The sequence below is a fragment of the Microbacterium sp. MM2322 genome, from assembly GCF_964186585.1.
Taxonomy (GTDB): Bacteria; Actinomycetota; Actinomycetes; order Actinomycetales; family Microbacteriaceae; genus Microbacterium.
In genome coordinates, this window is sequence record NZ_OZ075067.1 from 1,470,718 (window position 1) to 1,585,740 (window position 115,023).

General features: G+C 68.6%; 107 protein-coding genes and 3 tRNA genes (2 of these 110 cut by a window edge). 65 read left to right on the forward strand and 45 right to left on the reverse strand.

Going from position 1 to position 115,023, the window contains the following annotated elements; translation table 11 throughout:
• The 24 genes from ABQ271_RS07190 to pyk form a co-directional block, all read left to right on the forward strand.
• Positions 1-91, forward strand: partial view of an aliphatic sulfonate ABC transporter substrate-binding protein gene (locus ABQ271_RS07190; protein ID WP_349310783.1) — the 3' portion only. It extends 932 nt beyond the left edge of the window; only the last 91 of its 1,023 coding nucleotides appear in the window; the start codon falls outside the window, past its left edge; its stop codon occupies positions 89-91.
• Between the two features lie 2 nt (positions 92-93).
• The gene (locus ABQ271_RS07195) at positions 94-918 is read left to right on the forward strand and encodes an ABC transporter permease (protein ID WP_349310784.1); all 825 of its coding nucleotides are present in this window, start codon (positions 94-96) and stop codon (positions 916-918) included.
• Entirely contained in the window at positions 915-2,930 is a 2,016-nt protein-coding gene (gene acs / locus ABQ271_RS07200) for an acetate--CoA ligase (RefSeq protein WP_349310785.1), read from the forward strand. The genes ABQ271_RS07195 and acs overlap by 4 nt, the downstream gene beginning before the upstream one ends.
• Positions 2,931-2,960: 30 nt before the next feature.
• Entirely contained in the window at positions 2,961-4,298 is a 1,338-nt protein-coding gene (locus ABQ271_RS07205) for an O-acetylhomoserine aminocarboxypropyltransferase/cysteine synthase family protein (protein WP_349310786.1), read from the forward strand.
• Positions 4,295-4,873 (forward strand): CoA-binding protein, encoded by a 579-nt coding sequence (locus ABQ271_RS07210; protein ID WP_349310787.1) that lies wholly within the window; start codon positions 4,295-4,297, stop codon positions 4,871-4,873. Before ABQ271_RS07205 ends, ABQ271_RS07210 begins: the two co-directional genes overlap by 4 nt.
• A 112-nt stretch (positions 4,874-4,985) precedes the next feature.
• Positions 4,986-5,240, forward strand: coding sequence for a DNA-directed RNA polymerase subunit omega (gene rpoZ, locus ABQ271_RS07215; protein WP_018186758.1), 255 nt, complete (start codon positions 4,986-4,988; stop codon positions 5,238-5,240).
• Positions 5,241-5,356: 116 nt separating this feature from the next.
• Positions 5,357-6,550, forward strand: coding sequence for a methionine adenosyltransferase (gene metK, locus ABQ271_RS07220; RefSeq protein ID WP_349310788.1), 1,194 nt, complete (start codon positions 5,357-5,359; stop codon positions 6,548-6,550).
• A gap of 6 nt (positions 6,551-6,556) precedes the next feature.
• On the forward strand, positions 6,557-8,506 hold the full coding sequence (locus tag ABQ271_RS07225) for a primosomal protein N' (RefSeq protein WP_349310789.1): 1,950 nt from the start codon (positions 6,557-6,559) through the stop codon (positions 8,504-8,506).
• Positions 8,507-8,514: 8 nt separating this feature from the next.
• A complete protein-coding gene (gene fmt, locus ABQ271_RS07230) occupies positions 8,515-9,447 on the forward strand; it encodes a methionyl-tRNA formyltransferase (RefSeq protein WP_349310790.1) in 933 nt (310 codons plus the stop codon).
• Entirely contained in the window at positions 9,444-10,799 is a 1,356-nt protein-coding gene (locus tag ABQ271_RS07235; RefSeq protein WP_349310791.1) for a transcription antitermination factor NusB, read from the forward strand. Before fmt ends, ABQ271_RS07235 begins: the two co-directional genes overlap by 4 nt.
• Positions 10,800-10,825: 26 nt before the next feature.
• Entirely contained in the window at positions 10,826-11,509 is a 684-nt protein-coding gene (gene rpe, locus ABQ271_RS07240) for a ribulose-phosphate 3-epimerase (RefSeq protein ID WP_349310792.1), read from the forward strand.
• A gap of 47 nt (positions 11,510-11,556) precedes the next feature.
• The gene (locus ABQ271_RS07245) at positions 11,557-11,820 is read left to right on the forward strand and encodes a phosphoribosyl-ATP diphosphatase (protein ID WP_036308987.1); all 264 of its coding nucleotides are present in this window, start codon (positions 11,557-11,559) and stop codon (positions 11,818-11,820) included.
• Between the two features lie 46 nt (positions 11,821-11,866).
• Positions 11,867-12,709: an ATP phosphoribosyltransferase gene (gene hisG / locus ABQ271_RS07250; RefSeq protein ID WP_349310793.1), complete on the forward strand. Its 843-nt coding sequence runs from the start codon at positions 11,867-11,869 to the stop codon at positions 12,707-12,709.
• Between the two features lies 1 nt (position 12,710).
• Positions 12,711-13,475: an imidazole glycerol phosphate synthase subunit HisF gene (gene hisF / locus ABQ271_RS07255; RefSeq protein WP_349310794.1), complete on the forward strand. Its 765-nt coding sequence runs from the start codon at positions 12,711-12,713 to the stop codon at positions 13,473-13,475.
• A complete protein-coding gene (hisI, locus tag ABQ271_RS07260) occupies positions 13,472-13,831 on the forward strand; it encodes a phosphoribosyl-AMP cyclohydrolase (RefSeq protein ID WP_349310795.1) in 360 nt (119 codons plus the stop codon). Before hisF ends, hisI begins: the two co-directional genes overlap by 4 nt.
• Entirely contained in the window at positions 13,828-14,412 is a 585-nt protein-coding gene (locus ABQ271_RS07265; protein WP_349310796.1) for a Trp biosynthesis-associated membrane protein, read from the forward strand. The genes hisI and ABQ271_RS07265 overlap by 4 nt, the downstream gene beginning before the upstream one ends.
• A 93-nt stretch (positions 14,413-14,505) precedes the next feature.
• Positions 14,506-14,733, forward strand: coding sequence for a DUF6704 family protein (locus ABQ271_RS07270; RefSeq protein ID WP_349310797.1), 228 nt, complete (start codon positions 14,506-14,508; stop codon positions 14,731-14,733).
• Between the two features lies 1 nt (position 14,734).
• Complete coding sequence (gene trpC, locus ABQ271_RS07275) at positions 14,735-15,511, forward strand: indole-3-glycerol phosphate synthase TrpC (protein ID WP_349310798.1); 777 nt, start codon at positions 14,735-14,737, stop codon at positions 15,509-15,511.
• Positions 15,508-16,767: a tryptophan synthase subunit beta gene (gene trpB / locus ABQ271_RS07280; RefSeq protein ID WP_349310799.1), complete on the forward strand. Its 1,260-nt coding sequence runs from the start codon at positions 15,508-15,510 to the stop codon at positions 16,765-16,767. Before trpC ends, trpB begins: the two co-directional genes overlap by 4 nt.
• The gene (trpA, locus tag ABQ271_RS07285; protein WP_349310800.1) at positions 16,764-17,564 is read left to right on the forward strand and encodes a tryptophan synthase subunit alpha; all 801 of its coding nucleotides are present in this window, start codon (positions 16,764-16,766) and stop codon (positions 17,562-17,564) included. The genes trpB and trpA overlap by 4 nt, the downstream gene beginning before the upstream one ends.
• Before the next feature lie 10 nt (positions 17,565-17,574).
• A complete protein-coding gene (gene lgt / locus ABQ271_RS07290; RefSeq protein ID WP_349310801.1) occupies positions 17,575-18,546 on the forward strand; it encodes a prolipoprotein diacylglyceryl transferase in 972 nt (323 codons plus the stop codon).
• Positions 18,547-18,686: 140 nt separating this feature from the next.
• Positions 18,687-23,207 (forward strand): glutamate synthase large subunit, encoded by a 4,521-nt coding sequence (gene gltB / locus ABQ271_RS07295; protein ID WP_349310870.1) that lies wholly within the window; start codon positions 18,687-18,689, stop codon positions 23,205-23,207.
• A complete protein-coding gene (locus ABQ271_RS07300) occupies positions 23,200-24,666 on the forward strand; it encodes a glutamate synthase subunit beta (protein WP_349310802.1) in 1,467 nt (488 codons plus the stop codon). Before gltB ends, ABQ271_RS07300 begins: the two co-directional genes overlap by 8 nt.
• A gap of 43 nt (positions 24,667-24,709) precedes the next feature.
• Positions 24,710-26,158, forward strand: a complete 1,449-nt coding sequence (pyk, locus tag ABQ271_RS07305) for a pyruvate kinase (RefSeq protein ID WP_349310803.1) — start codon at positions 24,710-24,712, stop codon at positions 26,156-26,158.
• A 53-nt stretch (positions 26,159-26,211) separates the two neighbouring features.
• Here pyk and ABQ271_RS07310 read toward each other — a convergent pair.
• Positions 26,212-26,297, reverse strand: a tRNA-Leu gene (locus ABQ271_RS07310).
• A 57-nt stretch (positions 26,298-26,354) separates the two neighbouring features.
• Here ABQ271_RS07310 and ABQ271_RS07315 point away from each other — a divergent pair.
• Positions 26,355-26,978: an ANTAR domain-containing response regulator gene (locus tag ABQ271_RS07315; protein WP_052009368.1), complete on the forward strand. Its 624-nt coding sequence runs from the start codon at positions 26,355-26,357 to the stop codon at positions 26,976-26,978.
• A gap of 5 nt (positions 26,979-26,983) precedes the next feature.
• Positions 26,984-27,496, forward strand: a complete 513-nt coding sequence (locus tag ABQ271_RS07320) for a GNAT family N-acetyltransferase (RefSeq protein ID WP_349310804.1) — start codon at positions 26,984-26,986, stop codon at positions 27,494-27,496.
• Between the two features lie 7 nt (positions 27,497-27,503).
• On the opposite strand, the gene ABQ271_RS07325 is transcribed toward ABQ271_RS07320, so the two are convergent.
• Positions 27,504-27,935, reverse strand: coding sequence for a hotdog fold thioesterase (locus tag ABQ271_RS07325; RefSeq protein ID WP_349310805.1), 432 nt, complete (start codon positions 27,933-27,935; stop codon positions 27,504-27,506).
• A gap of 82 nt (positions 27,936-28,017) precedes the next feature.
• Here ABQ271_RS07325 and polA point away from each other — a divergent pair, with 82 nt between their 5' ends.
• From polA to ABQ271_RS07355, 6 genes are all read left to right on the forward strand, one after another.
• On the forward strand, positions 28,018-30,645 hold the full coding sequence (gene polA, locus ABQ271_RS07330) for a DNA polymerase I (RefSeq protein WP_349310806.1): 2,628 nt from the start codon (positions 28,018-28,020) through the stop codon (positions 30,643-30,645).
• Between the two features lie 31 nt (positions 30,646-30,676).
• Entirely contained in the window at positions 30,677-32,353 is a 1,677-nt protein-coding gene (locus ABQ271_RS07335) for a DUF885 domain-containing protein (RefSeq protein WP_349310807.1), read from the forward strand.
• Positions 32,354-32,436: 83 nt separating this feature from the next.
• Complete coding sequence (locus ABQ271_RS07340; RefSeq protein WP_349310808.1) at positions 32,437-33,468, forward strand: LLM class flavin-dependent oxidoreductase; 1,032 nt, start codon at positions 32,437-32,439, stop codon at positions 33,466-33,468.
• 34 nt (positions 33,469-33,502) lie between these two features.
• Complete coding sequence (locus tag ABQ271_RS07345; RefSeq protein WP_349310809.1) at positions 33,503-34,852, forward strand: MFS transporter; 1,350 nt, start codon at positions 33,503-33,505, stop codon at positions 34,850-34,852.
• Positions 34,853-34,879: 27 nt separating this feature from the next.
• The gene (locus ABQ271_RS07350) at positions 34,880-35,647 is read left to right on the forward strand and encodes an SGNH/GDSL hydrolase family protein (RefSeq protein WP_349310810.1); all 768 of its coding nucleotides are present in this window, start codon (positions 34,880-34,882) and stop codon (positions 35,645-35,647) included.
• Positions 35,648-35,727: 80 nt separating this feature from the next.
• Entirely contained in the window at positions 35,728-35,985 is a 258-nt protein-coding gene (locus ABQ271_RS07355) for a DUF6458 family protein (protein WP_349310811.1), read from the forward strand.
• A 54-nt stretch (positions 35,986-36,039) separates the two neighbouring features.
• On the opposite strand, the gene ABQ271_RS07360 is transcribed toward ABQ271_RS07355, so the two are convergent.
• Entirely contained in the window at positions 36,040-37,347 is a 1,308-nt protein-coding gene (locus ABQ271_RS07360) for an MFS transporter (protein ID WP_349310812.1), read from the reverse strand.
• A gap of 105 nt (positions 37,348-37,452) precedes the next feature.
• Here ABQ271_RS07360 and ABQ271_RS07365 point away from each other — a divergent pair, with 105 nt between their 5' ends.
• Complete coding sequence (locus tag ABQ271_RS07365; protein ID WP_349310813.1) at positions 37,453-37,755, forward strand: DUF427 domain-containing protein; 303 nt, start codon at positions 37,453-37,455, stop codon at positions 37,753-37,755.
• Between the two features lie 18 nt (positions 37,756-37,773).
• Here the strand turns inward: ABQ271_RS07365 and ABQ271_RS07370 are convergent, their stop codons facing one another.
• Positions 37,774-39,474: a beta-galactosidase family protein gene (locus ABQ271_RS07370; RefSeq protein ID WP_349310814.1), complete on the reverse strand. Its 1,701-nt coding sequence runs from the start codon at positions 39,472-39,474 to the stop codon at positions 37,774-37,776.
• A 94-nt stretch (positions 39,475-39,568) separates the two neighbouring features.
• On the opposite strand from ABQ271_RS07370, the gene ABQ271_RS07375 reads away from it, so the two are divergent.
• Genes ABQ271_RS07375 through ABQ271_RS07390 form a run of 4 tightly spaced genes read left to right on the forward strand, consistent with a single transcriptional unit; the run spans position 39,569 to position 46,473 of the window.
• On the forward strand, positions 39,569-40,669 hold the full coding sequence (locus ABQ271_RS07375) for a substrate-binding domain-containing protein (RefSeq protein ID WP_349310815.1): 1,101 nt from the start codon (positions 39,569-39,571) through the stop codon (positions 40,667-40,669).
• A complete protein-coding gene (locus tag ABQ271_RS07380) occupies positions 40,666-42,708 on the forward strand; it encodes a TIM-barrel domain-containing protein (RefSeq protein WP_349310816.1) in 2,043 nt (680 codons plus the stop codon). Before ABQ271_RS07375 ends, ABQ271_RS07380 begins: the two co-directional genes overlap by 4 nt.
• Positions 42,709-42,739: 31 nt before the next feature.
• On the forward strand, positions 42,740-44,209 hold the full coding sequence (locus tag ABQ271_RS07385; protein ID WP_349310817.1) for an alpha-L-arabinofuranosidase C-terminal domain-containing protein: 1,470 nt from the start codon (positions 42,740-42,742) through the stop codon (positions 44,207-44,209).
• On the forward strand, positions 44,206-46,473 hold the full coding sequence (locus tag ABQ271_RS07390) for a beta-L-arabinofuranosidase domain-containing protein (RefSeq protein ID WP_349310818.1): 2,268 nt from the start codon (positions 44,206-44,208) through the stop codon (positions 46,471-46,473). Before ABQ271_RS07385 ends, ABQ271_RS07390 begins: the two co-directional genes overlap by 4 nt.
• 16 nt (positions 46,474-46,489) lie before the next feature.
• Here ABQ271_RS07390 and ABQ271_RS07395 read toward each other — a convergent pair whose 3' ends face one another.
• The 5 genes from ABQ271_RS07395 to ABQ271_RS07415 form a co-directional block, all read right to left on the reverse strand.
• On the reverse strand, positions 46,490-47,800 hold the full coding sequence (locus ABQ271_RS07395) for a glycoside hydrolase family 27 protein (protein WP_349310819.1): 1,311 nt from the start codon (positions 47,798-47,800) through the stop codon (positions 46,490-46,492).
• A 19-nt stretch (positions 47,801-47,819) separates the two neighbouring features.
• On the reverse strand, positions 47,820-49,103 hold the full coding sequence (locus ABQ271_RS07400) for an ROK family transcriptional regulator (RefSeq protein ID WP_349310820.1): 1,284 nt from the start codon (positions 49,101-49,103) through the stop codon (positions 47,820-47,822).
• Between the two features lie 31 nt (positions 49,104-49,134).
• Positions 49,135-49,983, reverse strand: coding sequence for a carbohydrate ABC transporter permease (locus ABQ271_RS07405; protein WP_349310821.1), 849 nt, complete (start codon positions 49,981-49,983; stop codon positions 49,135-49,137).
• The gene (locus ABQ271_RS07410; RefSeq protein WP_349310822.1) at positions 49,980-50,918 is read right to left on the reverse strand and encodes a sugar ABC transporter permease; all 939 of its coding nucleotides are present in this window, start codon (positions 50,916-50,918) and stop codon (positions 49,980-49,982) included. Before ABQ271_RS07410 ends, ABQ271_RS07405 begins: the two co-directional genes overlap by 4 nt.
• Before the next feature lie 65 nt (positions 50,919-50,983).
• On the reverse strand, positions 50,984-52,228 hold the full coding sequence (locus tag ABQ271_RS07415) for an extracellular solute-binding protein (RefSeq protein ID WP_349310823.1): 1,245 nt from the start codon (positions 52,226-52,228) through the stop codon (positions 50,984-50,986).
• A 189-nt stretch (positions 52,229-52,417) separates the two neighbouring features.
• Between ABQ271_RS07415 and ABQ271_RS07420 the strand changes: the two genes are divergently transcribed.
• The gene (locus ABQ271_RS07420) at positions 52,418-53,647 is read left to right on the forward strand and encodes an ROK family protein (RefSeq protein ID WP_349310824.1); all 1,230 of its coding nucleotides are present in this window, start codon (positions 52,418-52,420) and stop codon (positions 53,645-53,647) included.
• Positions 53,648-53,712: 65 nt separating this feature from the next.
• Here ABQ271_RS07420 and ABQ271_RS07425 read toward each other — a convergent pair whose 3' ends face one another.
• Together ABQ271_RS07425 and ABQ271_RS07430 are read right to left on the reverse strand one after the other, a co-directional pair.
• On the reverse strand, positions 53,713-54,840 hold the full coding sequence (locus ABQ271_RS07425) for a thiolase family protein (RefSeq protein ID WP_349310825.1): 1,128 nt from the start codon (positions 54,838-54,840) through the stop codon (positions 53,713-53,715).
• Positions 54,821-55,933: a fatty acid--CoA ligase family protein gene (locus tag ABQ271_RS07430; RefSeq protein ID WP_349310826.1), complete on the reverse strand. Its 1,113-nt coding sequence runs from the start codon at positions 55,931-55,933 to the stop codon at positions 54,821-54,823. The genes ABQ271_RS07425 and ABQ271_RS07430 overlap by 20 nt, the downstream gene beginning before the upstream one ends.
• Positions 55,934-56,118: 185 nt before the next feature.
• Here ABQ271_RS07430 and ABQ271_RS07435 point away from each other — a divergent pair, with 185 nt between their 5' ends.
• Positions 56,119-56,736, forward strand: a complete 618-nt coding sequence (locus tag ABQ271_RS07435) for an HAD family phosphatase (protein WP_349310827.1) — start codon at positions 56,119-56,121, stop codon at positions 56,734-56,736.
• 205 nt (positions 56,737-56,941) lie between these two features.
• Positions 56,942-57,802 carry a LacI family DNA-binding transcriptional regulator gene (locus ABQ271_RS07440; RefSeq protein ID WP_349310871.1) on the forward strand — a complete coding sequence of 287 codons (861 nt, stop codon included), beginning with the start codon at positions 56,942-56,944 and terminating at the stop codon, positions 57,800-57,802.
• Positions 57,803-57,866: 64 nt separating this feature from the next.
• On the opposite strand, the gene ABQ271_RS07445 is transcribed toward ABQ271_RS07440, so the two are convergent.
• From ABQ271_RS07445 to ABQ271_RS07480, 8 genes are all read right to left on the reverse strand, one after another.
• Positions 57,867-58,433 (reverse strand): 2'-5' RNA ligase family protein, encoded by a 567-nt coding sequence (locus tag ABQ271_RS07445; protein WP_349310828.1) that lies wholly within the window; start codon positions 58,431-58,433, stop codon positions 57,867-57,869.
• Between the two features lie 104 nt (positions 58,434-58,537).
• The gene (locus ABQ271_RS07450) at positions 58,538-59,917 is read right to left on the reverse strand and encodes an extracellular solute-binding protein (protein ID WP_349310829.1); all 1,380 of its coding nucleotides are present in this window, start codon (positions 59,915-59,917) and stop codon (positions 58,538-58,540) included.
• 117 nt (positions 59,918-60,034) lie between these two features.
• Positions 60,035-60,931, reverse strand: a complete 897-nt coding sequence (locus tag ABQ271_RS07455) for a carbohydrate ABC transporter permease (protein ID WP_349310830.1) — start codon at positions 60,929-60,931, stop codon at positions 60,035-60,037.
• A 1-nt stretch (position 60,932) separates the two neighbouring features.
• Positions 60,933-61,835: a sugar ABC transporter permease gene (locus ABQ271_RS07460; protein WP_349310831.1), complete on the reverse strand. Its 903-nt coding sequence runs from the start codon at positions 61,833-61,835 to the stop codon at positions 60,933-60,935.
• A gap of 278 nt (positions 61,836-62,113) precedes the next feature.
• Entirely contained in the window at positions 62,114-63,001 is an 888-nt protein-coding gene (locus ABQ271_RS07465; protein ID WP_349310832.1) for an aminoglycoside phosphotransferase family protein, read from the reverse strand.
• A 105-nt stretch (positions 63,002-63,106) separates the two neighbouring features.
• Positions 63,107-64,129 (reverse strand): hypothetical protein, encoded by a 1,023-nt coding sequence (locus ABQ271_RS07470; protein WP_349310833.1) that lies wholly within the window; start codon positions 64,127-64,129, stop codon positions 63,107-63,109.
• On the reverse strand, positions 64,122-64,343 hold the full coding sequence (locus ABQ271_RS07475; RefSeq protein WP_020097260.1) for a helix-turn-helix transcriptional regulator: 222 nt from the start codon (positions 64,341-64,343) through the stop codon (positions 64,122-64,124). Before ABQ271_RS07475 ends, ABQ271_RS07470 begins: the two co-directional genes overlap by 8 nt.
• Positions 64,343-64,873: a DUF2975 domain-containing protein gene (locus ABQ271_RS07480; RefSeq protein WP_349310834.1), complete on the reverse strand. Its 531-nt coding sequence runs from the start codon at positions 64,871-64,873 to the stop codon at positions 64,343-64,345. Before ABQ271_RS07480 ends, ABQ271_RS07475 begins: the two co-directional genes overlap by 1 nt.
• A gap of 19 nt (positions 64,874-64,892) precedes the next feature.
• Here ABQ271_RS07480 and ABQ271_RS07485 point away from each other — a divergent pair, with 19 nt between their 5' ends.
• Entirely contained in the window at positions 64,893-65,825 is a 933-nt protein-coding gene (locus tag ABQ271_RS07485; RefSeq protein ID WP_349310835.1) for an AEC family transporter, read from the forward strand.
• A 15-nt stretch (positions 65,826-65,840) separates the two neighbouring features.
• Here the strand turns inward: ABQ271_RS07485 and ABQ271_RS07490 are convergent, their stop codons facing one another.
• Entirely contained in the window at positions 65,841-66,602 is a 762-nt protein-coding gene (locus ABQ271_RS07490; RefSeq protein WP_349310836.1) for an SDR family oxidoreductase, read from the reverse strand.
• Between the two features lie 165 nt (positions 66,603-66,767).
• Between ABQ271_RS07490 and ABQ271_RS07495 the strand changes: the two genes are divergently transcribed.
• Together ABQ271_RS07495 and ABQ271_RS07500 are read left to right on the forward strand one after the other, a co-directional pair.
• Positions 66,768-67,544 (forward strand): glycerophosphodiester phosphodiesterase family protein, encoded by a 777-nt coding sequence (locus ABQ271_RS07495; RefSeq protein WP_349310837.1) that lies wholly within the window; start codon positions 66,768-66,770, stop codon positions 67,542-67,544.
• Between the two features lie 106 nt (positions 67,545-67,650).
• On the forward strand, positions 67,651-68,022 hold the full coding sequence (locus ABQ271_RS07500; RefSeq protein WP_349310838.1) for an RNA polymerase-binding protein RbpA: 372 nt from the start codon (positions 67,651-67,653) through the stop codon (positions 68,020-68,022).
• 3 nt (positions 68,023-68,025) lie between these two features.
• On the opposite strand, the gene lnt is transcribed toward ABQ271_RS07500, so the two are convergent.
• From lnt to ABQ271_RS07530, 6 genes are read right to left on the reverse strand one after another with little or no spacing between them, the layout of a single operon-like run.
• A complete protein-coding gene (gene lnt / locus ABQ271_RS07505; protein WP_349310839.1) occupies positions 68,026-69,579 on the reverse strand; it encodes an apolipoprotein N-acyltransferase in 1,554 nt (517 codons plus the stop codon).
• 47 nt (positions 69,580-69,626) lie between these two features.
• A complete protein-coding gene (locus tag ABQ271_RS07510) occupies positions 69,627-70,157 on the reverse strand; it encodes a gamma carbonic anhydrase family protein (protein WP_349310840.1) in 531 nt (176 codons plus the stop codon).
• A 13-nt stretch (positions 70,158-70,170) separates the two neighbouring features.
• On the reverse strand, positions 70,171-71,673 hold the full coding sequence (locus tag ABQ271_RS07515; protein WP_349310841.1) for an amidohydrolase family protein: 1,503 nt from the start codon (positions 71,671-71,673) through the stop codon (positions 70,171-70,173).
• Positions 71,670-72,323, reverse strand: coding sequence for an FMN-binding negative transcriptional regulator (locus tag ABQ271_RS07520; protein WP_349310842.1), 654 nt, complete (start codon positions 72,321-72,323; stop codon positions 71,670-71,672). The genes ABQ271_RS07515 and ABQ271_RS07520 overlap by 4 nt, the downstream gene beginning before the upstream one ends.
• Positions 72,324-72,345: 22 nt before the next feature.
• Positions 72,346-73,338 (reverse strand): zinc finger domain-containing protein, encoded by a 993-nt coding sequence (locus tag ABQ271_RS07525; RefSeq protein WP_349308170.1) that lies wholly within the window; start codon positions 73,336-73,338, stop codon positions 72,346-72,348.
• The gene (locus tag ABQ271_RS07530) at positions 73,338-73,874 is read right to left on the reverse strand and encodes a ribose-5-phosphate isomerase (protein WP_349308171.1); all 537 of its coding nucleotides are present in this window, start codon (positions 73,872-73,874) and stop codon (positions 73,338-73,340) included. The genes ABQ271_RS07525 and ABQ271_RS07530 overlap by 1 nt, the downstream gene beginning before the upstream one ends.
• 124 nt (positions 73,875-73,998) lie before the next feature.
• Between ABQ271_RS07530 and pepN the strand changes: the two genes are divergently transcribed.
• From pepN to ABQ271_RS07565, 7 genes are all read left to right on the forward strand, one after another.
• Complete coding sequence (gene pepN, locus ABQ271_RS07535) at positions 73,999-76,548, forward strand: aminopeptidase N (protein WP_349308172.1); 2,550 nt, start codon at positions 73,999-74,001, stop codon at positions 76,546-76,548.
• 110 nt (positions 76,549-76,658) lie between these two features.
• Positions 76,659-77,573 carry an ATP-binding cassette domain-containing protein gene (locus tag ABQ271_RS07540; RefSeq protein ID WP_349308173.1) on the forward strand — a complete coding sequence of 305 codons (915 nt, stop codon included), beginning with the start codon at positions 76,659-76,661 and terminating at the stop codon, positions 77,571-77,573.
• Complete coding sequence (locus tag ABQ271_RS07545) at positions 77,570-78,403, forward strand: ABC transporter permease subunit (protein WP_349308174.1); 834 nt, start codon at positions 77,570-77,572, stop codon at positions 78,401-78,403. Before ABQ271_RS07540 ends, ABQ271_RS07545 begins: the two co-directional genes overlap by 4 nt.
• 9 nt (positions 78,404-78,412) lie before the next feature.
• Positions 78,413-79,666: a sensor histidine kinase gene (locus tag ABQ271_RS07550; RefSeq protein WP_349308175.1), complete on the forward strand. Its 1,254-nt coding sequence runs from the start codon at positions 78,413-78,415 to the stop codon at positions 79,664-79,666.
• Complete coding sequence (locus ABQ271_RS07555) at positions 79,663-80,397, forward strand: response regulator transcription factor (protein WP_349308176.1); 735 nt, start codon at positions 79,663-79,665, stop codon at positions 80,395-80,397. Before ABQ271_RS07550 ends, ABQ271_RS07555 begins: the two co-directional genes overlap by 4 nt.
• 10 nt (positions 80,398-80,407) lie before the next feature.
• Positions 80,408-81,496: a mechanosensitive ion channel domain-containing protein gene (locus ABQ271_RS07560; RefSeq protein ID WP_349308177.1), complete on the forward strand. Its 1,089-nt coding sequence runs from the start codon at positions 80,408-80,410 to the stop codon at positions 81,494-81,496.
• Positions 81,493-81,942 carry a globin gene (locus ABQ271_RS07565; protein WP_349308178.1) on the forward strand — a complete coding sequence of 150 codons (450 nt, stop codon included), beginning with the start codon at positions 81,493-81,495 and terminating at the stop codon, positions 81,940-81,942. Before ABQ271_RS07560 ends, ABQ271_RS07565 begins: the two co-directional genes overlap by 4 nt.
• 15 nt (positions 81,943-81,957) lie before the next feature.
• Here ABQ271_RS07565 and ABQ271_RS07570 read toward each other — a convergent pair whose 3' ends face one another.
• Positions 81,958-82,632 carry a hypothetical protein gene (locus ABQ271_RS07570; RefSeq protein ID WP_349308179.1) on the reverse strand — a complete coding sequence of 225 codons (675 nt, stop codon included), beginning with the start codon at positions 82,630-82,632 and terminating at the stop codon, positions 81,958-81,960.
• Between the two features lie 63 nt (positions 82,633-82,695).
• Here ABQ271_RS07570 and ABQ271_RS07575 point away from each other — a divergent pair, with 63 nt between their 5' ends.
• Positions 82,696-83,568, forward strand: a complete 873-nt coding sequence (locus ABQ271_RS07575) for an acyl-CoA thioesterase II (protein ID WP_349308180.1) — start codon at positions 82,696-82,698, stop codon at positions 83,566-83,568.
• Between the two features lie 4 nt (positions 83,569-83,572).
• Here ABQ271_RS07575 and ABQ271_RS07580 read toward each other — a convergent pair whose 3' ends face one another.
• The 5 genes from ABQ271_RS07580 to msrA form a co-directional block, all read right to left on the reverse strand.
• Positions 83,573-84,052: a thioesterase family protein gene (locus ABQ271_RS07580; protein ID WP_349308181.1), complete on the reverse strand. Its 480-nt coding sequence runs from the start codon at positions 84,050-84,052 to the stop codon at positions 83,573-83,575.
• Positions 84,045-85,724: an energy-dependent translational throttle protein EttA gene (gene ettA / locus ABQ271_RS07585; RefSeq protein WP_036309106.1), complete on the reverse strand. Its 1,680-nt coding sequence runs from the start codon at positions 85,722-85,724 to the stop codon at positions 84,045-84,047. Before ettA ends, ABQ271_RS07580 begins: the two co-directional genes overlap by 8 nt.
• 50 nt (positions 85,725-85,774) lie before the next feature.
• Positions 85,775-86,263 (reverse strand): DUF6993 domain-containing protein, encoded by a 489-nt coding sequence (locus ABQ271_RS07590; protein ID WP_349308182.1) that lies wholly within the window; start codon positions 86,261-86,263, stop codon positions 85,775-85,777.
• 44 nt (positions 86,264-86,307) lie between these two features.
• Complete coding sequence (gene ssb, locus ABQ271_RS07595) at positions 86,308-86,781, reverse strand: single-stranded DNA-binding protein (protein WP_349308183.1); 474 nt, start codon at positions 86,779-86,781, stop codon at positions 86,308-86,310.
• A 170-nt stretch (positions 86,782-86,951) separates the two neighbouring features.
• On the reverse strand, positions 86,952-87,476 hold the full coding sequence (msrA, locus tag ABQ271_RS07600; RefSeq protein ID WP_349308184.1) for a peptide-methionine (S)-S-oxide reductase MsrA: 525 nt from the start codon (positions 87,474-87,476) through the stop codon (positions 86,952-86,954).
• A 126-nt stretch (positions 87,477-87,602) separates the two neighbouring features.
• On the opposite strand from msrA, the gene ABQ271_RS07605 reads away from it, so the two are divergent.
• Positions 87,603-87,848 carry a hypothetical protein gene (locus ABQ271_RS07605; protein WP_349308185.1) on the forward strand — a complete coding sequence of 82 codons (246 nt, stop codon included), beginning with the start codon at positions 87,603-87,605 and terminating at the stop codon, positions 87,846-87,848.
• A 7-nt stretch (positions 87,849-87,855) separates the two neighbouring features.
• Here ABQ271_RS07605 and ABQ271_RS07610 read toward each other — a convergent pair whose 3' ends face one another.
• Positions 87,856-89,280 (reverse strand): PLP-dependent aminotransferase family protein, encoded by a 1,425-nt coding sequence (locus ABQ271_RS07610; RefSeq protein ID WP_349308186.1) that lies wholly within the window; start codon positions 89,278-89,280, stop codon positions 87,856-87,858.
• A 60-nt stretch (positions 89,281-89,340) separates the two neighbouring features.
• On the opposite strand from ABQ271_RS07610, the gene ABQ271_RS07615 reads away from it, so the two are divergent.
• The 7 genes from ABQ271_RS07615 (at position 89,341) to ABQ271_RS07645 (ending at position 91,975) form a co-directional block, all read left to right on the forward strand.
• A complete protein-coding gene (locus ABQ271_RS07615) occupies positions 89,341-89,949 on the forward strand; it encodes a hypothetical protein (RefSeq protein ID WP_349308187.1) in 609 nt (202 codons plus the stop codon).
• Between the two features lie 26 nt (positions 89,950-89,975).
• Positions 89,976-90,048: transfer RNA gene (locus ABQ271_RS07620), tRNA-Arg, on the forward strand.
• Positions 90,049-90,093: 45 nt separating this feature from the next.
• A complete protein-coding gene (orn, locus tag ABQ271_RS07625; RefSeq protein ID WP_349308188.1) occupies positions 90,094-90,714 on the forward strand; it encodes an oligoribonuclease in 621 nt (206 codons plus the stop codon).
• 34 nt (positions 90,715-90,748) lie between these two features.
• Positions 90,749-90,824 (forward strand) — tRNA-His (locus ABQ271_RS07630).
• Positions 90,825-90,849: 25 nt separating this feature from the next.
• A complete protein-coding gene (locus tag ABQ271_RS07635) occupies positions 90,850-91,200 on the forward strand; it encodes a metallopeptidase family protein (RefSeq protein ID WP_349308189.1) in 351 nt (116 codons plus the stop codon).
• Positions 91,200-91,490 (forward strand): ATP-dependent Clp protease adapter ClpS, encoded by a 291-nt coding sequence (gene clpS / locus ABQ271_RS07640; protein WP_349308190.1) that lies wholly within the window; start codon positions 91,200-91,202, stop codon positions 91,488-91,490. Before ABQ271_RS07635 ends, clpS begins: the two co-directional genes overlap by 1 nt.
• On the forward strand, positions 91,487-91,975 hold the full coding sequence (locus tag ABQ271_RS07645) for a DUF2017 family protein (protein WP_349308191.1): 489 nt from the start codon (positions 91,487-91,489) through the stop codon (positions 91,973-91,975). The genes clpS and ABQ271_RS07645 overlap by 4 nt, the downstream gene beginning before the upstream one ends.
• A 12-nt stretch (positions 91,976-91,987) precedes the next feature.
• Here ABQ271_RS07645 and ABQ271_RS07650 read toward each other — a convergent pair whose 3' ends face one another.
• The 6 genes from ABQ271_RS07650 to gatC all read right to left on the reverse strand — a co-directional run bounded on the left by ABQ271_RS07650 (position 91,988) and on the right by gatC (position 97,577).
• Positions 91,988-92,563 carry a hypothetical protein gene (locus ABQ271_RS07650; RefSeq protein ID WP_349308192.1) on the reverse strand — a complete coding sequence of 192 codons (576 nt, stop codon included), beginning with the start codon at positions 92,561-92,563 and terminating at the stop codon, positions 91,988-91,990.
• Positions 92,547-92,867, reverse strand: coding sequence for a hypothetical protein (locus tag ABQ271_RS07655; protein WP_349308193.1), 321 nt, complete (start codon positions 92,865-92,867; stop codon positions 92,547-92,549). Before ABQ271_RS07655 ends, ABQ271_RS07650 begins: the two co-directional genes overlap by 17 nt.
• 53 nt (positions 92,868-92,920) lie before the next feature.
• Positions 92,921-94,177 (reverse strand): DNA polymerase IV, encoded by a 1,257-nt coding sequence (dinB, locus tag ABQ271_RS07660; RefSeq protein ID WP_349308194.1) that lies wholly within the window; start codon positions 94,175-94,177, stop codon positions 92,921-92,923.
• 75 nt (positions 94,178-94,252) lie between these two features.
• Complete coding sequence (gene gatB, locus ABQ271_RS07665) at positions 94,253-95,770, reverse strand: Asp-tRNA(Asn)/Glu-tRNA(Gln) amidotransferase subunit GatB (RefSeq protein WP_349308195.1); 1,518 nt, start codon at positions 95,768-95,770, stop codon at positions 94,253-94,255.
• The gene (gene gatA, locus ABQ271_RS07670; RefSeq protein ID WP_349308196.1) at positions 95,770-97,281 is read right to left on the reverse strand and encodes an Asp-tRNA(Asn)/Glu-tRNA(Gln) amidotransferase subunit GatA; all 1,512 of its coding nucleotides are present in this window, start codon (positions 97,279-97,281) and stop codon (positions 95,770-95,772) included. The genes gatB and gatA overlap by 1 nt, the downstream gene beginning before the upstream one ends.
• Positions 97,278-97,577 (reverse strand): Asp-tRNA(Asn)/Glu-tRNA(Gln) amidotransferase subunit GatC, encoded by a 300-nt coding sequence (gene gatC, locus ABQ271_RS07675; RefSeq protein ID WP_311856801.1) that lies wholly within the window; start codon positions 97,575-97,577, stop codon positions 97,278-97,280. Before gatC ends, gatA begins: the two co-directional genes overlap by 4 nt.
• A 56-nt stretch (positions 97,578-97,633) precedes the next feature.
• Here gatC and ABQ271_RS07680 point away from each other — a divergent pair, with 56 nt between their 5' ends.
• Complete coding sequence (locus ABQ271_RS07680; RefSeq protein WP_349308197.1) at positions 97,634-99,334, forward strand: long-chain-fatty-acid--CoA ligase; 1,701 nt, start codon at positions 97,634-97,636, stop codon at positions 99,332-99,334.
• Between the two features lie 3 nt (positions 99,335-99,337).
• Here ABQ271_RS07680 and ligA read toward each other — a convergent pair whose 3' ends face one another.
• Together ligA and ABQ271_RS07690 are read right to left on the reverse strand one after the other, a co-directional pair.
• Entirely contained in the window at positions 99,338-101,662 is a 2,325-nt protein-coding gene (gene ligA / locus ABQ271_RS07685) for an NAD-dependent DNA ligase LigA (protein ID WP_349308198.1), read from the reverse strand.
• Complete coding sequence (locus ABQ271_RS07690) at positions 101,635-102,330, reverse strand: DUF4166 domain-containing protein (RefSeq protein WP_349308199.1); 696 nt, start codon at positions 102,328-102,330, stop codon at positions 101,635-101,637. Before ABQ271_RS07690 ends, ligA begins: the two co-directional genes overlap by 28 nt.
• A 54-nt stretch (positions 102,331-102,384) precedes the next feature.
• Between ABQ271_RS07690 and ABQ271_RS07695 the strand changes: the two genes are divergently transcribed.
• Positions 102,385-103,407, forward strand: coding sequence for a DUF1731 domain-containing protein (locus ABQ271_RS07695; RefSeq protein WP_349308200.1), 1,023 nt, complete (start codon positions 102,385-102,387; stop codon positions 103,405-103,407).
• On the opposite strand, the gene mnmA is transcribed toward ABQ271_RS07695, so the two are convergent.
• Together mnmA and ABQ271_RS07705 are read right to left on the reverse strand one after the other, a co-directional pair.
• Positions 103,364-104,461, reverse strand: a complete 1,098-nt coding sequence (mnmA, locus tag ABQ271_RS07700; protein WP_349308201.1) for a tRNA 2-thiouridine(34) synthase MnmA — start codon at positions 104,459-104,461, stop codon at positions 103,364-103,366. The two genes, ABQ271_RS07695 and mnmA, sit on opposite strands and share 44 nt — an antisense overlap.
• A gap of 9 nt (positions 104,462-104,470) precedes the next feature.
• Positions 104,471-105,655 (reverse strand): cysteine desulfurase family protein, encoded by a 1,185-nt coding sequence (locus ABQ271_RS07705; protein WP_349308202.1) that lies wholly within the window; start codon positions 105,653-105,655, stop codon positions 104,471-104,473.
• A 51-nt stretch (positions 105,656-105,706) separates the two neighbouring features.
• Between ABQ271_RS07705 and glgX the strand changes: the two genes are divergently transcribed.
• The 3 genes from glgX to glgB are packed head-to-tail and all read left to right on the forward strand — an operon-like array spanning position 105,707 to position 112,059.
• Positions 105,707-107,806: a glycogen debranching protein GlgX gene (glgX, locus tag ABQ271_RS07710; RefSeq protein ID WP_349308203.1), complete on the forward strand. Its 2,100-nt coding sequence runs from the start codon at positions 105,707-105,709 to the stop codon at positions 107,804-107,806.
• 45 nt (positions 107,807-107,851) lie between these two features.
• Complete coding sequence (locus ABQ271_RS07715; protein WP_349308204.1) at positions 107,852-109,927, forward strand: maltotransferase domain-containing protein; 2,076 nt, start codon at positions 107,852-107,854, stop codon at positions 109,925-109,927.
• Complete coding sequence (gene glgB / locus ABQ271_RS07720) at positions 109,924-112,059, forward strand: 1,4-alpha-glucan branching protein GlgB (protein WP_349308205.1); 2,136 nt, start codon at positions 109,924-109,926, stop codon at positions 112,057-112,059. Before ABQ271_RS07715 ends, glgB begins: the two co-directional genes overlap by 4 nt.
• A gap of 40 nt (positions 112,060-112,099) precedes the next feature.
• On the opposite strand, the gene ABQ271_RS07725 is transcribed toward glgB, so the two are convergent.
• Both ABQ271_RS07725 and ABQ271_RS07730 read right to left on the reverse strand, forming a co-directional pair.
• Positions 112,100-113,044: a tetratricopeptide repeat protein gene (locus tag ABQ271_RS07725; protein ID WP_349308206.1), complete on the reverse strand. Its 945-nt coding sequence runs from the start codon at positions 113,042-113,044 to the stop codon at positions 112,100-112,102.
• Positions 113,041-114,819: a glycosyl transferase gene (locus tag ABQ271_RS07730; RefSeq protein WP_349308207.1), complete on the reverse strand. Its 1,779-nt coding sequence runs from the start codon at positions 114,817-114,819 to the stop codon at positions 113,041-113,043. Before ABQ271_RS07730 ends, ABQ271_RS07725 begins: the two co-directional genes overlap by 4 nt.
• 157 nt (positions 114,820-114,976) lie before the next feature.
• Here ABQ271_RS07730 and ABQ271_RS07735 point away from each other — a divergent pair, with 157 nt between their 5' ends.
• On the forward strand, positions 114,977-115,023 hold the start of the coding sequence (locus ABQ271_RS07735; RefSeq protein ID WP_349308208.1) for an AI-2E family transporter. 1,027 nt of this gene lie beyond the right edge of the window; only the first 47 of its 1,074 coding nucleotides appear in the window; the start codon lies at positions 114,977-114,979; its stop codon lies beyond the right edge, outside the window.

A 115,023-nucleotide genomic window follows, 5' to 3' on the forward strand; every position in this document is an offset into this window, starting at 1 on the left:
TTCCGACGCGGTCACCGGTGGGCAGGATGCCGTCGACAAGGCGCTCGACACGATCATCGAGCCGACGTTCGCCGAGAAGGCGGCGGGCTGAGTATGACGGCCTCCGCAGAGGCGACCACCACCGCCGCGGCGCCTTCGGGCGCGTCGGCGGTGCCGCCGTTCTGGTCGCGGACGAGCGTTCGTATCGTCGGCGGTCTCGTCGTTCCCCTCGCAGTCCTCGCGCTGTGGCAGGCCGTCACGGGGTTCGGGCTCATCCCGACCTACCGGCTGCCGGCACCCATCGACGTCGTCAACGCGGCGGTACAGCTGGCGGCAGACGGCTCCCTATGGCGTCACGTCGCCATCTCGGTTCAGCGAGTGTTCCTCGGGTTCGTGTTCGGTTCGCTGGTGGGACTCGCTGTCGCTGCGGTCGTGGGTCTCACCCGCTCCGGGGACGTGCTTCTGAGCCCCATTCTCGCGGCGTTCCGCGCCATTCCGTCCCTGGCTCTCGTCCCGCTGCTGATGCTGTGGATGGGAATCGGAGAGGACTCGAAAGTGACCCTCGTCGCGATCGGCGCGTTCTTCCCTCTCTTCACGACCGTCGCCGGCGCGCTCCGGAAGGTTGATCCGCATCTCGTGGAGATGGGACGCTCCTTCGGTCTGCGCGGCTGGGAACTCTTCCGCTCGGTCCAGTTGCCCGCCACCGTTCCTTCGCTCATCTCCGGTCTCCGACTCGCGCTTGCCCAGGCGTGGCTCTTCTTGGTGGCGGCCGAACTCCTCGCCGCCTCGATGGGCCTCGGTTTCCTCCTCACCGACGCGCAGAGCACCGGCCGTGTGGATCGGATCTTCCTCGCGATCGTCGTGCTGGCGACTCTCGGCACCCTCTCCAATGCGCTGGTCACCCTCCTCGAGCGGCGCCTGTTGAGGAAATGGGCATGACTGCTCACTCCACCGACGAGCTGCGCCTCGTCGAGACTCGCACCTACCCGGCGCCCGCCGCGTTCGCGGCGCAGGCGAACGTGACGGAAGTCGCGTACGCCGAGGGGTCTGCTGACCCGATCGCGTTCTGGGAGGCGGCTGCGCGGCGTCTGGAGTGGATCACCCCCTGGCACACGGCGCTCGACTGGCGTCCGCCCGTCCGGGCCGTCGAGGGCGAGCTCTCCGTCCCCGCCGCACGATGGTTCGACGGGGGGACTCTGAACGTCGCCGTCAACTGCGTGGACCGCCACGTCGCCGCCGGTCGCGGCGAGAAGATCGCGCTCCACTTCGAAGGCGAGCCCGGCGATCGCGACTCGGTCACCTACGCCGACCTGCAGCGGCGCGTGTCTCAAGCGGCGAACGCCCTCATCGGCCTCGGCATCCAACCCGGTGACCGCGTCGTCGTCTACCTGCCTGTCCTCGTCGAGACGGTCGTCATCGCGCTCGCGTGCGCGCGCGTCGGCGCCGTCCACTCGCTCGTCTTCGGCGGATTCTCGGCGGAGGCCGTGCGGTTCCGACTCGAGGACACGGGCGCGAAGCTGCTCGTCACGAGCGACGGCCAGTTCCGCCGCGGGGGAGCGGTCGAGGTGAAGTCCGCCGCGGATGCCGCTGCCTCGGGCCTGCCCGATCTCGAACACGTGCTCGTGGTCCGCCGCACCGGTGCAGATGTCGCCTGGACCCACGGCCGCGACGTCTGGTGGCACGACGTCGTCGACACGGCGTCGCCCGTGCACGACGCGCCGGCGTTCGACGCCGAGCATCCGCTGTTCATCATCTACACGTCCGGGACGACCGGGAAGCCGAAGGGACTCGTCCACACCTCGGGCGGCTACCTCACGCACGCGAGCTGGGCGCACTGGGCGCACTTCGACGCGAAGCCCGACGACGTCCACTGGTGCACGGCCGACCTCGCGTGGGTCACAGCGCACACCTACGAGATCTACGGACCGCTCTCGAACGGGCTCACCCAGGTGATCTACGAGGGCACACCGGATGCCCCGCACCGCGAGCGCCATCTCGAGATCATCGAGCGTTACGGGGTGACGGTCTACTACACGGCGCCCACCCTCATCCGGACCTTCATGACGTGGTTCGGAGACGCGCTTCCTGCCGGCCACGATCTGTCGAGCATCCGGCTGCTCGGAACCGTGGGCGAGGCCATCAATCCCGCCGCGTGGGTGTGGTTCCGTCGCAACTTCGGTCGGGACGAGGTGCCGGTCGTCGACACGTGGTGGCAGTCCGAGACCGGTGCCGCGATGATCGCGCCGCTGCCGGGTGTCACGACCCTCAAGCCCGGGTCCGCGACGGTGCCGCTTCCCGGTATCGATGCCGCGGTGGTCGATTCCGACGGACGCGAGGTCGAGCCCGGTCGCTCGGGGACACTCGTCGTCCGTCGGCCGTGGCCCGGGATGGCGCGGACGGTGTGGGGACACCCCGAGCGGTACCGCGATTCGTACTGGGCTGCCTACGCGGGGCACGGTGAGCACGGCGGGTACTACGTCGCCGGCGACGGGGCGACCCGCGACGCCGACGGCCACATCTGGATCCTCGGGCGGCTCGACGACGTCGTGAACGTGTCGGGACACCGCCTGTCGACGATCGAGATCGAATCGGCGCTCGTCGCCCACGATTCCGTCGGCGAGGCGGGGACGACCGCGGTCGTCGACGCGATCACCGGCCACGCCGTCGCCGCGTTCGTCGTCCCCTCGGGGGCGGGGGACCCCGACCCGGCTGACCTCCGATCGCACGTTGCGCGCGAGATCGGCCCCGTGGCGAAGCCCCGTCACGTCATCGTCGTTCCCGACCTCCCCAAGACCCGGTCCGGCAAGATCCTCCGCCGCCTGCTCGCAGAGCTGTGGGAGGCCGAACAGGACCGCCGCGCGGGTCGCGAACCCGCCCCCCTCGGCGACACGACCTCGCTGCAGAATCCCGACGCCGTCGCTCGCATCGCCGCCGCCCTGGCCGCGGCGTGAGCCGCAGCATCCACTTGCCAGAAAGAGAACATGACTGACGAACACCGCTTCGGCTTCCGCACGCGCGCACTGCACGCGGGAGGAACACCGGATGCCGCGACCGGCGCCCGCGCCGTGCCGATCTACCAGACCTCCTCCTTCGTCTTCGACGACGCGACGGATGCCGCGAACCTGTTCGCGCTGCAGAAGTACGGCAACATCTACTCGCGCATCGGCAACCCGACGGTCGCTGCACTCGAGGAGCGCCTCGCGTCCCTCGAGGGCGGCATCGGCGCAGTGGCGACCGCCTCCGGGATGAGCGCCGAGTTCATCACCTTCGCCGCGCTCGTCGGTGTCGGCGACCACGTCGTCGCCTCGGCGCAGCTCTACGGCGGCACCGTCACCCAGCTCGACGTGACGCTCCGCCGTTTCGGGGTCGACACGACGTTCGTCGCCTCGAGCGACCCGGCGGACTACGCTGCGGCGATCCGCCCCGAGACGAAGGTGCTCTACGTCGAGACGATCGGCAACCCGTCGGGGGAGATCGCCGACATCGAGGGCCTCGCCGAGGTCGCACACGCGGCCGGCATCCCCCTCGTCGTCGACTCGACGCTCGCGACGCCGTATCTGGCCCGGCCCCTCGAGCACGGCGCCGACATCGTCATCCACTCGGTCACCAAGTTCCTCGGCGGGCACGGCACCACCCTCGGCGGCGTGGTCGTAGAGAGGGGCACGTTCGACTGGGGCAACGGCAAGTTCCCGCAGATGACCGAGCCCGTCGCCTCCTACGGCGGCATCAAGTGGTGGGACAACTTCGGCGAGTACGGCTTCCTCACCAAGCTCCGGAGCGAACAGCTCCGTGACATCGGCGCCGCGCTCAGCCCGCACTCGGCCTTCCTCCTTCTCCAGGGTGTCGAGACGCTTCCGCAGCGCATCGACGCGCACCTGTCGAACGCCCGGATCGTGGCGGAGTGGCTGGACTCGGACCCCCGCGTCTCGTTCGTGACGTGGGCGGGGCTCCCGAGCCACCCGCACCATGCCCGCGCCGAGAAGTACCTTCCGCTCGGGCCGGGCTCGGTCTTCGCCTTCGGCGTGAAGGCCGCCGAGGAGTCCGCGACCGAGGAGGAGCGGGTGGCCGCCGGGCGCCGCGCGGGGGAGGCTGTCATCGACGCGCTGCAGCTCGCCTCGCACCTCGCCAACATCGGCGATGCCCGGACCCTCGTCATCCATCCCGCCTCGACGACGCACCAGCAGCTGAGTGCCGACCAGCTCACCGCGGCCGGCGTGCCCGCCGACCTCATCCGCATCTCGGTCGGTCTCGAAGACCCCGAGGACATCGTGTGGGACCTCGACCAGGCCCTCACCCGAGCCACAGGAGTCAGCCGATGACCGATCCGAACACGTGCGCCGTCCCGCAGCCCGCCTCCACCGACGGTGCGACGTGCGCGCTTCCGAGTGCGCCCGAGGCCGGGCATCCGGCGCGCACGTGGCCCGCCGCCGGGCCGCAGGAGCGGTTCGAGATCCTCCGCGCGGCGAAGTCGATCGCAATCGTCGGCGCCTCCGACAACCCGGCACGAGCGAGCTACTTCGTCGCGACCTACCTCAGCGGCAGCTCGCCCTACGACGTCTACTACGTCAATCCGCGCGCGACGGAGATCCTCGGACAACCGGCGTACGCGTCGCTCGCCGACCTCCCCGTCGTCCCGGATATCGTCGACGTCTTCCGCAAGCACGACGACCTCCCGGGCGTCGCACAGGAGGCGGTGGATGCCGGTTCCTCGACCCTTTGGCTGCAGCTCGGGTCGTGGCACGAAGGGGCTGCGAAGATCGCCGCCGATGCCGGACTCTCGGTCGTCATGGACCGGTGCGTCAAGATCGAGCACGCCCGGTTCCACGGCGGACTCCACCTCGCCGGCTTCGACACCGGCGTGCTCAGCTCGAAGCGGCAACTCCTGAGCCGCTGAGCGCGCGCCTGCGCCGCAGGGGAGCGGTGCGACCTGTAGACTGGGGGGATGCCGTGCCGCGATCTCGCGCAGTCTGGCAGACATCTCGCCTCACCGATCCTGGAGGACCACCATGGCCAACCGTGACCAGGGCATCATCGACCCGCCCATTGACGCACTGCTCAACAAGGTCGACTCGAAGTACCAGCTCGTCATCTACGCATCCAAGCGCGCGCGTCAGATCAACGACTACTACTCGGACCTCCACGAGGGGAACCTCTTCGACAACGTGGGCCCGCTCGTCGACTCGAACGTCGAGGACAAGCCGCTGACGATCGCCCTCCACGAGATCCACGAGGACAAGCTGCGCCTGCGCGCGGCCGAGTGACCTCAACGTCATGACCCGGGCGCCACACGGCGTCATTCTCATGCCCGCGTGTCCCCCGTGTCGGGGACCGCGGGCATGATGGTTTTCACACCCCCGATCCGCCCTCTGGAGGACCGATGAGCGCGCTGCGCCTGTTCACGTCGGAGTCTGTGACCGAAGGTCACCCCGACAAGATTTGCGACCAGATCTCCGACAGCATCCTCGATGCGCTCCTCGCGGTCGACCGCGGCAGCCGCGTCGCCGTCGAGACTCTCGTCACCACGGGTCTCGTGCACGTTGCCGGCGAGGTGCGCACGGACGGCTACGTCGACATCCCGGGGATCGTCCGCCGTGTCGTGAACCGCATCGGCTACACCTCGTCCGAGACCGGCTTCGACGGCGACTCGTGCGGCGTCACGGTGTCGATCGGCGAGCAGTCCGGCGACATCGCCGCGGGTGTCGACAATGCGATCGAGCACCGCGAGGGCGGCTCCGTCGACCCCGTCGACGCGCTCGGCGCAGGCGACCAGGGCATCATGTTCGGCTACGCGACGAACGAGACGCCCTCGTACATGCCGACCGCGATCTGGACGGCCCACCGCCTCGCCGAACGGCTGACCGATGCCCGTCGTAACGGCGCGCTCCCGTTCCTCCGGCCCGACGGCAAGACGCAGGTGACCCTCGGCTACGACGGCACAACGCCGCGGACGGTCGACACCGTCGTCCTGTCCACGCAGCACCACCCCGACATCTCGCTTCCGGCGCTCCGCGCCGCGGTTCAGGCGGAGGTCATCGACCCGATCCTGGCGCAGACGGGCCTCGATGTCTCGAACGTCCGCTACGTCATCAACCCGGCAGGACCGTTCGTCGTGGGCGGACCGAAGGGCGACGCGGGTCTCACCGGCCGCAAGATCATCATCGACACGTACGGCGGCGCCGCGCGGCACGGCGGCGGTGCGTTCAGCGGCAAGGATCCCTCCAAGGTCGACCGCTCGGCCGCGTACGCGATGCGCTGGGTCGCCAAGAACGCGGTCGCCGCAGGGCTCGCCGACCGCCTCGAGGTGCAGGTCGCGTACGCCATCGGCCGTGCCGCCCCCGTCGGGCTCTACGTCGAATCGTTCGGTACGGGCCATGTCTCCGACGAGAAGATCACCGCCGCGATCCGCGACGTCTTCGATCTGCGCCCGCAGGCGATCATCGACGACCTGGACCTCCTCCGTCCGATCTACGCGCAGACGGCGGCCTACGGGCATTTCGGGCGCGAGCTGCCCGAGTTCACGTGGGAGCGCACGGACCGCGTCGACGCGTTGCGGACCGCCGCCGGGCTCTGAACGCCCGTGATCGACGTCGCCCGCATCCTCCTCGACTCGTCGCTGCCGCAGCTCGATCGACTCTTCGACTACGCCGTTCCTGACGCCCTGAGCGCTGACGCCCAGCCGGGCGTGCGTGTGAAGGTCCCGCTTCGCAGCGCGGGTCGGATGATCGAGGGCTGGGTCATCGAGCGGGCCGAGGTCGAGCCCGGCGGGCGGCCGTTGTCCGAAGTGGCATCGGTGGTCTCGGCTGTGCCGGTGCTCCCGGCCTCTCTCTACGAGCTGGCTCGGCGGGTCGCCGACCGCGCCGCCGGCTCGGCGAGCGACGTCCTCCGTCTCGCGATCCCGAAGCGGATGGTGCGTGCCGAGAAGGCCTGGGTCGCTGCCGATGCGACCCCGTTACCCGAGGTGGATCCGGATGCCGCGGCTCGCGCACGCGAACTGACGGCGACCTACCCGGGCCTCGCCGACGCGGTCCTCGCCGGGGAGCGCATCGCTCTCGACGCACCGCCGCATCCGATGCCGGGCGCGCTGCGCGGCGCATGGGCCGACCTGCTGGCCGCTCTCGCCACGCTCGTACTCGACGGCGGGAAGAGCGCCCTCATCGTCGTGCCGGATCATCGCGACCAGTCGCAGATCCTCGATGCCCTCGCGACTCTTGTTCCCGACGATGCCGTCGTCCGTGACGATGCGCGGCGCTCCGGCCCAGAGCGTTTCGCCACCTACCTGCGGCTCCTGAGCCCCGCTCCCTGCATCGTGGTGGGCAACCGCTCGACGGTCTACGCGCCCGCGCACGACGTGGGTGGTGTGTTCGTCTGGGACGACGGCGACCCGCTCCTGGCGGAGCAGTTGAGCCCGGGTGTCCACGCGAGGGACGCCGCGCTCGTCCGTCAGGAGGAGGAGCATTCGGCTCTCGTCTTCGCCGGGCACACGCGCACGACCGATGTCGAACGTCTCGTGCAGCTCGGGTGGCTGCGCGAGGTCCCGGCGGTGCGGCGCGCCAGCCCGCGCGTCGTGTTGTCAGCGACGCACGAGGCCGAGCACCGCGGCGCGCGCGTGCCGTCCGCCGCGTTCGGCGCCGCGCGGGAGGCGCTGCAGCACGGACCGGTGCTCGTCCAGGTCGCGCGGCCCGGGTACTCACCAGTTCTCGTCTGCGCGGAGTGTCGAACGCCCGCTCGCTGTCGGCACTGTGCCGGTCCGCTCCGCGCGCGTCGTCCCGGGGCGACCCCGGACTGCGGCTGGTGCGGACGTTCGGCTCCGAACTGGGCGTGTGCGAACTGCGCCGGCACGAGGTTCCGGATGGCCTCGTCCGGCAGTGAGCGGACGGCCGACGAGCTCGGTCGGGCGTTTCCCGGCATCCGCGTCATCGTCGCCGACGGCGATCACCCCGTCGCGGCGGTCGACGCACGGCCTGCTCTCGTGATCGCGACGCGAGGTGCCGAGCCCCCCGCGGAGGGCGGCTATCGAGCGGTCATCCTGCTCGACGGCGACAAGATGCTCATGACCGAGCAGCTGCGGATCGGCGAGTCGTGCCTCCGCTGGTGGTCGAACGCCGCCGCGTTGGCGGCCCCCGGTGCGCCGGTGCACCTCGTGGGTGTCACCGGTCCCGTGGCGCGGGCACTGGCGACGTGGACGCATCCCGCATACGCCCGGATGGAACTCGCCGACCGTGCCCCGCTCCTCATGCCGCCGACGGTCCGGGTCGCCGCTGTCGAGGGGGTCACGGCATCCGTCGATCGCGCCCTCGCAGAACTCCGCGAGGCGGTGCCGGATCTCGGGCCGCTCGCCGTGCTCGGGCCCGTCCCGACCGACGACGGCGCGCGCGCTCTGGTGCGGGTCGACTACGCGCACGGGCGCCCCGTCGCCGAGCAGTTGCGGGCGTCCGTCGTGGCCGATGCCGTCCGCGGACGCCGTCGAGGTCCGGGACCCCGGACTACACTCAGGGTTCGGCTCGATGTGCCCGAGCTCGATCTGTGAGGACCTGCATGCGCGTCGTTTTCGCCGGAACCCCCGACCCGGCCGTCCCCTCCCTCCGTGCTCTCGCGGCTTCCTCGCATGAGGTCGTCGGCGTCGTCACCCGCCGTGATGCGCCGATCGGGCGCAAACGCGTCATGACACCGTCGCCCGTGGCGGTGGCCGCCGCCGAGCTCGGCCTGCCGATCATCAAGGCCGATCGCCTCGACGAGACGGCGACAGCGGAGATCTCCGCCCTCGACGCCGAGCTGGGTGTCATCGTCGCGTACGGCGGGCTGGTGCGGGAGCCCCTTCTGTCGACGCCGTCGCAAGGCTGGATCAACCTGCACTTCTCGCTGCTGCCGCGCTGGCGGGGAGCTGCGCCCGTGCAGCATGCGCTCATCGCGGGGGACCGGGTGACCGGCGCCGCCGTCTTCCAGCTCGTTCCGGCCCTCGACGCCGGCGACGTCTTCGAGGAGCTGCGCTGCGACGTCCCGCGCGGAGCCACCGCGGGCGACGTGCTCGCTGATCTCGCGATGTCGGGGGCCGACCTGGTGACGCGGGTGGTCGACGCGATCGCCGATGGCACCGCCGTCGCGACGCCGCAGTCCGGCGAGGCGACGCTGGCGCCCAAGCTGACGCAGGCCGACGGCGCCCTCGACCTCTCGCAGCCCGCTGACCGCGTCATCGACCGCTTCCGTGGCACGACACCGGAACCCGGCGCGCACGTCTCGCTCGACGGTCAGCGGGTGAAGGTCCTCGCCGCCCTGCGCGGTGCCGACGCACCCTTGGAGCCCGGCCAGATCGCCCTCGTCGAGCGTGACGTGCTCGTCGGCGCGGGGGAGGGCGCGGTTCTTCTGAAGACCGTGCAGCCCGCGGGAAAGGGCCCCATGGCCGCCGCCGACTGGTGGCGGGGGCTCCGGTCCGACGATCCGCGCCTCGACCTGCCGGGGGTGGCCTCGTGAGTGCTGCCCGGGACGTCGCCTACACCGTCATCCGCGCCGTCGGAGAGGACGACGCCTACGCCAACCTCCTGCTGCCGCGCGAGCTCGAGCGGGCTCGGCTGACGACGGCGGATGCCGCTCTCGCCACCGAACTGACCTACGGAACGCTCCGTCGCATCGGCACCTATGACGCGATCATCGAGATGGCCGCCTCGCGATCGACCGCAGAGATCGACGCCGCAGTCCTCGACGCCCTGCGGCTGGGAACCCACCAGCTCCTCGCCACGCGCGTGCCGTCCCACGCAGCGGTCCACGAGACCGTCGACCTCGTCGGCCGCGTTGCCGGACGACGCGCGACGGGCTTCGCCAACGCGGTGCTCCGACGCGTGTCCGAGCGGGACGAGGAGGAGTGGCTGACGCGCATCGAGGATGCCGCCCGCTCCGACGACGAACGCCTCTCCGTCCGTTATGCGCACCCGGTGTGGATCATCCGCGCTTTCCGCCGCGCGCTGGCCGCCGAGGGACGCGAGGACGAACTGCTCGAGCTCCTCGCGGCCGACAACGCGGCGCCGACTGTCACCCTCGCCGCCCTGCCCGGCGTGGGGGAGATCCCGGAAGGCTCCGAACGGACGCCGTACTCGCCCATCGGGTTCCGCCTCGCCGGCGGCGACCCGGATCGGATCGTGAGAGGCTCCGGAGGCGCGGTGCGCGTGCAGGACGAGGGCTCCCAGCTCGCCGCCCTCGCGCTGACCCGCGCGCTGCCGATCCGCGCGGGGGAGCGCTGGCTCGATCTGTGTGCAGCGCCCGGCGGTAAGACGGCGGTCCTGGCGGCGGAAGCCGTCGCCCACGAGGCGCACCTCGAGGCGAACGAGCTCTCCGCGTCGCGAGCCCGGTTGGTGCGGCAGTCCGTCGCGGCAGTTCCGATCGAGGTCCCCGTGTCGGAGGAGGACGGGCGCACCCGCGCGGGGCGCGGCGTGTACGACCGGATCCTCGTGGACGCACCCTGCACGGGACTCGGCGCGCTCCGACGCCGTCCCGAGGCGCGGTGGCGGAAAGCCCCCGCCGACGTGCCCGAACTCACGCAGTTGCAGACCGAGCTGCTCACCGCGGCCGTCGCCGCTCTCGCTCCCGGCGGTATCGTCGCCTACGTCACGTGCTCGCCTCACCTCGCCGAGACGGCCGGAGTGGTCGCCGAGGTGCAGCGCCATTTCGGTGCGGAACTCACACAGCTCGACGCCCGGGAGGTCCTCTCGAGCGTCGCCGGTGACGCCCTCGACCTCTCGGCGCCCGGCGACGGGTCGGGACGCGCGCAGCTGTGGCCCCACCGGCACGGCACCGACGCGATGTCGATCTGGCTGCTGCGCCGCTCCTGACGCTCAGCCGACCGCGCCCGGCGATAATGGCTGACGTGGCCGACTTCGACGTACGCATCAACCCCAGCATCCTCGCCGCCGACTTCGTGAACATGCAGGCCGAGCTCGCGCGCATCGCGACGGCCGACTTCGTCCACGTCGACGTCATGGACAACCACTTCGTGCCGAACCTCACGTTCGGCCCGCAGATGGTGGAACGGATCCAGGCGACGAGCCCCGTGCCCCTCGACGTCCACCTCATGATCAGCGACGCCGACCGGTGGGCGCCGGAGTACGCGGAGATCGGCGCGGCATCCGTCACGTTCCACCTCGAAGCAGCCGCGCAGCCGGTCGACCTCGCGCGTCGGCTCCGCTCGATCGGTGCGCGTGCCGGCGTCGCCGTGAAGCCCGCGACACCCGTCGAGCAGCTGTTCGAGGTGCTGGACGAGTTCGACCAGATTCTCGTCATGACGGTCGAGCCGGGCTTCGGGGGGCAGAGCTTCATGGCCGACCAGATGCCCAAACTCCGCCGCCTCGCCGACGAGGCCCGCCGTCGCGGGTCCCAGGTCTGGCTGCAGGTCGACGGCGGCATCGGCGAATCGACCATCGCGCAGGCAGCGGATGCCGGTGCCGACACGTTCGTGGCAGGCTCAGCGGTCTTCGGTGCAGACGACCCCGGCACCGCGATCACGGCTCTCCGGTCGGCCGCGGCATTCGCTCACCGCCACTGACCGTCACCCGGACCGGCCGGGATCGACGGGCCGGTACCCTGGGAGGTGTGAAGACCTTCGACGGACTGTTCTCCGAGCTGAGCGAGACGGCGGCGACGCGTCCTGAGGGATCCGGCACCGTCGCCCAGCTGGACCGCGGCGTCCACGCCATCGGCAAGAAGATCGTCGAAGAGGCGGCCGAGGTCTGGATGGCGGCCGAGTACCAGTCGGATGCCGAGACGGCCGAGGAGATCTCGCAGCTGCTCTACCACCTGCAGGTGCTGATGCTCGCGAAGGGCCTGACGCTCGAGGATGTGTACCGACATCTCTGATCGGTCCCTCCTCCCGTCCGCCCACCTCCACTCTGAAAGACGCTCCATGCTGCGCATCGCCGTCCCCAACAAGGGGATGCTCGCCGAAACCACCGCGGGGATGCTCGCCGAAGCCGGGTACATCGGCCGACGTGACCCGAAGGACCTGCATGTCATCGACCCGATCAACGACGTCGAGTTCTTCTACCTCCGCCCCAAAGACATCGCCACCTACGTCGGCTCGGGTGCGCTCGACGTCGGCATCACCGGTCGCGACCTCCTGCTCGACGCACGGATGCCGGGCGCGCGCGAGATCGAACAGCTCGGCTTCGGGGGCTCGACGTTCCGCTTTGCCGGCCCTCCCGGACGCTTCACCGAGCTCGCCGACCTCGACGGCCTGCGCGTCGCCACCGCCTACCCCGGTCTCGTCGACGCGTACCTCGATGAGCACGGTGTGGCCGTCGACCTCGTTCCGCTCGACGGCGCAGTGGAGTCCGCGGTGCAGCTCGGGGTGGCCGACGCGGTCGCCGACGTCGTCTCGACCGGCACGACGCTCCGTCAGGCGGGGCTCGAGATCTTCGGTCCCGTCCTCCTCGAGTCCGAGGCCGTTCTCATCGGTTCCCCCACGCCGGCCGAGGGCACCGAGACGCTCCTCCGACGCCTCCGAGGCGTGCTCGTCGCTCGTCGGTACGTGCTCATCGACTACGACCTGCCCGCGCACCTCGTCGACCAGGCGGTCGCCTTGGCGCCGGGCATCGAGTCTCCGACCATCTCTCCGCTGCGTGACCCGGAGTGGGTGGCCGTCCGGGTCATGAGCCCGCGGAAGACGGTCAACCAGGTCATGGATTCGCTGTACGAGATGGGCGCGCGCGCGATCCTCGTGACGGCGATCCACAACGCGAGGCTGTGACGTGTCACTCGTCTCTCGCGTGATCCCGTGTCTCGACGTCGCTGCCGGCAGGGTCGTCAAAGGCGTCAACTTCGAGAACCTGCGCGAGATGGGCGACCCCGTCGAACTCGCGCGCCGGTACTACGAGCAGGGCGCGGACGAGATCACGTTCCTCGACGTGACGGCGACGGTCGACGCGCGGGACACGACCTACGACGTCGTCCAGCGGACCGCCGAACAGGTGTTCATCCCGCTCACGGTCGGCGGCGGAGTCCGCTCCGCCGAAGACGTCGCGAAACTGTTGGGTGTCGGTGCGGACAAGGTGGGTGTCAACTCGGCGGCGATCGCTCGGCCCGAGCTGGTGGGCGAGATCGCCGACCGTTTCGGCGCCCAGGTTCTCGTCCTCTCACTCGATGTGAAGCGCGCTCCGGGGACGGCATCCGGTTTCGCCGTGACGACCCACGGCGGCCGCACGCTCACCGCCCTCGACGCCCTCGCCTGGGCGCGCGAAGCGATCGAGCGGGGTGCGGGCGAGCTCCTGGTGAACTCGATCGACGCCGACGGCACGAAGGACGGCTTCGATCTCGAGCTCGTCTCCGCGATGCGCGAGGTCTCGTCCGTCCCCGTCATCGCCTCGGGCGGCGCGGGGGATGCGGCGCACTTCGCCCCCGCGATCGCCGCCGGAGCCGACGCGGTGCTTGCGGCATCCGTCTTCCACTCCGGTCAGCTGACCATCGCAGACGTGAAGGACGCCCTCGTGTCAGCGGGTGTGGAGGTGCGGCGATGACCCGGTCGATCGAGGAGCGCATGGCGCGCGTCGTATACAACGCCGACGGTCTCGTGCCCGCGATCGTGCAGCAGCACGACACGCGCGAGGTCCTGATGCTCGGATGGATGGATGCCGAGGCGCTCCGCCGCACGCTGACCGAGGGACGCGTGACGTTCTGGTCCCGGTCGCGTCAGGAGTACTGGCGCAAGGGCGACACGTCCGGCCACGCCCAGTTCGTGCACGGAGTCCGTCTGGACTGCGACGGCGACACGCTCCTCGTGAGCGTGCACCAGGTGGGCGCGGCCTGCCACACGGGCGACCGCACGTGCTTCGACGCCGACGATCTCGAGCCCCTCGTCGGCGAGTTCTCGTGAACGAGGCGACGTCGCGCCGCACGCGGCTCGCGGCCGTGCTGGCGATCCTCATCGGCGGCGCCCTCGGCATCATCGGCTCGACGCAGACGTGGCTCGAAGCCTCGATCGACGACGGTTCGCAGGTGCCCGTCGCGGTTCCGGGTGCCGACGCCCTCGCCGTGCTCGCGCCGCTCAGCCTCGCCGCGCTCGCGCTCGCTCTCGCTCTCACCATCGTGGGTCGCGTGCTCCGTTACGTCTTCGCGGTGATCGCGGTCGCGCTCGGCGCCGGTCTGGGGTGGGGCTCCTTCCGCATCGCCTCGCAGCGCCCCGTGGACGCCGTCGCCGGTCCCGTGACGGATGCCACGGGCTTGAGCGGCGAGCAGGGGATCGCCGGCATCGTGTCGAGCGTCACGGCGACGCCGTGGCCGTCCGTCACCGTTGCGGCATCCGTCCTCATCGTCCTCGGCGGGGGGATCGCCCTCGCCACCGCGCATCGGTGGACCGCAGCGGGGCGGAAGTACCGCACGGATCGCGCGGCAGGACCCCGCGACAGCATCGATTCCTGGGATGATCTCTCGCGTGGTGAAGACCCGACGAGCTGAGCTCTGAGGGCGGGGGAGGACGGACGCCCCGCTAGACTGATGAGGCGACCCCGGTCGCGCCACACAATCCATGCTTCGCATCGAAGGAGAACTATGAGCGGCATCGAGGACCCCGGACACGGACACTCCCCGGCGGCATGGACGACGGTTGTGATCATGCTCGTCGCGGTGACGCTCGGCACCGTCTTCTTCTTCTTCGACATGCCGGTGCTGGTCTGGCTGTCCGTCGTCCTCCTGGTCATCGGCCTCGTCGTCGGGTTCATCATGACCAAGGTCGGCTACGGCGTCGGCGGCGCCAAGACGATCTCGAAGCAGCACTGACGTGCTCGCCGACCTGACGGCCGGCGCGGTGGAGGATGCACGAGAGCGCGAGGCCGTCCGCCCGTTGGCGGTGGTCGAGAAACTCGCCCTCGCGCAGCCTGCCGCGATCGATGCCCTGGCCGCTCTCGCACCCGCTGATCGCGTCAAGATCATCGCCGAGGTCAAGCGGGCGAGTCCGTCTCGCGGCGACCTCGCCGACATTCCCGACCCTGCCCTGCAGGCCCGCCGGTACGAGATCGGTGGCGCGTCCGCGATCTCGGTGCTGACCGAGCAGCGCAAGTTCAAGGGGTCGCTGGCCGACCTCGAGGCCGTTCGGGCCGCGGTCACGCTGCCGGTGCTGCGCAAGGACTTCATCGCGACGCCGTACCAGGTGCTCGAGGCGCGCGCCGCCGGTGCTGATCTGGTGCTGTTGATCGTCGCCGGTCTCGAGCAACGAGTCCTCGCCGAGCTGTATGCGCTCGTGCAGGAACTCGGGATGACGCCGCTCGTCGAGACGCATTCGGCAGAAGAGGTGACGCGGGCCAACGACATCGGCGCGCGCCTCATCGGGATCAATGCCCGCAATCTCTCTACCTTCGAGCTCGACCGAGATCTCTTCGGTCGGCTCGCCCCCGAGCTCCCCGACGGCGTGATCAAAATCGCCGAATCGGCGGTGCTCTCACCCGCAGACGTCGCGCACTACCGCTCTGCCGGTGCCGATGTCGTCCTGATCGGTGAAGCCCTCGTCACGAACGATCCCGTGTCGACGCTCGCCGCGTTCCTGGAGGCAGGTTCATGAGTCTTCGCGAAGCCGCTGGCCCCTTCTTCGGCGATTTCGGCGGGCGCTACATGCCCGAGTCGCTCATCGCCGCGATCGACGAGCTGACGGCCGTCTACGAAGAGTCGAAGGCGGATCCGGCCTTCGCCGCCGAGTTCACGCACCTGCTCAACGTGTATGCCGGGCGCCCCTCCGCCCTCACGGAGGTGCCGCGGTTCGCCGAGCACGCCGGCGGTGCGCGGGTCTTCCTCAAACGCGAGGATCTCAATCACACGGGTTCCCACAAGATCAACAACGTCCTCGGTCAGGCGCTCATCACGAAGCGCCTCGGCAAGAAGCGCGTGATCGCCGAGACCGGTGCCGGACAGCACGGCGTCGCCACGGCGACCGCCGCGGCCCTCTTCGGGTTCGAGTGCACCATCTACATGGGCGAGGTCGACACCGAGCGTCAGGCACTCAACGTGGCACGGATGCGGCTCCTCGGCGCCGAGGTCGTACCCGTCACGACCGGCTCGCGCACCCTCAAGGACGCGATCAACGAGGCGTACCGCGACTGGGTCGCCTCGGTCGACACGACGAACTACATCTTCGGTACCGCCGCGGGCCCTCACCCATTCCCCGCGATGGTGCGCGATTTCCAGAAGATCATCGGCGAAGAGGCTCGACAGCAGCTGCTCGACGAGATCGGTCGCCTGCCCGATGCCGTCATCGCCTGCGTCGGCGGCGGATCGAACGCGATCGGCATGTTCAACGCCTTCCTCGATGACGACGATGTCGCGCTCTACGGGGTCGAGGCGGCGGGCGACGGTGTCGACACGCCGAAGCACGCGGCATCCATCGCTCGTGGACGGCCCGGCATCCTGCACGGGGCCAAGACGTTCGTCCTGCAGGACGAGGACGGCCAGACCACCGAGTCCCACTCGATCTCCGCCGGGCTCGACTACCCGGGCGTCGGGCCGGAGCACGCGTGGCTCTCGAGCATCGGGCGCGCCCAGTACATCCCCGCCACCGACACCGAGGCGATGGAGGCTCTCCGCCTCCTCAGCCGCACCGAGGGCATCATCCCCGCCATCGAGTCGGCGCACGCCCTTGCCGGTGCTCTTCGGATTGGCAAGGAGCTCGGTCCCGACGCGGTCCTCGCGATCAACCTCTCGGGCCGCGGCGACAAGGACATGGACACGGCCGCGCGCTGGTTCGAGCTCTACGACGCCGACAAGGAGCCCGTCGAGGTCCCCGCCGACCCGGAGCCCGGTAGCGGCGAGGGAGTCGAGCTGTGACGTCCCGCGTCGCGGCCGCCATAGCCGCAGCGAAAGAGGCGGGACGCGGCGCGTTCGTCGGCTACCTCCCGATCGGTTACCCCGACCTCCAGACGAGCATCGATGCAGCTGTCGCCCTCGCCGAGAACGGCGCCGACATCCTCGAGCTGGGTCCGCCGTACTCCGATCCCGTCATGGATGGCGTCGTGATCCAGGAAGCCACGCAGGCCGCTCTCGCGGCCGGGTTCCGCTTCCGTGACACCTTCACCGCGGTCCGCGCGATCGCGGAGCGCGTCGACGTGCCGATCGTGGTCATGACGTACTGGAACCCGGTCTTCCAGTACGGCGTCGATCGATTCGCCGACGACCTCGTCGCGGCGGGCGGCGCGGGTCTGATCACCCCCGACATCACTCCGGATGCGGCCGCGGACTGGATCGCCGCGTCGGAACGCACGGGCCTCGACCGCATCTTCCTCGCCGCGCCCTCCTCGACCGAGGAGCGCATCGCGATGATCGCCGAACACTCGACGGGCTTCGTCTACACCGTGTCCACGATGGGGATCACGGGGGAGCGGGCCGAACTGGATGCCGCTGCCCGCGCTCTCGTCGAACGCCTCCGTGCGCACGGTGTCGAGAACGCCTGCGTGGGCATCGGCATTTCGACGGCCGATCAGGTCGACGGTGTCCTGGACTACGCCGACGGCGCGATCGTGGGAACCGCGCTCGTCCGGGCTCTCCGTGACGGCGGTGTGGCGGGGCTCGCCGCCACGGCGCGCGAGCTGTCTCGCGGCGCAGGGCCACAGTCCATCACCGCGTAGACTCGCCGTCGTGACTTCTGCAGCCCTCTCCGTCGTCGCGAGCATTCCCAGCCCGCCGATCAGTTCGTTCCAGCTCGGCCCGCTGACGATCCACTTCTATGCCCTCTGCATCCTGGCGGGCATCGTCGTCGCGGCGTTCTGGACCAATCGCCGTCTTACGCAGCGCGGTGCCGAGCCGTGGGTGGTCATCGACATCTGCCTGCTCGCCGTGCCGCTCGCCATCATCGGGGCGCGCATCTTCCACGTCCTCACCCACCCGGGGTTCTACTTCGGTGAGGACAAGGACATCTGGGCGATCTTCCGCATCTGGGAGGGTGGCATCGCCATCTTCGGCGCCCTCATCGGCGGTGCGATCGGCGCCTGGCTCGGCTGCAAGTGGAGCGGCATCCGCTTCTGGACCTTCGCCGACGCGCTCGCGCCGGCGCTGTTGCTCGCCCAGGCGTTCGGCCGCTTCGGCAACTGGTTCAACCAGGAGCTGTACGGCCTGCCCACCGACCTCCCGTGGGGTCTGAAGATCGACTACCCGAACTCCGCCTGGCCGGCAGGACTTCCCGAGGACACCCTCTTCCACCCGACCTTCCTGTACGAGGTCATCTGGAACGTCATGGGCGTCATCATCATCGCCGCCGCCGGGCGTCGCTTCCGTCTGCAGTGGGGCCGCCTGTTCGGTTTGTACCTCGTCTGGTACTCCGCGGGGCGCATCGTCTGGGAGTCGATTCGCATCGATCCGAGCGAAGTCTTCCTCGGCCTCCGCACGAACGTGTGGGCCGCGATCTTCGGCGTCGTCGTGGGCCTGGCGATCATGATCGTGCAGAAGCGCCGTCACCCGGGCTGGGAGCCCTCGCCGTACCAGCCGGGTCGCGAGTGGACGCCTCCGGGCGGGGTACACTCGCAGGAAACCGATGACTTCGTGGACGTGAGCGCACCCCCCACGTCCGAAGAATCCTCCGACGGGGCCACAAGCTCCCTCACCACCCGATAGCAGCACCACAGGGCCGACGTCGTCCCAGGTTGAGCACCCATGTGAGGACGGTAGGCATGCCCTCCAGCTCCCGTCACGAAGACACCACGACCCGCACGACCGGAGTAACTCCCGGCGGTTCGTTCCCTGCAAAGCAGGGGATGTACAACCCGGCGTTCGAGAAGGACGCCTGTGGTCTGGCGATGGTCGCGACTCTCCGCGGAGAAGCAGGCCACGACATCGTGGACCTGGCGCTCACCGCGCTCCGAAACCTCGAGCACCGCGGTGCGATCGGGTCGGATGCCGGTACCGGTGACGGCGCCGGCATCCTGACCCAGATGCCCGACGCCTTCCTGCGTGCGGTGGTCGACTTCGACCTGCCGCCGGTGGGGGAGTACGCGGTGGGTCTCGCGTTCCTGCCGACCGACCACGACGAACGCGCAGCGCAGAAGAGCGCCGTCGAAGAGATCGCCGCGAGCGAGGGCCTGACGGTCCTCGGCTGGCGCGTGGTCCCCACGGCCGACGAGAACCTCGGCAAGCTCGCCTTCAACGCGCGGCCCGCGTTCGAGCAGCTGTTCGTGTCGCGGCCCGCGGTCGGCGACGCGCCGGCGCTGTCGGGCATCGCGCTGGATCGTCGCACGTACCGGCTGCGCAAGCGCGCTCAGCACGAGCTCGACGCGTACTTCGTCTCGCTGTCGAGCCGGACGCTCGGCTACAAGGGCATGGTGACGACGCTCCAGCTCGAGCCGTTCTACCCCGACCTGCAGGACGAGCGCTTCGCGACCGAGTTGGCCGTCGTCCACTCGCGCTACTCGACCAACACCTTCCCGTCGTGGCCGCTCGCGCAGCCGCTACGCATGCTGGCGCACAACGGCGAGATCAACACCGTGAACGGCAACCGCAACTGGATGCGGGCGCGGCAGTCGCAGCTCGAATCGGAACTTCTGGGCGACATGCATCCGTTGCTCCCGATCTGCAGCCCCGGACAGAGCGACTCCGCTTCGTTCGACGAGGTCCTCGAGCTCCTCACCCTCACGGGCCGGAGCCTGCCTCACGCGATCATGATGATGGTCCCCGAGGCGTACGAGAAGCAGACCGACATCCCCGACGATCTGCGTGCGTTCTACGACTACCACTCGATGCAGATGGAGCCGTGGGACGGCCCGGCAGCGCTGATCTTCACCGACGGCTCCCTCGTCGGCGCCACCCTCGACCGCAACGGTCTGCGCCCCGGTCGCTGGACCGAGACGACCGACGGCCTCGTCGTCATCGGCAGTGAGACCGGCGTGCTGGATTTCGAGCCCGAGCGGATCAAGCGCCGCGGCCGACTCCGGCCCGGACGCATGTTCGTCGTCGACACGGCCCAGGGTCGCATCGTCGAGGATGACGAGATCAAGCAGGACCTCGCCTCGATGCATCCGTGGCAGGAGTGGCTCGACGCGGGCCGCGTCCGCCTCAAGGACCTGCCCGAACGCGAGCACATCGTGCACCCGATCGCGTCGATCACCCGTCGCCAGCGCACCTTCGGCTACACCGAGGAGGAGGTGCGCATCCTCCTGACCCCGATGGGGCAGACGGGCGCCGAGCCTCTCGGCGCGATGGGTTCCGACACCCCGATCGCCGTCCTCAGCGAGCGTCCGCGGCTGCTGTTCGACTACTTCGTGCAGCAGTTCGCGCAGGTGACGAACCCGCCGCTCGACTCGATCCGCGAAGAGGTCGTCACTTCGCTCGGACTCGGACTCGGCCCGGAGCGCAACCTGCTGGATGCGGGCCCCGATCACACGCGGGTCATCACACTCGACTTCCCGGTGATCGACAACGACGAGCTCGCCAAGCTGCAGAACATCGACCGCGCGCTTCCCGGGCGACGCTCCATCACGATCCGCGGGCTCTACCGCGCCGATGACGCGGCGGATTCCCTTCGCTCGCGTCTCGACGAGATCTGCGCAGAGGTGGATGCCGCGATCGCCGACGGCGTCGAGTTCATCATCCTGAGTGACCGCGACTCGACGTCCGACCTCGTGCCGATCCCGTCGCTCCTGACGCTGTCGGCCGTGCACCACCACCTGATCCGCAATCAGAACCGCATGAAGGTGGGACTCGTCGTCGAGGCGGGTGACGTGCGCGAAGTGCACCACGTCGCGACCCTGATCGGTTACGGCGCATCAGCCGTCAACCCCTACCTGGCGATGGAGACGGCCGAGTACCTCGTCCGCGCGGGCTACATCACCGGCGTCTCGCCCGAGAAGGCGGTTCGCAACCTCATCTACGCGCTCGGCAAGGGCGTGCTGAAGATCATGTCCAAGATGGGCATCTCTACGGTGTCCTCCTACGCCGGTGCCCAGGTCTTCGAGGCGGTGGGGCTGTCCCAGGACTTCATCGACACGTACTTCACGGGCACCGAGACGAAGCTCGGCGGAATCGGCATCGAGGAGATCTCGCGCGAGAACCTCGCCCGCCACGAGTTCGCCTACCCGGCCGATCAGGCTGCGCGAGCGCACGAGCGGCTCTGGACCGGCGGGGAATACCAGTGGCGGCGGGACGGGGCATCCCACCTCTTCAACCCCGACACCGTGTTCCGCCTGCAGCACGCGACCCGGACCCGGCGCTACGACATCTTCCGCGAGTACACGAAGATGATCGACGATCAGGCTGCCGACCTGAAGACCCTCCGCGGCCTGTTCCGGCTGAAGGCGGGCGTGCGTCCCGCCGTGCCGATCGACGAGGTCGAGCCGATCTCATCGATCGTGAAGCGGTTCTCCACGGGAGCGATGAGCTACGGCTCCATCTCCAAGGAAGCGCACGAGACGCTCGCGATCGCGATGAACCGCCTGGGCGCGAAGTCGAACACGGGCGAGGGCGGCGAGGACGTGGATCGTCTGCTCGACCCCGAGCGCCGCTCCGCCATCAAGCAGGTCGCGTCGGGCCGCTTCGGCGTCACGAGCATGTACCTCACGCACGCCGACGACATCCAGATCAAGCTCGCGCAGGGTGCCAAGCCCGGCGAGGGCGGACAGCTTCCTCCGGGCAAGGTCTACCCCTGGATCGCGCGGACCCGTGGCGGTACTCCCGGCGTGGGACTGATCTCGCCGCCGCCGCACCACGACATCTACTCGATCGAAGACCTCAAGCAGTTGATCTTCGACGTGAAGCGGGCCAACCCTTCGGCGCGCGTGCACGTCAAGCTCGTGAGTCAGTCGGGCATCGGCGCGGTCGCCGCAGGCACGGCCAAAGCCCTGGCGGACGTCATCCTCGTGTCCGGTCACGACGGCGGAACGGGTGCGAGCCCGCTGAACTCGCTCAAGCACGCCGGCACCCCGTGGGAGCTCGGGCTCGCAGAGACGCAGCAGACGCTGATGATCAACGACATGCGCGGCCGTGTGGTCGTGCAGGCCGACGGTCAGTTGAAAACCGGCCGCGACGTCCTCATCGCAGCGCTGCTCGGCGCCGAGGAGTTCGGGTTCGCGACCAGCGCGCTCGTCGTCGAGGGCTGCATCATGATGCGCGTATGTCACCTCGACACCTGCCCCGTGGGCGTCGCGACGCAGAACCCCGAGCTGCGCAAGCGCTTCACGGGCAAGGCGGATCACGTCGTGAACTTTATGGAGTTCATCGCACAGGAGGTACGCGAGTACCTCGCCGAGCTCGGGTTCCGCTCGATCGAAGAGGCCGTCGGGCACACCGAGGTCCTGGACGTCGAGCAGGCCGTCGACCACTGGAAGGCCTACGGTCTCGACCTGTCGCCGATCCTCCGCGGACCGGTCTTCGGTGACGACGCGCCGCGGCACCGCGTGCGCGAACAGGACCACGAACTCGAAGCGCACTTCGATGTCGCCCTGCTCGACCGGGCCCGCGACGTCGTCGCGCACGGCGGTCACCTGACGATCGACCTCCCGGTGCGCAACACCGAGCGAGCGGTCGGCACGATGCTCGGCCACCACGTGACCAAGGCGCACGGCGAGAACGGACTTCCCTCCGGCACGATCGAGATCAACCTGACCGGGTCGGCGGGACAGTCCTTCGGCGCCTTCCTGCCGTCGGGCATCACGCTGCGGCTCGAGGGCGACTCGAACGACTACGTCGGCAAGGGCCTCTCGGGCGGCGAGATCGTCGTCCGCCCGCCCCGCACGGCGTCCTTCGACGCCTCGCAGAACGTCATCGCCGGCAACGTCATCGGTTATGGCGCGACGCGTGGATCGATGTTCCTGCGCGGCGTCGTCGGTGAGCGTTTCCTGGTCCGCAACTCCGGTGCGACCGCGGTCGTCGAAGGCGTGGGCGACCACGCGCTCGAATACATGACCGGCGGTCTCGCCGTCATCCTCGGCGCGACCGGTCGCAACCTCGGCGCCGGGATGTCCGGCGGCTCGGCCTACATCTACCGCCTCGACGAGGCGCTCATCAACCGCGAGGCCATCGCGTCGGGCGAACTGGAACTCCACCAGCTCGGCGCGGGCGACATCGAGATCCTCCGCGATCTGCTCACCCGGCACGTCGAGGAGACCGAGTCCGACCTCGCCGAGCGACTGATCGCCAACCTCGCCACCGAGGCCGCGAACTTCACGCGCGTCCTGCCGCGTGACTACGCGGCTGTTCTGAAAACCCGCCAGGAGGCGGCCGCCGAGGGGCTCGACCCCGACAGCGACGTCGTCTGGACCCGCATCCTGGAGGTGACCGGTGGCTGATCCCAAGGGCTTCCTCAAAGTCACCGAGCGCGAGCTTCCGCCGCGCCGGCCCGTTCCCGTTCGCATCATGGACTGGAAAGAGGTGTACGAGCAGGGCGACCAGGCCGTGCTGCGTCGCCAGGCCGGCCGCTGCATGGACTGCGGCGTGCCGTTCTGCCATCAGGGATGCCCTCTCGGCAACCTGATCCCGGAGTGGAACGACCTCACGTGGCGCGGCGAGGGCCGAGCCGCCATCGAGCGCCTCCACGCGACCAACAACTTCCCGGAGTTCACCGGCCGGCTGTGCCCGGCGCCGTGCGAGAGCTCGTGTGTCCTCGGTATCAACCAGCCCGCGGTCACGATCAAGCAGATCGAGGTCTCCACGATCGACGAAGCGTTCGCCCACGGCTGGGTCGAAGCGGAGCCTCCCGGGCGTCTGACCGGCAAGACGGTCGCCGTCGTCGGATCCGGGCCTGCGGGCCTCGCTGCCGCACAGCAGCTCACGCGCGCCGGCCACACGGTCGCCGTATACGAACGCGACGACCGCATCGGCGGTCTGCTGCGCTACGGCATCCCGGACTTCAAGATGGAGAAGCGCCACCTCGAAACGCGACTGCGTCAGATGCGGGACGAGGGCACGCGCTTCCGCGCCGGCGTCGAGATCGGCAAGGACCTCTCCTGGGAGGACCTCCGCGCTCGCTACGACGCCGTGGTGATCGCCACCGGCTCCACGGTTCCTCGCGACCTGGCCATCCCCGGCCGCGACCTCGACGGCGTCCACTTCGCCATGGAGTACCTCGTCGAATCGAACAAGGCGGTCGCGGGAGATCAGGTGCCGCACCAGATCCACGCAGAGGGCAAGCACGTCGTCGTCATCGGGGGCGGTGACACCGGAGCAGACTGCATCGGCACCGCGCACCGGCAGGGCGCGCTCAGCGTCACGAACCTCGCCATCGGCACGCAGCCGCCCGAGGCGCGACCCGACCACCAGCCGTGGCCGATGATGCCGACGATCTTCGAGGTCGCCTCGGCTCACGAGGAGGGCGGCGAGCGGTCCTTCCTCGCGTCGACCGTCGAGTTCCTCGGCAACGACGTGGGCGAGGTGCGTGCACTCCGCGTGGCCGAAACCGAGTTCGTCGACGGCCGTCGTGTTCCGAAAAGCGGGACCGAGCGCGAGATCCCCGCGGACCTCGTGCTGATCGCGATGGGCTTCACCGGCCCCGAGCGCCCCGCTCTCGAGCAGCAGCTCGGCGCCGCTTTCACCTCGAACGGAAACGTCGAGCGCGCCCACGACTGGCAGGCGACGGCACCCGGTGTCTTCGTCGCCGGCGACGCCGGTCGCGGCCAGTCCCTCATCGTCTGGGCGATCGCAGAAGGGCGCGCGGCGGCTTCGGCCGTCGACGAGTACCTGATGGGGTCGACCAGTCTGCCGGCGCCGGTCCGTCCGACCGACGTCGCGATCGGTCTCCAGCACGCCTAGGCTGAGATCGTTCCCAAAATCTCTACCCGACGGAGCTATTTCTGTGAGACGCGCGAAGATCGTCGCCACTCTGGGTCCCGCCACCGAAAGCTACGAGATGGTTCGCGCCATCATCGACGCTGGTGTGGACGTGACCCGCTTCAACCTCAGCCACGGCGACTACGCCGACCACGACGCCCGGCTGGCCAACGTGCGGAAGGCGTCTGAGGATGCCGGCCGTGCCGTCGCCGTCCTCGTCGACCTGCAGGGCCCCAAGATCCGGCTCGGCCGGTTCGCCGAGGGTCCCCACTTCCTCGCCGTCGGCGACGTGTTCAAGATCACGACCGACGACATCCCGGGCACCAAGGAGATCGTCTCCACCACGTTCAAGGGCCTGCCCTCCGACGTGAATACGGGCGACTTCCTTCTGATCGACGACGGCAAGGTCCGCGTCCAGGTGACCGGTGTCGAGGGCTCCGTCGTGACGACGGAGGTCATCGTCGCCGGGTACGTGTCCAACAACAAGGGCATCAACCTCCCGGGCGTCGCGGTCAACGTGCCGGCCCTGTCCGACAAGGACGAGGCGGACCTCCGCTGGGGTCTCCGCGCCGGCGCGGACATCATCGCGCTGTCGTTCGTGCGCAACGCCGCCGATGTGACGCGCGTGCACGAGATCATGGCGGAGGAGGGCCGGAAGGTCCCCGTCATCGCCAAGATCGAGAAGCCGCAGGCCGTCGACGCGCTCGAGGAGATCATCGACGCCTTCGACGGCATCATGGTCGCCCGTGGCGACCTCGGTGTCGAGCTTCCTCTCGAGGCCGTCCCGATCGTCCAGAAGCGTGCCGTGGAGCTCTGCCGCCGGATGGCGAAGCCCGTCATCGTTGCGACGCAGATGCTCGAGACGATGATCGAGAACCCGGTGCCCACCCGCGCCGAGACGAGCGACGTCGCCAACGCGGTCCTCGACGGTGCTGACGCGGTCATGCTCTCCGGTGAGACGAGCGTCGGCAAGCACCCCGTGGGAGTTGTCGAGACGATGGCCCGCATCATCGATGCGACCGAGACCCACGGCCTCGAGCGCATCCCGCCGCTCACGGCCAAGCCGCGGACGCAGGGTGGCATCATCACCCTCGCCGCGAACGAGGTCGCCGAGTTCGTCGAGGCGAAGTACATCTGTCTCTTCACCGAGTCGGGCGACACCGCTCGTCGCATGTCGCGACTGCGCTCCGGCATCCCGATGCTCGCCTTCACGATCGAGCCGGCGATCCGTCGCCGCATGGCGATGACGTGGGGCATCCAGTCGGCGCTCGTCGAGCACGTGGCCCACACGGACCTCATGTTCCTCCAGGTCGACGACTACTTCCTGTCACGTGGCCTTCTGCAGGAAGGTGACAAGGTCGTCGTCATCTCCGGGTCCCCTCCCGGAATCATCGGCGCGACCAACGACATCCGCATCCACAAGATCGGTGACGCCGTGCACGGCAAGGCCCCGATCTACAAGGCGGAGAGCTGATCGCAGACCCGTAATGCACGAAACGGCGCCCCTTCGGGGGCGCCGTTTCGCTGTGGTGCCGGTGGTGGGAGTCGAACCCACACGCCCTTTCGGGCAACCGAGTTTGAGTCGGTCGCGTCTGCCATTCCGCCACACCGGCGCGCGCCTCAACGACGATACCGCAGGATGCGGGTGCACCCTGGCCTAGGATGGACGAGTGACTGAGCAGGAACCCCCCATCGCCCCCCAGGCAGCCCCGGCTCCCCGACGCGTCGTCGTCGCGGAGGATGAGTCGCTGATCCGCCTCGACATCGTCGAGATCCTGCGTGACAGCGGCTTCGACGTGGTCGGCGAGGCGGGCGACGGCGAGACCGCAGTGCAGCTGGCCACCGAGCTTCGTCCCGACCTCGTCATCATGGACGTGAAGATGCCGATCCTCGATGGCATCAGCGCCGCCGAGAAGCTCAGCAAGAACCACGTCGCGCCTGTCGTCCTCCTGACGGCGTTCAGCCAGAAGGAGCTCGTCGAGCGCGCGAGCGAGGCCGGTGCACTGGCGTACGTCGTGAAGCCGTTCACGCCGAACGACTTGCTGCCTGCGATCGAGATCGCGCTGGCGCGCTACGAGCAGATCATCACGCTCGAGGCCGAGGTCGCCGACATGGTCGAGCGCTTCGAGACGCGCAAGCTTGTCGACCGTGCCAAGGGTCTTCTCAACGAGAAGATGGGGCTGTCCGAGCCCGAGGCTTTCCGGTGGATCCAGAAGGCGTCGATGGACCGTCGCCTGACGATGCAGGACGTCGCCAAGGCGATCATCGAGCAGCTGGCGCCGAAGAAGTCCTGACGGCAATGATCGACGAGCTCGAGCTTCCTGCGGAGCTCTCCGCTCGCCGCGGCGCGGTTCAGCTTCGGCGTGCGGCGACCGACGACCTTGACGTCGTCATGGGCCTGCTGTCGGACGACCCGGTCAGCTCCGGCCGAGGTGACGTGTCCGCCGCACAGGATCGGCCGCTGTACGCCGCCGCGCTCGACCGGACGCTGGCGGCAGCGGGCAACGACCTCCTCGTCGTCGAGACCGACGGCCGTGTCGTCGGCACCATGCAACTGACGGTGATCCCCGGAATGGCCCGCCGCGGCAGCACACGACTCCTCGTCGAGGCTGTGCGCGTGGCGAGCACGGAACGTTCCGGCGGTATCGGCGGCGCGATGATGACGTGGGTCGCCGAGGTCGCCGCCCCTGCGGTGGGGGCATCCATCGTGCAGCTGACCTCGGATGCCGCTCGTCTCGACGCCCACCGGTTCTACACCCGACTGGGATTCGTCGACTCGCACGTCGGCTTCAAGCTCGCCGTGCCGCGCTGAATCCGGATCAGGATGCCGGCAGGTCTCGCACCATGTTGGTGATGCGGACCGTCGAACAGCGCCGACCCTGATCGTCCGTCACGACGATCTCGTGGACGGTGAGGCTCCGCCCCAGGTGCAGGGGAGTGCAGATGCCCGTCACCCAGCCCTCGGTCGCGGAGCGGGTGTGGGTCGCGTTGATGTCGATGCCGACGGCCAGGCGGTCGGGCCCCGCGTGGAGGTTCGCGTGCATCGAGCCGAGCGACTCGCCGAGGACGACGTACGCGCCGCCGTGCAGGAGGCCCACCGGCTGCGTGTTGCCGGCGACCGGCATCCGTGCAACTGCTCGTTCGAGGGTGAACTCGACGAACTCGATGCCCATCTTCTCGGCGAGGGACCCCATGCCGCGACTGGTCACCCACGCGAGCGCGTCGGACGGAATTGGAGCAGTCTCGGACATGGCGGATCACCTTGCGGTCGGGCGGTGCCGGCCCGGCATCCGCGGGGAAGTCGATGTCGCAGGCCCGAACTAGGCTGGTCGGGTGAGCGACTCCGGAAAGCCTACTCTGCTCGTCGTCGACGGCCACTCGCTGGCCTACCGGGCGTTCTACGCCCTTCCCGTCGACAACTTCTCGACGAAGGACGGCCAGCACACGAACGGCATCTACGGCTTCCTGTCGATGTTCGTGAACCTCGTCAAGGCCGAGAAGCCGACGCACCTCGCCGTCGCGTTCGACACCTCGCGGCAATCGTTCCGCACGCGCGTCTACGAGGAGTACAAGGCGAACCGCTCCGAGTCGCCGGCCGAGTTCAAGGGTCAGATCCCGCTCCTGCAGGACTGTCTCGCGGCCATGGGCGTGCCCGTTCTCACCAAAGAGGACTTCGAGGCCGACGACATCCTCGCGACGCTCGCCACGCAGGGCATCGAGGGCGGGTTCCACGTCCTCGTGTGCTCGGGCGACCGTGACACGATCCAGCTCGTCACCGACGACGTCACTCTCCTGTACCCGAGCGTCCAGGGCGTCTCGCAGCTCAAGCGCTACACGCCCGACGCCGTCGTCGAGAAGTACGGCCTGCCGCCCGAGAACTACCCCGACATCGCCGCCCTCGTCGGTGAGACGAGCGACAACCTTCCCGGCGTACCGAAGGTGGGGGAGAAGACCGCGGTCAAGTGGATCACCCAGTTCGGCTCGCTCGACGCCCTCCTGGAGCGCGCGGACGAGATCAAGGGAGTCGTCGGCGGCAACCTCCGCGAGCACCTCGACGACGTCCGTCGCAACCGTCAGCTCAACCGCCTCCTGCGCGACGTCGAACTCGAGTACGCGCCGGAGGACCTCCTCATCCGTCCGCTCGACACGCAGGCGGTCCGCGACATCTTCGCGCGGCTCGAGTTCCGAACGCTCCTGCCGCGGGTGTTCGAGGCGTTCGACGCCACCGACGAGCCGCCCGCTCCCGAGGTCGCCGCACCCGAGCCGCAGCAGACGGATGCCGACGCCCTCGCCGCGTGGCTCGCCGAACAGTCTGGCGAACTCGCCCTCACGGTCGCCATGGCAGGAGGACTGCCGACCCGCGTCGGCGTCGCGACGTCGGAGGAGGTCCGCGAGGCGGCCTGGGACGACGCCGCGCGTGTGGCGCTCGCCCCCTGGCTCGAAAGCGACGCGCCCAAGATCATGACCGACGCCAAGCCGCAGGTGAAGGCGCTTCGCCGCGCCGGCGTGCGGCTCGGCGGACTCGCGTTCGACGTCCTGCTCGCCGGGTGGCTTCTGCGGCCGAGTCTTCCCGACAAGAACCTCGCCGACCTGGTCGACCGCTACCTCGATGAGAAGCTGCCCGAGGCCGACCCGTCGCAGCTGGTTCCCGAGACCGAGGGTGCGACGCCCGGTCAGCTCGCCTGGTTCAGCCTGCGGGTCGCCGAGGCCGAGCGCGCGGAGCTGCCGGCATCCGTCTCGAGCGTTCTCGACGACATCGAGCTCCCCACCCTCGACGCCCTCGCCGACATGGAGCTCGCCGGCGTCTCGGTCTCCCGCGACAAGCTGTCGGGCTTCTCGGGCGAGCTCGCTGCTCGGGCCGACGCGATCGCGCAAGAGGCGTACGGGATCATCGGCCGCGAGGTGAACCTCGGCTCGCCCAAGCAGCTGCAGGAGGTCCTGTTCGAGCAGCTGGAGCTGCCCAAGACCCGCAAGACCAAGACGGGGTACTCGACGGATGCCGCGGTCCTTGCGGACCTGCAGGACTCCCACCCGCACCCGTTCCTCGGTCTGCTCTTGCAGCACCGCGAGGCGACCAAGCTCCGTCAGATCATCGAGTCGCTGACGGTCGGGATCGCCGACGACGGCCGCATCCACACGACCTACGTGCAGACCGGCAGCCAGACGGGGCGGCTCTCGAGCACCGATCCGAACCTCCAGAACATCCCGATCCGCAATGAGGAGTCGCGGCGCATCCGAGCCGCCTTCGAGGTCGGGCCGGAGTACGAGACACTCCTCACCGCCGACTACTCGCAGATCGAGATGCGGATCATGGCCCACCTGTCCGGCGACCCCGGGCTGATCGAGGCGTTCAACTCGGGCGAGGACCTGCACCGCTTCGTGGGTGCGCGGGTCTTCGGAGTCGAGCCCGCCGAGGTGACCTCGCCGATGCGCACGAAGGTCAAGGCGATGTCGTACGGCCTGGTGTACGGCCTGAGCGCGTTCGGCCTGTCGAAGCAGCTCCGCATCGAGCAGTCCGAGGCGAAGCAGCTCATGCTCGAGTACTTCGCACGCTTCGGTTCGGTGCGCGACTACCTGCGGTCGTCGGTCGAGCAGGCACGTATCGACGGCTACACCGAGACGATCTTCGGCCGCCGTCGACCTTTCCCCGACCTGACCAGCCCCAACCGGGTCCTGCGCGAGAACGCCGAGCGTGCTGCTCTCAACGCTCCGATCCAGGGCAGTGCGGCCGACATCATGAAGATCGCGCTCGTCGAGATCCACAGCGACCTCCGCGATCAGGGGTTGTCATCCCGCGTACTCCTGCAGATCCACGATGAGCTCGTGGTCGAGGTAGCGACAGGAGAGTGGGATGCCGTGGAGCAGATCGTCCGCACGCGAATGGGCGATGCGGCCGACCTGTCCGTCCCCCTCGACGTGCAGATCGGGCGCGGCAGCCACTGGGACGAAGCGGCTCACTGACGCGGAGCGTGCGACGCTCTACGCTCGAGGAATGACCGACGCACACCGCACACCCACTCCGATCGACGCGATCGCGGACCGCTGGGTGGACACGCTGGCAGAACTCTCCCCGAGTCTCGCGACCTACATCGGGCGCACCGAGCACAACGGGCGACTGGACGACTTCTCGCCGGCGGGGCACGACCGTCTCGCCGACGCGGCAGCCGATACGCTGCGCGCCCTCCAGGCCGCGGACGCGGTCGACGACGTCGACGAGGTCACGAAGATGGACCTCTCCGCCGAGCTCGGCCTCCACCTCGACCTGCATGCGGCGAAGTCGCACCTCCGCGACATCAACGTGATCGCGTCGCCGTCGCAGGACATCCGAGCGGCCTTCGACCTCATGCCGACCGACACGGTCGAGGACTGGTCCGTCGTGGCCACGCGTCTCGCCGCGATCCCCGAGGCCCTCGCCGGCTACGTCGAGTCACTGCGCCGGGGTGTGTCCGAAGGCGTCGTCCCCGCGCGTCGCCAGGTGCGAGAGGTCGTCACGCAGATTGCCCGCTACACGAGCGACACCGGCTTCTTCGCGACGTTCGTCGGCGATGCCGCCCCCGCCGAGGGGCACCTCCCCGCGTCCCTCGCTCGCGACCTCGCCGACAACGCGGGGGCCGCTCGGGTCGCGTACGACCAGCTCGCGACGTTCCTCCGCGACGAGCTGGCACCGGCGGCATCCGATGTGGATGCCGTGGGCCGAGAGCTCTACCAGCTGCACTCGCGGCGATTCCTCGGCGCGACGATCGACCTCGACGAGACCTACGAGTGGGGTGTCGAGGAGCTCGCCCGGATGGTCGCGGAGCAGGAATCGATCGCCCACGAGATCAAGGCCGGCGCGACCGTCGAAGAGGCCGTCGCCTTCCTCGAGGAGGATGAGGCGCGCAAGCTCCGCGGTACCGAGGCGCTGCAAAAGTGGATGCAGGAGACCAGCGACCGTGCCGTCGAGGAGCTCGGGCGCACGCACTTCGACATCCCCGATCCGATCCGGCGGCTCGAGTGCATGATCGCGCCCACCAACGAGGGCGGCATCTACTACACGGGTCCGACGGACGACTTCTCCCGGCCGGGCCGGATGTGGTGGTCGGTGCCGGAGGGCGTCGACACGTTCGACACCTGGCGCGAACTGACGACCGTGTACCACGAGGGCGTCCCCGGACACCACCTGCAGATCGCGCAGGCGGTCTACAACCGCACCGAGCTGAACTCGTGGCGTCGACTGCTCGCCGGCTCGAGTGGGCATGCCGAGGGCTGGGCTCTGTACGCTGAGCGACTCATGGCGGAGCTCGGTTACCTCGACGACCCGGCCGACCGCCTGGGCATGCTCGACGGACAGCGGATGCGGGCTGCCCGTGTCGTCCTCGACATCGGCGTGCACCTGGGCAAGCCGCGTCTCGACGGCACCGGCGTCTGGGACGCCGACTACGCCCTCGAGTTCATGCGGCGGAACGTCAACATGTCCGACGAGTTCATCCAGTTCGAGGTGAACCGCTACCTCGGCTGGCCGGGACAGGCGCCCTCGTACAAGGTAGGACAGCGCATCTGGGAGCAGATCCGCGATGAGTCGGCTCAGCGTGGGGGCGCGGACTTCGACATCAAGCAGTTCCACATGCGGGCGCTCCGCCTCGGCGGTGTCGGTCTCGACACCCTGCGCGCCGCGCTCCGCGACGCCTGACGCCCCGGGTTCGACGCCGTAGGGGGATGCCGGGAATAGTCGGCATCCCCCTACGTTTATGCATATGAATGAAAGGGGCGGACATGACCGCTGTGGAATTGGGCCTGGACACCTTCGGTGACATCACCGTCGACGCGAACGGCGAGAAGGTCTCGGGCGCGCAGGCGATCCGCAACCTCGTGGCGCAGGCCACACTCGCCGACCAGGTCGGTGTCGACTTCATCGGCGTGGGGGAGCACCACCGCGCCGAGTACTCCGTCTCAAGCCCCGAGATCGTGCTCGCCGCCATCGCGGCGCAGACGGAGCGCATCCGGGTGGGCACCGCCGTCACCGTCCTCTCGAGCGACGACCCGGTCCGCGTCTACGAGCGCTTCGCGACCCTCTCGGCGATCTCGGACGGCCGCGCCGAGGTCATTCTCGGGCGCGGATCGTTCATCGAGTCGTTCCCGCTCTTCGGCTTCAACCTCTCGGACTACGAAGCCCTGTTCGAGGAGCGCCTCGAGCTGTTCTCGCTCCTCCGCACAGAGAAGCCGATCACGTGGCAGGGATCGACGCGTGCCGCGCTCACCGATGCGGACGTCTTCCCGAAGACCGAGCATGGCATCCGTGCCTGGGTCGGCGTCGGCGGGTCCCCGGAGTCCGTCATCCGCACCGCTCGCTACGGTTACGGCCTGATGCTGGCGATCATCGGCGGTCCGGCGGCCCGCTTCCGCCCGTACGTCGACCTCTACCACCGCGCGATCGGTGAACTCGGTACCGAGGCTCAGCCCATCGGCATCCACTCGCCCGGTCACATCGCCGACACCGACGAGCAGGCGTGGGAGGAGGCGTACCCCGGTTTCGAGGCGCAGAACAACACGATCGGTCGTGACCGCGGCTGGCCGCCCTACAGCCGGATGCGCTTCCAGCAGGAGGTCGGTCCGGAAGGGTCGATCTACGCCGGTTCACCGGAGACCGTGGCACGGAAGATCGCGGACACGATCACGACGCTCGGCGCGGGACGGTTCGACCTGAAGTACGCGAACGGCACCCTCGGGCACGACAAGCTCATGCGCTCCGTCGAGCTCTACGGCACCAAGGTCATCCCGCTCGTGCGCGAGATGCTCGGGGAGTGACCTGGCAGGGTCCGCGCCCTCGTACGATGCAGGGATGACCACGACCACGACCGGCTCCGTCACCGGCCGACTCGATCGCCTGCCCTTCACCCGCACCCACCTGCGGGTGCTGACCGGCTCGGGAGCGGGGTGGGCGCTCGATGCGATGGACGTCGGGCTCATCTCGTTCGTGATCGCGGCGCTCGTCAGCGAATGGGGGCTGACGAGCGCAGCGACCTCGTGGATCGCATCGGCGGGCTTCGCAGGAATGGCGATCGGCGCCACGGTAGGCGGACTGCTCGCCGACCGCATCGGCCGCCGGTCGGTGTTCGCCCTCACGCTCCTCGTCTACGGCATCGCGACGGGGGCGAGCGCCCTGTCCGGCGGGCTCATCGCCCTCATCGCGCTGCGATTCGTCGTGGGCCTCGGCCTGGGGGCGGAACTCCCCGTGGCCAGCACCTACGTCAGCGAGTTCGCCCCGGCACGGATGCGGGGACGCATCATCGTCGTGCTCGAAGCGTTCTGGGCGATCGGGTGGACCGCATCCGCCCTCATCGGGTACCTCGTCATCCCGTCGGTCTCGGAGGGCTGGCGCTGGGCGCTCGCGATCGGCGCCGTCCCCGCCGTCTACGCGCTCGTGGTCCGGTGGGGCCTGCCGGAGTCGCCGAGGTGGCTGGCGTCGCGCGGGCGGACAGCGGAGGCCGAGCGCATCGTCACGGATCTCGAATCATCTCGGCCCCTGTTCGGAACGACCGTCTCGACAACGGCACCGGCTGCGGAGGGCGCGTCTGCTCCCGCCACGACGATCGGGATGCGGCTGCGCGGGCTGTGGGCTCCGGATATGCGCGTGCGGACCGCCGCGCTCTGGGTCGTCTGGTTCTGCGTCAACTTTGCCTACTACGGCGCCTTCATCTGGATCCCGACCCTTCTCGTCTCGCAGGGATTCGGATTGGTGCGGAGCTTCGAATTCACCCTCCTCATCACGCTGGCCCAGCTTCCCGGCTACGCCGTCGCTGCGTGGCTGATCGAGAAGTGGGGTCGGCGTCTCACGCTCTCGGTCTTCCTGGCCGGGTCCGCGGTCGCGGCGATCCTCTTCGGACAGGCGACGACCATCCCCATGATCCTCGCGACCGGAATGGCGCTCTCCTTCTTCAACCTCGGCGCGTGGGGAGCGCTGTACGCCGTCACGCCCGAGACGTACTCCACGTCGCTTCGCGCCACGGGTGCGGGCTGGGCCGCCGGGGTAGGACGCATCGCCTCGATCCTCGCGCCGCCCGCGGTCCCGGCGCTGCAGGCCATCGGCGGCATCCCGCTCGTCTTCGTGGTTTTGAGTGCCTTCTTCGTCGTCGCGGCGGCCGCCACCTGGGGGCTCGCGGAGTCGCGCGGGCGCAGCCTCGCTGACTGAGCGCTCACAGCCTCGTAGGCTGAAGCAATGCCAGCGGAAGTGCGCTACGTCGCGATCGGGGATTCGTTCACGGAGGGCGTGGGAGACGAGTTGCCCGACGGCACCGTCCGCGGCTGGGCCGACCTCGTCGCCCAGGGGTGGGCGGATTCGCGCGGCGAGGCGATCTCGTACGCGAACCTCGCGATCCGCGGCAAGCTCATCCAGCCGATCGTCGAGGAACAGCTGGAGCGGGCACTCGCGCTGCGACCGACGCATCTCTCCTTCAACGGCGGCGGCAACGACATGCTTCGCCCGCGCACGCCCATCTCCCGAGTGGCCGACGTGTTCTCCCGGGTCCTTCGCCGGTGCGATGAGGAGGGCGTCACCATGATCGTGCTGTCCGGTGCGAACCCGTCGGCGCAGTTGCCCCTGTCGGGGCTGATCCAGCGACGCGGTGACGAACTCTCCCGGGAGGTGACCGAACGCATCCGCGGTCGAGACGATCTCGTCGTCGCCCTCAACTGGCCGGACGCCGAGTTGTCGCATACGTCGTTCTGGTCCGAGGACCGGCTGCACATGAACTCTCGCGGACACCACCGCGTCGCCGCGCGGGTGCTCGAGGCTCTTGGAGAAACTCCGCCCGCGGACTGGTGGCGCCTGCAGGAGCCCGACTCCGCCGTCGCGTTGGGCCGCGGACGCTACTTCCGCGAGCATCTCGGCCCGTGGTTGCGACGACGCCTCACCGGCACGTCATCCGGCGATGGACGGCAAGCGAAGTACGGCGACTGGTTCTCGGTCGAACCACGAAACGTCTGATCCGCGGCTGTCAAGGGCTTTCAGGTTCCTGTCAGGCTCCGCGAGGATCGGAGCACACAGCCAACAGAGGGAGTGTGCGCATGAGCATCGGAACCGGAATCGTGCTGTTCGTCATCGGCGCCATCCTGGTGTTCGCCGTCAACGTCGACGTGGAGTACGTCAACCTCGACATGATCGGCTACATCCTGATGGGCGCCGGATTCGTCGTCTTCGTCCTCGGCCTCGTGCTGATGACGCGCCGGCGTTCCAGCGAGTCGACCGTCCGAACGGTCGACCCTGTCGCGGGGGAGCGGGTCACCCGCTCCGAGACGCGTACGTCGGGAGACGGCACCGTCTGAGCAGTCGGCAGAAACCGGTGGCTCGTCCCTTCCGGGGACGGGCCACCGGTGCGCTCAGCCTCGGGGGCGGCGCGGCGGGTCCATTCCGATGTGGATGCGGGTGCGCCGCCGTTCGATGCTGATGAAGACGGCGCCGATGACCCACAGCGGGATCTGCACGAGGAAGGCGACGCGGAACGCCTCGAGCCGGTAGGTGTCGGGGGTACCCGCTCCCTGCAGATCGAGCACGAAGCCGATGGCGAAGATCGCGAGGAGAGCCGCGAGGAAGCCGCCGGCGTTCGTGACACCGGTAGCCGTGCTCAGGCGATGTGCCGGATTGTGCGTGCGCGCATGGTCGAAAGCGATCATGGATGCCGGGCCCCCCATCGCGAGCGCAATGAGCAGGATCACGAGCAGCCAGATCGGGGCGGGTCCCGGCCAGGCGATCACGGCCGTCCACGCGGCGAGCTGCACACCCACGGCGGGGAGCACGAGAGCGCGCGAGCGGCGATTCGGCGCGCGGCGGGAGAGCTCGCCGAGCACCGGGCCGAGCGCCATTCCGGCGAAGACGTACAGCGATGTGAGCACACCGGCTTGGCCGGTGGTGAGACCTTCGCCTGCCGTCAGGTAGGGGAATCCCCACAGCAGGATGAAGGCGGTGCCCGCGAAGGGCGTCGTGAAGTGGGACCAGAACGCCAACCGGGTGCCCGGATGGGCGAGTGCGGCGCGGATGCCGACCCCGGTGTCGATCGTGGAGGTGACGACCCGGATCGCGCCGGTGTCCGTGTCGACGCTCACGTCCCGCGCACGGTCGGGCGGACGATTCCGTACGAGCGCGAAGACGAGGATGGCGAACAGCACGCAGAGCCCTGCGATGCCCCCGAAGGTCACCGTCCAGTCGGTCGCATGGAGGATGGCCGCGATCGGGATGACGGCGACCAGCTGCCCGGCCTGTCCGAGGATCCCCGTCAGCTGCACCATGAGCGGCCCTCGCTGCGCGGGGAACCACGTCGCCACGAGACGGAGGACGGCGGGGAAGACCGCGGCGTCCCCGGCGCCGAGGAGCATGCGCGCGACGAGGGCGACGCCGACACTGGGAGAGACGGCCATCGTCAGCTGTCCGACCGCCATCAGGACCATTCCGATCGTCATGATCGGTCGGGATCCGTACCGGTCGAGGAGGATCCCGATCGGGATCTGCATTCCGCCGTAGACCGCGAGCTGCACGACGGCGAACAGCGACAGGGTCGCGGCATCCGCCTGGAAACGGTCTGCGGCGTCGACACCGACCGCCGCGAGCGACGTCCGGTTGGTGACCGCGAGCATATAGGCGGCGACGCCGGTGCCCCAGATGATCCAGGCGCGGAATCCGGGCCCGGTCATGGGTGTCGTCCCGTGTCGATGGGGGATGCCGCTCCGCTCACCCGCCCACGCTACTCCCGGCGGGCGTACTCTGAGCCCACACCGTTCGGACCATCGGAGGACGATATGAAGGCGACCATCGGCGAGACCGTCATCGCAGAGGCAAGCGACGACGAGATCATCCGGATCGAAGGGAACGCGTACTTCCCGCCGTCATCCATCAAGGCGGGAGCCCTCGTCGAGAGCCCGACGCCGTACACGTGCCCGTGGAAAGGCGAATGCCAGTACTTCCACATCGAGGCAGGACCGGAACGACTCGCGGACGGCGCCTGGTCGTACCCCAACCCCTACCCGTCCGCGTTCGACCGCGTCGGCAAGGACTTCTCCGGCTACGTCGCGTTCGCGCCGGCCGTCACCGTGGGGTCGTAACCCCGAAACGCCGCCGCGTCACTCGTGCAGCGGCCCGAGCGAGGCGGCGGTGACGAACCGAGCCTCGGTGGGCACGGGCTGCTCCAGCTCGATCACCGTCAGGGTGTTACTGCCTGCCCGTGTCACCGGTCCGGGGATGTACAGCGTCCGCTGAGGGCCGTTCGACCAGTAGCGACCCAGCAGGAAATCGCCGACGAACACGTACCCCTTTCCCCACCCGGCGGTGTCGAGGAAGAGGTCGGTCGGGGCATCCAGGTCGAACTCGGCCGCAGCCACGAGCAGTTCCGGCGCGGACGCCGCGTCCTCGAGGCGAACCGGCGTCGTCCGCCAGTCGAGTTCTCGCCCGTCGACCGTCACGGGGCCGATGAGGCCCTTCTCTTCGCCCAGGCGATCGTCGTAGTTCACGCGTCCCTGCTCCTCGACGAGGATCGAGAGCGCCCGACCGGCCGGCAGACGGAGCGCATGCTCGTGTCGCGTGCGCGACAGCGATCCGATCCGGATGCCGTCGACCGACACCCACGCCTGGTCGCGCACCTCGCCCACGGCGAGGACGGCACCCGCGAAGCCATCGGGGAGCGCCGCTTCGTAGCGCAGGAGGGTGCCCGTGTGCGCGGCATCCTCGAAGGTCGCCAGCGCCGAGATCGACGGCTGTTCGGGCTCGCCCGGAGCGATCACGGGGGAGAGGGCGACGCGGAACTCCGGTCGCAGCGCGGCGGGCTCCGGCACTTCGGCGGGGACCGCGGCGTACTTCGCGATGACCTCGCGGAATGCGTGGAACTTCGCCGTCGGGTCGCCGGCCTCGTCGAGCGGAGCGTCGTAGTCGTAGGACGTGACGATCGGCAGATACCTGCCCTTGTCGTTCGCGCCGTTCGTCGTGCCGAAGTTCGTCCCGCCGTGGAACATGTAGATGTTCACCGAGGCGCCCGCGGCGAGGAGGTCGTCCAGCTCGGCTGCCGCCGTGGCGGCATCGGTCGTGTGGTGCGGGCCGCCCCACCAGTCGAACCAGCCGTCCCAGAACTCCGAGCACATGAGCGGGCCGGTCGGCTGATGCGCGCGGAGCGTGGCGAGGCGTTCGTCCGCCCGCGATCCGAAGGACCCCGTGAGGTGCACGCCCGGGAGCGATCCGGCCTCGAGCATGTCGGGCTCCGGCTGATCGACGGTTGTCAGAGGCACCGTGATCTCGGAATCCCGTGTGATTCGGACGAGCTCGGCGAGGTAGTCCTTGTCGGACCCGTATGCGCCGTACTCGTTCTCGATCTGCACGAGCACGACGTTGCCGCCGCGGTCGATCTGCCGGGGCGCGACGATGCGGTAGACGCGGCGGAGGTACGTCTCGAGCGCGTCCTGGTAGGCGGCATCCGTCTGCCGAAGTCGGATGCCGGGTGTCGCCGTGAGCCACGTCGGCAACCCGCCGTTGTGCCACTCCGCGCAGATGTACGGGCCCGGCCGGACGATGGCGTGCAGGCCCTCGGCGGCGACGAGGTCGAGGAAGTGGCCGAGGTCGAGGCCGTCGGACTCGCTCCACTCGCCGCGCACCGGTTCGTGGGCGTTCCAGGCCACGTAGGTTTCGATCGTGTTGAGGCCCATGAGGCGGGCTTTGCGGATGCGGTCGGCCCAGTCGCCGGGGTGGACGCGGAAGTAGTGCAGCGCACCCGAGATGATGCGGTGAGGCTGGCCGTCCAGGAGGAAGTCCCGGTCGCCGATGGCGAAAGTGCTCATGTGATCTCCGCTCGGAGCCTGCTCTGCCGGCGGTGCCGACTGTCACGAGAAGGGGGTGCCCAGTCGATGCGCGAACTGCTATGTTTACGCAATCATGTCGCCTCAGCGTAGCACGCGACCGGCTCCTGACGAGGGTGTCGAGGCCGCTTTCGGCGAGCCCGCGGAACGTCGTGGGGGAACGTCGCACGGCGTTCCCACGCAGGCCGATGTCGCCCGTCATGCCGGGGTGTCCGCGCAGACCGTGTCGCGTGTCGTGACGGGGACCGACCGCGTCGACGAACAGACGCGCGAGCGGGTCCAGGCGAGCATGCGCGAGCTCGGTTACCGGCCGAATCGAGCCGCTCGCGCCCTGCGCTCGGCTCGGTATCGCAGCATCGGGGTCGTCATGAGCGACCTCACCTCGTACGGCAGCGTCCGCACGTGGGAGGCGATCTCGCGCGCGGGTGCCGCGTCGGGATATGCCGTCGCGCTCGTGCCGACCGCCCGGTTCGATCGGAGTGCCGTCGCCGAGGCGATCGAACGGGCCCGCGACCAGGCCGTGGACGGGCTCGTCATCGCCATCGGCGACCACCTCTCGGCGGGAGAGGACCTTCCCCTCCCCGATGACCTTCCGGTCGTGGTCGTCGACGCTTCCGCGCTCGAGGATCGCTCGTTCGTCGACACCGATCAGACGATGGGAGCCGGTCAGGCCGTCGAGCACCTTCTCGCCCTCGGCCATCGCACCGTCCACCACGTCGCGGGTCCGGAGCGCTCGTACTCGGCTGTGCGGCGCGAGCAGGGCTGGCGCACCGCTCTCGCCCGGGCCGGCTGCGCCCCGCCGCCGCTCGAACGAGGCGACTGGAGTGCGCAGTCCGGATACGACGCGGGATGCCGCCTGCGGGAGCGTCCCGAGGTGACTGCCGTATTCGCCGCGAACGACCAGATGGCGCTCGGTGTGCTCCGCGCTCTCCACGAGGCGAACATCCCGGTGCCCGTTCGGGTCAGTGTCGTCGGCTTCGACGACATGCCCGAAGCCGCGCAGTTCTGGCCGCCGTTGACCTCCATCCACCAGGAGTTCGACGAGGTCGGGCGGGCCGCGGTCGATGTCCTCCTGGCCGGCCTCGACGACCGCGAGGCCGTCCGACGCCTGCTCGTCCCCACCCGTCTGGTCGTGCGTGACAGCACGGCCCTCGCTCCCCGAAAGGCGAACACATGACATTCCACTCCTCGGACACCGGTGTCCTCTGGCGCGGCGACGGGCAGACCGTCTCGATCGAAGCCTGGGGACGCGGGGTTCGCGTGCGCGCTGCGCTCGGGGCGATCGACGAGGCTCCCGGAGCTCTCGTGGATGTGCCCGACACTCGAGCCGACGTGTCCGTCGAGGGAGCCGTCGCGACTGTCGCGGCCGGCGGGGTCCGGGTAGTGGCCGAGGAGTCGGACTACAACGACTGGTCGGTCGGGTTCCACACGACGCGGCTCCGCCTGCAGGTTCAGGATGCCGACGGGCGCCTCCTGTTCGAGGAGATCACCGACGGTGGCGCCCTCAAGCTCAACGCGCGGGAGTTCCGTCCGACGGAGGGTGGCGATCACCGGTTGCGGCTGAGCCTGGCGACTCCCGCGGGCGAGCACCTCGTGGGCATGGGCCTCTACCAGCAGGATCTCGTCGACCTGAAGGGCACGGTCCTGGAGCTCGCGCACCGGAACTCGCAGACCTCCGTCCCTTTCGTCGTCTCCAGCGCCGGGTACGGATTCCTTTGGAATCTCCCTGCCATCGGACGCGCCGTGTTCGGCGCGAATCGGACCGAATGGGAGGCCGAAAGCGCCACCCAGTTCGACTGGTGGGTCTGCGCTGATCCGCGCCCCGCACAGATCGCGGCCGCCTACGCCGAGGCGACCGGTCACGCGCCGATGATGCCCGAGTACGGTCTCGGCTTCTGGCAGTGCAAGCTCCGGTACTCGACGCAGGAGGAGCTGCTGACCGTTGCGCGCGAGTATCGGCGCCGCGGCATCCCGATCGACGTCATCGTGGCCGACTTCTTCCACTGGCGATGGATGGGGGATTGGCGATTCGAGGCGGAGTTCTGGCCCGACCCTGCGGCGATGACCGCGGAGCTTCGCGAGCTCGGTATCGAGCTCATGGTGTCCGTCTGGCCGCAGGTCGTCCCGGAATCCGACAATTGGGAGGAGCTCCGCGACGGCAACATGCTCGTGCGAACCCGGCGGGGGATCGACGTGCAGTACTACTTCGACGGCCAGTACACCCGCTTTCTCGACGTCACCGAGCCTCGCGCGCGCGACTTCCTCTGGCAGAAGCTCGCCGAGAACTACGGCGCGTACGGCATCACCGCGTTCTGGCTCGACGAGGCCGAGCCCGAGTACGGCGCGTACCACTTCGAGAACTACCGGCTGGCGGCCGGCCCGAGCGCCCAGGTCGCGAACCTGTATCCGCGCGAATTCACGCGGGCGATCGCCGACGGGCTCCGCGCCGACGGCAACGATCAGCCGGTCTCGCTCGTCCGTGCCGCGTGGGCAGGGTCGCAGCGTCACGGCGCACTCGTCTGGTCGGGCGACGTCCACTCCACTTTCGAGGATCTGCGGGCGCAGATCGCCGCGGGGGTCCACATGGGGGCCGCCGGCATCCCGTGGTTCACGACCGACATCGGAGGTTTCGCGGGCGGCGACATCCGCGAGCCCGCCTTCCACGAACTCCTCGTGCGGTGGTTCCAGTTCGGCACCTTCAGCCCGGTCATGCGCCTCCACGGCGACCGGGTGCCCGGCACGCCGATCGTCGATGCCCACGGCGTCACACGGGTCGGGACCGGAGCCGACAACGAGGTGTGGAGTTTCGGGGAGGAGATGGAAGCGCTGCTCGTCGAATACATCCGGCTCCGCGAGGACCTCCGCGATTACACCCGCGAGGCGATGACCGATGCGCACCGCAACGGCGCACCCGTCATGCGCGGGTTGTTCTTCGAGTTCCCCGAGGACGACCTTTCGTGGACCACCCCCGGCCAGTATCTGTTCGGTCCCGACATCCTCGTCGCCCCGGTCACCGATCCCGGCGCCACCCGATGGGACGTCTACCTGCCTGCGGGAGCGGAGTGGACCGACGCTCGGACGGGCGCGACCCACAGCGGCGGACAGACGGTGACCGTCGATGCGCCGCTGGCTTCCATCCCGGTGTTCCACCGCGGCGAACGGGTCGGCGCTGCTCTGGCGCGACTCGCGACCCTGCCCCACGTTTCCCAGCCCTGACCCTCACCCCCACCTCGACGGAGAGCACCGCATGAGCATCATCACCGCGACCAGCCGCGCCCATCGCATCGACCGCCGCATCTACGGACAGTTCGCCGAGCATCTCGGCCGCGGCATCTACGAAGGCCTGTGGGTCGGCGAGCAGGACGAGATCCCCCACAAGAACGGACTCCGCACCGACGCGATCGCGGCGCTGCGCGAGATCAAGGTGCCGGTGGTGCGCTGGCCGGGCGGGTGCTTCGCCGACGAGTACCACTGGCTCGGCGGCGTCGGCCCGGCCGAGGACCGCCGAGCGATGGTCAACACGCACTGGGGCGGCGTCGTCGACCCGAACACCTTCGGCACGCACGAGTACTTCGAGCTCCTCCACCAGCTCGATGCAGAGGCGTACGTCAACGGCAACGTCGGCAGCGGCTCGGTCGCCGAGATGCAGGACTGGGTCGAGTACATGACCCTCGACAAGCACACTCCGATGGCGGAACTCCGCCGCGCGCACGGCCGTGAACAGCCGTGGAAGCTGCAGTTCTTCGGGGTCGGCAACGAGAGCTGGGGATGCGGCGGCAACATGCTCCCACTCCACTACGCGAACCTGTACCGCCAGTACCAGACGTTCGTCCGGGACTACGGTGACAGCCACGTCGCGAAGGTCGCGTGCGGGGCGAACGCCGACGACTACGAGTGGACCGACGTCCTCATGGCGCGTGCCGCCGGCCACATGGACGCGCTCAGCCTGCACTACTACACACTCCCGACGGGCGAGTGGGACGTGAAGGGCGCCGCTCTGTCGTTCGACGACGCCGCCTGGTACGACACGATCCACCGGACTCGGCAGATGGATACGCTGCTCCGCCGGCACGGCGAGATCATGGACCGGCACGACCCCGCCCGTCGGGTGGGACTGTTCGTCGACGAGTGGGGCACCTGGTACGACGTCGAGCAGGGCACAAACCCCGGGTTCCTGTTCCAGCAGAACACGATGCGCGACGCGATCGTCGCCGCCGTGAACTTCCACATCTTCCACCGCCACGCGGCACGCGTGCGGATGACGAACATCGCGCAGATGGTCAACGTGCTGCAGGCGATGCTCCTCACCGACGGGCCGCGGATGCTCAAGACTCCGACGTTCCACGCCTTCGGCATGTACGTCGATCACCAGGATGCGGACTTCGTCGAAACCGTCGACGACGCCGGCCGGTCCGGGGGGCGCGGCGCAGCGCACCTCGATCACACGATCAGCATGAAGGACGACGTCTACACGGTGAGCGCCGTCAACTGGGACCTCGAGACCGAGGCTGAGCTCGTGCTCCGCCTTCCCGAGCGGGTCGCCGAGGTGGTGAGCGCCCGGATGCTGCATGCCGCGGCATCCGCCCACAACACGTTCGACGAACCGGATGCCGTGACCCCGGTCGACTTCACCGGCACCGTCGTGGAGGGGTCGGGCCTCCGGCTCGCACTGCCGCCGCGGAGCATCGTCACGGTGCGCGTGCGAGCGGCCGGGTGACGGAGGTCTCGCCGGCCCGGGGACCCGAGCCGATCGGTCTCGCCGACGTTGCGCTGACGGCGGGGCCGTTCGCGGCGGCCCAGCGGCGCGCCCTGCGGAGTGCGCTGGAACTGGGCCCCGACCGGCTGCTCGCTCCGTTCCGACGCGAGGCAGGTCTCGCAGCGGGAGCCGGGTACGGCGGGTGGGAAGCGGACGGTCTCGACGGGCACACCCTCGGGCACGTCCTGAGCGCTCTCGCCGCCCACGCCGCGACGGGGTCGACTGACGCACGCGAGCGGATGGAACTGCTGATCGCCGCGCTGCGCGAGTGCCAACTCGCTCTCGGGACCGGATACATCGGGGGAGTGCCTAACGGAGTCGCGCTGTGGCAGGAGATCGAGGCCGGTCGCATCGAGGCGCAGACCTTCGACCTCAACGGCCGATGGGTGCCGCTCTACAACCTCCACAAGGTCCTCACCGGCGTCGTCGATGCGGCGGTCTACGCCGGCTCACAGACGGGGCACGCGGTGGCGGCGGACTTCGTGAAGTGGTGGGTGGACACCTTCGCGTGGATCTCCGACGACCAGGTGGAGCGAGTGCTTCGGACGGAGTCGGGCGGGCTCGCGGCATCCTTCGGCCGCTGGGCGGAGTACGCGGGCGATGACGATGCCGCATCCCTGGGGTTCCGCCTCACGGGACGTTCGCTGTGGGAGCCGCTGGCTGCGGGTCGTGACGAGCTCGATGGCCTGCACGCGAACGCGCAGATTCCTCTCGTCGTCGGGTACGCCGTCCTCGCCCGACTCGGCGGTCGGCCCGAGATGGCCGCCGCCGCGAGGACGTTCTGGACCAGCGTCACGCGTCATCGGACGACGGCGATCGGCGGCAACAGCGTGCGCGAGCACTTCCCGCCGCGCGGCGACTGGTCGAGCATGTTCACGGCCAGGGAGGGTCCCGAAACGTGCAACACCGTCAACATGGTGGAGCTCGCGCGCGAGCTGTACCGCCTCGACGGCGGCCTCGAGTATCTGGCCTACATCGAACGCGCGCTGAGCGTGCACCTCTTGTCGGCGCAGCATCCCGATCACGGGGGGATCGTCTATTTCACGTCGCACCGGCCGGGCCATCACCGCGTCTACTCTCGGCGCGAGACGGGCTTCTGGTGCTGCATGGGCACGGGGCTCGAAGCGCCGGCGAGGTTCGCCGCATCGGCGTTCTCATCGGCACCCGACCGCCTCGACGTGAATCTCCTCGTCGGCGCTCGGGCGCGGTGGGACGACGTGGTCGTCGACACCGTGACGGAGCGGCCGTTCGGCGACGACGCGGCGGTCCACCTCGCGGTGCCGACACCCCGGCGGTTCCTTCTCCGAGTTCGTGTGCCGGACGGCGTGCGCCAGGACGCGGCGGTCGCCCGTGTCGACGGCGAGGCGATCCGCCCCTCCGCCGGGTGGTTCGAGATCGACCGCGAGTGGGCGGGACGGACCACGGTGCACCTCGAGTTGCCGCCGGTCCTCCGGACGGAGCGGGCTCCCGACGGTTCCGGCTGGGCCTGGATCGTCGACGGACCGCGCGTGCTCGCGGAACGCCTCGCCGAACCCGTGGTGGACCCGTTCGCCTCGGACGCGCGCATGGGCCACATCGCGCGCGGAGACCTGCTCCCGCTGGCATCCGCGCCGATCCTCACGCCGGGCGACATCCTCGCTGCCGAGCGCGAGGGACGCACCCTCACCCTCCCCGCCACGCCGGTGCGGCGCGAGGTCGTGCTCGAGCCGTTCGCAGCGCTGCACGACGACCGCTACACCCTGTCGTTCCCCTTTGCCGACGACGCGGATGTCGCCCGTCGCCGGTCCGAGCTCGCCGAAGAGGACGCCCGAGCCGACGCCGTCGATGCACGCACTATGGACGTCCTGACCTTCGGCCAGCAGCAGCCCGAGTCGGATCACGCTCTCACCCTCGTGGATTCCGAGTCCGGCTACGACGACGGCGTCCACTGGCGTCGGTTCCGCGCGCCCGCGCGGTTCGTCCTGCAGGACTGGGGTGCCTCGGCATCCGTGCTGCGGGTGAGCTGGCTCGCCGACTCCGCGACGCGGCATCTGACGATCCGTGTCGCGGACGCGGTCGTCGAAGACCGCGCGGTCAAGCCGGGCGACGCCGAAGAACCCACGGTCGACGTCGACCTCTCGGACCTCGCCGACGGGCGGACGGAGTGGGTCGTCACCGTCGGTGGAGGTGCCGAGGGAACCCCGCGTCTCACCGAGACGAGGCTCATGAGCGCGCCGATCGGCTGAGCCCCCGGCTCCCGGCTCAGCCGTCGTACCGCCAGAACGCACACGCGTGCGCGGCGAGAGCGAGATCGATCGCGCCGGAGTCGGGTGCGACCCCGCGGACGGTTGCGGAGCCCGTGCGTCCCGCGCGGATCTCCACCGGCTCACCCGTCCAGACGTCGACGACGTACCCCGGCGCGGCTCCCAGGCCGAGATCGCGGGCGTCGAGTGTCGTCGTGAGTGGCGCGTCAGTGGTGTTGACCGCAGCGACCCAGGTGGTGCCGTCTCCGACGGCGCGCCACAGCACCAGGCCGGACTCGCGGCGGATCTCGCCGCTCCTTTCGGCGCGCGTCAGCAGGTTGGCGAGTGCCGGGTTCTGCAGGAGCGCGATCGTGTCAGGGTTCGTCGAGGGCAGGTCACCACCGAACATGAGCGGTGACCGGGCGATCGTCCACAGCGTGAGAAGGCTCCGTCGCTCGTCGGGTGTGAGCAGGTCATCGCGCGGTTCGCCCCGTTCGCCACGGATTCCGATGTGACCGAGCGGCAGCATGTCGGCATCCGGCCACGCCCCCGCCCGCGCATACGGTGCCCATCGCGCCATCCGGCCCAGGTTGTCGGCCACATCCTCCCACCGGTCCCAGACGTCGTCGCAGATCCGCCACATGCTCGAATGGTCCGCGAGGTGATCGAGGTGGGCAGCCGACAGATCACGACCGGGGGAGAGGCTGAGGACGATCTCGCGGCTCACTGCGGCGACGGCGTCGCTGTAGGCCGTGATGTCGCGCTCCTGATACGGCCAAAGCATGTCGTCGGCCTTGATGAGGTCGACGCCCCATGAGTCATAGAGCTCGACCGTCGACCGGTAGTACGCCCCGGCATCCGGGTGCGCGTGATCGATACCGACGAAGTGCGGGTTCCACTCGCAGTCGTTCGCAGGATCGGCCAGGTCGGCGAGCGGCGTCGACGTGCCGAGCAGCAGCATCCCCTCCGCAAGGGCGCGACGGGGGATGCCGCGCATGACATGCAGACCGAACTTCAACCCGAGTGCGTGGATCTGATCGGCCAGGGGGCGAAAGCCTGCGCCGCCCGCCGCCGACGGGAAACGCACCGGGTCGGGGAGGAGCCGCCCATGCTCGTCAAGATGCAACCGCGCGTCGTCGTTGTATCCGTGCGCGCGGGCGTCGGGATCGGCCCAGTCCGCGTCGACGACGATCGTGTCCCAGCCGGCGTCCCGCAGATGCTCCGCCATGAAACGCGCGTTGGCGAGGACCTCGGCTTCGGTCACCGTGGTGCCGAAACAGTCCCAGCTGTTCCAGCCCATCGGCGGGGTCTGCGGGCGTGCGAGAACCATGGGGCTCCTGTCGTGGTCGTCAGCCCGCGATGGGCTGAGGGGCGGAAGTGGATGCCGCCGGTGCAGCGACCGGCAGCGCAGGAATCGGATCGGTGCGGGGTCTGTTCCGTCGAGCGAGAGCCCGGGAGTCGAGGTGGTTCTCGAACGCGAGCACGGCCATCCCCGTTGCGACGCTGTTCACGCGGACCGGTGACACCCCGAGATCGAGGCGCGCGGCGGTCAGCTCCGGAGCGCGCTCCGCGAGGGCCGCTCGCGCCGCCGGCAGCAGGGCATCGCCGAGTGCCCATGCCGTCCAGCCCGTCAGAGTCAGCACCTCGGGATTCAGCACGGCGACGATGTCGGAGAGCGCGATACCGAGGTACCGCGCCGTCCGGGCGAGTGTTTCCGCCACGGCGGGGTCCCCGACGGCGTCGCGGAGGCCCTGCACGAACTCCCGCTGGTGCAGCTGCAACAGGGCGTGTTCGGGATCCACGTCCCCGAGGGTATGACGGATGCCGGGCACCCCGACGTACGCCTCGACGCACCCCTGACGGCCACAGCGACAGGCCCGCCCGTCGAGCTCGAGGACGGTGTGGCCCCACTCGCCCGCACTGCGGGTCGCGCCTCGCAGCACGCGTCCCTCGACGATGATGCCGGCGCCCACGCCCGTTCCGAGGTTCACGACGACCGCCGTCGAACGTCCGCGCGCGGCACCGAACCAGATCTCGGAGTGCCCGACGGCCTGCAGCGGGTTCGCCGTGACGAGGGGGTCGGGAAGGAGCGGACGCACCCGATCCTCGAGTTCGCGGATGTGCGCAGCCCACTCCGGCGTCGAAGCGGCCCCCCTCAGATCGGTCGAGACGAGTCCGGGGAGGCCGAGCCCCGCACCGAGCAGGTCGCTCGCGGGGCGCCCGCCGCGTTCGATCGCCTGTGCGACGGCGCTGAGCAGCGCCTCGGCGATGCGGTCGATGGACTGCCATTCCTCGTCGACGTCGACGTTGGCCGCCCCGATCTCGGTGATGGCCGCGTCGAAGACGACAGCGCGGATGTAGGTCTCGGCGACGTCGATTCCGAGGAAGGAGCCGCCCCGGCCATCGATGCGGAGCACCGTCGTCGGCCGCCCGGAGCCGGCGTTGTCGGTCCCGGCATCCGTGATCAGTCCTGCCTCCCGCAATTCCGCGACGAGGTTCGACACGGTCGCCGCGCTCAGCCCGGTCGCCTGCGCCAACTCGGTGCGCGTGGCGGTGCCGCCGACCACGAGGGCGCGGACGATCTCACGGCGCGAGGCGTCGCGGATCTCACTCGAAGATCGTGTGCGATTCATGAGAGTCGTCGGTCGTCGAGCCGAACGAGGCTCAGGACCCCCCGAGACCTGTCTCCGCCACACCGCGCAGCAGCCAGCGCTGCAGCAGGATGAAGACGAGCAGGACCGGGATCGAAGCGAGGAAGCCAGCGGCGAACAGCCCGGTGTAGTCGAAGGTCTGCGCCGTGATGAACGACGACAGGTACACCTGGACCGTCAGAGCACCGAACCCCGTGCCGGCCACGACGAGGGGCCAGAGGAACGCATTCCACGCACCGAGAAACCCGAGCACCGTCAACGCTGCCGCGAAGGCGAGCGAGTTGGGGAGGACGACGCGCACGAAGGTGCCGATGTACCCGAGTCCATCGAGCTTGCCGGCTTCTTCCAGCTCCTTGGGGAAAGAGATGAAGAACTGCCGGAAGAGGAACACGTTGAACGCCGTGAAGAGCGTCGGGATGACGATGCCCTGCAGGCTTTCGGTCCAGCCCAGCCACGACACGATGAGGTAGTTCGGCAGGAACGTGGTCGCGCTCGGGATGAGCAGCATCGTCACAGTCAAGCCGAGGAGCGGCTTCGACGCGCGGTTCGGGATGCGGGCGAGCCCGTAGCCGGCGAGGGCGCCGATGATGATCTGGCCGACGGTCATCGACACGGCCATGATCGCCGAGGTGACGAGCGACTGTCCGAAGCGCTCATCGGCGAAGATCTCCGCGAACTTGCCCCAGTTGGGGTTGGACGGCCACCACACGAAGGTCTTCGAGGTGACGTCCTCCGGCTGCGAGACCGCCGTCTTGACCATCACGTACAGCGGCAGGAGGAAGAGGAGCGCGAGCACCACGAGCACCGCGTATCGGAACGTCAGTTCGACGCGCTTGCGGACGGGGTTTCCGACGACACTCATGAGGCACGTCCCTTCCGGGCACCGCGACGCGGCACCTTCGTCTCGTCAGCGGCACCGAATCCGAAGAAGCGCGATTGCAGCAGGGCGACGAGCACGACGATCGCCGTGACGACGAACGCACCTGCGGAGCCCTTGCCGTAGTCGAGTTGCTGGAACGAGAGGTTGTAGATGTACAGCAGTGGCGGGCGGACCGAGGGAATCGTTCGCACGAGGTTGTAGAACTCGTCGAACGCCTGGAAGGCGGCCACCAGCAGGAGGAGCATCACGGCCGCCGTCGTGGGACGGAGCTGGGGCCAGGTGATCGCGAAGAATCGGCGGGGTCCTCGTGACAATCCGTCGATCGCAGCCGCTTCGTACAGGGTCTCGGGGATCCGCTGGAGGCCGGCGATGAACAGCAGCATGTAGAACCCGACCTGCAGCCACAGGCGGACGCTCACGATGACCACCCAGTAGTACGGCGACTGCGTCAGCCAGGCATCCACCGTCGGCAGCCCGAGGGAGGAGAGCACCGAGTTGGCGACGGAGGAGGTCGACCCACTGAAGATGCCGAGCTTCCAGATCAAGGACGCGATGACGTACGAGAATGCCGTCGGCAGGAAGAAGACCGACCGGAAGAAGGCGCGGGCGACGGGGAGATTCGCCACGAGCATCGCCAGGGCCAGCGAAACCACGAGGGTGGTCGGCACCACGAGGACCGCGAACACGGTGAACGACAGGAGCGACGACAAGAAGCTCGGGTCGGTCAGCAGCGAGACGTAGTTGTCGAATCCGACGAAGTCGGTCGGCGTGATGGTCGCGACGGCGCGGGTGAAGCTGAGGTAGAAGCCCCAGAACAGCGCGATGATGCTGAAGATCAGCAGGCCGATGAAGAACGGGCTGACGAAGAGCCAGAAGGCAGTCCGAGTGCCCCGGATCGGACGCTTGCGTCGCGGCACGGACGGCGGGGGAGTGGGCCGGTGGCCCGGGTCTGAGACCCGAGCCACCGGTGTGTTGAGCTGAGTCACTGGAGTGCGTCCAGCATGCCCTGCATCGTGGACTGAGCCGCCGCCAGCTCGGACTTGGCGTCCGCGCCTTCGACGACGATGCGGTTGACCGCGTCGGTGAGCGCGGTACTCATCGCCGGCGTGTAGTACGGGCCGCCGGTCCAGCCGTACTCGGTGGTGAGGTCGACGATGTCCTTCGCGATGCCGTCACCGAGGCTCTTGGCCTGCTCGCGCGCGGACTTCAGCGGCGGGATGTGGAATCCGTACTTGGTGCTGAACTCGATCTGCCAGTCTGTGTCGTCGATCCACTGCTTCTTGGCGATCTCCTTCGCCTTCTCGATCTTGCCCGACTTGCCGGCCACCATCTCGTTCCACTGCGAGACGCCCACGATGGGCTGTCCACCCTCGAGCGCCGGAACCGCGAACGCGCCGACGTCGTCGCCGAGCGCCTTCTTGAGGGCGGGGATCGCCCACAGACCCTGCCAGCTGATCGCGACATCACCGGCGATGAAGGACGTCGGGTCCCACCAGTCCGTCGGTGCACCCATCAGGAGCGAGCCCGAGTCGTAGAGGTCGTGCGCCGAGGTCAGGGCATCGGCGAGCTGGGGCGAGTCGAGCGAGACCTTGGTGTTCTCGTCGTTGATGATGCCGCCGGGAGCTGCCGGCGGCAGATTGGCGGCGAGGATGCCCGCGCCACCGTCGTTGCCGAGGAACAGGCCCTTGTGGTCGGCGTTCGTGAGCTTCTTGGCCGCCTCGACGAGCTCGTCCCACGTCTGGGGGACCTCGATGCCGGCCTCCTTGAACATGGAGGGCCGGTAGACGAAGAGCTGGGCATCGGTGATCATCGGGATGCCGTAGTACTTGCCGTCGATCGTGACCGGCTTGAGGGCGATCGGGAGGATGTCGTCTTTCACCGGCTCGACGATGTCCGTGAGATCTGCGTACTGCCCCTGTCGGGCTGCCTCGACGTTGATCGCGTTGTACTCGAACAGGTCGACACCGCGGCCCGAGGCCAGCAGTGCATTGACGCGCTGGGCATAGTCGCCCTCGACCCACTGCAGGTCGATCTTCGGGTCCTTCTGCTCATCGGCCCAACGGTTGACCGCATCCTGGACACCGGCTTCGCCGTACTGGTGGTAGAACTGCGTGATCGGGCCGTCTGCACCCCCGCCCGCGCCGCTCGAGCATCCGGAGATCAACAGCGCCGATGCGCTGAGGAGTGCTGCTGTGACTGCGAGCTTGCGTCGCTTGGGTGATGTCATCCTTCTCGCCTCTCTGCGGGATGGTGACGGCGATACGGGTGTCTGATCGGTCCGCCGTCGCACCGATCGCCCTTAATCTAACGGTTAAAAGAAGGAGTGGTCTACCCCCGATATCAAACCGTGTTCTGTCTGGCAGGATTTCAGGCATGCGATCGCGCGTGACGAGGCGGACGCAGGGGAGAGGGCACTGTGGTCGGAAAGAGGTCGTCGCGCGACATCCGGAGCGAGTCGCGTCTGGACGTTCTTCATGGCCTGCTGTCCGCCGGAACGTCGACGCGCAACCAGCTGGCGCAGACCACCGGATTGAGCGTCGCGACCGTCGCCACGATCGTGCAAGAACTCCGAGGCGAGGGCCTCGTGGTGGATGCCGGCAGCTCGACTCTCGGCGCCGGGCGGCCGACGACGATGCTCCGCGTGAACGGGGAGCGCGGGCGGATCCTCGGCATCGATGTCGCCGAGACCTACGTCCGGGCGATCGTCTTCGACGCGAGCCTCGAAGAGGTCGGTTCGGTCGAGGTTCCCATGGACGAATCGCTGCCGTCGGCGAGCAGTGTGACCGAGAGCATCGTGCGCGCTGTCGAGACCGCACTGCGCGAGACGGCGATCGACCGCGAGCGAGTCCTGGGCGCCGGCATCGCACTTCCCGGCCTGATCAGCGCCGAAGAATCAGCGGATGCCGTCGCCCCCCGCTGGGCAGCGCGCAACGTCGAGGTCCTTCGTCAACTGCGTCAGCGCATCGGACTGCCCCTGGTGGTCGAGAACCCGCTCAAGGCGATCGCGACGGCCGAGCTGTGGTTCGGCCGCGGGCGCACCGCATCGTCGATGGTGATCGCGAACCTCGGGACAGGCGTCGGCGCGGGCATCGTGCTGGAGGGCAAGATCCTCCGCGGCGCGACGCACAGCGCAGGGGAGTGGGGGCATGCCGTCCTCGTGCTCGACGGCCGTGCGTGCCGGTGTGGCCGCCAGGGATGCGTCGAGGCCTACGTCGGAGCCCCCGGCATCCAGTTGACCCTGCGGCAACTCGCACCGGACCACGAACTGGCCGATGCTCCGCAGCGCGAGTTCATCGAAGGTCTCGCCCGTGCGCACCGGCGAACAGGGGGAGACGTCGTCGCCGACGAAGTCCTCACGCGCACCGCACACTATCTGGGGGCCGCGCTGGGCGACCTTGCGTCGATCATCGATCCCGAAGTGCTGATGCTGACGGGCTGGACGGCGTGGGCGCTCGGCGACGATCTCGTGGAGCCGACGAAGCGGGAGCTGCAGCGGCGCGCTCCCATCGGTGCCACGACGCCTATCGACCTGGGGGTGTCGACTGTGCGGGGCAGTTCGGTCGCGATCGGTATGGCAACGCTCGCGTTCGAGCGGTTCCTCGGCGACGTCGGGCTCTCGACGACGCGCCTGCCGCTCGCGCTCTGAGGGCCGCCTCGAACGAGAGGTCGCCCAGCACCTCCGCTCGGCTGGGCCCGAAGACAGGGGAATACTCATCGCACCACGTGGAAGAGCGCTGCGACCCCGAGACCGCCACCGACGGATGCCGCGGCCACCCCGTAAGTACTTGACGGCGCTCCGCCCCGGACGAGACGGCTGAACAGGCGAACAACGGCGACGGCCCCGCTCGCGCCCCACGGATGACCGTAGGCAAGAGCTCCGCCGCCGGCGCACACACGTGAATCGTCTTCGCCGATGTGCAGCAGGTCAAGAACTGCCAGGCTCTGCACCGCGAAGGCCTCGACGATCTCGAAAGCATCGACATCCTTCGTTTCCAGCCCTCTGGCTGACAACACCTCCTGTACCGCAGCCGCGGCGCCGACACCCGGGATGGCGGGGTCGCAACCGACTATGGCGGTAGCGCGCACTGCCAGCCCTGGGCCCTGTCCTGGGGGAACGAGGAGAACTGTTGCCGCACCGTCGCTGATGCGGGCGGTGTTGCCCGCGGTGACCGTTCCGCCTGGGAACACCGGCGGTAGGCGCTCACGCACTGTGTCGGCCACTCCGATGGCATCGTCCTCCACGGACCCGAGGACCGAGACGATCTCACTGTCGAAGCCGCCGGAGGCGCGGAGTGCTCGCGCACGCGCGTGACTTCGGGCGGCGTGAGCATCTTGACGACGACGTGAGATGCCGCGGTGGATCGCGAGGTCCTCCGCCGCCTGGACCATGTCGGGATCCGCGAAACCCCTGGGCGCGAACGGCGCCCGCGCGTAGGGTCTGCCGTCAGTGCTGCGGGTAGGGGCCGTGGACGCGCTCTCGACGCCACCGGCGATGCGCGCGCGTTCATCGCCAGCTCGGATAGCGGCGGCCGCATCCGCGATCGCCGCCAGGCCGCTCCCGCACTGACGATCCACCGTCCCCCCGGGGACACTGAATCCGAGGCCTGCGCCGAGGGCGGCGATGCGGCCGAGGTTGCCCCCTGGGCCCATGCAGTTGCCGAGGAGGACATCCGCCATCTCGATCTCCGCTGTTGCGACGCGTCGCGCATCGCGCAGTGTCTGCCGTACGACCGGAGCAGCAAGTTCTCCGGCGGTGGCTCCTGCCAGTGCGCGCCCTCGGGTCCCGATGTGCGAGCGGCGGGCGGCGATGATGACGGGGTCACGGTCGATTCGGGTCAAAGCGGGGCACCTCCCCGGCGAGCATTCGGCGTTCCGCTTCAGCCCGCGCGATCTTGCCGGAGGCGGTGCGCGGCAACGGGCCGGCAAACCAGCGGCGGGGGCGGTGGGATGGTGCAAGGTGGCGCGTCAGGTCGTGTAGGTCGGGCCGGTCTGGTCCGGCGAGCTCGACGTAGGCCGACAGGAGTGCTCCGAGAGACGGGTGAGGAATTCCGCACACGAACGCGTCGCGCACACCGGGCGCTGCTCGAAGTGTGGTTTCGACATCTTCGGGTATCACGGTGGCAGACGCAGTCAGGATCGCGCCGTCGCGGCGTCCGCGAATCTGAAGCGTCCCGTCCGAGATGCGAGCCCTGTCTCCCACCGTCGCCCAATCGTCTCGTAGCCGCAGCGGGCCCGGTTCGCCCAGGTACCCGATAGCGATGTACGGAGAACTCACCCACAGCTCCTCGTCTCGGACGTCCAGCCTCACCTCGGGAAATGCGTGAAGACCGGAGCCTTCGTCGGTGGCGACAAAGGAAAGCTCCGCCGCACCGTAGTACTCGATGACGCGCACGCCGGCAGCTTCCGCGCGAGACCTCAGGGCGAAATCCAGCGATGACCCGCCGATGAGCGCGACCCGCAGATTCGCTGGCAAGCCGGCATCCAAAACTGCTCGCAGCGCGTGCGGTGTTCCGTGCATACACGTCGCTCGCTCTGCCATCGGGGAGCCGATCGCTGCGAGACCTAAGAGGGGTCGGGGGCCGTCTTCGAGGGCATGAGCAAGCGAGAAGAGGGTCAACGACGAGGAGGGAGGGCCGGGAAGGAGGATGTGATCGTCGTGCCCGGCTTTCAACATCTCGGAAACCGCAGCGAACGAATCGGCCCAAGAGCTCGCCGTTCGAATGACGACGCGAGGGTTCCCGCTGGATCCTGAGGTGGTTGTGGCCCACGCGACGTCCGCGGGGAGCTCCGAGGAAAGGAACGCGTCACCCGCAACGCCGTCGGGAAGCCAGTCCCAGCGGGGATCGGTGACAAGCGGTACCTGTCCGGCCGCGCGCACGGCGCGCAGCTGTTCGAGAATCTTCGGGCTGTCGGCGCGTATCGGCGTGATCACTGGGGCGTGAGGCTTTCTGACTCAGACGCGGGATCGCTTCTCCGCGTTTCGCTGGTGAACATCACCCTCCTGAACACCGTTCAAGAGGACGACGTTCACTGTAGCGTTCTCGTGGCCGACTGTGGGAACGCGGACCGACTGCTCGCACCACGATGTGTCCGCCTCCGACTGCTAGCCTGTGGCCCATGGAACGTTCCCGGCCGTCATGGAATGGACTTGTCGTTTTCGACCTGGGTGAGGTTCTTGCCACCCCGATAGACCTATATGGGCGGCTCGCCGTTGTTCTCTCCGTCGACGAGGAGCTCGTGCGGAACGCCTACTGGGTGGACCGCGATGCTCATGATCGCGGCTCGTCCGTCGAGGACTACTGGGCCGGCGTGGCAACTCGAGTGGGAGCCCAGCCGCGAGCGGAGATCAGCAAGCAGCTGGCCGAGATCGACGCATCGGCCTGGGCGACGATTCGAGCCGATGCAGAGTCCGTTCTCGCTGACGTGAAGGCTGCAGGATCGCGGATTGCGATCCTGTCCAACGCCCCTCATCCGATGGCGGCAGCTGCGCGGGCGAGTGGCTGGGGACAGTACATCGACCATTGGTTCTTCTCGTGCGAGCTTGAGGTTGCCAAGCCGGACCTTCGCGTCTACGAAATCGTCACTGAGCGCGTCGGCGTTGCGCCACGCAGCATTCTCTTCTTCGATGATCGGCAAGTGAACGTCGAGGGTGCGTCGGCGTCGGGATGGGACGCGCGTCTGTGGACGTCCGGGGAACGCACGCGCGAGGTCCTGCTCGATCTCGGTATCTTGTGACGTAATGGACAATGATCAGGTGCCCTCGAGTCATGCCCGCCGAGGCGGAAGGGCTAAGGCGCCCACGATCAAAGACATCGCCGTCGAAGCCGGTGTATCCAAATCGGCTGTATCACGAGCCCTTCTCGGTCAAGGGGAGGTGAGCGATGCAACCCGTGAGCGAGTCCAGGCCGCCGCTACGCGTCTGGGTTACGTCGCCAACGCGATGGCAGCCGGCCTCCGTGCTCGGACGAAAACGGTGGGAGTCGTGCTGCGCGACATCAACCGCCCGTACTACAGTCACCTCCTCTCTGCGCTGCAGGCGCAGGCGGAAGTCCGCGGATATCGCCTCGTGGCCATGACCAGCGCGGGAGAACTCGACGTAGCCAACGCCATCAGCGCAGTCAGATCGCTTGTGTCTTTGCAAGTTGATGGTGTCATCCTGGCGTCAGCTCAGCTGGACTCCGAATTGATCAAACCATTCGCCGAGCGTGTGCCGATGGTCGTGGCGGGGCGCATGGAGTTGGGATCCGTCCCGAGCGTATTCGGCGATGAGACGCACGGCGGTCGACGACTGGCTGAGTTCCTGCTCGGCGCGGGCCACCGACACATTGCAGTGGGGCTGGTCGACAGGGCGTACTCGATGTCACAGCATCTGAGCGGACAAGCCATGATCGATCAGATACGCGACGGCGGCGGCACCCCCGTCGTCTTCGAGATCGAAAACGACTGGCGGATGGTTGATGTTGTCGAGCCGATCTTGGGGGACAGGAGCATTACAGCGGTCATGTGTCCCACAGACGCATCCATGTTGAACGTGCTCGGATCTCTACAGGATCGCAACGTGCGGTGCCCGGAGCACTTGTCGATAACCGGCTACGGCGGGATCGGCGAGCTTGCGAGCGCCCACCTCGGATTCACGACGTATCGGCAGCCGGTCGATCACATCGGGGTGAATGCGATCAATCTCCTCGTCGATGCGATTGAGAGCGATCAGGATCTCGAGAAGACTCCTGAACACAGGACGGTGCACGGAGAATTCGTCACGGGGCGAACTGTGCGACTGCTTGCGGACGAAGTGATTTAAGGTCTCAAAGACTCATGGCCAGGATCTGACCGCAACGGGCAGATCCTGGCCATAAGCTTGCGTGCTACTCGGCGCCCGGGTCGGGGAGGGTCCAGGTCTTGAGATGCTGGTACCGGTGCGTGCGCCACCACTGCCCTTCCCAGTCGTCACTGTCTGTGCCGTACAGCACGACCGTTCGACCGGAGAACATCTCGGGGGCGGGGGTAGGGAGCCCTGCCAAGAGCTCGGCAAGGAATTCGCCGACCTCGTCATACAGCGTTCTGTCAACGGACAGGTCATGCGACGCTAGCGAGAGGTGGCCCCAGAACTCGGCCTCGGCCACGGGGGTGACGAGGAAGTCCTCGGTAGGCAGAGCGATGGGGAGAATCGCTGCTTTGATTGCTGTCGCGGTGTCAATGAACGGCTGATTCGGTTCTCCGTTCCCGTTCTCGTGAACGTTGAAGACATATCCGTCCCCGGTCGTTTCGAGACCCTTGTTGTGAACCGTGAACGAGGTCTTGCCGATGAGCGCGTGCTCGACGCGATCGACGATGTCGGCGATGCTCGCATCCGTCTTCAAAGAACCGACGAGCGTCGCGTGCGGGGGGAACGCTGCGGCGGAGATGAGTCCGTACTGTTGTTTCAGCGTCATGTTGGTCTGCGCTTGTACCCAGCAGGTGACGGGGTCGGGGCGCAGATAGATCCCATATCGAGTCGGGGTCACGGGTGCTGTCCTTTCTGTGAAGTCACGGGTCGTCAACCGAGCTGAGTCCGGTATTGCTCGATGGCCTTGTCCGCTTCGGTGCGTGCGTTGGCGAGAGCTTCGTCCAGGGTGACGGATCCGTTGATGGCGGCCTCCATCTGAGCGGAGACCGCAGCTCGGATCGAGGTCATTGCGCCGCTGAGGCAACCTGCGGTGGCGGTGACACTCGGGGTGTTGTCGATCTGGTCGACGAAAGTCTGAGCGTCGGGGTGGCTGGCAAGGTATTTTCTGCGCGCGGGCAGGTCGTCCACGCCCTTATTGACCGGGACGTAGCCGGTGGCCGCGCTGAACGACTCTTGGTTTTCCGCCGAAGCGAGGTAGCTGATGAGCTTCCATCCGGCTACCTTCTCTGCATCGGTTGCAGTCGAGCTCAACCACATCGCTGCGCCGCCGATAACCGGCCCCGCTTCGGTGGGGTCTGCGCCCTCTGACAGTGGATACGGCACGGCCTCGAAGTCGAACGAGGGCGCAGATGTGTCCAGCGCCCCTGCAGCTCCGGAACTGTTGAACATCATGGCGACCTGACCTGCGGCGAACGCTGTCACGGCAGCGTTGCCGTCGACACCGATGTCGGTACCGGCGCCCGAGGTGTAGACATCAACCAGTGACCGGAGTCCGTCGACCTGGGCAGGCGCATCCAACGGAAGTGACGTGGCGCCATCGCCGCTGCGGCCATTCTTCGGTGTGCAGTAGGAATTTCCAGATGCAGCGGTGATCTGCTCGAACCACCATCCATCGAACGATCCCGCCAGACCGGACACCCCGGTCTTCGCCTTGACCCTCTTGGCGGCTGCCGCCACATCTTGGATCGTCTTCAGATCTGTCTTCGGGTCGATCCCGGCCTGCGTGAGCAGGTCGGTGTTCACCCACAGCACAGGTGTGGAAATGGCCAGAGGAACGGCGAACATCTCGCCATCGGCGCCGTAGTAGTTCGCTCCCACAGGCCGGATCTGGCTGAGGTCGAGGTCGTCAGGGTTTGCTTTAGCCATCGCCTCGGGGGAAACGCTACGTTGCACGTCGCGAAGGTAGCCCGAGGTGGTGTCTCCGGAGATCACCACGGTCGGGGTGGAGTCGTCTCGGAGTCCAGCCGTGTATTTCGCCAGCAGGTCGGTGTATGAACCCTGAAAGCTTGAGTTGACGTGGATCTTGCCCGCGTTGGCTGCATTGAACGCCGAGATCGATGCGTCGAGCGCCTCGCCGTTCGCGTTGCCGAACCCGTGCCAGAGGGTGATGGTGGTGACACCGTCGGCGTCCTCGAGCGCCTCGGGTCCGGGGGCGCCCTTTGAACCGCTGCCCGCCGACGCCTCCGGGCTGCACGCCGCGAGGCTGAGGGCGAGGACACCGACGGCGATGCTCGCGATGAGTTTCTTCATGTTGTCTCCTTCTTCGATGGCACCGTTGGACGATGCGGGTTTCGCGATGCACACTCGACGGCGTCGCGAGGTCTCAAGGTGAGGGCAGCGCGGCGGGGCGGGGCCCAGAAGCGATCGCTACTTGCCCGACCCACTGGCGAGGCCGGTGACGAGCAGTCGCTGGCTGAAAATGACCAGCAGGACCGTGGGCACGAGGACGAGAGCGGTCCCGGCGAAGATGACGGCGGGACTCGTCACCTCGGAGGTCACCAACTGGGTCAGGCCGACTTGCACCGTTCGGTTGTTGGGCGAGTCGGTGATCAGCAGGGGCCAGAAGAATCCGTTCCACGCGGCCAGCGCGCTCCACATCACGGAGGTCGTGACCTGGTTGCGGGCGGAAGGCATGAGGACAAGGAACAGGGTGCGCAGGTCGCCACAGCCGTCCAAGCGGGCTGCTTCCCACAGCTCGTGGGGGATCGAGGCGAAGGCTTGTCGCAGGAGGAAGATCGGATATCCAACGGCGAGAAAGGGAATCACAATCCCGAAGATGGTGTCCCGCAGACCCAGTCCTGTCACGAATTCGTAGTTGGGGATGACGAGACTCTCGCCGGGCACCGCCAGCGTGGCGATGATGAATCCAAAGGCGACAGCTCGCCCGCGCCACCGCGGAAACACAAGCGCGTAGGCCGCGAGCGACGCAGTAATGAGCTGCGCAAGAGTTTGCAGAACGACGACGACGAGGCTCACCAGATACTGGTTGCCGAGCGGGATTGACCGCAGTGCGGCGGCGAAATTGTCCACCGTGAATCGGTCGAGTGGGGGCATGAGTCCGTTGCTGATGAGGGTGCCGTTCGGGAAAAAGCCGGTGGCGAAACTCAGGTAGAGCGGAAAGCCCATGACGACGAAGAGCAGCACGATGACAAGGAAGCGGGGGAGGTCGCGCCAGGTGAGCGAGTGAAAGTTTCCGCGCCTATTCGCACGGCTCTCCTTTTGCGGCATCCCGAGGACCGCTGTCCCAGTGGTGGGTGCAGACATGTCACGCATCCTTCCGATTTGCGATCTTGAATTGGATGGCTGTCACGGCCGCGATCAGGAGGACGAGGAACGTCCCGATGACAGACGCGCGGCCGAAGTCAGGGACGCCGCGCCCGAACGCCAGCTGGTAGAGCTGGTACACCAGCGTCGTGGTGGTACCCGAGGGGCCGCCACGGGTGAGGACATAGACCTGCGTGAAGGTCTGCAGACCCGCGATCGTCTGCGTGACGAAAAGGAAGAACAGGCTGGGGCGCATCAACGGAATCAGCATGGTCCAGGCCAGCCTCGCGCCAGAGGCGCCGTCCAGTTCCGCTGCCTCGAGGACTTCTTCGGGGATGTTCCGTATGGCCGCGATCAGGACAAGGAAAGCAAACCCGGACTCGTACCATGCGGTCGTGACGGAGATGGAGAGGATGGCCCATCCCGGCTCCTGCAGCCAAGGAACGGTGTCGAACCCGAATCGTTGCAGCAGCAGATTTACCGCGCCGGTTGATGGTCCGAAAAGCCCATAGAAGATTGCTGACGCGGATGCGGCTGAGTAGGCGAAGGGGAGCGAAAAGATCACCTGAAAGAGACCGCGACCTGGAATCCAACGGCGGAGCAGGAGCACGCAGAGCAGGGAGACCCCCACCGCAAGCACCATTGCAACCACAGCGATCAGGAGGGACGTCCACAAGGTCCGCTGAAAGGAACCTGTGGCGAAAAAGTCGACCCAGTTGTCCAGTCCCACGAACCGGGACGGGTTGCCGACGATGTCGCTGCCGAAAAAGCTCAGTTGCACACCACGAAAGACCGGGCGATAGACGAAAAGAGCCAGAAGGATGGCCGCGGGCAGCAAGAGCCACGGTCCCAAACCTGCCTTCGAGAGCTTGCCTCGGAGCCGCGGTTTCGCTTCCAACGTCATTGAGTCTCCTTCGCCCGCATCATCACGGGAACGTTCCCGAGCTGCGGTAAAATTATCAGAGGCTCAGGTTGACGACAATCAACCGGGGAGTAGCCCCAAAGGGGCGAACCCTCGAACAGATGCCCTTCATCGGACCGGGGGAGCGAGCCTGATGGGGCACCATCGCCGCTACCTTGAGGCGTGTAAGGAGGAAGGCTGGGGGAGCAGTTCTCCTTGCGATCAACGCGACGTCGGACTCTCGACGACGCGCCTGCCGCTCGCGCTCTGAGGGCTCCGGGTTACTCCGGCGTCATGCCCTCCGGGTCGAACAGCGTGCCATGAGCCACGCGTCGCCGGAAGTTGTGGAGTGCATGGTCGCGGAGGCCGTCGAGTCCCGCGAGGACCGCTGAAGCCGCGACCTGCAGCGGCAGCGTGGCGCGAAGGAGCATCGCGCGTTGCAGCACCGCGCTGGAGCAGAGCTGAGACGCTGCGCGCGCACCGTGGAAGCCGATGAGGGGAGCGATATCGGTCGCCGGGTCCCCGAGGCACGCATGGTCCAGGTCGATGAGACCGCTCAGATCGTCACCAGCCCAGAGCATGTTGTGCGGACCGAAATCACCATGGCAGAAGGTGACTTCCTCCGTCTCGCTCGACAGCACGTCCTCGATGGCGGCGGATGCGGCTGCCCCCGCGTCGGCTGAAAGCCGGGGGACGAGCTCCTCGGCAACGATCTCTGTCCACAGCATCCCGCCGCACCACGATCGCGGCGGCGGCAGATCAGTAAGACACGACACAGGAATCTGCCGGAAGAGCGTGAGCGTCTCGGCGTACACCTTCATCCGGAACTGCGACCGATCGGCGACGTCTAGGGAAGGTCGTCCCGGTACCTGGCTCATCAACACGGCACCCGCCGCGGTCGCTTCCTCCGATGTGGCGAGCGGCTCGGGTATTCGGAGGGGAAAGTCGCTCGTCGACAGGATCCGGAGGATTCGATGCTCTCTCGCGGCGCGCCGGGAGCCGTCGCGTCCGATCGTGACGCGAGCGACAGGGCCGTCGGGCAACACGGCGACCTGGTGAAATGCGCCATTCGTCGCACGGGCGGCAGACCAGTCCCACTCGGGCCAGAAGCGAGCGGCGACGACGCGCACGTCAGGTGGTGCGACATCCTGATCCACGGCCGATCCCATGGCCCACACCGTACCTGCCACCTGACGAGACGTGGCGTCCCATGGAGGAGCGGCCTCGCTCTCTTTGATTTGACATAATGTGCATTATCGGCTGTTTGATCCTTCTCAGAGGCATCCCGTGGTGATCACCCCGTGGATCGTTCCGTCGATCGTTGAACGATCGGCGATGCGCAGGGTGACCGTCGTGATCGGATCGAAGCGGATGTCCGTCTGGATCGCACGATCGACCTCGTACCCGGCGGCATCCCACGTCGCGAGGATCTTCTCCAGTGACGCCGCGTTGTCCTCGGTTGCGAACGCGAACGTCAGCGCCGATTGCGCGGTGCCACGATCGCATGTCGTCCGTGTCGGCGCGGACGACGCCACGGCGCGGCCGTCCGTGCCGACGGCTCCGGGAACCGCAGCGAGTGTCGCTGCGTACATGCGCTCCAGTTCCGCCTCGGCGCGTTCCAGACTGACGGGTGCCGGCGCAGTCGGCGTCGGCGACGGACGATCCGCCTGATACGTCGGACGCTTCAGCCCGCACTCCGGCACGTGCCCCGTCAGCTCAGGCACGGTCACCGTTTCGACGACACCACTGCCCGCGGAGGCAGCCGACACCCGCAGAGTTCCGTCCTCTTCCGAGGCGCCGTACGCGCCCTCGTGGAACGGCATCCCGCCATCCGCGTTCGAGATCGTCGCCACGCCGGTCGCAACGAGACCGTCCATGCGGTACAGGGAGCTCGAGCTCGACAGCCAGTGGTTCTCCTCGCGGACGAGGTAACCGGTGTCGCATCCGTCATCGTCGATGAGCGGCGACACGATGGTGGTCGGGAACGTCGCCAGGAACACACCTGCGCCCGCGACGAGCACCGCTCCGGTTGCCGCGACCCTCGCCACGATCACTCCAACGCGGCCCGCGACCCTCGTCGCTCGCAGACTGAAGACGAGGACAGTGAGGTCGATCACGCCCACCAGGATGAGCACAGCCACGATCTGCGGCGAATCCAGCGTCCCTACGAGAACCGTCGTGCCCTCGCCTTCCTCGCTCGTCGACACCGCTACGGCGATCATCGCTGCGGCGATGAGAACTGCCACCACCGCTGTGAGGACTCGGATGCCGACGGCCACGCGCCGTGCGTCAGCCACCCGTATCCTCGGCCGGCTCCCAGCGCAGCAAATCACCCGGTTGGCAGTCGAGCGCCTCGCAGAGCGCGTCGAGCGTCGTGAACCGGACGGCTTTCGCCCGGCCGTTCTTCAGCACCGCGAGGTTCGCCGGTGTGATGCCGATGCGGGCGGCCAGGTCACCCACGGCCATCTTCCGCCGCGCGAGCATGACATCGATGTCCACGACGATGGGCATCAGACGACCTCGTCGAGCTCGGAACGCATCTCGATCGCCTTCCGCAGCAGTGACCGCATCACCACGACCACCAAGGCCACTCCCCCGGTCGCCAACGCCGCAGCGTAGATGAGACCGACGACACCGGGGGCGATCCCCCCGGGCACGAGAAGCGTGGCCAAGACCGCCGTCAGCAGCGCTGCGACGCCGATGGCCGCGATTACGACATCGACGAAGCGGAAGGCGGCGGGAGAGAAGACCGCATCCACTGCAGCCATGGATACGAGCCGCCAAATGCAGATCGCAACGACCTGCAGGCAGACCAGCCACAGCGCGAGGACAGTCACAGCACTCACCCGCCAGCCGAAGGGGGTGCTCGCCAGATCGCGCCAGATTGCTGGCAGGATGACTGCCTGCACAGCGGCCGAGCCGATCAAGGATAGGCCGAGAACGCTGCGCAGGGCCACGATCGTCGTGCGACTCATTGTTGCCTTTCGATACTGATCTATCGAAAAACGATAGCCACTCCCCTGGTCGGATGCAAGCGACACGTCGCCGTAGGCTCGGAGCATGCTCGAGGTGCTGACTGGATTCGCCGTGATCGGCGTCGCGATCCTGCTGGGGTGGATCATCGGTCGCATCGACCTCCTCGGCCCCACCGGCGGACAGGTCCTCGGACGCCTGACCTTCTTCGTCCTCAGCCCCTTTCTGCTTTTCGTCGTGCTCGCCCGCGCCGACGTCGCGACGCTGTTCTCCGCTCTGTTGCCGGTTTCGGCGCTGTCCGCCCTCGCGGTCTTCACGATCTTCGCGGCGGTGTCGAAGTTCGTCTGGCGGCGCCCGGCGGGCGAGGTCCTGATCGGCCTCCTCTCGGCCGGGCAGGTCAACTCGAACAACATCGGCATCCCGCTATCGCTCTATCTGCTCGGCAGCGCGGCGTACCCGGCGCCGGTGATCCTGTTCCAGCTGCTGATCCTCACGCCCATCGTGATGGCGATCTTCGAGGCTCTCACCACGGATGGACGCCGACGCCCGTGGCCGATCCTGCGCCGGACGATCACCAATCCGATCGTCGTCGGGTCGCTCCTCGGCACGATCGTCTCGGCCAGCGGCATCCCCCTGCCTCCGATCGTCATCGACCCGCTCGAGCTGGTCGCCGGTGCGGCCGTCCCGGTGCTGTTGATCAGCTACGGAATCTCCCTCAACGGACAGCGGGTCCTCGGGACCCGGGGCCGGCGTCGCGACATACTGCTCGCGAGCGGACTCAAGCTGCTCGTCATGCCCCTCGCGGCTTGGCTGCTGTCGCGTTTCGCCTTCGGCCTCTCCCCCGCCGAGGTCCTCGTCGTCACGGTGCTCGCCGCGCTTCCGACGGCGCAGAACGTCTTCAACTATGCGCAGAGGTACACGATCGGGCAGACGATCGCCCGCGACACGGTGTTCCTTACGACGATCGGGTGCGTTCCCGTGCTGTTCCTGATCGTCGTCCTGCTCAGCCCCGGCACCTGAGCCGAGGGAGACAGCTCAGACGCCGAAGGAGCTCGTGTCGCCGATCAGACGGGTGTTGTCCGCGGGAATCGGCTCGACCGCCGCACGCGCGACCTCGGCCGCGAATTCCGACACGTTGTAAAGCTTCCCGGCACTCTCTCGACGCTCTGCGATCGCACCGGGGTTCGCGCGCTCGAGCAGGGTCGCCGTGATGGTGCCCTCGATCATGTCGCCCGAGACGACCACGAACTCGACGCCCTTTTCAGTGAGCGAGGGGATGCGCTCGCGGAGAGCGTCCTCACCGGCACGCTTCGAACGGGCAACGGGCTCGTACTCGGGCATCGTGGGCGTGGTGTGGATGAAGTGAGCCTGGTGGCTGGTCACGAAGACCACACGGCCACCGGCGGGGATCAGCGGCAGCGCCGCATCGAGGGCGCTGACCTGCGCATCGCGGTTCAGGGTGAGGGCGTAGTCCTCGGCCATGCCGCCCTCCATGCCGCCGGAGGCGTTCAGCACCAGGATGTCGAGCGACCCGAATCGCTCCTTCACCGCGGCGAACATCTCCGCGACGGATGCCGGATCAGTGAGGTCCGCTCCGACTGTCAGCACCTCGACGCCGAGTTCACGGAGTTCCGTCGCGAGCTTCTCTGCGCGCGGAGCCTTGTTCCGGAAGTTGATGACGACGTTCGCGCCCGCCTGCGCCAGGTAGCGCGCAGTGTCAGCGCCGATTCCCCGCGATGACCCGGTGACGAGGGCGGTCTTACCGGTCAGGGATGCGGCGGGGACGGGCTGCGACATGGGGCTCTCCTGCGAGGTGCTCGGTGGATGCCGAGGCGGACGGGGCATCGTCGAGCCTACCAATGGCGCCGGTTCGGCCTGAGCGTCGGACCCGGTTGATATCGTGCGAGGACACGCCCCACCGAAGGAGCCGACAATGTTCCTGGACCTGAGCCAGCACCTCTCGTGACGACGCATCCGTGGTTCCTCGGCGAGGCGACCCCGCGCATCCTCGCCCACCGCGGCTTCGTGCCTCCTGACTCCGAGCACGTCGCGGAGAACTCGGTCGCCGCCCTCGCCGCCGGGCGCGCGGCCGGCACGGTGTATCTCGAATCCGACTGCCACGTCACCGCGGACGGTGATGTCGTCCTGTTCCATGACGACGACCTTCGACGTGTCACGGGTGACCCGCGCCCGGTTGCCGCGGTCAGCACCCGAGAGCTCACCGCGATCATGTCGACGCGCGGTGGACTCGCGATCCTCTCCGACGTCCTTCGCGCCTTTCCCGACGCTCGGTTCAACCTGGATGTGAAAGCGGATGCCGCGGCACGCCCCGTCGGCGCGCTCACCGCCCGCGAATCGCACCGTGTGCTCCTCACGAGCTTCTCCGACCGTCGACGCGATGTCGCGCTGGAAGCGGCTCGAGAGCGTGGCGGCGACCCGGCGACATCCGCCGGCTCGGCGACGCTTGCGCGAGTGGTCGGCGCGCTGACTGCACGCCTCCCCCGCCTCGCCGCGCGAAGCATGAACGGCGTCGACGCTCTGCAGATCCCGGAGCGGCACCGCGGCGTACGGGTTCTCTCCCGCCGCCTGCTCGATCTCGCTCACGACGCAGGAGTCGAAGTTCATGTGTGGACCGTCAACGACCCGAGCGACATGCGCCGCCTGATCGACATGGGCGTGGACGGGATCGTCACCGACAGAGCCGACCAGGGCGCATCGGTGAAGAACCAGGTTCTATAGTCGCCGGTCCTGAAGATCCGCTGTGAATAGCACATCGATTGAGGTCTTCTCGGATGATCCGCACAGGTGGGTTCGTTATACCTGAGGACGACGAGAGGACCACACAATGGCAGATCGCAGCCTACGCGGCATGCGCCTCGGCGCTTCGAGCCTACAGAGCGAAGAAGGCGTCGTATTCGTAGAGCGCACCAACCACACCTACGTCTGCACGCAGTGCGAGCGCGAGACCGTTCTCACGTTCGCGGCAGACGCTGAGGTGCCCGAGGCCTGGGAATGCCGCACCTGCGGATCCGAGGCACTCCGACGCATCGGCGACACCATCGCCGTCGTCGACCACTCCGGCGACAAGGCCGCTCGCACCCACTGGGACATGCTCATGGAGCGTCGCACCATCCCCGAGCTCGAAGAGCTGCTCGAGGAGCGACTGGCTCTCCTGCGGTCCCGACGCGGCGAGAACTCCGGCAAGCTGAGCGCCTGACACTCACACTTCAGCGGCGCCGTCCCCCGTGGGCGGCGCCGCTTTCGTGCGCCTGCGCACGAGCAGACCGAGCAGGACGATCACGGGAATGGCGGACCAGCCGAGCACCCACTGCACTGCGGGGCCCATGACGACCGCACCGGTCAGCCCTGCCCGCAGAGGGACGTCCACCAGGAGCGCGCCAGACGTATCGGCCGCCAGGCCGTCGATGACCGAACCGTCCGGGCCAATGACCTGGCTCGTGCCGACCGTGGAGATGTTGACCACGGAGCGACCCGTCTCGATCGCGCGCATCCGGGCGAATCCGAGCTGCTGCAGGTTCTCGTCCGTCCCGCGGAAGTCCGCGTTGTTCGTCTGGAACATGTACACCTCCGCCCCGTCCTTCGCGCCCTGCCAGATGACGTCGTCGTAGATCACGTCGAAGCAGATGGCCAGCCCGACGCCGACGCCGTTCACATCGAAGAAGGGCGGATTCGTCCCGGGCGTGTACTCCCGCTGGATGAGGCCGATCAGGTCCGGGGCGAGCGCCTCGAAGAACCACCGGTCCGGAACGTACTCCCCCATCGGAACCGGGTGCGTCTTGTCGTGGATGGCGAGGGGATTCTTCGCTCCGGCTTGCCACAGCATCGACGAGTTGTAGACCTTCTCGTCCCGCTCGGTGGCGGCATTGATGATCAGTGGAGCGTCGACTTTCTCGGACAGCTCGTCCAATGCGCTCGCGATCGACGGATTGTTGAGCGGGTCCGCGTCGACACCGCCCTCCGGCCAGAGGAGCACGTCGAGGTCTTTGCCGATGAGGGGCTGCGTAGCGGCGAGTTGCGCACGGTAGACGTCGTACGGCTCACGCGTGTCGAAGTAGCCGGAAGGACCATTGCCCTGCACCGCGCCGACGCGCATGGTCCCGGCATCCGTCGTTGGGAACTGCGGGACCAGGACGAGCAGCGCGGCGGCCGCCGCGGCGGGAACCACGAGCTTCACGCGGCGCCAGAAGCGGAGCCGGACGGCTTCGATCGCTGCCGCGACCACGAAGGCCATGACGAAGGTGAGTCCGCTCACGCCGAGCCACGACGCGAGCTCGGCGAGCGGGCTGTCCGCCTGGCTCATGCCGAGGCGGGCCCAGGGGAAGCCCGTGTACGGCCACGAGCCCATGAACTGCTCGCGCGCCGTCCACGCCGCAGCCACCAGCGCGGGGAGCAGCGTCACGCGGGCCCACGGGGCCGGCATGAGCCGCGGCAGCCACCGGTACGACAGTGTGATGGCGATGGCGCCGGCGGCGCTGAGGATGGTCTCGACCCCGGCGAGGGCGAACCAGGGCACGGGGCCGAGGTACCGGGTGATCCAGGCGATGTGCAGCAGGTAGAAGGATGCCGCGAACACGGCGCCCACCGCGACGGCACCCCACGCGGAGCGCCCGATGAGGGTCAGCAGCGTGAGCGCTGCTCCCACGAACGCCAGCGGCCAGATGCCGATGTCGGGGTAAGCGAAATCCATCACGGCCCCACCGGCGACCGCCACGGGAAGCGCGAGCCAGAGCGGGAGAAGGGGGCGGTCGGGCACGGACGAAGCCTAAAGGAGGTGCGCTATGACGGCGCTGAAGGCGGACGTCACGCGACCGAGCCGTGACGTTCGGAGTGCGCGAGGTAGACCTCGGCGTTCCGGAGGATGGCGGCGCGCTCGTCGGAGGTCAACTCCCGCCGCACCTTCGCGGGCACACCCGCCACGAGGGATCCGTCGGGAATCTCCGCGCCCTCGAGCACGACCGCTCCCCCGGCGATGAGGCATCCCGCTCCGATGACGGCGCCCGACAGTACGACGGCCCCCATGCCGATGAGCGTGCCGTCACCGATTCGGCATCCGTGCACCACTGCGTTGTGGCCGATCGACACGTCCTCGCCGATCTCGACACCGTGGGCGGCGTCGACGTGAATCGCGACGCCGTCCTGGACGTTGCTCCGCGCACCGACGACGATCGACGCGCTGTCCCCGCGCAGGACGGCGTTGTACCAGATGCACGAGTGCTCGCCCAGCGTGACCGCGCCGACGATGCGCGCACCAGCAGCGACGAAGGCGGAATCGTGGACCGACGGGGCGGCATCCGGCAGCGCGAGGACGGTCGCGAGCGGTGAGACGGTCATGGGTATCCGTTCCTCAGAGGCCGATGTGGGTGAGTCGGCCGGCCAGGACCGTGGCGGCCACCTGAGTCGAGCGGAGCTCGGCGTCCGACGCGGTCTGCGGATCCCGGTCGACGACGATCAGGTCTGCCACCGCCCCCGGCTCGAGTGCGCTGCCGGTCGCTGATCCTCCGGCCGTGGATGCGGCGAGGGCCGTGGCCGCGTCGAGCCCCTGATCGGGGCGCCAGGGAGCGCGCCCGCCACGGGTCCGATGCACGGCCGCTGCCATCGCCGCCCACGGGTCGAGCGGCGAGACCGGGGCATCCGACCCGAACAGCAGGTTCGCGCCGGTGTCGGCGAGCGAGCGGAGCGGATACGGGAGTGCCGTCTGCGCGGCCCAGACCGAGTCGGTGAGGTCGCGGTCATCGACGGCGTGCTCCGGCTGCACGCTCGCTCCGACGCCCAGGCGAGCGAAGCGCGGGATGTCGGCATGCGCGACCAGCTGCGCATGCTCGATGGTTCCCGTCGCCCCGGTCGTTGCGAACGCGTCGAGCGCGTGCGAGTTGGCGACGTCCCCGATCGCGTGGATCGCGCAGGACAGCCCCGCACCCGTCGCCCGCACCATGAGCGACTGGAGCTCTTCGGGCGGCACCGTCAGAACACCCGTGTTGTGCGGGTCGTCGGGGTACGGATGCGAACACGCCGCGGTGCGGGTGCCGAGCGAGCCGTCCGTGATGACCTTGAGCGAGCCCACGCGGACGAGCCCCCGAGGGTCCAGCGCGTCGCCGGTGGCGAGGCCTTCGGCGACGGCGCGCTCGAGCAGGGCCGGATACACCCCGAACGACACCCGCAGGCAGTCGAAACCGGCGGCGAGTCGGCGGGCCCAGGCATCCGCGTTCCAGGCCATGTCGAGGTCGACGATGCCGGTGACGCCACGGGATGCCGCCACGTCGAGCGCGTGCCGGACGAACCCGTCGGCGACCGCCGGATCGACGTCGTTGAGGCGGCGGGAGATCTCGAACGCCGGCTCCTCCCGGAGCATGCCGTCCTCCGTCACCGCGATGGACTCGCGACGGAATGCCGCGCTGTTCATCCAGACGCTGTGCACGTCGGCGTTGATCAGGTAGGTCGGGATATCGCCTGTCTGCGCATCGAGCAGGGCGAGCGACGGCGCGTCCGCCCAGAAGGCGTCGCGAAAGCCGGTACCGACACGTCGACCGTCGTCCAGGACAGGTGCGCGTCCCATGACGGATGCCGCTTCCGCCGCGCTGTCGACGTCCCCGAGCGGGGTGCGCTGCGCCGTGAGGGCCCACTGCACCGTGTGCACGTGGTGGTCCCACAGTCCCGGAAGCAGCCAGCCCCCGGAGCCGTCGACGACGACTCCCCGGAGGGGCAGCCCACCCGTCGGCGCGATGTCGGCGATCACGCCCCCGCGCACGTGCACGTCGACCGGGTCGTCGCCGAACGGGTCGATCCGTCCTCCGCCGGTGAGGCGTACTCCTGTGATGACACCGACGTCTTCGCCGCGCGCAGGGTTCACGACTGGGCTCCGCGCGCGGCCCGCATCACGTCGCGGGCGCGACGCATCTCGTCCGCGAGACGCGGGTCGGCGTACGGGCTCGCCCCGGCATCCAACCGGTCGATGATCGTGTCGACCACCTCGTCGGGGCGGTTCTGGCTGAGCTTCCGCTTCGCCGTCACGTGAGACGGGGTGAGACGGAAGCCGACCGTGCCCTTCTCGAGCTTGCGGACGAAGTCGTCGTCGTTCGGGGCTTGCCACATCTGTCGCGGTTCCGGCATGCCGGATTCGAAACGGTCCACGAGACGCTCGAGGACATCCAGGTTCTCGGCCGGCGTCAAGATCTCCGGTGTGCCGCGCAGGTGCACCGAGACGAAGTTCCACGTCGGGACCGCCGGCCCGTCGCCGTACCACCCCGGAGAGATGTAACCGTGGGGGCCCTGCACCACGACGAGCAGTTCGGACTCCCCCAACCCGTGGATGAGGTCGTCGGGCCGCCCGACATGGCCGACGATCGTGAGGTCGTCACGTGTCGGATCGAGGAGGACGGCGTAGTGCGACGCGACGAGACCGGAGTCCGTGTCGCTCACGATCGTGACCCAGGGGTGCGCGTCGATGATGCGGCGGATCTCCGCCACATCCGTCATCGCAAAGCTCGGGTTCTGTCTCATTCGCAGCGAACCTCTTCCGCGGTCATGCCTGGCATCGCGGACACCAGTAGAGCTTTCGTGCGGCCATCTCCTCGAGGACGATCGCCGTTCCGCAGACACGGCACGGCAGCCCCGCGCGGTGATAGACCCAGTGCCGGTCGTCGCGATGCGCCATCGCCCGGCGATACGCCTCCGGATCGAGGTCGTCCATCGTCATCATCTGACCGGTCTCGACACCGATCGTCAACAGACGCACCCAGTCGTTCCACATGGCCCGGAGGGTCTCTTCGGGGACCTCGCGACCAGGTGTGTGGGGGTTCAGGTTCGCCCGGAACAGGATCTCGGCGCGGTAGACGTTCCCGATCCCGCTCACGACCTTCTGATCCATGAGCAGCTGGCCGATCGGGGTGGGCTTGCGGCCGGCGACGGCGACGAAGCGTTCCTCGCCCTCGGCGAGGTCATCGACCAGCGGGTCGGGCCCGAGAGCAGCCACCGTGGCGAGCATCTCCTCGACCGTTTGGATCTGGCACGCCGTCGGTCCTCGGAGGTCCGCGCACGTCGCATCGGTCAGCAGTCTCAGACGCACCTGACCGACGACGGGCGGCGGCCACTCGGCATCCGTCGCATCCTCGAGGCCGCGAGTCTGCTCGCTCATCCGGACCACTCCGCGAGCACGACGCGGCGCACCGATCGAGGCGAGCGAGTTCTCGCCCGCCTCGTCGAAGACGGGGGCGACGCCGCGCTGATTCGTCTGTCCCATGCGACCGTTCGCGGAGGCGATCGTGGGGTCGAGAACGATCTCGCCGGCGAAGTCCCAGGCGCCGTAGATGCCGAGGTGCACGCGCAACCAGACGTCGCCCTCGAACTCCAGGAACATCTGCTTGCCGACCGCACGCGCCAGCGTCGGCGTCCGACCGTCGAGAACGGCGGCGCCCTCGGCGAAGCGACCCTGCGGGCTCGAGGCCGACAGGGGCCGTCCCACGAAGTTGCGGTCGAACTGCCGGGCGATCCGATGGACGGAATGACCCTCGGGCATCAGCCTGCTTCCGGGTCGAACGTCTCCGAGGCGTCGAGCACATCCGGCTGCACCGCACGCGGGTCGGGCTCGAGCGACCCGTCCGTCTCGTACGCCGCGAGCTGACCGATGCGACGAGCGTGACGCTCCTCGCCCGAGAACGGGGTCGCGATGAAGCGGTCGATGAACCCGACGGCCTCGTCGAAGGTGTGCTGACGCGCGCCGATCGCGATCACGTTCGCATCGTTGTGCTCGCGGGCAAGCTCCGCCGTCGCGATGCTCCACACGAGGGCCGCACGGATGCCGCGCACCTTGTTCGCGGCGATCTGCTCGCCGTTGCCCGACCCGCCGAACACGACCCCGAGGGTCTGGATGCCCTGGGCCTGATCCTCGGCGACGGCCTGTGCCGCGCGGATGCAGAAGGAGGGGTAGTCGTCGAGGGCGTCGTACTCGACGGGACCATGGTCGACGACGTCGTGACCGGCTTCGGCCAGGTGGTGCTGCAGGCGGGTCGAGAACTCCATGCCCGCGTGATCGGTCGCGATGTGGATGCGCATGTCACGATTCTAGGGACGCCGGTACGTCGTTACGGCGACCCATCGGCGTAGGCTGTGACGGTTGCCGTCGGCGCCAGCAGCGCCCGTCCGCGGCACCCCACCCTCACCCCTGGGAGACACGAACGTGCCTGGAGAGAACCTCACCCGCATCGAAGCGCAGGAGCGGCGTGCGACCGTCGAGACGCATTCGTACGACATCTCACTCGATCTGACCACCGGTGACGAGGTCTTCGCTTCGCGAAGCGTCATCCGTTTCGCGGCAACCGCCGGTGCGTCGACCTTCGTCGACCTGATCGCCCGCGGCATCCGCGAGATCACCCTGAACGGTCGCACCCTCGACCCCGCCGCAGTCTTCTCGGACTCGCGCATCTCCCTCGACGGCCTCACCGACGAGAACGAGCTCGTCGTCGTCGCGGACTGCGAATACACCAACACGGGTGAGGGCCTCCACCGTTTCGTCGACCCGGTCGACGGCGAGGTGTACCTGTACTCCCAGTTCGAGGTGCCCGACTCGCGCCGGGTCTTCGCCGTCTTCGAGCAACCCGACCTGAAGGCCACTTTCCGGTTCACCGTCACAGCGCCCGACGCGTGGAAGGTCGTCTCCAACTCCCCCACCCCTGCCCCGGTCTCCGCCGGCGACGGCGTGGCGACGTGGGCGTTCGAGCCCACTCCGCGCATCTCCTCGTACATCACCGCGCTCGTCGCCGGACCGTACGAGCAGGTCTTCTCGGAGCTCACGAGCTCCGACGGTCGCACGATCCCGCTCGGCGTCTACGCCCGCAAGAGCCTCTGGCAGCACCTCGACGCGGATTACGTCTTCGAGAAGACCCGTCAGGGCTTCGCCTACTTCGAGGACAAGTTCGGGGTCCCGTACCCCTTCGCCAAGTACGACCAGCTCTTCGTGCCCGAGTTCAACGCCGGTGCCATGGAGAACGCGGGCGCGGTGACCTTCACCGAGGCCTACGTCTTCCGTTCGAAGGTGACGGATGCCGTCAAGGAGCGCCGCGTCGTCACGATCCTGCACGAGCTCGCCCACATGTGGTTCGGCGACCTCGTCACCATGAAGTGGTGGAACGATCTCTGGCTGAACGAATCCTTCGCTGAGTGGGCGTCGACGATCGCCACCGCTGAGGCCACGGAGTGGACCGAAGCGTGGACGACCTTCAACGCGATGGAGAAGACCTGGGCCTACCGACAGGACCAGCTCCCGTCGACCCACCCCGTCTTCGCCGAGATCAACGACCTCGAAGACGTGCAGGTCAACTTCGACGGCATCACGTACGCCAAAGGCGGATCCGTCCTCAAGCAGCTGGCCGCGTGGGTGGGCATCGAGGCGTTCTTCGCCGGAGTCTCCGCCTACTTCCAGAAGAACGCGTGGGGCAACACCGAGCTCAGCGACCTGCTCGTCGAGCTCGAGGCAACGAGCGGCCGCGAGCTCACGACCTGGTCGAAGAAGTGGCTCCAGACGGCCGGCGTGAACACGCTCGCTCCCGAGATCCGCGTCGACGGTGACGGCACCATCACCCGGTTCGCGATCGTGCAGACGGCGCCTGCCGACTACCCGACGATCCGTCCGCACCGCCTGGGCGTGGGCTTCTACTCCCTGCAGGGCGACGCGCTCGTCCGGACCCACCACGTCGAGCTCGATGTCGACGGGGACCTGACCGAGGCCCCCGAGCTCGTCGGACTCGCCCAGCCGGATCTCGTGCTGTTGAACGACGAGGACCTCGCCTACGCGAAGATCCGTCTGGACGAGCGTTCGCTCCGCACGGCGACCGACCACCTGAGCAAGATCAGCGACCCGCTCGCGCGTTCGCTCGTCTGGGGCGCCGCGTGGGATCAGACGCGTGACGCGGAGGCCTCGGCATCCGAGTACATCGACCTGGTCCTGAAGAACATCGGCACCGAGACCGAATCGACGACCGTCCGGACGACGCTCGGCCAGTTGCAGCTCGCGGCGAACTCCTACGTGTCCCCCGAGAAGCGGGATGCCGCGCGCCAGCGCGTCGCCGACGGTCTCTGGGACCTCGCGCAGAACGCCGAAGCGGGAAGCGACAGCCAGCTGCAGTTCGTGACCGCCTTCGCGTCGGCCGCGGCCACGCCGGGCCAGTGGGAGCGTGTCGCTCAGCTGCGTTCGGGAGACCTGGCCCTGCCGGGGCTGGACATCGATGCGGACCTGTTGTGGTCGCTGCTCGTCTCGCTCGCCGCCGGCGGCGTCGTTTCGGCAGAGCAGATCGACGAGGCGCAGGCCGCGGACAACACGGCGAAGGGTGGCGAGTTCGCCGCGCAGGCTCGCGCTGCTCTGCCGACCGTCGACGCGAAGCGCGTGGCGTGGGCCTCGCTCATCGACAACGACGATCTGCCGAACACCGTCGTGCGCTCGGCCGCCGCCGGCTTCGTGCACCCGGCGGGGACGGACGCGCTCGGCGAGTTCGTCGGCGCGTACTTCGACATGCTCCTGCCGGTCTGGGAGTCGCGGACGTACCAGATCGCGCAGTACCTCATCGTGGGTCTCTACCCGGCGCCGCTCGCCAACACGGCTCTCCGCGATGCGACGCGCGGGTGGCTGGCCGATCACCGTGACGCCCCCGCGGCGCTCCGCCGCCTCGTGAACGAGAATCTCGCCGGCGTCGAGCGGGCGCTGTCCGTGCAGGAGCGCGACCGCCAGGACTGAGCCGAGTCCGAATCGGGGCGGGTGTGTCCTCCTACGGGACGACACACCCGCCCCGATCTCATGCTTGCGGGGGACGCGGAAAGCACGCCTCTCTCCGTAGCGTGACTTTCATGATCGTTGCAGAAGGCCTCACGAAGAGGTACGGAGACAAGACAGCCGTCGATGGCGTGAGCTTCACGGTTCAGCCCGGGAAGGTGACGGGATTCCTCGGCCCGAACGGCGCTGGGAAGTCCACCACGATGCGGATGATCGTGGGCCTCGACTCCCCGACAGCAGGCCGCGTCACCCTCGACGGACGCGACTACCGGTCACTGCGTTCGCCGTTGACAGAGGTGGGCATCCTGCTCGACGCGAAGGCGGTCCACACCGGCCGGAGCGCACAGAACCACCTGCGCGCAATGGCGGCGACGCACGGTATCCCGCGGTCACGGGTCGACGAGGTCATCGAGATCACGGGGCTTCAGAGCGTGGCGAAGCGCCGCGCCGGCAAGTTCTCGCTCGGCATGGGTCAGCGACTCGGCATCGCGGCGGCCCTCCTCGGTGATCCCCGCACCCTGATCCTGGACGAGCCCGTCAACGGCCTCGACCCCGAGGGAGTCCGCTGGGTGCGCCAGTTCGTGCGCGCTCAGGCCGCATCGGGTCGCACGGTCCTCCTGTCGAGCCACCTCATGAGCGAGATGGCGTTGACGGCCGACCACGTCATCGTCCTCGGCCGCGGACGGGTTCTCGCCGACGCGAGCATCGCTGATCTGGTCTCGGCGTGGACACGCAGTGCCGTCACCGTCCGCTCGCCGCGGACGGGCGAACTCGCGCAGCTCGTCACCGGTCCTGATGTCACCGTGACCTCCGCCGAGGCGGGTCTGCTCGACATCACCGGCACGACGGCTGCCGCGGTCGGCGAGATCGCCGCCCAGCACCAGATCCCGCTCCACGAGCTGACGCCGCGAAGCGGATCGCTCGAGGACGCCTACCTCGCCCTCACCGAGGGTTCCGTCGAGTACCGCACGCAGGGAGCCGCATCATGACCACGACGATCGACACTCGCGCGGCGGGGATGTCCGCACCGACGGCCGCTTCGCCGTACCGACTGAACTTCGTGCGTCTGGTACGCAGCGAGGCCCTCAAGCTGTTCACCCTGCGCTCCACCTGGTGGTCGCTGGGGGTGACCGTGGCGCTCGCCACCGGGATCTCTCTGCTCGTTGCCGCGGTGACCACCAGCCTCCCCGAGGAAATCCGCGCTCAGATGTCAGTGAACCCGATGAACGCCGTCGTCTCACCGCTGCAGTTCACGATGCTGGTCGCAGGCATCCTCGGGGCAATGGCGATCACCGGTGAGTACTCGACGGGGATGATCCGCTCCACCCTGACCGCTGAACCTCGCCGCGGTGCCGTGCTCCTTGCAAAGGCGCTGATCGTCTCGGCCACCCTCATCGTCACCACCCTGGTGACCTCGCTCATCTCGATTCTCGTCGTGACGCCGATCTTCGGGAGCAACGGGTTCACCTGGGATGACGCCGAACTGACCTGGATCCCCCTGGCCTGGGCGATGATCTCGATGGCGACGTTCGCCCTCTTGGGGCTGGGATGGGGGTTCCTGATCCGCAACGGTGCCGGAGCCATCGCGGCCACCGTCGGCATCCTCTTCGTCCTCCCCATCGTCATGAATCTCTTCGCCTTCGGCGGCGAGTCGTGGCGGTGGCTCATCGACCTGTACAACTACCTGCCTTCGTCGGCTGCAGCAGGTTTGACGACCGATCCCACCAATGAGACCGTGCGGAACGTCATCGTTCTTCTCGCCTGGCCGGCGGCAACCCTCCTCGGTGGATGGGCGGTCCTCCGCGTACGTGACGCGTAAGGTCATGGCGTGACGAACCGAAGCCGCAGCTCTCCCTTCTCGGAGGGAGAGCTGCGGCTTCCGCGTCCGCCCGGAGTGCTGCGTCGATACTGGGCGCGGCATCCCCTCTTCGCTGACATCCTCGTGTGCGTCGTCTGCCTGCTGGTCTCGGCCGTGCCCGTGATCGCCACGCCGGTGCTGCCCGAGGGAGTCGGAACCAGATCGTCGGACTGGGTGCGGGTGCTGCCGTTCCTCGGCGTCATGGTCGTTCTCGGCTGCCTGTCCCTCCTGTTGCGCCGTCGGCATCCGATCCTCGTTCTCGGGGCTGCGTACCTCGTGGCCCTCGCGTACCTCTTCACGCCGGACCCGATCACCGGACCGCTCGTCCTCGTGGCCACCTACTCGGTCGCCGTCTACGTCAGCACGCGCGCCACCCTCATCGGCGTCGCAATCGGGACCGTCGTCCTCGTCGGCACCGGGATCGGTCTCGCGTCCGCGGGGGCGATCTCCACAACAGTCCTCTGGGGATCGATCGTCAACGAAGCGCTCAATGCGGTGATCGGCGGGCTCATCGGCACCAACGTCGGCTCCCGGGCACGATACGTCGCCGCGCTCATCGATCACTCCCGACGCCTCGTCGTCGAACGCGATCAGCAGGCGAAGCTCGCATCGGCCGCCGAGCGGGAGCGGATCGCCCGAGAGCTCCACGACATCGTCGCTCACTCGCTGACCGTCATGGTCGCCCTCGCCGAGGGGGTCGCCGCCTCGCGCGACGCCGAACACTCCCGCCCGGGGGTCGAGGCGATCGCCGCCACCGGGCGCGAGGCGCTGCGAGACATGCGGGCGACCCTCGGCATCCTTCGCGATCCCGCAGAGGCGCCGCTTGCCCCGCTGGCTCGCGACACCACCGCTGAGACCGTCGCCTCGGCCCGTGCGGCAGGGTTCGACACCCGGCTCGTCGTGTCGGGCGATCCCGCCGGTCTCGACTCCCGGACCCAGCTCGCGGTGTCGCGCATCGTGCAGGAGAGCGTGACCAACATCCTCCGCCACGCGTCGGGAGCCACGCGCATCGACGTGGTGATCCGGCACGAGTCGAAGGGCGTGTCCGTGGCTGTCAGCGACGACGGCTTCCCCGTGACGGCTCCGCAGGACTCCCCCGGCTTCGGATTGCGGGGCCTTCGAGAGCGCGTCGAGCTCACGGGAGGAACCGTGTCGGCGGGACCGCGACACCCGCACGGCTGGTCGGTCACCGCCCACATCCCGAGACAGGAGCAACACGCGTGAGCTTTTCCGCATCCCCCGCCCCCATCCGGGTGCTGATCGTCGACGACCAGTCGCTGATCCGGCTCGGTTTCCGCATGGTCCTCGAGTCGGCCGATGGGATCGACGTGGTCGGCGAATGCAGCGACGGCGCCGAGGCGATCTCGGCGACTGACACACTGCGCCCCGACGTGATCCTCATGGACGTCCGGATGCCGGGGGTCGACGGGATCGAGGCGACGCGACGGATCATCGACAGCCACCCTGAGATGCGCGTGCTCGTCCTCACGACCTTCGACCTCGACGAGTACGCGTTCGGAGCGCTGCGCGCCGGCGCCGGCGGGTTCCTCCTGAAGGATGCCGGTCGCGACGAGCTCGTTGCAGCCGTCCGGGCCGTCGCCGCCGGCGAGGCGACGCTCGCCCCGCGAATCGTGCGGCGGATGATCGAGCTCGTGACCACGTCGGACTCCCCCGACTCACCCGCGCCCGCCGACGAACGCACAGCGCACGAACAGAACGTCCTGACGGCACGCGAGCAGGATGTGCTTGAGGCGATGGCGCGCGGCCTCACCAACACCGAGATCGCGGATGAGTTGTTCCTCGGCGAATCGACGGTCAAGACCCATGTCGGTCGCATCCTCGCCAAACTGCCCGCCCGCGACCGGGTGCACGCCGTCCTCATCGCCCACGGCCTCGCAAGCCCGCTGACCGATGCGGGCGTCGCCGCTCAGACGGGCGACGGGGCGCGCCGGTAGGATCGGAGCGATGATCTCGCCCGTTCTCGCCGCATCCCCGCAACCGTCAGCCGTCGGCTGGGAATCCGTCCGCGACGACTTCCTCGCATTCCTGGTGACGGCCGGCTGGAACCTCCTGTGGGTCGCGGTGACCATCGCGTCCGCACTCCTGCTCTCCTGGATCATGCGCCGCCTCATCGGCCGCGTGGTCGATCACATCGTCCTCGGGGCGAAGTCGCGCGCGGCCGCCGAGGACACCCGGGCGATCGACATGTCGCCGCTGGCGCAGGTGCGGATCGTGCAGCGTACCCGGACGCTCGGGTCGATCCTCACCAACATCGTCAACGTGGCGATCGTCATCATCGCGATCCTCACGATCGTCTACATCCTGAACCCCGGCGTGCTCGCCTCGTTCACGCTGCTCTCCGCCGCGATCGGCGCGGGGCTGGGCTTCGGCGCTCAGAACATCGTCAAGGACGTCCTCAACGGGATCTTCATCGTCGCGGAGGACCAGATCGGCATCGGCGACGTCGTCGACGTGGGGCTCGCCACCGGCATCGTCGAATACGTGAGCGTCCGGGTGACGCACGTCCGCGACGTCAACGGGACTCTCTGGTTCGTCCGTAACGGCGAGATCCTTCGGATCGGCAACATGTCGCAGGGATGGTCGCGTGTCGTGATCGACGTCGGTGTCCCTCTCGATGCGGACATCGACGCGGTCGAAGACGCCATGCTCACCGCCGCGAAGGACCTCGTGCGCGAGCCGAAGTGGCGCACCCGCATCCTCGACAAGCCCGAGGTCTGGGGCCTCGAGTCGATCGGCGGAGACACCGTGATCACCCGTCTCGTCGTCAAGACCCGTCCGAACGCCAAGGACGACGTCTCCCGCGCGCTTCGCAAGCGGCTCAAGACTGCGCTGGACGAGCTCGGCGTTCCGCTCCCCCAGCTCGCTTCCACCCTCCTCACCGGCGCCGACGCCGCCCAGAGCGTCCGTGGCGCGAACCCGCCCAAGACCAAGCCGCAGCAGGTGACACCACCCACCCCGCCGCGACTCGCGTGGCGTCCGAAGAAGCGCGGTCGCACCGATGGCGAGCCGCCCGAAGGGACCGCAGCACCGTGAGCGACCAGTCCACGTTCTTCGACGAGGTCGGCGGCCACGAGGTCTTCCGCCGCATCGTCGACGTCTTTTACCGCGAAGTCGCATCCGACGACGTCCTGCGCGCCATGTACCCGGAGGAAGACCTCGGCCCGGCGGCGGAGCGTCTCTTGCTCTTCCTCGAGCAGTACTGGGGCGGTCCGACGACATACGGCGAGACGCGGGGGCACCCGAGGTTGCGGATGCGCCATATGCCCTTCCACGTGAATCCGGACGCACGCGACCGATGGTTGCGCGCCATGCGCATCGCGGTGGATGAGGCGGAGCTGTCGCCTCTGCATGAGGCGACCCTCTGGGACTACCTCCAGCGGGCGGCGCACGCGATGGTCAACACGTTCGAGCCGACGGGGATCGGTCCCGTCGCGAAGCCCCATGGCGGCGCGGCGCTCCCTCTCCACCCCGAGGCCTGACTCCCCCGGGACGGGTCAGCGAGAACCGGTCGAGCGCACCGTGGTGAGCCCGGCCGGGTTGCCGGCCCGAACGAGGACGTGTCCGCGTGGCACGCTCACCCGGGTCCAGGTACCCGTACGAAGAACGGATGCCGCACCCGTCCCCTCAGCCCCGAGGAACCCCAGCGCGTCCGCGGCGAAAGCCACGCCGGCGATGAGTCCGCCGAGGCTCGGATCCGGCGCTCCCCACACCGCGGCGCGGACGGAGCGGACGATGTCCTCACCGGGCGAGGCGGGGAGGGCCGTGGCAACGGCATCCACACCACGGCGGACCGCGACGACGAGATCATCCACGTCCACGGGGTCTCCCGGGATCCATCCCGCACGGGGCGGCGAGATCCCTGCCCAGGCCGCGGACACCCCGCTGTCGGGAAGGGCCACGCGCGCCGGGTCGTCACCGGCGCGGAGAGCTCCGGCATCCACCACGAGGTCGCACTCGAGTTCGGGATCGATCCGAAGGAAACGCATGCCGAGGACCGTCGGGGTGTCGTCGCCGAACCCACGCGGCGACAGGGGCGCCGCCGAGACCGCGAGTGTCCCTGCACTCGCGCGCAGACGCACGGCCGGATCGCCGAGTCGGGCGGCACGACCCGCGAAGGTGAGGAGGTCTGCCGCCGAGCGGGAGTCGGGGAAAACGAGCTGCGGGGCCATCCGACCTAAACTACCAACCGGGCGCCCACCGGGATCGCATGGGATGCCCGAGAAGGGAACGCTGTGCGCGAATCAGGCCACGTCGACGGATTGCTGGCGGTGATGGACCTCGCCTCCAGCGACGCCCGCACCACGGAGGACATCTTCACCGGAGTGTCGCAGGCGATGCCGCTGGGGCGCGTGTTCGGTGGACAGGTGCTCGCCCAGGCAGTGATCGCGGCAGAGCGCACCGTGGACGACGGGCGGGCCGCTCACTCCATGCACGGCTACTTCCTGCGCCCCGGCGACTCGACGCGGGGCATGACGTTCTCGGTCGACCGCATCCACGACGGCCGGTCGTTCTCGACCCGGCGGACCCAGGCCTTCCAAGAGGGCGTGCCGATCTTCTCGATGATCGCCTCGTTCGAGATCGATGCGACAGGGCTGGAGCACCAGGACGAGATGCCCGAGGGCATCCCCGGACCCGACGACCTGTCCGACGACTCCGTCCTCGCCGGTCTCCACCCGATGAGCAAACGTCATTTCGATCAGAGCCCCGTCGAGGTCCGCCACGTCGAAGAGCCGATCTACGCGACGGTGGGTGCCGAGCATGTTGCGCACCAGTCCGTGTGGGTGCGGACGCGCGGCGCAGTACCCGACGACCCGCGGCTGCACCGCGCCGCACTCGCGTACATGAGCGACCTGACGATTCAGGAGTCGGTGCTGCGCGCGCACGGAGCGTCGTGGTCGACGCCCGGTCTGAAGGTTGCGAGCCTCGATCACGCGATGTGGTGGCACCGTCCGGCCCGCGTCGACGAGTGGCTGCTCTACGTGCAGCAGTCCCCCAGCGCGCAGGGCGGCCGCGGACTCGCCACGGGTCGGATCTTCTCGCGTGACGGCGAACTCGTTGCGTCCGTCGCGCAGGAGATCATGGTCAGAGTCCCCGACCAGAACTGAGCGGTCAGCGCCGCCCGAGCGGCGGCAGCGGCTCGCCGACGAACGGCTCCCACGCTGCCCGGGTCTCGGGCGACAGGCGCACGGGTCGCCCGGTCACGGCATCCACCTGAACGATGACGGTGGATGCCCGCGCGTACAGCGTCTGCGGCGCCTGGCCTTCGGGCGTGAAGACCTCGTAGTTCACCTCGGCGCTCGATCCACCGATCTTCCCGAACCACATCTGCACGTCGATGGGATCGCGCTGGTAGGGCACCGGGGCGAGGTACTCGATCTCCTGCCGCGCGATGAGCGTCAGGTGCGCGGCACCGTGGCTCGCGTCGATCACGGCGGTGGGGACGACCCGCTCCCCAGCGCCGGGCACCCAGAAGGCGCGCACGCGCGCCTCCTCGAGGAGCTTGAGCATCGCCGCGTTGTTCACGTGGTTGTACGCGTCGAGATCCCCCCACCGGAGGTGGATGGGAACGCGGATGCGGGCGTCAGTCACGCGTCAGCTTGCGGTACGTCGACTTCGCGGGGTTCGCGGCGTCGGCGCCGAGGCGTTCGACCTTGTTCGACTCGTACGCCTCGAAGTTGCCCTCGAACCAGTACCACTGGTCGGGCTTCTCGGCCGTCCCCTCGTAGGCCAGGATGTGCGTCGCGATGCGGTCGAGGAACCACCGGTCGTGCGTGATGACCACGGCGCAACCGGGGAACTCGAGGAGCGCGTTCTCGAGCGAGCTCAGCGTCTCGACATCGAGGTCGTTCGTGGGCTCGTCGAGGAGGAGGAGGTTGCCGCCCTCTTTCAGGGTGAGCGCGAGGTTCAGGCGATTGCGCTCACCACCGGAGAGAACCCCGGCCTTCTTCTGCTGGTCGGGGCCCTTGAAGCCGAACTTCGACACGTACGCGCGCGACGGGATCTCGGTCTTGCCGACCGTGATGATGTCCAGGCCGTCGGAGACGACCTCCCACAGCGTCTTGTTCGGGTCGATATTGGAGCGTGACTGGTCGACGTAGCTGATCTTGACGGTCTCGCCGATCTTCAGGTCGCCGCCGTCGAGGGGCTCGAGTCCCACGATCGACTTGAAGAGCGTCGTCTTTCCGACACCGTTCGGGCCGATGACGCCGACGATGCCGTTCGGCGGCAGGCTGAAGCTGAGCCCGTCGATCAGGGAGCGCCCGTCGAAGCCCTTCTGGAGCTTCTTCGCCTCGATCACGACGCTTCCGAGACGCGGCCCCGGCGGAATCGAGATCTCCTCGAAATCGAGCTTGCGGGTCCGCTCGGCCTCGGAGGCCATTTCCTCGTAGCGGGCGAGACGGGCCTTCGACTTGGTCTGGCGTCCCTTGGCGCTCGAGCGCACCCACTCGAGTTCTTCCTTGAGTCGCTTGGCGAGCTTGGCGTCCTTCTTGCCCTGGACCTCCAGGCGCTCGCCCTTCTTCTCGAGGTACGTCGAGTAGTTGCCCTCGTACCCGATCAGGCGACCGCGGTCGACCTCGGCGATCCACTCCGCGACGTTGTCGAGGAAGTACCGGTCGTGGGTGATGGCGATGACGGCGCCCTTGTAGGCCTGCAGGTGCTGCTCGAGCCACAGGACACTCTCGGCGTCTAGGTGGTTCGTGGGCTCGTCGAGCAGGAGAAGGTCGGGCTTCTGGAGCAGGAGCTTGGCGAGGGCGACGCGACGCTTCTCACCACCGGAGAGCGGGGCGATTGCGGCGTCCGCCGGCGGGGTACGGAGAGCATCCATGGCCTGCGAGAGCTGAGAGTCGAGGTCCCAGCCGTCGGCGGCGTCGATCTCCTCCTGCAGCGTGCCCATCTCGGCCAGGAGCGCGTCGAAGTCCGCGTCCGGGTCTGCCATCAGGGCGGAGATCTCGTTGAACCGGTCGAGCTTGGGCTTGATGGCCACGCCGTCCTGGATGTTCTCGAGGACGGTCTTGGTCTCGTCGAGCTCGGGCTCCTGCATGAGGATGCCGACCGAGAACCCGGGCGACAGCTTCGCTTCACCGTTCGACGGCGTGTCGAGGCCAGCCATGATCTTGAGGATCGTGGACTTACCGGCGCCGTTCGGACCGACCATGCCGATCTTGGCGCCCGGCAGGAACGCCATCGTGACGTCGTCGAGGATGAGCTTTTCGCCGACCGCCTTGCGGGCACGGACCATGGAGTAGATGTATTCGGCCATAACGGCCCAAGTCTACGTGTGCGGCCCCTCACCGAGGGACCGACGAGCGGTCACCAGTTGATCGGACGCGTCTGGCCCACGAGGCATTCCCCTTCGGCGAGCCCCGGCATGACGAGCGCCGTCGGGGCCGGGACGGACGGGCCGACCTGTCCGACGAGGCATTCGGTCCCGATGCGGACGGAGAACTGGATGCTGTCAGCCGGGTCGTCGACCGAGGTCTTGTCCTTTGTGACCTGCATCGCGTCTTTCTCGAACCCCGCAGCCACGAGAGCGTCGATGTAGTCGCGACCCTTGACGGAGGCTGAGTCCTTCCACACCGCGTCCATCACCCGGGTGAACTCCGGGAGGCGCGCGGCGGCCGTATCTGCCGCAGGAGTCGCCGTCGGAGTCGACGAAGGACGAGGTGCCGAGGACGAGGGTGCGGGCTCGGAGGGCGCCGGATTCGGCTCCGGCGTGCAGGCTGCGAGTGACACCGCCACGAGGGGCGCAAGCGCGATGAGGAGCAGGCGGGATCCCCGAGAGGGCTGGTGTCTGCGCACGCGCCAGAGTCTAGGGGGTGCGACCTCCGAGCCGGCTGGGTTCCTCAGAACGGCGTGGCGACCGGCTCGGCCTGCCACTGCGGTTCGCTGGGGGTCGCCTCATCCAACCCCGGCGCTGCCCACTCGGCATCCGTGGCGCCGCCCGACGCTTCTTCCTTGGTGCGGGCCGTGCCGGTGAAGACCGTCGTCCCGAAGGCGAGGTCGTGGCCCACGGCGAACGCGTCGATCTCGGCATCCGTTCCCGACTTCTCCCCCGCTTCCCATCGTTTGATGGCCAGCGCGCCGTGCACGACGACGCGTTGTCCCTTGCGAACGGATGCGGCGACGTGCTCTCCGAGAGTGCGGAACACCGACACCCGATACCAACTCGTCAGGCCGTCCACCCAAGCGCCGGACTTGGCGTCGTAGCGGCGGTCGGTACTGGCGACGCGCAGCGATACGACGGGCGTACCGTCGGGCAGTCGGCGGAACTCGGGGTCCGCGCCGACGTTGCCGACGATCGTGATGTGATCCTTCATTGCTATTCCTCCAGGCGTCGAGGGCACGGGTGTGCCCGGTCGATGCTCCGACGCCCGCGTGCCCGGCGGGCGTCGGAGCCCCTTCAGGATTCCGTCGCACGCGGACGCGACAACGCCCCGGTTGCCGACCGGTGGATACGGTCGGCAACCAGGGCGTGTGGGGAGAAGGCTCAGCGGCGGGCGTACTCGCCGAACCGCGCGCGGACCTTGTTCACCTTCGGAACGGCGACGGCGAGGCAGTAGCCCTGACCGGGGTTCTTCGTGAAGAAGTCCTGGTGGTAGTCCTCGGCGGGGTACCACTCGCTGAGCGGTTCCATCGTCGTGACCAGTCCACCACCCCACCACTCGGCGGCGCGCTCCGCGGCCTGCTCGAACGTCTCGCGCTGCGCGTCGTCGGCGGGGAACATCGCCGACCGGTACTGCGTGCCGACGTCGTTGCCCTGTCGGTTGAGCTGGCGGGGGTCGTGCATCGTGAAGAACGCGTCGAGGATGACGTCGGAGGGGATGACCTCTTCGTCGAATGTCACCTTGACGGCCTCCGCATGCCCCGTCGTCCCCGTGCACACCTGCTCGTAGGTGGGAGACGAAGCGGAACCGCCGATGTAGCCCGACTCGACCGAGACGACTCCCTCGAGAGCCCGGTAGGCGGCGTCGAGACACCAGAAACAGCCTCCGGCAAGCACATAGGTCTGCATGAGCGACCTTCCTTTCACTGTGGATCGTCAGGGGGGACAACGCTCGCGGCGGCGTCGATGTTCCGTCGGGCACGCGGGCGTGTCGGTGGCCGAGCGTACCGTGCGAATCGACGCAGAGGAGGCACCTTGACCATCATCGCTCCGACCGCTGATGCCCGGCTGCGCCGCTACCGCCTGGCGCCTGTCTCCGACCGGCTCTGGCGGGTGGTGGATGCCGCTGGGCGCGTCATCGGTCATGTCGCCCGCACGGGAGACGAGGCGGCATCTCGCTATCGGGCGCGACGTTTCCGCGCATCTGCGGGAGCGTTCGTGGAGGTCGGCGAGTTCTGGCGCCTCGAGGACGCGGTCGCCGCGCTCCACGATTCGCGGTGATCCTCGCTCACACGATCGCGGCGACCGCTTCGCTTTCGTCGACGGCAGGCGCCGCGGGGCGCCCGCTCACCTCGGGCCACAGCCGGGACAACACCGCGACGGCGTCCCGGATCTGCTCGGGGGGCGCGGTGAATGGCACCCGCAGATGCGCCTCGTACCCGCCGTCCACCGAGAATCGCGGGCCGGCGGACAGCAGAACCCCCTCGCGTCGCGCGGCCAGGACGAGCGAACCGCTCAGCGGCGCGTCCAGACCGACCCACAACGACACCCCGCCGAGAGGGACGGGAACCGTCCACGCGGGGAAGGACTGCCGGAGCGCAGCGACTGCGGCATCCCTCCCCTGGCCGAGCAGCTCGGCCCGTTGCGGGAGGATCTCGGGCATCATGCGCAGCAGGCGGGTGGCGACGGCCTGCTCGAACTCCGCCGTTCCGAGGTCGCGCCGCGGTCGGGACGCGACCAGGCGCCTGATGAGAACGCGGTCGGCGCGCACCCAGCCGACGCGGAGCCCACCCCAGACGGTTTTGCCGAGAGAGCCGATGCGGACGGCTTGCGGTCCGAAGTCGAGTTCCTCCGGCTGACGACCGTCGATCGACAGTTCCGAGGTCGTCTCGTCGATGACGAGGGTCGCCCCGACCGCATCCGCGGCGGCCCGGAAGGTGGCGGCGTCGAGCGCTGTCATGGAGCGGCCCGTGGGGTTCTGGAACGACGGCATCACGTACGCCAGCGTCGGACGGGCACGACGGAACGTCTGCACCGCCCGGTCCAGGTCCCAGCCATGGTCGACCGTGACGGGAGTGCCCGTCACCCGGGCTCCCGTCTCCTTGATCGCGTCCGTTGCGTGCGGGTACGTGGGCGTCTCGAGGAGAGCAGTCGTTCCCGGGCCGAGGAGCGCCGCCGTCACGAGGTGGATGGCGTGCTGTCCGCCATTGGTGACGAGGATCTCGTCCGGGGCGGTCGGGATCCCCCGAGCGGTGTACCGGTCGGCGATCGCGATACGCAGTTCGCTGCTGCCGACGATGTCGTACCCCGGCCGACCGACAAGGGATGCCGCATCCGCCCCCACGTCCGCGATGATCCCGGCCAGGCCGGGCCAGGCCGCGGGGCTCGCCTGCTGGAGATCGATGCCGCCGCCGTCGTTGAAGACGCGGCCCGCACCCCGCCGGACCTGCGGGAGCGTGATGCTTCCCGACCCTCGGGTGCTCTCGATGTGCCCGCTCTCGCGCAGCGAGCGGTATGCCGCGGCGACGGTGGCGCGACTGAGACCGAGGGTCACCGCAAGCTCGCGCTCGGCGGGGAGCGCGGTGTGGGCGGCGACCCGGTTGTCGAGACACAGGAGACGGATGCCGTCGGCCAAAGCCTCGTACGTGGGAGTCCGCGTTCGCCATCCGCCGAGCGCAGCGGCAAGGCTCCGGGCGCCGATTCGAGAGTCCATGGTCCACCTTTCCGGGATTGGACTGCATGCAGTAGGCCAATCGTACGGTGAAATGGGAACATGCTTCTCCGCCTGATCCGCCTCGTCATCGGCCTCGCCCTGTACGGCATCGGGTGTGCCGTCCTCGTCCAAGCGGGCATCGGGCTGGACCCATGGACCGTGCTGGCCGAAGGCCTGTCGCTCCAGACCGGTATCGGGATCGGGTGGATCGTCGTGATCACCGGGGCACTGGTGCTCCTCGTCTGGATCCCGTTGCGACAGCGTCCGGGCGTCGGGACGATCGCGAACATCCTGCTCGTCGGAACGGTCATGCAAGGCGCGCTCGCGGTCATCCCGCCGGTCGAGAACTACCTCTGGGGAGTCGTGGTCTTCGTCTTCGGGATCGCGCTGATCGCGGCGGCATCCGCCATCTACCTCGGTGCGGACCTCGGCCCCGGGCCCCGCGACGGACTCATGACGGGCCTGCACGCCCGATTCGGCTGGCCCATCTGGGTGTGCCGGTTCGCAGTCGAAGGCAGCGTGCTCGCCACCGGCTGGCTCCTCGGCGGAACGGTGGGGCTCGGCACGGTCCTCTTCGCAGTCCTCATCGGTCCCGGAGTCCACCTGGCCCTCGATCTGTCGGCGCGGCTGCGCGCGCAGCGCGTCCGCAGGGCGAGCATCGCGGTCTGACCGGTAGCCTGGGATCGAGCATCCTTCCCTCCATAGCTCAGTGGATAGAGCGAGCGGTTTCTACCCGCCAGGTCGGGGGTTCGAATCCCTCTGGAGGGGCTCCGAGTCGTCGTGACCGCGGCGACTCCTGTGGGAGGAGACCACGTGTCAGCCGCTGAGAACGACCGCCTCGTCTGGATCGACTGCGAGATGACGGGGCTCGACCTGTCGGTCGACGAGCTCGTCGAAGTCGCTGTCGTCATCACCGACTTCGAGCTCAACGTCCTCGACCCCGGCTTCCAGATCGTGATCAAGCCCGACGCGTCGGCTCTCGATCACATGAACGACTTCGTCACGAAGATGCACGAGAGCTCGGGGCTCCTCGACGAGATTCCGAACGGCGTGAGCCTCGCGGATGCGGAGTTCCAGGTGCTCGAGTACATCCAGCGCTTCGTGCCCGAAGGCAAAGCCCCCCTCGCGGGCAACACGATCGGCACCGACCGGATGTTCCTGGCCCGGTACATGCCGCGCGTCGACCGCTGGCTCCACTACCGCAATGTCGATGTCTCCAGCGTGAAGGAACTCGCCCGCCGCTGGTATCCCCGCGCGTACTTCAACGCGCCCGCCAAGGACGGCGGACACCGGGCGCTTGCCGACATCCGTGAGAGCGTCCGCGAGCTCGCGTACTACCGCGAGACCGTCTTCGTCGAAGCTCCCGGGCCTTCCACCGACGACGCGCGGACCGCCGCGGCATCCGCCGTGTCGTCGTTCGCCTCCGGACTGTAATACACTTGTGGGGTTGCCCGGAGACGGGCGCATGGTGGGTATAGCTCAGTTGGTAGAGCACCTGGTTGTGGTCCAGGGGGTCGCGGGTTCAAGTCCCGTTACTCACCCCATATCTTCTCCGCGTGAGGCGTGGTCATGATCGATATGGATGCCGAGGCGTTCGAGGATCTGGTGGCCGCCGAACTCGATGCTCTTCCGCCTGAAATGGTGTCAGGGCTCGACAATGTCGTGTTCGTCGTGGAGGACCGCCCCGAGGATGGTTCTCTCGATCTGCTCGGGCTGTACGACGGACTCGCCCTGACGGAACGAGACCGGTACGGGATGGGCGACCTCCCCGACCGGATCATGGTCTACCGCGAACCCCACCTCCACGCGTGCGATGACCTCGATGAGCTGCGCGACGAGGTACACACCACCCTCGTCCACGAGATCGCCCACTTCTACGGAATCGACGACGCGCGCCTGCACGAGCTGGGGTGGGCGTGATGAGCACCGCGCTCCCCGAGATCGACGAGCAGATCGACCTCCAGGCATCCACGTCCGGTCCGTGGCAGACGGTCGTCTGGAACGATCCGGTCAACCTCATGAGCTACGTCGAGCATGTCTTCCGGGAGTACTTCGGGTTCTCTCGCGAGAAGGCGCATCGCCTGATGCTCGCCGTTCACCACGACGGGCACGCCGTCGTGGCTGAGGGCTCGCGCGAGCAGATGGAACTCCACACGCAGGCGATGCACGACTACGGCTTGTGGGCCACCGTTCGCGAGGCCGGCGGATGACGCGCCCCAGCATCACGATGGAGCTCTCACTCCTGGAAGCCGCTCACCTCTCCGATCTCGTCGGTCAGTTCGAAGAGGTCATCGCCGAGCGCGACGAGTCGGATCCCGCGGTGCGGCGCCTCGTCCCCGACGCGTATCCCGATGACGACGACGCGACGACGGAGTTCCGCCGGCTCACGCAGGACGACCTGCTGTCTCGTCGGGCGGCCGATGCCGCGGGTGTTCGCGCGTCGTTGTACCGCGACGGTATGGAACTGGACCTCGCGGAACTCGACCGCGCATCCGCCGAGGACATCCTCGTCGTCGAGTTGACCCCGGAGCTCGCCGGCGCCTGGCTTCGGACTCTCGCGGCCCTCCGTCTCGTGCTGGCCGAGCGTCTCGGGATCACCGAGCAGGATCAGGACGCCGAGGACGACGCCCGCTTCGGTGTCTACGAGTGGATCGGATATCGCCTCGAGATACTCGTGCGGGCGCTCGACGCCTGAGGCGTGCGCCGCTCAGGGAAGGGTGACGACGACGCCTGCGATCTCTGCGGGTCGATGGTCGCGAACGTGCACGTCCTCCTGCCGCTCCCAGCGATCCCAGTGGGGCCGGTACGTCTCGCCGTCGCGTTCGAGCGCGCGAGCGCGGCGGGCCTCCCGTGGTGCATCCACCCAGACCGTCACGTCGGCCAACCGAGCGGATGCCGGGGTGAGGACACCGGCGCCCTCTGCGATCACGATCCTCGCGGGATCGACTCGACGTTCTCGTCCCGAGAGCCGGTCGGCATCCCAATCCCATTCCGGCCACCTGCCGGGGTCACCGCGACGCAGTGGCGCGAGCACCCTCGCACGCACGGTGTCGGCTCCGGCACGTAGGCCGTCCCACCCGGGATACACATCGTCGAGCCGCACAACCGTCGCCTCATCGACCCGCGAGGCGAGAAGATCGGCGAACGTCGACTTGCCGGCGCCCGAGCGCCCGTCCACCAGCACGATCGTCGGGACGCGGGTGACCCGGCGAACGGCAGCCGCCACCTGATCGACCCCCGCCGCCATCGCCGCGGCGAGCGTCGGCTCAGCGCTTGAGAGCACGGATGACGCGGCTCAGCGCCCGTCCCGCGACCCACACGAATGGGATCCCGACAGCGACGAGCGACACCAGGTTCGGCTCGAAGCGAAGGTCATCGCCCTTCCGGATGTAAGCGCCGAGAGGGATGGCAGCGCCGCCGCCACCACCGCCTGCACCGCCGGAAGTGTCTTCACCCGCGCCGAAGCCCGACCAGGTCAGGGCGACGGGCACGATGCGGATCCCGTCGACGTCCTGCTGTTCGCCGTAGACGGTCGTCACGCCGAGGGAAGCGAACTGCTTGCCGAGTTCAAGGGGGAGGTTGGCCATGCGTTCACGGTAGCCGGTGATCCCCGTGAATACAGGGGGTTGCGTGAATCTGATCAGTCGCGAGCGGGCCGCGGATTCGTGGGCAGTGCGTTGACATCGCGTCGCGGTCCCAGCGTGCTCGCGCGAGTCACGGCTCCGCGGCCGAACCGTGACCGCGCATCGTCGAGAGCTGCGTCCACGCGGCGCCATTCGGCGTCGTCGTCCCAGAGGGCGAGTCCCCCCATGCCGTCGCCGGTGAGCTTCTCGCCGCGCACACCGATCAGGCGGACGGGTTGGACAAGGTCGATCTTCTCGAAGAGTTCCAGGGCGACGTCGCCGATCCGCTGACCGACGTTGGTGGGTTCCGGAACGCTCACGGAGCGGGAGAGAGTCGTGAAATCAGCGAAGCGCACCTTGATCGCGATGGTCCGCGCTTCCCATCCGCCGGCGCGCAATCGAGAAGCGACCCGGTCGGCCAATCGACGGAACTCGCTCCGGAGCATGGCCGTGTCGGACACGTCTTCGAGGAACGTCTCCTCGTGTCCGACGCTCTTCTCGGTGTGCTCGGTCTGCACCGAGCGCGGGTCGATCCCGCGGGCCAACTGCCAGATACGCGCGCCCATCGCCGGGCCCAAGGCCCTGTCGAGCACGCCACGTGGCGTGTTCAGGACGTCGGACACCATCCGGATGCCGCGCGCGTCGAGAGCCTCGACGGCCTTCGGACCCACTCCCCAGAGTGCCCCGACCGGCCGTGCCGCGAGGAAGGCCTGCGTATCCGGCTCACTCACGATGAGCAAGCCATCGGGCTTCGACACGGTCGAGGCGATCTTCGCGACATGCTTCGTCGCGGCGACGCCGACACTGCACGTGAGTCCCGTCTCCTCGAGCACACGGCGTCGCACCATGAGCGCGATCTCCCCCGGACTCCCCCACAGTCGTCGCGCGCCGCTCACGTCGAGGAAGGCCTCGTCGATCGACAGCGGCTCAACGAGCGGTGTGATGTCGCGGAAGATCGCCATGACCTTCTTCGACAGCTCCGAGTACCTCTCGAACCGCGGGACGACCACGATCGCCTGGGGACAAAGCTGGAGCGCCCGCCCGACCGACATCGCCGACCGCACGCCGAAGCGCCGCGCTTCATAAGACGCACTGGAGACGACGCCTCGCCCCTCCATGCCCCCGACGATCAGCGGCTTACCCGCTAGCGAGGGGTCGTAGAGGACCTCCACGGCGGCGTAGAACGCGTCCATGTCGACGTGGAGGATGCGGGTCCCCGTGTCGTCCGCACCGTCGGCGGAGACGATACGTCCCGTGCCGTCGCCGCGTCCCATACCCCTATTGTCGACGATGCCGCCGACACCGTCCCCGTGCGGAAGATCGGTGCGGCGGCATCGTGCGACGAGATGTCAGGACTGGCCGGCGCGCTCCAGGATGAGCTCCCGCACGCGAGCCGCGTCCGCCTGGCCCTTCATGGCCTTCATGACGGCGCCGATGACGGCACCCGCCGCTTGGACCTTGCCGTCCTGGATCTTCGCGAGCACATCGGGCTGCGCCGCGAGGGCGTCGTCGATCGCGGCGATCAGGGCGCCGTCATCCGAGACGACGGCGAGGCCGCGAGCGTCGACGACCTCCTGCGGCGTCCCCTCCCCCGCGATGACGCCCTCGAGCACCTGGCGGGCCAGCTTGTCGGTGAGGGTTCCCGCATCGACCAGCTTCTGCAGCTCCGCGACCGACTCAGGCGTCACGAGCGCAGCGGGTTCGGCGCCCTGCGCGTTCGCGAGGCGGGTGATCTCACCCGTCCACCACTTGCGAGCGGATGCCGGTGACGCACCCGCCGCGATCGTCGCCTCGACTTCGGCCAGCAGACCGCCGTTGGCGACGTCCTGGAACTCCAGGTCGGTGAAGCCCCAGTCGGTCTTGAGCCGACGGCGGTACACCGAGGGCGCTTCGGGAAGCGCCGCACGGAGCTCCTCGATCAGCTCCTCCGACGGCTCGACGGGAAGGAGGTCGGGCTCAGGGAAGTAGCGGTAGTCGTCGGCATCCGACTTCGGACGTCCCGGCGATGTGCGGCCCGTGTCCTCGTGCCAGTGCCTCGTCTCCTGCGTGATCGTTCCGCCGCCGGCGAGGATCTCCGCCTGACGCTGGATCTCGTAGCGAACGGCGCGTTCGACCGAGCGCATCGAGTTGACGTTCTTCGTCTCGGTACGGGTGCCGAGCTTCTCCTGCCCCCGCGGGCGGAGCGAGACGTTCGCATCGCAACGGAGGTTCCCGCGCTCCATCCGGGCCTCGGAGATCCCCAGCGACCGCACGATGTCGCGGATCGCGGCGACGTAGGCCTTCGCGACCTCCGGGGCACGGTGCTCGGTGCCGAAGATCGGCTTCGTGACGATCTCGACGAGCGGGACGCCCGCGCGGTTGTAGTCGACGAGCGAATACTCGGCGCCCTGGATGCGTCCGGTCGAGCCGCCCATGTGGGTGAGCTTGCCGGCATCCTCCTCCATGTGCGCGCGCTCGATGGGGATGACGATCACGTCACCGCCCTCGAGTTCGATCTCGACGCTGCCCTCGAACGCGATCGGTTCGTCGTACTGCGAGATCTGGTAGTTCTTGCCGAGGTCGGGGTAGAAGTAGTTCTTCCGCGCGAACCGGCTCGACGGCGCGATCGAGCAGCCGAGCGCGAGACCCAAGCTGATCGAGTACCGCACGGCGGTCTCGTTGACCACCGGCAGCGAACCGGGCAGGCCCATGTCGACCGGGGCGACGAGCGTGTTGGGAGCTGCGTCGTGGTTCGCCTCGTGCGCCGGGTTGGCCGCCGGCGAGAACATCTTGGTCTCGGTGTTGAGCTCGACGTGCACCTCGAAGCCCAGCACCGGCTCGAAGAGCTCGAGTGCTTTGTCGAAGTCCATCAGCGCGTCCTTGGCCATCAGCGGGCTCCTCCGAGGATCGGGGCGCGGTCCAGCAGCGGACCGCCCCAGCTGTCGACGAGCAGGGCCTCGAGGGCCGCGCCGACGCGGTACAGACGTGCGTCTTCACGGGCGGGGGCGACGAACTGGATGCCGACGGGCAACCCGTCCTCCGCCGCGAGACCCGAGGGAATCGAGATCCCGGGGACGCCCGCGAGGTTGACCGGGATCGTCGTCACGTCGTTGAGGTACATCTGGATCGGGTCGTTCAGCTTCTCGCCGAGACGGAACGCCGTGGTGGGCGCCGACGGCGTCGCGATGACATCGACCTGGGCGAAAGCCTCGTCGAAGTCGCGCTGGATCAGGGTCCGCACCTTCTGTGCGCTGCCGTAGTAGGCGTCGTAGTAGCCCGCCGACAGCGCGTAGGTGCCCAGGATGACGCGGCGCTTGACCTCGTCGCCGAACCCGGCGTCGCGGGTAGCCGCCATGACGTCCTCCACGGTGCCGCCGGGGACGTTGACGCGCATGCCGAAGCGCACGGAGTCGAACTTCGCGAGGTTGCTGGAGGCCTCCGCAGGGAGGATCAGGTAGTAGGCGGCGACCCCGTACTCGAAGTGGGGTGCGCTGACCTCGACGATCTCGGCGCCGGCGGCCGCCATGGCAGCGAGCGACGCGCGGAAGGACTCCGAGACACCCTTCTGGAAGCCCGAGTCGTCGAGTTCCCGGATGACGCCGACTTTGAGACCCTTCAGCACGTCGCCGGTGGCGCCCTCTCGGGCGGCAGCGGCGAAGGAGGGCCAGGCGTCCGTCAGCGACGTCGCGTCGTGCGGGTCGTGCCCGCCGATGACGTCGTGAAGGAGGGCCGAGTCGAGGACCGTGCGGGAGACGGGACCGACCTGGTCGAGGCTCGATGCCAGGGCGATCGCGCCGTATCGGCTGACGCCGCCGTAGGTCGGCTTCATGCCGACGGTGCCGGTGACGTGGGCGGGCTGACGGATCGAGCCGCCCGTGTCGGAACCGAGGGCGAGCGGCGCTTCGAAGGCCGCGACGGCAGCGGCGGAGCCGCCGCCCGAGCCGCCGGGGATCCGGTCGAGGTCCCACGGGTTGTGGGTCGGACCATAAGCGGAGTGCTCGGTCGAGGAGCCCATCGCGAACTCGTCCATGTTCGTCTTGCCGAGCGGCACGAGGCCGGCGGCGCGGGCGCGAGCGACGACGGTCGCGTCGTAGGGCGACATGTAGCCCTCGAGGATCTTCGACCCGCTCGTGGAGGGCATGTCGGTCGTGACGAGCACGTCCTTGATGGCGAGCGGAACCCCGGCGAGCTCGCCAAGTTCCTCGCCCGCGGCTCGACGGCGGTCGATGTCGGCCGCGACGTCCACCGCGTGATCGGACACGTGGAGGAAGGCGTGGACATCGCCGTCGACGGCGGCGATGCGATCGAGGTGAGCCTGCGTGGCCTCGACGCTCGAGACCTCGCCGGAGCGGAGCTTCGCCGACAGGTCCGCAGCGGTCAGCTTGAGGATGTCGCTCACTGCTCCTCCCCCAGGATCGCGGTGACGCGGAAGCGGCCGTCGGCGGCATCCGGTGCGTTCTGGAGCACCTCGTCGAGGCTCAGCATGTCGCCGGGCACGTCGGGGCGGAACACGTTGCTCAGCGGGATCGGGTGGCTCGTGGCGGCGACGTCGGGGGTGGCGACCTCGGAGACCTTGGCGATGTTGTCGACGATCGCATCGAGCTGGCCGGTGAGGCGTTCCACCTCCTCGTCGCTCAGCTGGATCCGGGCGAGCACGCCAAGATGGCGCACGAGATCGGGGGTGATTTCAGACACTCCCCCAGTCTAGTTCGGGCCACTCGTCGTCTGAGCGCTCGCCCTAGGCTGAGAGCGTGACCGATTCGATCTCCGCCGATCGCCCCTGGCTCGCGTCCTATGACACGGGCGTGCCCCTCGACCTGCCGCCCGTCACCGGGTCCCTCATGGATCTGCTCGAGGACTCCGCGCGCGACTACCCTCACTCGACGGCGTTGCAGTTCTTCGGCCGCGAGACGAGCTACGCCGATCTGATGGACGCGGTGAACCGTGCCGCCGCGGGGCTGCAGAAGCTCGGGGTGAAGAAGGGCGACCGCGTGGCGATCGTCCTCCCGAACTGTCCGCAGCACATCGTCGCGTTCTACGCCGTCCTCCGCCTCGGCGCGGTCGTCGTCGAGCACAATCCGCTCTACACGCCACGGGAGCTCCGCACCCAATTCCAGGACCACGGTGCGCGTCACGCAATCGTGTGGAGCAAGGTGGTCGCGACGGTTCAGGCGTTCCCCGCAGACCTGCACGTCGAGGCGCTCATCTCCGTCGACATCACCACCGCGCTCCCGCTGGGCACCCGGCTCGCGCTGCGCCTTCCCGTGAAGAAGGCCAGGGAGTCCCGCGAGGCCCTCACGTCGGTCGTGCGCGGCGCGCTGTCGTGGTCGGACCTCGTTCGCTCCGAGCCGCTCCCGGCATCCCACCCCCGTCCCGACACGGACGACCTCGCCGTCCTGCAGTACACCTCGGGGACGACGGGCACGCCGAAGGGCGCGATGCTGAGCCACCGCAACCTGCTCGCCAATGCACGGCAGAGCCAGGCGTTCATCCCCGCCGTCGTCCGGGGTGACGGATGCGTGTTCTACGCGGTCCTGCCGATGTTCCACGCCTACGGGCTCACGCTCTGTCTGACGTTCGCCATGTCGATGGGTGCGCGACTCGTGCTGTTCCCGAAGTTCGACCCCGACATGGTGATCGACGCGATCAAGAAGCACCCGCCGACCGTGTTGCCGCTGGTCCCGCCGATCGCAGAGCGTCTGCTCGCGAGGGCGAAGGAGCGCGGGGCTTCGATCCGCGGCATCAAGATCGGCGTCTCCGGCGCGATGGCGCTCTCCCCCGCCCTCGTCGAGCCGTTCGAAGAGGCGACGGGCGGGTACCTGATCGAGGGGTACGGGCTCAGCGAATGCTCTCCCGTGCTGATGGTGAACCCGCCGGCCGACTCGCGCAAGGCGGGGACCATCGGCATCCCGATCCCGGGTACGGACGCGCGCGTCGTCGATCCGGAGGATCCCGCGCGGGTCTTCGGCGCCGGGGAACCGGGCGAGCTGCTCGTCCGCGGCCCGCAGGTGTTCTCGGGGTATTACGGCAAGCCCGACGAAACGGCGAAGGTCCTGGTCGACGGCTGGTTCCACACCGGGGACATCGTCGAACGCGACGAGGACGGCTTCTTCCGCGTCGTGGACCGACTCAAGGAACTCATCGTCACCGGCGGCTTCAACGTGTCTCCGACCGAGGTCGAAGCGACGCTCCGGCAGCACCGTCAGGTGGCGGATGCCGCTGTCGTGGGCCTCCCCGATCCGCACAGCGGCGAGCAGGTCGTCGCCGTCGTCATCCCCGCGCCCGGTGTGACGACCCTCGACGTGGACGACATCCGCGCCTTCGCACGCACCCGCCTGACCGCCTACAAGGTCCCGCGTCGCATCGAGGCGGTCGAGGACCTGCCGCGGTCGCTCATCGGCAAGGTGCTCCGCCGTCAGGTGCGCGACACGCTGCTCGGGAAGTCCGACTGAGGGTTACTCCGCGGCGGGCGGATCACCGAGGGCGCCAGGTCCTTCCGTCACGAGCAGATGGAACTGCGCAGCGTCGATGATGCGGAGCCCTAGCGCCTCCGCCTTCGCGAGTTTCGATCCGGCGCCGGGACCCGCCGCGACGAAGTCGGTCTTCTTCGAGACGCTCGAGGCGGCCTTGCCGCCCGCCTGCATGATCGCCTCCTGCGCACCCTCGCGGGTGTAGCCCTCGAGCGAGCCCGTCGCGACGACGGTCACGCCCTCGAGCACGCCGCCGGCCGCCGCGGCGGCCCCGGGGCCGGGATGCCCGGGGATCGACAGGCGGGCCCCCGCAGCGACCCAGCGCTCCACGATGTCGACGTGCCAGTCGAGCGCGAACCAGTCCTGCAGGGCATCCGCGATGATCCCCCCGACGCCGTCGACGGCGGCCAACTCGTCACGCGTCGCCGCGCGGATGGCATCGAGGGAACCGAAGTACTGGGCAAGGGCGCGGGCTGCGACGGGGCCGACGTGGCGGATGTTCAGCGCCACGAGGAATCGCCAGAGGTCCTTCGTCTTCGCCTTCCCGAGTTCCTCGATGAGGGTCACCGCCTGTGCCGACGGCTGCGGCCCGGTCAGACGGTCTTTCTTCTCGGCGGGGCTCGGGTTGCGTCGGAAGGGTGCGCGCCGGATCACCTCACCGGTGGCCTCGTCCCTCCGGGCCTCGCCGGTCTCGGAATCGCGCACGATCACTTCGATGGGGACGAGCTGATCGAGGGTCAGGTCGAACAGACCGGCCTCCGTCTCGAGCGCCGGATCCTGGGGCGCAAGCGGCTGTGTCAGTGCCGCCGCCGTCACCTCGCCGAGGGCTTCGATATCGAGTGCGCCCCGTGACCCGATGTGCTCGACACGGCCGCGGACCTGCGCCGGGCACCCGCGCGTGTTCGGGCAGCGGAGGTCGATGTCTCCCTCTTTGGCGGGGGCGAGCGTCGATCCGCACTCAGGACATGTCGTCGGCATCACGAAAGCACGCTCGCTGCCGTCGCGAAGCTCGGCGACGGGACCGAGAACCTCGGGGATGACGTCGCCGGCCTTCCGCAGGACGATCATGTCGCCGATGAGCACGCCCTTGGCCTTCACGACGTCCTGGTTGTGAAGGGTCGCCTGCCGCACGACGCTGCCCGCCACCAGGGCCGGTGCCATCTGCGCGTAGGGAGTCGCGCGACCCGTGCGACCCACCGAGACGATGATGTCGAGCAGCCGCGTCTGGACTTCTTCGGGCGGGTACTTGTACGCGATCGCCCACCGCGGTGCTCGGCTCGTCATGCCGAGCTCATCGTGCAGCGACAGCTCGTCGACCTTCACGACGATGCCGTCGAGCTCGTGTGCGACCGAGTGCCGTTTCTCGCCGTACTCGGCGACGAAAGCAAGGACCCCGTCGACGTCGTCGAAGGTCCGCGGGTACGGGCTGACCGGGAGCCCCCACTCGGCCAGGAGACCGTAGACCTCGCTCTGCGCCGCGACGGGAGGGTCGGGCCAGGCGCCGATGCCGTGCACGTACATCCGGAGCGACGCGAGTCGCGCCTCGCCGGCTTCGAGCTCGAGTCCCGACTTCTTGTCGAGCTGCTGACGCAAGCCCCCGCTGGCGGCGTTGCGCGGATTGGCGAACGCAGGAAAACGTCGGGCAGCGCTCTTCTGCGCCTTCTCCTCGTCGTAGCGAGGGCGCGCGGCGGCATCCGCGATGACGCGCTCCCGGAGTCGGGCCTGCAGTGCGTTGAGTTCTTCGAAAGCCGCAACGGGGATGAACACCTCGCCACGCACCTCGACGATCGCCGGATGCCCGTCGCCGGACAGTCGCTCCGGGATGCCTGCGACGCGAACCGCGTTCACCGTGACGTCCTCGCCGATACGCCCGTCGCCGCGCGTCGCCGCGGAGGTCAGGACGCCGTTCTCGTAACGGAGGGAGATGGCGAGCCCGTCGATCTTGAGCTCCGTGAGCCACTGGACCGGCCTACCGGCCGATGCCTCGGCCTTCGTGCACCACTCGCGGAGCTCGTCGGGTGAGAAGACGTTGTCGAGGCTCAGCATCCGCTCGGCGTGCTCAACGGGAGCGAACATCGACGATTCCGCAGCACCGACGGTCTGGGTCGGCGAGTCCTGGCCCTGGAGCTCGGGGTGCGCCCGTTCGATCGCCTCGAGCTGATGCATCCACGCGTCGTAGGTGGCGTCGTCGACGAGTCCGACATCGCCGCCGTAGTACGCCTCCCGCGCACCGAGGATCTTCTCGGTGAGGCGCTCGGCCTCTGCGCGTGCCTCGTCGAGGGTCAGTGCGGGGAGTTCTGCGTCAGCCACATCGACAGTGTAGGGAGAGCCGGCGACACCGCCGCGACGGTGTCGTCCTCGGGCACGATGCGGTAAGCGAACGAGCCCGAGTAGCGGAACACCTCGCCGAGGAGCAGCATCCGGAGGCGGACGTCGACGCGCTGTCGACCGGCCTCGGCGGGGTCCTCGCTCTCGCGGACCTCCACTGCGGCGACGCGCGGAAGCGGCACACGGATGCCGCGCACTCGCCAGGCGAGCCCCCGGGAGCGGAGCACCATGCCGCCGTCCTCCACGCGGGGCGTGAGACGCACCTCCAGCCCGCCGCGGCGGCCGAGGCGTTCGACGATCTCGTCGCCCGCGGTGTGCATCGTGTCGCGCATGACCCGGACTCGTCCGGGGAAGCCGAACCATCGGGATCCGGCGAGCCGCCCCGTGAGCGGTCGGTTCTCGATGACGAAAGGGATGTCCCGCCCGATCTCGGGAAAGAGCACCTCATGGCGCGCGGACCAGCGCAGGAGCGACGCGGCCCGACGCCGGTAGCGCGAGCCGACGATGTCGTAGACGCCCTCACCGACACCGACATGGCCCGCGGGGATCTCCCCGAAGTAGCGCTGGAGCGCCGGAGACAGCTCCGCGAACGTCGAGCCGAGGGCGCGTTGGTAGACGGATGCCGGGGCTCCCGCGTCGTCGGTGGTCACGATCGGAATCTACCCCGGGTCGTGACCACCGCCCGCTCCTTGTACCGTCGGAGAATGAGCGCCTCCCCACCCCGTGCCGTCGTCGCCGGAGCCGGCGGATTCATCGGCGAGGCCCTGGTGGCGTCGCTGGCCGACGACGGCTACGACGTCGCCTCGATCGGACGCTCGTCGCGCGTGCGGTGGGACGATCCGGACGCCGTCGCCGCGGCCGTCGACGGCGCGGATCTCCTCATCAATCTCGCCGGAAAGTCCGTGGACTGCCGGTACACCGACGCCAATCGTGATGCGATCCTGAACTCCCGCGTCGACACGACGCGCGCTCTGCACGAGGCAGTGGCCGCGGCATCCGTGCCGCCTCGGTTGTGGATGAACGCATCGACAGCGACGATCTACCGCCACGCGATGGACCGCCCGAACAGCGAGTCGATCGGCGAACTCGGCACGGGCTTCTCGGTCGACGTCGCGAAAGCCTGGGAGCGCACGTTCTTCGCGGGCGACCTCCCCGGTACGCGCCGCGTCGCCCTCCGTCTCGCCATCGTCGTCGGCGACGGTCCCGCCACCCGAATGCTCCTGGCCCTCGCCCGCACCGGGCTCGGCGGGCCCCAGCACGATGGGTGGGTGCCGCCGCACCGTCGCTATCGCGGCATCGGCGAGGACCCGACGGGCGACCGCCCGCCGTGGCATCGCACGCGGGGTCGTCAGCGGTTCAGCTGGGTGCACATCGACGACGTCGTGGACGCCGTCCGCTTCATCGATCGCCGAGACGACATCGCCGGCGTGGTCAACGTCGCGGTGCCCGAGGCATCCGACAACCGGACGCTCATGCGCGATCTGCGCGACGTCGTCGGGATGCCGGTGGGCATGCCGTCACTGCGATGGATGCTCGAGCTCGCGATGTGGGTGCTGCGGACCGAACCGGAACTCATTCTCAAGAGCCGGTGGGTCGTCCCCGAGCGCCTGCTCGCCGCGGGGTTCCGGTTCACGCGGACCGACCTGCGCGAGGCACTCGCCAGCGTCGAGCGGGGACGGAAGATCAGGCGTCGACGGGAACGGCAGACACCGTCCGAGCGATCGTGAACTGCCCGATGACGCGCGTCCCGTCGTAGAGGACGGCCGTCTGCCCCGGGGCGACGCCGTCGAACGGATCTTCCGGGACGACCGTCACCGACCCGCCCTCGACCGTCGCCCGCGCGGGGACCGGATCGGCGTGGGCACGGATCTGCACGTGACAGTCGAAGGTGCCGTCAGCCGGCGCCCGGCCGGCCCAGCTGTGGCGTTCGCCCGAGATCTCGGCGGTCGCAAGCGCTTCCTTCGGCCCCACGACGACGGTGTTCGACACGGGTCGCACTTCGAGGACGAACCGCGGCTTGCCGTCGGGGGCGGGAACGCCGAGCTGCAACCCGCGCCGCTGGCCGACGGTGAACGCGTGGGCGCCCTCGTGGCGGCCGACGACGGCGCCATCCCGGTCGAGCACGTCGCCCTGCTCGGCACCGACCTTCTCCGCCAACCACCCACGGGTATCGCCGTCGGGGATGAAGCAGATGTCGTGACTGTCGGGCTTCTGCGCGACCGTGAGGCCGCGCTCAGCCGCCTCCGCGCGCACCACGGCCTTCGATGGCGTCGTACCGAGCGGGAAGTAGGTGTGCGCGAGTTGCTCCTCGGTCAGCACTCCGAGCACGTAGGACTGGTCCTTCGCCTCGTCCGAGGCGCGGTGGAGCTCACGCCCCTCTGGTCCGTCGATGAGGGTCGCGTAATGCCCCGTGCAGACGGCGTCGAAACCGAGCTCGAGGGCGCGCTCGAGGAGGGCAGCGAACTTGATCTTCTCGTTGCAGCGCATGCAGGGGTTGGGCGTCCGCCCCGCGCGGTACTCGCTGATGAAGTCGTCGATGACATCGTCCCGGAAGCGTTCCGAGAAGTCCCAGACGTAGAAGGGGATGCCGAGGAGGTCCGCCGCGCGTCGCGCGTCGAGGGCGTCCTCAATGGTGCAGCATCCACGGCTGCCGGTGCGGAGGGTGCCCCCGGCACGGGAGAGGGCGAGGTGCACGCCGACGACGTCGTGTCCGGCGTCCACGGCCCGGGCCGCGGCGACCGCCGAATCGACCCCACCGCTCATCGCCGCTAGTACACGCATCGTTCCAGTCTACGAGCGTGCAGCCGCACGAGCGCTGGATGCCGCGGCTCGGCGATGCGCCTCGGGAAGAGCCGCGAGGAAGGCATCCACATCGTCGGTGGTGCTCGAGCGCCCGAGGGTGATCCGGAGGACGGAGCGCGCCTCGCGGTCGCCGTACCCGAGGGCCAGCACCACATGGCTCGGCTCGGCGATCCCTGCCTGGCACGCCGACCCCGTCGAGACCTGGACTCCCGAGTGATCCAGGAGGAACAGCAACGTCTCCCCCAGCGCGTCCGGGAACAGGACGTGCACGTGTCCGGGCAGGCGACGATGAGGCGAGCCCAGCAGTGACGCCTGGGGCACGATCCGATGGATGCCGCTGGTGAGGCGATCGGCCAGAACCCGAAGCCGGTCCGCCTCGGCGTCGCGTTCCGCCGCGGTCAGCTCGAGCGCGACGGCCAGGGCTGCCGCACCGGCGACGTCGGGTGTTCCCGAGCGGAGCCCCCGCTGCTGGCCGCCACCGTGGAGCACAGCGCCCATCCGGGCGTATCGGGAGACGACGAGCGCTCCGGTGCCGACGGGCGCGCCCACCTTGTGCCCGGACACACTGAGGGCGACCAGGCCGCCAGGGGCGTTCCCCGGGCCGCGGAGAGCCGCAAAATGCAGCGCCGCATGACCGATCGCGCCGACCGCATCGAGATGAAGGGGAACCTCCGCATCCGCCGCAGCAGCCGAGAGGGCTGCGACGTCGGACACCGTCCCGACCTCGTTGTTGGCCGCAAGCGCCGTCGCGAGCGCCGCACCGGGCAGCGCCGCCGCGAACCCCTCCGCGTCGATCGCACCGTCGGAACCGAGCGGCACACCGCGCACCTCTGCGCTCTGCGCAGCGACGAGCCACTCGACCGTGTCGAGGGTCGCGTGATGCTCGCCGTCCGGCAGCACGATCGCCGAGCGGGCGGGGTCCCGCGCCCACCATGGTCCCTTGATCCCGAGATTGACCGACTCGGTCCCGCCCGACGTGAACACGACCTCGATGGGGTCGCAGCCGAGCACGGCCCCGACGCGTTCGCGAGCGTCCTCCACGACGCGGCGCGCGGCCTGCCCCGCGCCGTGCACAGAAGAGGCATTGCCCGTCAGCTCGGCCGCGGCGAGCCATGCGTCCCGCGCTTCGGGCCGGAGCGGGGTGGATGCCGCATGGTCCAGATAGACCGCCATCGCCCTCCGCCTGACACTGTCGCCCGTCACCTGCTCACTACTGTAGAACGCATGATCTCCGCCTCGGCCGACCCGACGACCGCGGCGTCCGACTCCCCTGCCCCGGGGCTCCTCTCGGACGCCTACGACCGACTCGGCGTGCAGCTGCACGACGGGGTCGGAACGCTCCGCATCTGGTCGGGCGACGCCACCGGCGTCGAGCTCGTCGTGTTCGACGCCGACGATGCCGACTGGATCGTCGACATCCTCCCTCTCCTGTCCGTCGGCGACGGCGTCTGGGAGGTGACGACGCCGCAGCTGCGTCCGGGGGCGCGCTACAGCGTGCGCGTCGACGGGCCGCACGGGCCGGGCATGACCTTCAATCCCGCGACCCTCCTCATCGACCCCTACGCGCGGGGGCTCGCGAGCCCCGGCATCCACTCCTGGCGTTCCGTCGTCGTCGACGAAGGCTTCGACTGGGGCGGTGTCCGAAAGCCCGCCACGCCGCTCGATCGGACGGTGATCTACGAGGCGCACGTCAAGGGCCTCACGAAGCGGCATCCGGGCGTTCCGGCGGCTCTCCACGGGACGTACGCAGCGCTGGCGCACCCCGCCATGATCGAGCACTACCGGAGCCTCGGCGTCACCGCCGTCGAACTGCTCCCGATCCACGCGTTCGCCAGCGAACCGCGCCTTCTGCAACTGGGTCTCACCAACTATTGGGGATACAACTCCGTCGGCTTCTTCGCGCCGCACGCCGCCTATGCGACGGCCGCAGCCCAGGCCGAGGGGCCGAGCGCCGTGCTCCGGGAGCTGAAGGGCATGGTGAAGCTCCTGCACGAGGCCGGCATCGAGGTGATCCTCGACGTCGTCTACAACCACACGTCCGAGCAGGGTCTCGGCGAGCCGCGCTCCAGCTTCCGCGGCATCGACAACCGTGGCTACTACCGCCAGACCGACGACGGCACCTACGTCGACGTGACCGGCTGCGGCAATTCGGTGAACACATCGACGGATGCCGCTGCCCGCCTCGTCCTGGACTCGCTCCGATACTGGGCGAACGAGGTGCAGGTCGACGGGTTCCGATTCGACCTCGCGCCCACGCTCGGGCGGGATGCGGCGCACTCCTTCGCCGCGGATCACCCTCTGCTGCGTGCGATCGTCGACGACCCGGCACTCGCTGACGTCAAGATGATCGCGGAGCCGTGGGACGTCGGCATGGGTGGCTGGCAGACGGGCGCCTTCGGCGAGGGGTGGAGCGAGTGGAACGACCGCTACCGCGACCGCGTCCGGAACTTCTGGTTGAGCGACATCGACTACTCGCGACGCGCCGACGTGACTCCCGTCGGCATCGGCGGATTCGCGACCCGTCTGGCGGGGTCCGCGAACACGTTCAGCGCCGACCGCGGACCGCTGGCGAGCGTCAACTTCGTCACGGCCCACGACGGCTTCACGCTCCACGATCTGGTCTCCTACGACGTCAAGCGCAACGAGGCGAACGGTGAGCACGGGCGGGACGGCGCGGACACCAACCGCTCGTTCAACCACGGTTTCGAGGGCCCGACCGACGACGAGTGCATCCTGGCGACGCGGCGACGCGCGATGCGAAACCTCCTGGGCACGCTCCTGCTGTCCGCCGGAGTGCCGATGGTGACCGCAGGGGACGAGATCGGCCGGACCCAGCACGGCAACAACAACGCCTACTGCCACGACTCCGCCCTCACCTGGTACGACTGGACGCTCGAGCCGTGGCAGGAGGACCTGCGCGCGCACGTGGCGGCGCTGACCCGCATCCGACGGGAGAACCCCGCTCTTCGACCCGTCCGGTTCGCCCACGCCGAGAAGGTCGTTCCCAGTGCGTCCGTGATCGACTGGTACGACGAGACCGGTGAGACCATGTCGATCGACCAGTGGACGGACCCGTCCCATCGCACGCTGCAATACGACGCGCAGTCGACCCCGGAGCACGAAGCTCCCAACAGGACCCTGCTCGTCGTCCACGGCCGGGAGCAGGGCACGGACATCACCCTCCCCGCGCTTCAGGGCGTCCGGCGCTTCGTCACGCTGTGGTCGAGCGCCGACGAGCGGCCGTGCACGGATGCGACCGTGCGTCTGCCCGGTGAGACGTTCCACGCGGCGGGCACGTCAATGTACCTGTTCCGGGCCGAGTGATCCAGGCCCGTTTCCGGGTTCGCCCGGCAACGGTAGGTTCGGAACGTGGCCTCACAGATCTCCCCCGCTTCCGTCCGCAGCTCCGCAGAGATCCCCCTCCGCCCGGCGAAGGCGACACGAAGGGATGCCGGCATCCGCAATGGCCGCATCCCGATCGCCTCTCATCGCCCCAGTGTCCCCGGCGGCCGGTTCGCGCCGACGGCTTTCGTCGGCGAAGCAGTGCCGTTCACGGTCGCCGCCTTCCGCGAAGGGCACGACAGCATCGGCGTGCACGTCCGGCTTACTTCTCCTTCCGGAACCGCGACCCTTCACCGGCTCCACCCGCTCGACGACGGGTTCGACACCTGGCAGGTGCAGGTCGCACCGCTGGAGCAGGGCACGTGGAAGTTCCGCTTCGAGACCTTCGGCGACGACTACGCGACGTGGCGTCACGCCGCCGATGTGAAGATCGCCGCGGGAGTCGACCCCATCCTGATGCGCGAAACGGGTGCACGCCTGTTCGATCGCGCTGCGGCCGAGAAGACCCGGCCCTCCGACGAACGGACCGCTCTGATGGCGGCCGCCCGGGCGCTCCGCGACGACACCGTGGACGACGCGGCGGCGCTCATCGTCGTCCGTGATCCGGGTATCGCGCGCTTCTTCGCCGACCGTCCCGCGATCTCACTGCACACCGTCCACGAAGACAACGTCCTCGTGGTCGAACGGGAGCGGGCCGGAGTGGGCGCCTGGTACGAGTTCTTCCCGCGTTCCGAAGGAGCGGTACGGATGCCGGACGGGAGCGTCCGCAGCGGGACGTTCCGCACGGCGGCTGAACGCCTTCCTGCCGTCGCCGGCATGGGGTTCGACGTGCTGTATCTGCCCCCGATCCACCCGATCGGCGAAGTCAACCGCAAGGGACCGAACAACACCCTCGACGCCGCGCCCGGCGACCCCGGCTCACCGTGGGCGATCGGCTCCGCGGCGGGCGGACACGACGCCGTCCATCCGGACCTCGGCACGCTCGACGACTTCCGGTTCTTCGTCGCGGCGGCACAGGCTCAGGGTCTCGAGGTCGCGCTCGATCTCGCCCTGCAGGCCGCGCCCGATCACCCGTGGGTGACCGAGCACCCGGAGTGGTTCACGACGCTCCCGGACGGCTCGATCGCCTTCGCGGAGAACCCGCCGAAGAAGTATCAGGACATCTATCCCGTCAACTTCGACAACGACCCGGACGGCATCCGTGCGGAGGTCCTCCGGGTGGTCCGTCACTGGATCCGTCAGGGCGTCACCATCTTCCGGGTCGACAACCCGCACACGAAGCCCCTCCAGTTCTGGGAGTGGCTCATCCGGACGGTGAATGCCGAACATCCCGATGTCGTCTTCCTGGCGGAGGCGTTCACGCGTCCGATGCCGATGCGGGCACTCGCACAGAGCGGCTTCCAGCAGAGCTACTCCTACTTCACGTGGCGGAACACGAAAGAGGAACTCGAGGAGTTCTTTGCCTCCATCTCGGACGAGACCGCCGACTTCATGCGGCCGAACCTGTTCGTGAACACGCCGGACATCCTCACGGAGTACCTGCAGTTTGGCGGTCGCTCGGCGTACCGCATCCGTGCCGCGTTGGCGGCGACCGCGGGCGGTAGCTACGGCGTCTACGCAGGCTACGAGTTGTACGAGAACGTGGCCCGACCGGGCTCCGAGGAGAACATCGACAACGAGAAGTACGAGTACAAGATCCGCGACTGGGCGGCAGCCGAGGCCGCCGGCGACTCGCTCGCACCGTTCTTGCGACGCCTCAACGAGATCCGTCGCGCGCATCCCGCCCTCCGTCAGCTGCGCGGTCTCCACCTCCAGGGCACCGACGACGATGCGATCCTCGCCTACGTCAAGCACCTGCCCGGAGCCCTCACGCCCACCGGCGAATCCGACACGATCATCGTGGTCGTCAACGTCGACCCGCACTCGGCCCGTGAGACGACGGTGCACGTCGACTCCGAGCTCTGGGGTCTCCCCCGCGGGCACGACTACGACGTCGAGGATCTCCTCACCGGCGCTCGCTGGACCTGGAATGAACACAACTACGTCCGACTCGACGCGTTCGCCGAACCCGTCCACATCCTCCACGTGAAGGCACGCTCATGACCCGTCCTGACGAATCGATCCTGGATGCCGTCGGTGCCGGTGCGTACCACGCGCCGCACGACGTGCTCGGCCCCCACCGCGACGGAGACGACTGGGTCATCCGTGCCCGGCGTCCCTTCGCCCAGACGGTGACCGCCGTTCTTTCCGACGGCACGCGCGTGGAACTCGCGCACCTCCGTGCGGGCGTGTGGGAGGGCGTTGCCGAGGCGCAGCCGACCGCATACGACATCGTCGCGACCTACGAGGGCGCGCCCGAGTATCGGATCGACGACCCGTACCGTCACCTCCCCACCCTCGGCGAGGTCGACCTGCACCTCATCCGTGAGGGGCGACACGAAGAACTCTGGAACGTCCTCGGTGCCCATGTCCGTCGCTACGACGCGCTGACCGGGGTCTCCTTCGCGGTCTGGGCGCCCAATGCCCGCGCGGTTCGCGTCGTCGGTGACCTGAACGGCTGGGACGGCGCCCAGCACGCGATGCGCTCGCTCGGGTCCAGCGGTGTCTGGGAGCTGTTCGTCCCGGGAATCGGCGCGGGTTCGGCGTACAAGTTCGAGATCCTGACCGCGGACGGCCAGTGGATCATGAAGGCCGATCCGATGGCACGGCGCGCCGAGGTGCCGCCGGCGACGGCATCCGTCGTCACGGAGAGCGAGTACACGTGGTCCGACGACGAGTGGATCGCGGCTCGATCGACGGGGTCGCTGCACGACAAGCCGATGTCCACGTACGAGTTGCACCTCGGCTCGTGGCGGCCCGGACTCGGCTACCGCGATGCGGCTGACGAGCTCGTCGCGTACGTCGGCGAGCAGGGCTTCACGCACATCGAGTTCCTGCCGCTCGCCGAGCACCCGTTCGGCGGGTCGTGGGGCTACCAGGTCACGGGCTACTACGCCCCCACGAGCCGATTCGGGACTCCCGACGAGCTCCGCTACCTGATCGATCGCCTCCACCAGGCCGGCATCGGCGTGATCATGGACTGGGTTCCGGGACACTTCCCCAAGGATGCCTTCGCGCTGGCCCGTTTTGACGGGGCTCCCCTCTACGAACACCCGGATCCGCGGCGCGGAGAGCACCGCGACTGGGGCACGTACATCTTCGACTACGGCCGCAACGAGGTTCGGAACTTCCTCGTCGCGAACGCGCTGTACTGGTTCGAGGAGTTCCACGTCGACGGTCTCCGCGTCGACGCCGTTGCATCGATGCTCTACCTCGACTACTCCCGCGAAGAGGGCGAGTGGGAGCCGAACATCCACGGCGGCCGCGAGAACCTCGAGGCGATGCGGTTCCTGCAGGAAGTGAACGCCACCGCGTACAAGCGTTACCCGGGCATCGCGATGATCGCCGAGGAGTCGACGAGCTTCCCCGGCGTGACGGCGCCCACTAGCCAGGGCGGTCTCGGCTTCGGGTTCAAGTGGAACATGGGGTGGATGAACGACTCGCTCGTCTACATGGGCCGCGATCCGCTCTACCGCGCCCACCACGAAGGTGAGCTGTCGTTCTCGTTCGTCTACGCGTTCAGCGAGAACTTCGTCCTGCCGATCAGCCACGACGAGGTCGTGCACGGCAAGGGATCGCTGTTCACCCGCATGCCGGGCGATCACTGGCAGCAGCTGGCCAACATGCGCGCCTTCCTCGCCTACATGTGGGGCCACCCCGGCAAGCAGCTGCTCTTCATGGGGCAGGAGTTCGGGCAGATGTCCGAGTGGTCCGAGGGTCGCGGCCTCGACTGGTGGATGCTGGATCAACCGGCCCACCAGCAGCTGCAGCACTTCGTCTCAGCGCTCAACCACACCTACCGCGCCGAGGCTCCCCTGTGGTCTCGGGACAGCGACGGCGCGGCCTTCTCGCGCGTGTGGCCGCACTCCCCCGACAGCAACGTCCTCGGTTTCGCGCGTCGCGACAACGACGGTGGGACCGTCGTCGTGCTGTGCAACTTCGCCGGCTCGCCGCGCCATGACGTGGAGTTCGCGATGCCCGAGGTCGGCACGTGGGCTGAGGTCCTCAACTCCGACGCGCAGGAGTTCGGCGGATCCGGCGTGGGCAACCTCGGTGGCGTGACGACGGATGCCGACGGCACCGCGCGCGTCGCACTCCCCCCGCTCGGCGTCCTCTGGCTCCGACACCAGGGCTGAACTGAGATCGGGTCCGGGCAGCACCCGGACCCGATCCACGTCAGAACAGCAGACTGGCGAGACGACCGCGCGCGCGGATGACGCGCGCGTCGGCGTCCCCGACGACAGCGAAGAGTTCGAGCAGTCGTTCCCGCACCGGCGCGCGGTCGTCGCTGGGCAGGTCGGCGAAGAGGTCGAGCAGACGCGCGAACGCGTCATCGACGTGCCCGCCGGCGAGGTCGAGGTCGGCGACATCGAACTGGGCCTGGATGTCGCGCGGAGCGGAGGCTGCTGCCGCTCGCGCTGCCGCGAGGTCGAGGTGCTGCACGCGGGCGAGGAGGTGAACCTGGCCCAGTCCTGCCTTGGCGTCCTCATCCCGGGGGTTCTCCGTGAGAGCCTGCTCATAGGCCGTCGCCGCCGCAGCGTAGTCTCCCGCTTCGATGGCGTCGAACGCGGCCTGGTGGAGCGGGGGAAGCGCGGGCGCCTGCTCCTCGCCCGTGGCCTCCGGCGCGGCATCCACCGGGATCGTCCCCGTGACACCGTGCTGTGCGGCGAGCTGCAGCAGCTGCGTGAACACCTCGCGCACCTGAGCCTCGGGCACCGCACCCGTGAAGAGCTGGACGGGCTGTCCGGCCACGAGAGCGACGACCAGCGGGATGGACTGCGCACGGAAGCTCTGCGCCAACTGCGGATTCGCGTCGACGTCGACCTTGGCGAGCACGAGGCGCCCCCCGAGCTCTGCCACGAGCTTTTCGAGGATCGGGCTCAGCTGCTTGCACGGCTCGCACCACTCGGCCCAGAGGTCGACGACCACCGGCACGGTCTTGGACAGCTCGAGGACCTGGCCGAAGTCCGCATCCGTGACGTCGAAGACGAGACGGGATGCCGGTGCCTGCCCGTCAGGCGGCGTCGGCCCTGCAGCCGGGGACTGACCCGCCGGCCGGTTCTTGAGAGATGAAAGATCGACGGCGCCGCGCAGGACGGCTCCGGGGGCAGGGGTGCTCACTCTTTTTCAACCACCTTGGCGTCGAGAACGTTGGAACGGGAGGCGAGCAGCTGGATCTTCTCATTGGATCCCTGCGCGGGAACGAAGAAGTACAGCTGATCTGTATAGCGCGTGCGGAACCCTGTGCTCGACTGCGAGACGCCCGACAGGGCCTTGACGACGACGTTGTCACCGAGTTTGATCACGGCATCGTTGTCGGTGGGCACGATCGTCTCGTTCTCGGTGACCGTGACGGCGACGATCGCGCCGCTGTCGAGGGTGACGAGCGAGAGCGGCTCCGAGACACCTGCTTCAGCCAGGAAGGACACGCGCCCCGTCTCCTTGCCTGTTTCATTGAAGTTCTCGAGGAGTGTTGCGCGATTCTTCGCGACGAGCGGCCGGAAGGTGTCGGTCTCCGCATCGAACATGCCCGCGAACTCGCTCTTGTTCCCCTTGTCGAGCAGGTCCGCGTAGGCGGCGGCCACGTTCTCCGGAGGCATCATGAGGAAGGGCGAGTTCGGTTCGACGGCGACCGCGCCCACGTAGTCGGCCGCCAGGTTCATGCTCGCGTCGGCACGCAGGCTCGAGATGTACGCGACCTTGTACTCCGCCCAGGGGTTGTCCTGGGTCACGGTCATCATCGTCGCGACACCGTCTGCATCCTCCACGACCGCAAGGAACATCCGCGGCCAGTCGTTCTTCGCCTGCGGGAGGAATGCCGTCATGTCACCGGACGGGATCGCGGGAAGCGGGTCCTCTGAGGTCAGTTTCGCCCGGAGCCGGTAGTTCGTCTCCCGCTCGACGAGTGCGGGACCGGTGAGCCGTTCGGCTGCAGCTTTCGGGTCGTTCGCCTTGTCGGCGGCGCTGACCCGCTCCGAGATCCGCGTCAGAATGCGCTCGGCTTGAGTGCGCGTGACGGCAGGAGCACCCTGCCCTTCCGGGACGATCACCGACGGTGTCGGCGAGGGAGTCGTCCCGGGCTGGAGGTCGGGCCACGCTTCGGGAGAACAGCCCGTGAGCGCGATACCGCCGACCACTACTGCGGAGATGGCGATGAGCGGTCGTCGTCCACCACCCAGTCTCCGTCGAGTCGGAGCTGCCGTGATGACGCCCTTCTCGGCTTCCGCGTCGGCGAGGTCGATGGGCTGCGTCTGCGTCAGTGGGAGACCCTTTCGGCGCGGCCCACGCGAGCGCCGGACGTGGCGAAGCGCGAGGATGTAGAGGACGAGGCCCACGACAGCCATCGCGATGCCGCCTGCGAGCAGCGGCCCGGCCCAGGGCGTCGTCGCTCCGGTCGGCCACGTCACGCTCATGGCGGAGGGTGCCGCGGCGGCACCGTCCGATGCGACGAGGACGCTCATGTCCTCCGGCAGTCGCAACGTCGTGGCGAGGGAGCGGTCCTGCTGGAACTCGTCGAGCCAGAGGTCGGAGCCGGCCGGAACGGCGGTCGGCGAAGGGCCCTCGACCGGAGCCGACACCGGAACGGTCTTCGAGACGGGAAGCCCCTCATCGTCCAGGGTCACGTGCACATAAGACGTGGGCGCAAGCCACGCAGTGACGTCCTCGGTCCGTCCGTATGCGGCGAACACCTGTGCGTCACCGTCGATGCGAAGGGTCTGCGCGCCGGGGTGACTGGCGAGCACGGAGCCGTCGATCAGGACGTACGGCGCGGTTCCCTCGGTGGTGATCTTGGCCGTCTCCGTCGCCGGCGCTTCGAAGATGGTGCGCTGTGCCACACCGGCACCGATCATCAGGGTGGCCAGCACGAAGGCGATGATCGCCCACACGAATCTCACGAACCGCCGCCCTCCTCCAGCCGGCGTCGGAGGTGCGCGGCTGATATTCGACATTCCAGCCTAGCGAACGGCGCTGGCAAACTCGTGCGAGGGCGTCGCTGCCCGTGTACCGGCCATGACAGAACTAGGGTGAGTGGACACCTGGGAAAGGGCAGTCGTGAAGATCCAGCATGTGTTCCGTACCGCGCTCGTCGCCACCCTCGG

What these genes read in the sequence shown, in the direction of transcription:
- ABQ271_RS07195 (WP_349310784.1), top strand. Translation starts at nt 94, where the DNA reads ATGACGGCCTCCGCAGAGGCGACCACCACCGCCGCGGCGCCTTCGGGC.
- acs (WP_349310785.1), top strand. Translation starts at nt 915, where the DNA reads ATGACTGCTCACTCCACCGACGAGCTGCGCCTCGTCGAGACTCGCACC.
- ABQ271_RS07205 (WP_349310786.1), top strand. Translation starts at nt 2,961, where the DNA reads ATGACTGACGAACACCGCTTCGGCTTCCGCACGCGCGCACTGCACGCG.
- ABQ271_RS07210 (WP_349310787.1), top strand. Translation starts at nt 4,295, where the DNA reads ATGACCGATCCGAACACGTGCGCCGTCCCGCAGCCCGCCTCCACCGAC.
- rpoZ (WP_018186758.1), top strand. Translation starts at nt 4,986, where the DNA reads ATGGCCAACCGTGACCAGGGCATCATCGACCCGCCCATTGACGCACTG.
- metK (WP_349310788.1), top strand. Translation starts at nt 5,357, where the DNA reads ATGAGCGCGCTGCGCCTGTTCACGTCGGAGTCTGTGACCGAAGGTCAC.
- fmt (WP_349310790.1), top strand. Translation starts at nt 8,515, where the DNA reads ATGCGCGTCGTTTTCGCCGGAACCCCCGACCCGGCCGTCCCCTCCCTC.
- rpe (WP_349310792.1), top strand. Translation starts at nt 10,826, where the DNA reads ATGGCTGACGTGGCCGACTTCGACGTACGCATCAACCCCAGCATCCTC.
- hisG (WP_349310793.1), top strand. Translation starts at nt 11,867, where the DNA reads ATGCTGCGCATCGCCGTCCCCAACAAGGGGATGCTCGCCGAAACCACC.
- hisI (WP_349310795.1), top strand. Translation starts at nt 13,472, where the DNA reads ATGACCCGGTCGATCGAGGAGCGCATGGCGCGCGTCGTATACAACGCC.
- ABQ271_RS07270 (WP_349310797.1), top strand. Translation starts at nt 14,506, where the DNA reads ATGAGCGGCATCGAGGACCCCGGACACGGACACTCCCCGGCGGCATGG.
- trpB (WP_349310799.1), top strand. Translation starts at nt 15,508, where the DNA reads ATGAGTCTTCGCGAAGCCGCTGGCCCCTTCTTCGGCGATTTCGGCGGG.
- gltB (WP_349310870.1), top strand. Translation starts at nt 18,687, where the DNA reads ATGTACAACCCGGCGTTCGAGAAGGACGCCTGTGGTCTGGCGATGGTC.
- ABQ271_RS07320 (WP_349310804.1), top strand. Translation starts at nt 26,984, where the DNA reads ATGATCGACGAGCTCGAGCTTCCTGCGGAGCTCTCCGCTCGCCGCGGC.
- ABQ271_RS07325 (WP_349310805.1), bottom strand. Translation starts at nt 27,935, where the DNA reads ATGTCCGAGACTGCTCCAATTCCGTCCGACGCGCTCGCGTGGGTGACC.
- ABQ271_RS07335 (WP_349310807.1), top strand. Translation starts at nt 30,677, where the DNA reads ATGACCGACGCACACCGCACACCCACTCCGATCGACGCGATCGCGGAC.
- ABQ271_RS07340 (WP_349310808.1), top strand. Translation starts at nt 32,437, where the DNA reads ATGACCGCTGTGGAATTGGGCCTGGACACCTTCGGTGACATCACCGTC.
- ABQ271_RS07345 (WP_349310809.1), top strand. Translation starts at nt 33,503, where the DNA reads ATGACCACGACCACGACCGGCTCCGTCACCGGCCGACTCGATCGCCTG.
- ABQ271_RS07350 (WP_349310810.1), top strand. Translation starts at nt 34,880, where the DNA reads ATGCCAGCGGAAGTGCGCTACGTCGCGATCGGGGATTCGTTCACGGAG.
- ABQ271_RS07355 (WP_349310811.1), top strand. Translation starts at nt 35,728, where the DNA reads ATGAGCATCGGAACCGGAATCGTGCTGTTCGTCATCGGCGCCATCCTG.
- ABQ271_RS07360 (WP_349310812.1), bottom strand. Translation starts at nt 37,347, where the DNA reads ATGACCGGGCCCGGATTCCGCGCCTGGATCATCTGGGGCACCGGCGTC.
- ABQ271_RS07365 (WP_349310813.1), top strand. Translation starts at nt 37,453, where the DNA reads ATGAAGGCGACCATCGGCGAGACCGTCATCGCAGAGGCAAGCGACGAC.
- ABQ271_RS07370 (WP_349310814.1), bottom strand. Translation starts at nt 39,474, where the DNA reads ATGAGCACTTTCGCCATCGGCGACCGGGACTTCCTCCTGGACGGCCAG.
- ABQ271_RS07375 (WP_349310815.1), top strand. Translation starts at nt 39,569, where the DNA reads ATGTCGCCTCAGCGTAGCACGCGACCGGCTCCTGACGAGGGTGTCGAG.
- ABQ271_RS07380 (WP_349310816.1), top strand. Translation starts at nt 40,666, where the DNA reads ATGACATTCCACTCCTCGGACACCGGTGTCCTCTGGCGCGGCGACGGG.
- ABQ271_RS07385 (WP_349310817.1), top strand. Translation starts at nt 42,740, where the DNA reads ATGAGCATCATCACCGCGACCAGCCGCGCCCATCGCATCGACCGCCGC.
- ABQ271_RS07395 (WP_349310819.1), bottom strand. Translation starts at nt 47,800, where the DNA reads ATGGTTCTCGCACGCCCGCAGACCCCGCCGATGGGCTGGAACAGCTGG.
- ABQ271_RS07400 (WP_349310820.1), bottom strand. Translation starts at nt 49,103, where the DNA reads ATGAATCGCACACGATCTTCGAGTGAGATCCGCGACGCCTCGCGCCGT.
- ABQ271_RS07405 (WP_349310821.1), bottom strand. Translation starts at nt 49,983, where the DNA reads ATGAGTGTCGTCGGAAACCCCGTCCGCAAGCGCGTCGAACTGACGTTC.
- ABQ271_RS07415 (WP_349310823.1), bottom strand. Translation starts at nt 52,228, where the DNA reads ATGACATCACCCAAGCGACGCAAGCTCGCAGTCACAGCAGCACTCCTC.
- ABQ271_RS07435 (WP_349310827.1), top strand. Translation starts at nt 56,119, where the DNA reads ATGGAACGTTCCCGGCCGTCATGGAATGGACTTGTCGTTTTCGACCTG.
- ABQ271_RS07440 (WP_349310871.1), top strand. Translation starts at nt 56,942, where the DNA reads ATGGCAGCCGGCCTCCGTGCTCGGACGAAAACGGTGGGAGTCGTGCTG.
- ABQ271_RS07445 (WP_349310828.1), bottom strand. Translation starts at nt 58,433, where the DNA reads ATGACGCTGAAACAACAGTACGGACTCATCTCCGCCGCAGCGTTCCCC.
- ABQ271_RS07450 (WP_349310829.1), bottom strand. Translation starts at nt 59,917, where the DNA reads ATGAAGAAACTCATCGCGAGCATCGCCGTCGGTGTCCTCGCCCTCAGC.
- ABQ271_RS07455 (WP_349310830.1), bottom strand. Translation starts at nt 60,931, where the DNA reads ATGTCTGCACCCACCACTGGGACAGCGGTCCTCGGGATGCCGCAAAAG.
- ABQ271_RS07460 (WP_349310831.1), bottom strand. Translation starts at nt 61,835, where the DNA reads ATGACGTTGGAAGCGAAACCGCGGCTCCGAGGCAAGCTCTCGAAGGCA.
- ABQ271_RS07465 (WP_349310832.1), bottom strand. Translation starts at nt 63,001, where the DNA reads ATGGGATCGGCCGTGGATCAGGATGTCGCACCACCTGACGTGCGCGTC.
- ABQ271_RS07475 (WP_020097260.1), bottom strand. Translation starts at nt 64,343, where the DNA reads ATGCCCATCGTCGTGGACATCGATGTCATGCTCGCGCGGCGGAAGATG.
- ABQ271_RS07485 (WP_349310835.1), top strand. Translation starts at nt 64,893, where the DNA reads ATGCTCGAGGTGCTGACTGGATTCGCCGTGATCGGCGTCGCGATCCTG.
- ABQ271_RS07490 (WP_349310836.1), bottom strand. Translation starts at nt 66,602, where the DNA reads ATGTCGCAGCCCGTCCCCGCCGCATCCCTGACCGGTAAGACCGCCCTC.
- ABQ271_RS07500 (WP_349310838.1), top strand. Translation starts at nt 67,651, where the DNA reads ATGGCAGATCGCAGCCTACGCGGCATGCGCCTCGGCGCTTCGAGCCTA.
- ABQ271_RS07510 (WP_349310840.1), bottom strand. Translation starts at nt 70,157, where the DNA reads ATGACCGTCTCACCGCTCGCGACCGTCCTCGCGCTGCCGGATGCCGCC.
- ABQ271_RS07520 (WP_349310842.1), bottom strand. Translation starts at nt 72,323, where the DNA reads ATGAGACAGAACCCGAGCTTTGCGATGACGGATGTGGCGGAGATCCGC.
- ABQ271_RS07525 (WP_349308170.1), bottom strand. Translation starts at nt 73,338, where the DNA reads ATGCCCGAGGGTCATTCCGTCCATCGGATCGCCCGGCAGTTCGACCGC.
- ABQ271_RS07530 (WP_349308171.1), bottom strand. Translation starts at nt 73,874, where the DNA reads ATGCGCATCCACATCGCGACCGATCACGCGGGCATGGAGTTCTCGACC.
- ABQ271_RS07540 (WP_349308173.1), top strand. Translation starts at nt 76,659, where the DNA reads ATGATCGTTGCAGAAGGCCTCACGAAGAGGTACGGAGACAAGACAGCC.
- ABQ271_RS07545 (WP_349308174.1), top strand. Translation starts at nt 77,570, where the DNA reads ATGACCACGACGATCGACACTCGCGCGGCGGGGATGTCCGCACCGACG.
- ABQ271_RS07560 (WP_349308177.1), top strand. Translation starts at nt 80,408, where the DNA reads ATGATCTCGCCCGTTCTCGCCGCATCCCCGCAACCGTCAGCCGTCGGC.
- ABQ271_RS07570 (WP_349308179.1), bottom strand. Translation starts at nt 82,632, where the DNA reads ATGGCCCCGCAGCTCGTTTTCCCCGACTCCCGCTCGGCGGCAGACCTC.
- ettA (WP_036309106.1), bottom strand. Translation starts at nt 85,724, where the DNA reads ATGGCCGAATACATCTACTCCATGGTCCGTGCCCGCAAGGCGGTCGGC.
- ssb (WP_349308183.1), bottom strand. Translation starts at nt 86,781, where the DNA reads ATGAAGGATCACATCACGATCGTCGGCAACGTCGGCGCGGACCCCGAG.
- msrA (WP_349308184.1), bottom strand. Translation starts at nt 87,476, where the DNA reads ATGCAGACCTATGTGCTTGCCGGAGGCTGTTTCTGGTGTCTCGACGCC.
- ABQ271_RS07610 (WP_349308186.1), bottom strand. Translation starts at nt 89,280, where the DNA reads ATGGACTCTCGAATCGGCGCCCGGAGCCTTGCCGCTGCGCTCGGCGGA.
- ABQ271_RS07615 (WP_349308187.1), top strand. Translation starts at nt 89,341, where the DNA reads ATGCTTCTCCGCCTGATCCGCCTCGTCATCGGCCTCGCCCTGTACGGC.
- ABQ271_RS07635 (WP_349308189.1), top strand. Translation starts at nt 90,850, where the DNA reads ATGATCGATATGGATGCCGAGGCGTTCGAGGATCTGGTGGCCGCCGAA.
- clpS (WP_349308190.1), top strand. Translation starts at nt 91,200, where the DNA reads ATGAGCACCGCGCTCCCCGAGATCGACGAGCAGATCGACCTCCAGGCA.
- ABQ271_RS07645 (WP_349308191.1), top strand. Translation starts at nt 91,487, where the DNA reads ATGACGCGCCCCAGCATCACGATGGAGCTCTCACTCCTGGAAGCCGCT.
- ABQ271_RS07655 (WP_349308193.1), bottom strand. Translation starts at nt 92,867, where the DNA reads ATGGCCAACCTCCCCCTTGAACTCGGCAAGCAGTTCGCTTCCCTCGGC.
- dinB (WP_349308194.1), bottom strand. Translation starts at nt 94,177, where the DNA reads ATGGGACGCGGCGACGGCACGGGACGTATCGTCTCCGCCGACGGTGCG.
- gatB (WP_349308195.1), bottom strand. Translation starts at nt 95,770, where the DNA reads ATGGCCAAGGACGCGCTGATGGACTTCGACAAAGCACTCGAGCTCTTC.
- ABQ271_RS07695 (WP_349308200.1), top strand. Translation starts at nt 102,385, where the DNA reads ATGAGCGCCTCCCCACCCCGTGCCGTCGTCGCCGGAGCCGGCGGATTC.
- mnmA (WP_349308201.1), bottom strand. Translation starts at nt 104,461, where the DNA reads ATGCGTGTACTAGCGGCGATGAGCGGTGGGGTCGATTCGGCGGTCGCC.
- ABQ271_RS07705 (WP_349308202.1), bottom strand. Translation starts at nt 105,655, where the DNA reads ATGGCGGTCTATCTGGACCATGCGGCATCCACCCCGCTCCGGCCCGAA.
- glgX (WP_349308203.1), top strand. Translation starts at nt 105,707, where the DNA reads ATGATCTCCGCCTCGGCCGACCCGACGACCGCGGCGTCCGACTCCCCT.
- glgB (WP_349308205.1), top strand. Translation starts at nt 109,924, where the DNA reads ATGACCCGTCCTGACGAATCGATCCTGGATGCCGTCGGTGCCGGTGCG.